This is a genomic window from Streptomyces sp. NPDC111744 (assembly GCF_055634995.1).
In genome coordinates this window covers 678,405-789,527 of the sequence record NZ_JBVKCG010000001.1, presented here as the reverse complement: position 1 = coordinate 789,527, position 111,123 = coordinate 678,405, and the positions used below count along the sequence as shown (strand labels likewise).

The window sequence follows — 111,123 nt, the reverse complement described above, 5'->3', positions numbered from 1 at the left end:
ATGAGGGATTCGTGAAGTCCGTTTTTCCGGGCATCGGTGGAAAAGCGCTCCGCCATTATTTGCGTGGATTGCCCCAATTGAGGCGAGAAGAGTGGCGTGCATCACAGGTGATTTCGGGTATTGCCCGAATTGTCTAATTCGGTGGAATTGTGGCTCGGTAAGCGAACCGACGGGCCAGACCGGATGCGGGTGGGCAGTGGGCGCTGCTCGTCCAGTTCATCTGTTTCAGCTGGTTCATCCGGTCGTGTACGTCTCCGGTGCGCCCCTCGTGAACTCTGCACGGTCCGGGTACGCGCGTCCGCTGATCGACCGCGGCCGGGAGGTCGGCGCCCGTCGGCTACGTCCGTTCGGATTCCTCCACGGCGACGGGTCGGCCCAAGTCCTCCGAGCCGGCGTGGAGTTCACGTGCGTGGGCCCCGGCGGGCGTACGTGATTCCGGTCACGTTGGAGGAGGGATCGGCGGGCCCACCGACCCGGCGGCGGGCGAGGCGGCTGTCCATGCGCGCGTGTCCACCGTGAGAGGGGAACCTCCGCCGCCCCACGCGTCGTTGTCATAGCGGCCGTCCGTGGAGTGCACGGCGACCGCTTTGAGCGGCTCGGGCGCGAGGGCCGTCACCCGGAGGGAGATGCAGCCGTCCCGGGGGATGCCGGCCGCTCGACGGTCGCGGGGCCTGTCGGCCGACCGAGGCATGTCCATGACCCATCGGGCGCGGTCGGCGCCGGCGGCCGCGTGGGCTCGTCCGGTCGGTGAGCTCGGCGGGGGAGGTCTTCGAGCGGTGCGGGGGCGGTCTCGTCCGTCCGTGGGCGCCACGCGCGCGGGGGAACGGCGTTCGGACGGCGAAGGGGATGAAGGGGGGTGCGGAGGTCCTCGTGCGTGATCTCGTAGGGGACGGATGTAGGGGTACGGATCGACTCGATCTGAACCCCGTCGGCTTTGACGGGCCGCGAAGGGGGTACCTCCGGGCAGGTGACGTCGGTCGGAGAAGACATGACCGTCCGTGGTCGGCGCTCTGTGGGACGGCCCGCCGTCGGACCCGGTGACGGCACTGGTCGGGGACGCGGTTCCCCCTCCGGCCCGGGACACGACTTGAGCCCCGGTTCGGGACAACTGGCGGTACTTCCTGTTAAGTCATTGGATGTCAGGTCGTATCGGCTGATCAAAACATACCGGTCGTGATCCGATAGCGCCCGGGGTGTAACGGTGGGCGCTATCGGTGATCGAAACCTGACCGGATACGCTGACTTGAGTGATGGCAGCGACCTATCGACAAACCGTGTAATCGCCAGTGGACACCAGCAGACAGGAGACCCCTCGTGACCGTCGGGCCGTTCGGGCTGAGCGTGCGGGACCAGGCTCTGGAAGCCGATGTCCAGGCCGGATTGACGGCTGTCGAGGAGGGCTTGCTAGAAGCCACCAAAAGTGAGGTCCCCTTCATCACGGAAGCCGCGCAGCACCTCGTGCGGGCCGGCGGGAAGCGGTTCCGGCCGCTGCTGGTGATGCTGGCCGCGCAGTTCGGTGACCCGTACGCGCCGGGCGTCGTGCCGTCGGCCGTGGTAGTCGAGCTGACCCATCTCGCCACGCTGTACCACGACGACGTCATGGACGAGGCCGCCGTGCGGCGCGGTGTCGACAGCGCCAACACCCGCTGGGGCAACTCGGTCGCCGTTCTCACGGGTGACTTCCTGTTCGCCCGCGCCTCGCAGATCCTCGCCGACCTCGGACCCGAGGCGGTGCGGGTCCAGGCGCTCGCGTTCGAAAGGCTGGTGACGGGCCAGATCCTGGAGACGGCCGGGCCGTCGGACGGGCGTGACCCGGTCGACCACTACCTCGACGTGCTGGCCGGCAAGACCGGCTCGCTGGTGGCGGTCTCCTGCCGCTTCGGCGCGATGATGTCCGGCGCCGACGAGACGGTCGTGGACGTCCTCACCCAGTACGGCGAACGCCTCGGTGTCGCCTTCCAGCTCGCCGACGACGTCCTGGACATCGCCTCCGACTCCCGCGAGTCCGGCAAGACCCCGGGGACCGACCTCCGCGAGGGCATCCCCACGCTTCCAGTGCTGCGGCTGCGGGAGCGGGCGGCCCGGCTGGGGCTGCCCGAGGACATCGCCCTGTGTGAGCTGCTGGACTCCGACCTCACGGACGACGCGCGGCACGCGGAGGCCCTGATCGCCCTGCGGACGCATCCGGCGCTGGAGCAGGCGCGCCGGGACACGGTCAGGTACGCCGAGGAGGCCCGGGCCGCGCTGGCCCCGCTGGCGGAGTGCGATGCGAAGGTCTCCCTCCTGGAACTGTGCGACGCGGTGGTGCACCGGGCGGGATAGCCCTCCTGGGCTTCCTGGCCGCTCTGCCGAAGTCGATTCCTCGAGGAGCCCAGCCCAAGGGGCGCATTGTGATGCACATCACATCGCTGGACTGAGTCCAATCTAGGATCCGTTTCGTACTCCCTCTCAGAAGCCGACGTAGGGGACGTCGGCCGCCAAAGGGGGAGAAAAAGGAATGATGGTCATCAACGCAACGCGTCGCCAGAGCCTCGTCGCCGCCGTGGTCGTCACTGTGACCGCTCTCGGTGGTGCCGCCGTCCCGGCATTCGCCGTCACCAGCCATGGCTCCACCGGTCACAGCTCCACCGGTCATGGCTCCACCGGTCACAGCTTCACCGGTCATGGCTGTCTCCGACCTCAGGAGCGGGGGCTTCCAGGCCTCCGTCGTCACGGGCAAGCAGATCTACGAGTGCAAGGCGGCCGACGGCGGAGGCTACGCCTTCGCCCAGCGTGATGTCAGCGCCAAGCTCGGCTTCGGCATCCGGCACTCCTACGTCGCACCCAACTCCGGCACCCCGCAGTGGGCCGCACCCGACGGCAGCGCGGTCACCGGAGCCGTCCTGACCAAGACGGCGAACGGCAACGGCAACATCCCAGAGCTCGACCTCAAGGCCACCCAGTCGGGCAAGAAGCACGGACTGCTCGCGCACACCGGTGAGGTCCTGCGCCTGAACACCGCCGGCGGCGTCGCCCCGGTCGGCACCTGCACCCCGGGTGCCGTCGTCGGCGTCCCCTACCAGGCCGACTACGTGTTCGTGCGGCAACCCTGAGTGACCATGGCGTGTGGCAGGAGGCGCCTTCCCCGCGCGACCCCTACGGGTCCGGGGAGGCGCCTCCACCCTTGTGTCATACCGCAGGCGTACGCGGAGTTGGCTCCCGGGTCTGACGCTTCTGTGGCTGCGATTTGGTGAGATGGAAACCACGGAAATCACCACCACTCACCGATTCGGGTGAGAATGGCGGCTCAGGGTGGGACACGTGCGAGCACAGCCGCCGCCGACGACGGAGGTAAGGCACACATGGCACCGTATGAAACAGACGACAGCACGGGGGCCGCGCAGGCCGACGACGAGCTGCGCGCCCAGCGGCGGCGCAAAGCCGCACGGTACGTCGTTCCGGTCACCGTGGTGGGCGTGGCCGCGGCCACGATCGGGCTGGTCCCGGCGCTCGCCGACTCCGGCGACCCCAGCCTGCCGAAGATCACCGCGCAGGAACTCATCAACAAGATCGCCAAGTCGGACGTGCAGCAGCTGTCCGGCACGGTGAAGATCAGCACCGACCTCGGGCTGCCCAACCTCGGCGGTCTGGAGAGCGGCCTGATGTCCGGCGCGGCCGGGGGCGGCGGGGGCGCCTCGTCCGCCGACCCGTCGACCAAGCTCACCGAGCTGGCCTCCGGCACGCACACACTGCGCGTGGCCGCGGACGGCCCCGAGAAGCAGAAGGTGTCGCTGCTGGAGAGCGGCGCCGAGTACAGCCTCATCCACAACGGCACGGACGTGTGGGGCTACGACAGCAAGTCCAACGAGGTCTACCACTCCACCGCCGCAGACTCCGGCAAGGCCCAGCAGCACGAAACCCCGGCCACGCCCAAGGGCTTCGCCGACGAGGTCCTCAAGTCGGTCGACGACACCACGTCGGTGAAGGTCGACGGCACCGCCCAGGTGGCCGGCCGCGACGCCTACCGGCTCGTCATCAAGCCCAAGCAGTCCGGTACGACGGTCGGCGCGATCAGCATCGCGGTGGACGCGAAGACCGGAACCCCGCTGAAGTTCACGCTCACCCCGTCGAGTGGCGGCGCGGCCGTGATCGACGCCGGTTACACGCAGGTCAGCTTCGCGAAGCCGGCCGCCTCGACCTTCGACTTCACCCCGCCCAAGGGCGCCAAGGTCACCCAGGGCGACAGTCTCGACAAGGCGAACAAGGCAGGCAAGGGTGACAAGGGTGACAAGATCACCAAGTCGCCCGGCCAGAGCACACCCGAGGAGCTCGGCAAGAACGGCTTCGACGTGCTCGGCAAGGGCTGGAACTCCATAGCCGTCCTCGACACCGGCAGCAAGGGCGGGCTGCCCACCGGCTCCGCTTCCGGCGGCGGCGACCTGGGCGGCTTCCTCGGCTCGCTCGGCGACCCGGTCTCCGGCAAGTTCGGCAAGGGCACGGTCCTCTCCACCCGGCTGATCAACGCCCTGGTCACGGACGGCGGCAAGGTGTACGTCGGCGCGGTGGACAAGGCGGCCCTGGTGAAGGCGGCGAACGCGGGGTAGCGCAGGGCGGGGTGGGTACCGTGAGTACCCACCCCGCACGACGAATCGAGGGAGCCGATGGACCAACCGTCCGTCACGGACCGGGAGTCGGGGGACCCGGGGCAGGATGACCCGGCACGCGCGAGCGTCATCGACACCCGCGGCCTCACCAAACGCTACGGCGGACAGCTCGCCGTGGACGGTCTCGACCTGACCGTCCCGGCGGGCAGCGTCTTCGGCTTCCTCGGTCCGAACGGCTCCGGCAAGACCACCACCATTCGCATGCTGATGGGGCTGATCACACCCACCTCGGGCACGGCACGCGTCCTGGGCCACCCGATGCCGCGCGCCTCACGCGTCGTACTGCCCCAGGTCGGCGCCCTCATCGAGGGCCCGGCGCTGTACGGCTTCCTCTCCGGCCGCGACAATCTGCTGCGGTACGACGCCGCCGACCCGACCGCAGACCCGCGCACCCGGCGCGCCCGCGTCGAGGACGCGCTGGAGCGGGTGGGCCTGACGGCCGCCGCCGCGAAGAAGGCGAAGGCCTACTCCCTGGGCATGAAGCAGCGTCTGGGGCTGGCCGCCGCACTGCTCCAGCCCCGCAGGCTGCTGGTCCTGGACGAGCCGACCAACGGCCTCGACCCGCAGGGCATGCGGGAGATCCGTTCCCTGGTGCGGGAGCTGGCAGGGGACGGCACGACGGTCTTCCTCTCCTCCCACCTCCTCGACGAGATCGAGCAGGTCTGCACGCACGCGGCCGTGATGGCGCAGGGCCGGCTGATCACCCAGGGCGCGGTGGCCGACCTGGCGGCCGGAGCGCGCGGCCGGCTCGTGGTGACCACCCCGGACACCGGCGAGGCGGCCCGGGTGCTCAAGGAACAGGGCGTCGTGGACCTCGTCACCGCCGAGGACCGGGTGAGCGGCGAGCCGCCCGAACGCGACCTCGCCGAGGTCAATGCGGCGCTCGTCTCGGCGGGCGTGCGCGTGCGCGGCTTCACCCTCGAACGGGCCTCGCTGGAGGACGCGTTCGTGGCGCTGACCGGGGAGGGCTTCGATGTCGCGGGCTGACGCGGCGGTCGTGGAGGAAACGACCGTCCGGCCGAACCCGCTGTGGACACTCGGCCTGCTCCGCAGCGAGCTGGCCATCACCCTGCGGCGCTGGCGCACCCTCGCGCTGCTCGGCGTACTGGCGGCGGTGCCCGTCCTGATCGGGGTCGCCGTCAAGATCGAGACGCGAGGCGGCGACCAGGTCGGTGGGGGTGGTGGCGGTGGTGGTGGCCCGGCGTTCATCGCGCAGATCACCAACAACGGCCTGTTCCTGGTGTTCACGGCACTGGCCGCGACCCTCCCGTTCTTCCTGCCGATGGCCGTCGGGGTGGTGGCCGGCGACGCCGTCGCCGGCGAGGCCAACGCGGGCACCCTGCGCTATCTGCTGGTCGCCCCGGCCGGCCGCACCCGTCTGCTGCTCACCAAGTACGCGGCGACCATGGCCTTCTGTCTGCTGGCCACCCTGGTGGTGGCCGCCTCCGCCCTCGCCGTCGGTGCGATCCTCTTCCCGCTCGGCGACGTGACCACCATCTCCGGCACCCAGATCTCCTTCGCCGATGGCCTCGGCCGGGCTCTGCTGATCGCCCTGATGGTGGCGGCCTCCCTGACTGGCATAGCGGCGCTGGGCCTGTTCGTGTCCACGCTGACCAACAGCGGTATCGCGGCGATGGCGACCACCGTCGGCCTGCTGATCACCATCCAGATCCTCGACCAGATCCCCCAGTTGCACGCGCTCCAGCCGTACTTCTTCTCCCACTACTGGCTGTCCTTCGCCGACCTGGTGCGCGACCCGGTCTACTGGGACGACCTGGTCAGGAACCTGGAGCTGCAGGCCCTGTACGTGGCGGTGTTCGGGTCGGCGGCGTGGGCGCGGTTCACGACGAAGGACATCACGGCGTAGCGGCGGCGGAAGCCTCACCCACCGCGAATCGGGCCAGGGGCGCCTCCCCGGCGAAGAACTCCTTGGCCCGCGCCAGCGCCTCCGTGTCCTTGAGGACATCACCTCGCGCGCTGCCGTTGCCGAGCAGTACCCCGCCGAAACGCATGCCCATGTAGGCGGCCGAGTTGTGGAGCAGGCCGGCGTACGGGTCCGCGACGGACGGCTCGTGGTCCGCCAGCACTGCCACTCCCCACAGGGTGCGTCCCGTCAGGGTCGCCCTGAAGTCGAGATCAGGGGTGCGCAGCCAGCCCGACCAGTAGTCCAGGTAGCGCTTGGTGAGACCGGACACCGAGTACCAGTACACCGGCGAGGCGATCACGATGTCGGTTGCCGCCAGTGTGGCGTCGAGCAGCAGACCGGCGTTGGTGTGCGAGGGCGCCCGCACATGGTCGGCGTCGCGTCGCAGGTCCACGAAGTCCGGCAGCGGATGGTCGGCCAGGCTGATCCACTGCTGTTCGACGTCCTCGGGCAGTTGTTCGGCGGCTCGGCGGGCCAGGAGTTCGGTGTTGCCGTCGGAGCGGGCACTGCCCAGTACGAACAGGAAGCGGCGAGTCACGAGATCCCCCAGGTGGGCGGCGCACGAAGACTAAAGTTGTGTGCATCATATGCGCATGCATTCAAATTGACCAGGGGTGGCGCCGCCGGGCCGCGGCGGGCGGCCCCTTCCTGATGCGAGGCTGTGACGTCGCGGTGACGCGTGGGCCGAGGGGAGCGGCCAGACTTGACCGTACGCACGGGTACGACCGGACGGTGACGCCGGGGGAATGAGGGCCGATGTCCCGACTCAGCCGCGAGACGAAGCGGGAAGCTCAGCAGACCGACCGGCCGGCGGAACCGGTCGAGGTCCGCGTGACAGGCGGCGCCGCGACCGTGGACGGCGTACCGCTGTTCCCGGCGCCCGGTGAGGAGCCCCAGCAGGCGGTCCTCAACCACCTCCAGCGCCTCGCCCATGCCGGCGGCCGTCCCGTCCTCGCCACCGTCCACGACAGCCGCATCGGGTATGTCGTCCGCCTCCAGGTGAACCTGGACGGCTCCAGCAGCTTCACCGGCGATCCGGAACAGATGGGGCCGTCCGGTGCGCCGAACGCGCCCACAGCACCCCCGGAGGCGGCACAGCAGCCCCCTCGGGACAGGCCGCCGCATCTCCTGCGCGCCGTCGACGAGCCCCCGGCCCCGGCGGTCACGGGCACGGCGGTCACGGGCACGCCGGTGGCGGCTACGGCGGCTACGGGCACGCCGGCCGCGGGGGCGGCGGTCACGGAGGTGGCCCCCTCCTTCCCGCTGCGGGCGGTCCCGGCGCCGCCGGTGGCCGAACCGACGGCGCCGGGTACGGTCCAGCCGCCGACCGGGGTGTTCGGCCCGCCGCCCGTCATGGACGGGACAGCCGCCCCGGCCCCCGCCGTCGTACCCGCTCAGGCCGTCACCGGGCCCCAGCCGGCGGCCCGGAACGATCCTCCCGTCGCCCCCCGTGCAGAACCCGTCATGGACTCCCTCATAGGACCCCTCGTAGCACCCAAATCCGCCCGCGTCCTCGAACCCGATCCCAGGCACACTCGCGCCCGCGGGTTCGACGCCGTCGCCGAGGAGGTGCTCGGGGACGAGCCCGTGACCGTGACGGCGGAGGGGGCCGCGCTGCTCACCGAGCCGGTGTCGCGGATCAACGAGGCCGTCCGGGCGGGCCGTATCGAAGTGGCGGCCGAACTCGCGGAGCGCACCGTCGCCGAGGCCTCCGCGACCCTCGGCGACGGTCACGCCGAGGTGCTGCACCTGCGCGAGCTGACCGCCTACATCGCCTACCTGGCGGGCGATCCGCTGCGCGCCTTCCACCTTTCCCTCGACCTGGCCCGGCAGCGCCGGCAGGCACGGGACGGCGAGGGGGCGTACGGGAACGTGCGGAGCGCGGCCACCGCCTGGCGCGCGGTGCGCGACCCGGAGCACGGGCTGCGCCTCGGCCGCGACCTGATCGACCTGTGGGCGCAGCTCACCACCGAGGACGGCCCGGCCGCCGACGACCCGGAGGAACTGGATTCCGCCCGTGCCCGGATGGGCCGCCTCACCGAACGCGCCCGCCGCGCCTCCGAGAACGTCTGAACGTCAGTCACCGCATCCGGAGCGTCAGTCACCGTAGCCGGAGCTCGGCCGCTGCATCCCTGAGCGTGTCACTGCACGCAGAACTCGTTGCCCTCCGGGTCGGCCATCACCGTCCACGCCCCGGCCGGCTCGGACACATGCCGCAGCACCGTCGCGCCCAGCCCTTCGAGCCGCGTCACTTCCTCCGACCGCTTCCCCGCCTCGGCGTGCAGGTCCATATGAAGCCGGTTCTTGCCGGACTTCCCTTCCGGTACCCGCTGGAACAGCAGCCGCCGGCCGAGCCCGGTCCCGCGCTCCTGGTCGAACGGATCGTCCGGATGCCGTACGGCCATCAGGTCACGGAAGGCGGCACGGCCGTGGTACTCCACGGTCGCCACGCCGGGCAGCGCGCCCAGCTCCAGCAGACGTTCGACCAACGCGCTGTTGTCCTCGGCCACATAGTGCAGCGCCGCGGCCCAGAAGTCGGCCTGCGCGTGCGGGTCGCGGGCGTCGACGACGAGTTTCCAGTGCAGGGGTGCGGGCGTCTGCGTCATGCCGCCCACTTATAGCCGAAGGCCGTGGGCCTCACACCTGACTTGTGGGAGTCTCCGCGGCCGCAGTCACCGGCCGTGGTACGCGCGCCGCCGCGAGCGCACGCGCGGACCGGTGGGCGGTGCGCAGCGCGTCCCAGGTGAGCAGGGCGAGGGCGACCCAGACCAGGGCGAAGCCGGCCCAGCGTTCGGCGGGCATGGCCTCGTGGAAGTAGAGGATGCCGAGCAGGAACTGGAAGACCGGCGCCAGGTACTGCAGCAGACCGAGCGTGGAGAGCGGGACGCGGATCGCGGCGGCGCCGAAGCAGACCAGCGGGAGCGCGGTGACGATGCCGGTGGAGGCCAGCAGGGCGGCGTGCCCGGCACCGTCGTTGACGAAGCTGGAATCGCCGTGGCCGGCCAGCCACAGCAGATAGCCGAGCGCGGGCAGGAACTGGATCGCCGTCTCCGCGGCGAGTGACTCGATGCCGCCGAGGTTGACCTTCTTCTTGACGAGGCCGTAGGTGGCGAAGGAGAAGGCGAGGACGAGCGAGATCCACGGCGGCTGCCCGTAACCCACGGTCAGTACGACCACGGCGGCGAAACCCACGCCCACCGCCGTCCACTGCGCGGGCCGCAGCCGCTCCTTCAGCAGCAGTACACCCATGGCGATGGTCACCAGGGGGTTGATGAAGTAGCCGAGCGAGGCCTCCACGACGTGCCCGGAGTTCACGGCCCAGATGTAGACACCCCAGTTGACGGTGATCACGGCGGCGGCGACCGTCACCAGCGCCAGCCGGCGAGGCTGCCGCAGCAGCTCACCGGCCCAGGCCCAGCGTCGTACGAAGGCCAGCGCGACGGCGACGAAGGCCAGGGACCACACCATCCGGTGGGCCAGGATCTCCAGGGATCCGGCGGGCTTCAGCAGCGGCCAGAAGAGGGGGACCAGGCCCCACATTCCGTAGGCCGCGAAGCCGTTCACCAGCCCCGCCCGCCGCTCACCCCTCGATATCTCGGCCACCGGCCCTCCTCACGCCCTCACGCCCAGCTCTCCAGCACACCGGGACGAAGGTAACGCCGAGCACCCCCGTCTGTCATGGCCGTATCGGCATACGGTCATGACAGACGGGGGTGGAGACGCGCGGTGCCTCTTCAGGCCTCTCGGGGCCTGTTTGGGTCAGGGCCTACTTGAGGCCGGCCGCGACGGCCTCGGAGATCGGGGAGGTCGGGCGGCCGGTCAGGCGGGAGAGGTCGCCTGAGTCGACGACCAGCTCGCCCTTGGCGATCGACGCGTCGACATCGACCATGATCGCGGCGAACGGCTCGGGCATCCCCGCGCTGGTCAGGATGGACTGGAGCACCTCGCCGGGCACGGAGTTGTAGGCGATCTCCTTGCCGGTCTGCCGCGCGATCTCCGCCGCGTACTCCGCGAAGCTCCAGGCGACGTCGCCGCCCAGCTCGTACGTCTGGTTCTCGTGGCCCTCGCCGGTCAGTACGGCGACGGCGGCGGCCGCGTAGTCCGCGCGGGAGGCCGAGGAGACCCGGCCGTCGCCGGCGGCCGCGACGACGGCGTTGTGCTCCAGGACCGGGGCGAGGTTCTCGGTGTAGTTCTCGTGGTACCAGCCGTTGCGCAGCAGGGCGTACGGCAGGCCGGAGGCGAGCAGTGCCTCCTCGGTGGCGCGGTGGTCGTCCACCAGCGACGCCTTCAGGCTGCCCGGGGCGCTGGTGTAGGCGAGCAGGGCCACGCCGGCCGCCTTGGCCGCGTCGATGACGACCTTGTGCTGCTGCGGGCGGCCCTTGTCGAACTCGTTGCCCGAGATCAGCAGCACCTTGTCACCGGCGGCGAAGAGACCGTCGAAGGTCCCGGGGGCGTTGTAGTCCGCGACGGCGATCTTCACGCCCCGGGCGGCGAAGTCGGCGGCCTTGGCCTCGTCGCGCACGACGGCGGTGATCTGTTCGGCCGGGACCTTCTCCAGCAGCTGCGTCACGACGTGACGGCCGAGGTGTCCGGTGGCTCCGGTGACAACGATGCTCATGGTCTGCCATCTCCTTGTGGGGTTCCGATGCCACTAACCCTACGAGGTGCGCTAACCAAAAGAAAGTACCCACTTTGAAGTAAGGTACTTGCATGGCCGTAAGTACCTCTGAAGTCGAACACCGCCCCGACGCGCCCGGCGCGCGGGCCGGCGCGCACGTCGTCGGCGAGGCGATGTGCCCACACCGCCTGGTCCTGGAGCACGTCACCAGCCGCTGGGGCGTCCTGGTCCTGATCCAGCTCCTCGACCGTGCCCACCGCTTCAGCGAACTGCGCCGCGCCATCGGCAGGGTCAGCGAGAAGATGCTCACCCAGACCCTCCAGACCCTGGAACGCGACGGCCTCGTCCACCGGGACGCCAAGCCCGTCATCCCGCCCCGCGTCGACTACTCCCTCACCGATCTCGGCCGCGAGGCGGCCCGGCAGGTGCGGGACCTGGCGCTCTGGACGGAGCGGCGGATGGCGGACGTGACCCGGGCCCGGGAGGCGTACGACGAGGCGAAGCGCGGCTGAGCACGAAGCGGGCCCGGACGCAGCGTCCAGGCCCGCACTCACTGCTCGCCCTTACCGAGGGTCAGCCAACGACCGTCCAGGTGTCCCCGCCGGCCAGCAGTGCCGCCAGGTCGCCCTTGCCGTGCTGCTCCACCGCTGTGTCCAGTTGCGCGGACATCTGGGAGTCGTAGACGGGCCGTTCCACCGACCGGAGGACGCCGAGGGGTGTGTGGTGCAGGGTGTCCGGGTCGGCCAGGCGGGACAGCGCGAAGGCCGTGGTGGGGGAGGGGGAGTGGGCGTCGTGGACGAGGATCTCGGACTCGTTGTCCGGGGTCACGTCGACCACCGTCAGGTCGCCGGTGAGCCGGTCGCGTACGACTCCGCGCATGCCGTCGGTGCCGAAGCGGATGGGCTGTCCGTGTTCCAGGCGGATCACCGCTTCCTCGGCGGACTGCTTGTCCTTGAGGGTGTCGAAGGCGCCGTCGTTGAAGATGTTGCAGTTCTGGTAGATCTCGATCAGGGCCGTGCCCGGGTGGGCGGCGGCCTGGCGCAGCACCTCGGTCAGGTGCTTGCGGTCGGAGTCGATCGTGCGGGCCACGAAGGACGCCTCGGCGCCGATCGCCAGCGACACCGGGTTGAACGGGGCGTCCAGGGAGCCCATCGGTGTCGACTTGGTGATTTTCCCGACCTCGGAGGTCGGTGAGTACTGTCCCTTCGTCAACCCGTAGATCCGGTTGTTGAAGAGGAGGATCTTCAGGTTGACGTTGCGGCGCAGGGCGTGGATGAGGTGGTTGCCGCCGATGGAGAGGGCGTCGCCGTCACCGGTGACCACCCACACGGACAGGTCGCGGCGGGAGGCGGCGAGCCCGGTGGCGATGGCGGGGGCGCGGCCGTGGATGGAGTGCATCCCGTAGGTGTTCATGTAGTACGGGAAGCGGGAGGAGCAGCCGATCCCGGAGACGAAGACGATGTTCTCCTTCGCCAGCCCCAGCTCCGGCATGAACCCCTGTACGGCGGCCAGGATCGCGTAGTCACCGCAGCCCGGGCACCAGCGCACCTCCTGGTCGGACTTGAAGTCCTTCATGGACTGTCTGGCCTCGGCCTTGGGGACGAGCTGGAGCAGTCCGTCGGCGGCGTCAGTCATGGATGGCCTCCTTGAGCGCCTCGGCGAGTTGCTCCGCCTTGAACGGCATGCCGTTGACCTGGTTGTACGAATGCGCGTCCACGAGGTACTTCGCCCGGACGAGGGTGGCGAGCTGACCGAGGTTCATCTCGGGGATCACCACCTTGTCGTAACCGCCCAGGACCGCACCGAGGTTGCGGGGGAAGGGGTTGAGGTGGCGCAGATGCGCCTGCGCGATCGCCTCGCCGGCCCGGCGCAGCCGCCGTACCGCAGCGGTGATCGGCCCGTAGGTCGAGCCCCAGCCCAGGACCAGGGTGCGCGCCCCGTCCGGGTCGTCGACCTCCACATCCGGGACGGCGATGCCGTCGATCTTGGCCTGCCGGGTGCGGACCATGAAGTCGTGGTTGGCGGGGTCGTAGGAGATGTTGCCCGTGCCGTCCTGCTTCTCGATGCCGCCGATACGGTGTTCGAGACCGGGCGTGCCCGGGATGGCCCACGGACGGGCCAGCGTCTGCGGGTCGCGTTTGTAGGGCCAGAACACCTCGGTGCCGTCATCCAGCGTGTGATTGGGCCCCTGGGCGAACTGCACCCTCAGGTCGGGCAGTTCCTCCAGATCAGGGATCCGCCAGGGCTCGCTGCCGTTGGCCAGGTAGCCGTCGGACAGCAGCATCACCGGCGTTCGGTACGTCAGTGCGATCCGGGCCGCCTCCAGCGCCGCGTCGAAGCAGTCCGCCGGGGTCCGCGGGGCGATCACCGGGACCGGGGCCTCGCCGTTGCGGCCGTACATCGCCTGCAACAGGTCGGCCTGCTCGGTTTTGGTCGGCAACCCGGTGGACGGCCCGCCGCGCTGGATGTCCACCACCAGCAGGGGCAGCTCCAGCGACACCGCGAGCCCCACCGTCTCCGCCTTCAGCGCCACACCCGGGCCGGAGGTGGTCGTCACGGCGAGCGAGCCGCCGAAAGCCGCGCCGAGCGCCGCGCCGATGCCGGCGATCTCGTCCTCGGCCTGGAAGGTCCGCACACCGAAGTTCTTGTGCTTGGAGAGTTCGTGGAGGATGTCGGAGGCCGGGGTGATCGGATACGAGCCGAGGAACAGCGGCAGGTCGGCCTGGCGGGACGCGGTGACCAGGCCGTAGGCCAGGGCCAGGTTCCCCGAGATGTTGCGGTAGGTGCCCACCGGGAACGCGGTCGTCGCCGGTGCGATCTCGTAGGAGACCGCGAAGTCCTCGGTCGTCTCCCCGAAGTTCCAGCCCGCGCGGAAGGCCGCCAGGTTGGCGTTCATGACCTCGGGCTTACGGGCGAACTTCTGCTCGAGGAAGCGTTCCGTGCCCTCGGTGGGCCGGTGGTACATCCATGACAAGAGGCCGAGCGCGAACATGTTCTTGCTGCGCTCGGCCTCTTTACGGGTGAGGTCGAATTCCTTGAGGGCTTCCACGGTCAGCGTGGTCAGCGGCATCGGATGGAGGCTGTAGCCGTCAAGCGAGCCGTCCTCCAGCGGAGAGGTGTCGTAGCCGACCTTCTGCATCGCCCGTTTGGTGAACTCGTCCGTGTTGACGATGATCTCCGCGCCGCGTGGCAGGTCCCCGATATTGGCTTTCAGAGCGGCCGGGTTCATCGCGACCAGCACGTTCGGCGCGTCCCCGGGGGTGAGGATGTCATGGTCGGCGAAGTGCAGCTGGAAGGAGGAGACCCCGGGCAGGGTGCCTGCAGGGGCACGGATCTCGGCGGGAAAGTTGGGGAGGGTCGACAGATCGTTGCCGAAGGACGCGGTCTCCGACGTGAACCGGTCACCGGTGAGCTGCATACCGTCACCCGAGTCCCCCGCGAACCGGATGATCACCCGATCCAGGCGCCGGACGGCCTTCACGCCGCCCGGCCTGCGCTGTTCTCCTACGGTTCCGTCGGCCTGTTCCGTTGTCCTGCTGACCTGGCTGGTCACTGAACTGGACCTCCTTCGAGGCGGCTGTCCGGGCGTGGTCGTCCCACGGACCATCCCACGTTCAACCCTACGTCGGTTAAGGTCGCCTTCCCGCGCCTGCTCACATGGTGGATGGCGTTTTGAGACGACCTGTCGCCCTGACTTGTCATGATTTTCCCTCCCCCTGGCTGCCTTCCGGTTCCGACACGGTGTCGGTTCCGTCAGGAGTTCAGATAGGTCAGAACGGCCAGAACGCGCCGGTGGTCACCGTCGCTCTGGGAGAGCCCCAGCTTGAGGAAGATGTTGCTGACGTGCTTCTCGACGGCTCCGTCGCTCACGACCAGCTGCCGCGCGATCGCCGAGTTGGTCCGCCCCTCGGCCATCAGCCCCAGCACCTCCCGCTCCCGCGGGGTCAGCCCGGCCAGCACGTCCTGCTTACGGCTGCGCCCCAGCAGCTGCGCGACCACCTCGGGGTCGAGCGCGGTACCGCCCTCGGCGACCCGCACGACCGCGTCCACGAACTCCCGCACCTCGGCGACCCGGTCCTTCAGCAGATAGCCCACGCCCCGGCTGGAACCGGCCAGCAGTTCGGTGGCGTAGCGCTCCTCCACGTACTGCGAGAGCACCAGCACCCCGAGCCCCGGATGTGCCTTCCGTAGCCGTACGGCGGCTCGCACACCCTCGTCGGTGTGCGTCGGCGGCATCCGTACGTCCGCCACCACCACGTCCGGCATCGCGCCCTGCGCGTGGAGATCGGCGATGGTCTTGACCAGCGCCTCCGCGTCGCCGACGCCCGCGACAACGTCATGTCCGCGGTCGGTCAAAAGCCGGGTCAGTCCCTCTCTGAGCAGCACTGAATCCTCGGCGATGACCACCCGCACCCTGTCCTCCACGATCTCCCGGCCCCCCACACCCCGTCCGGCGTACATGCCTGCCCTGTCCGAAAGACCAGCATTCCAGCATTCGGATCGAAGCGCGCCGGGGTCATGAGAGGAGACGAGCCAAATAAGCCCGCCCGGCGTCCGAGATACACCCTCCTGTCCAGCCCGTCCGGCGTTGCAGGACGAGGCCGTTCGGGGTTCGGGTCGAAGCCGGGGGCTGGGGGCGGCAGCCCCCAGGAGCGGGGGCCGAAGGGGCACGCCCTCGTGGGGACGGGCAAGGGCGGCGGGGGCGGATCCGCCAGGGCCAGGGGGCGGAATCCGCCAGGGCCAGGGGACGGATCCACCAGGGCCAAGGGACGGAATCCGTCAGGGGACGGAATCCGTCAGGGGACGGAATCCGCCGGGGACGGAATCCGCCGGGGGGCGGAAATCCGCCGGGGGGCGGAGATCCGCCGGGGGGGCGGATCCGCCAGGGCCACGGGACGGAATCCGTCAGGGGACGGAAATCCGTGCCCTCAGCCCCGCCAGGGCAGCTCCGCCGTCACTCGCGTGGGCCCGCCCACCGGCGAGTCCACCACCAGGATCCCGTCGACCGCGTCCAGCCGCTCGGCCAGCCCCGCCAGCCCCGACCCCCTCGCCGTGTCCGCACCCCCCACCCCGTCGTCCACGACCTGCAGCATCAACCGGTCCTCGCTCCGCCACACATCCACCGCCGCCGCACTCGCCCGCGCATGCTTGCTGATGTTCTGCAGCAACTCGGACACCGTGAAGTACGCGATCCCCTCGATCGCCGCCGCCGGCCGCTCCGCCAGGTCGACCTCCACCTGCACCGGCACCGTGCACCGCGAGGCCACCGCCGACAGCGCCGCATCCAGGCCCCGGTCGGTCAGCACCGCCGGATGGATTCCCCGGGCCAGGTCCCGCAACTCCTGCAGCGCGGTCTTCACCTCACCGTGCGCCTCGTCCACCATCCGCGCCGCGACCTGCGGGTCTTCCCGCAGCTTCTCCTTCGCCAGCCCCAGATCCATGGCCAGTGCCACCAGCCGCGCCTGCGCCCCGTCGTGCAGATCCCGCTCGATGCGCCGCAGGTCGGCCGCGGCCGTGTCGACGACCACCCCCCGGCCGGACTCCAGCTCCACCACCCGCGACGCCAGCTTCGAGGGCCCGAGCAGCCCGTGCACCATCAGCCGGTCCACCAGCGTCAGCGCCCGTACGATCCACGGCGTGGCCAGCGTGAACAACAGCCCCACCAGCGCGGTCACGGTGATCTCGAACGGGTTGTCGAGATAGACGCTGTGATGGGAGTCGCCGTACAGCTGAAGTCCGCCCTGCCCGGCGTACATCGGGAAGACCCAGAACCACAACGGGTACGTCAGCAGGGCCCAGCCGTACGCCCAGAAGTTGAGCGCGACGACGAAGGAGAACATCGACCAGGGAAACTGGAGGACCGCGTACAGCAGATGCCGCCAGGACGTGCCGCTCTTCAGCACCGCGCCGATCCACGCCATCACCCCGGGCTTGCGCATCCGCAACGGTTCCGGGTCGGCCACCTCCAGGCGCAGCAGCCCGCGCGCCCGCGTCCGCTCCAGCGCCCCGAAGCCACGGCAGCCGGCGAGGGCCGCGGCCAGCAGGGGGATCCCGATGAAGGTCACCAGCAGACCGACACCGAGGGACAGCATCGTCACGGTCCACACGAACAGCGCGACCCCGATCGGAAAGCCCAGCAGCACATAGGCGAACTCACGCCAGCTGCGCGCCTCGAACGGCGCCCGCAGCACGGCCGGCACCCGATGCCGAGGCTCACCGTACGGACCGTGGCCGTACCCGCGATCCTGCACGTATCCGTGGTCCCGCTCGTATCCGTATCCGTGCCCGTGCCCGTACTCCGTGGCCATCGGTGCCGTCCCGTCCGTCCTGTGCTGTCCCAGCCCGTCCCGTCAGGCCTGTCCCTGCCGTACCTCCACCCTGCTGTGCCGCAGCGCCACGAACCATGGAGGCCGTCGGCATCTTGAACGGGGGGTTTTCCCTACCTCTCGGTCCTACCCGCGGTCGCGCCAGGGCAGCTCGGCGGTGACCGTCGTGGGACCGCCGGCCGGAGAGTCGACGACGAACAGGCCGTCCACCGCGCCCAGCCGGTCGGCGAGCCCGCGCATCCCGGTGCCGCCGTTCAGGCTCGCGCCGCCGCGTCCGTCGTCCCGTACCTGGATCAGCAGCCGGTCGTCGGCGAGCCACACGTCGACCGAGGCGCTGCGCGCCCCGCTGTGCTTGCTGATGTTCTGCAGCAGCTCGGAGACGGTGAAATAGGCGATGCCCTCGATCGCGGGCGCCGGTCTGGACGGCAGGTCGGCGGTCACCTGGACCGGTACCGTGCAGCGCGAGGCGACCGAGGACAGCGCCGCGTCCAGCCCCCGGTCGGTCAGCACCGCCGGGTGGATGCCCCGGGCGAGGTCCCTGAGCTCCCGAAGGGCCAGCTTCACCTCGCCGTGCGCTTCCTCGACCATCGCGGCGGCCCCCTCGGGATCCTCCAGCAGCTTCTCCTTCGCCAGACCGAGCCCCATGGCGAGGTTGACGAGACGGGCCTGCGCCCCGTCGTGCAGATCCCGTTCGATACGCCGCAGGTCGGCGGCGGCCGTGTCCACCACGACCCCCCGGTCCGACTCCAGCTCGGCGATCCGGCGCTCCAACTCGTCGGAGGGCGACAGCAGACCCCGGACCATCGCCCGGTCCGCGTTCGCCAGCCCGCGCGCGATGAACGGCAGCACCGGCCACAGCACGAACAACGACGTCACCACGATGCAGAAGGTGAGGATGCCCCAGGGCAACCGGATGAAGTCGTACAGCAGCGTCCGCCAGCCCACCGGATCCTTCAGCGCCATCCACAGCCGTTGAGTGCGCGCACCCCGCTTGGACCACGGCAGCGGAGTCGGCTCCTCCACCCGCACCCCGAGCAGCGCACGCGCGCGTGCCCGCTCCAGCTTCCCCAGCTGCCGGGCGCCCACCAGCGTGCCGGCGAGCAGCGGGATGCCGACCACGGTGATCGTCAGCACGCCGCTCACCCACACCGACGTGAACACATAGATGAAGCCGAACAGCGCTATCGGCAGGTTCAGCAGGAGGTGCGCGATCTCCTTCCAGGTGTGACCGTCGTAGGCGAAGCGGACGGGCGGCAGCCGGTCGCGGTCTTCTCCGCCGTCGGCCAGGCTGCTGAATCGGGGTGCGGGTGCGGTCATATGCGCCAGCGTGCCGTGTGCCGTGACGCAATGCCATGGAGTTCGCCGCCCAGGCCACCCTGGGGAAAACCCCACCAGTCGCCCCGCTGTCACGTCTCACCGTGTGACGGGCTGCTTACCGTGTCTTTATCAGGGCCTAGACTCGCGTGCGTACAGATCGTCGAATCAAGAGTTGACTGAGGTCACGACGCGGGGCCGGGGCCGGCCCGTTGTCTGTCGAGGGAGTGAGGGGACGGACGATGTGGGAGACGGTGAGCGGTGAGCCGTCCGTGGTCGTCGCCGCGGACTACTTCGCGTCCTACTCGGTCGTGGGACTGCTGGCACTCATCGGCGTGCTCTTCGTCGCCGCCGCCTTCGGAGCCGGCCGGCTACTGCGCCCCGTGGTCCCCACGCCCGAGAAACTCCTGACCTACGAGTGCGGTGTCGACCCCGTCGGCGAGGGCTGGGCACACACCCAGGTCCGCTACTACGTCTACGCCTTCCTCTACGTCATCTTCGCGGTCGACTCGATCTTCCTGTTCCCCTGGGCGACGGTCTTCGCCGCCCCCGGCTACGGCGCCACCACGCTCGTGGAGATGTTCGTCTTCCTCGGCTTCCTCGCCGTCGGCCTGCTGTACGCATACAAGAAGGGCGTCCTGACATGGACGTGACGCCGTCGGAGCCCGTGCTGCTCCCGGAACCGAAACGGTTGGGCGCGCTCGCCCGTCTCGCCCCCGAGCCGATGAAGGTCGTCCTCAACTGGGGCCGCCGATACTCGCTCTGGGTCTTCAACTTCGGCCTCGCCTGCTGCGCGATCGAGTTCATCGCCGCGTCGATGGCCCGCCACGACTTCATCCGCCTCGGGGTGATTCCCTTCGCGCCGGGCCCCCGCCAGGCCGATCTGATGGTGGTCTCGGGCACGGTCACCGACAAGATGGCCCCGGCGGTCAAGCGTCTGTACGAGCAGATGCCCGAGCCCAAGTACGTCATCTCCTTCGGCGCGTGCAGCAACTGCGGCGGCCCGTACTGGGACTCCTACTCCGTCACCAAGGGCGTCGACCAGATCATCCCGGTCGACGTCTACGTCCCCGGCTGCCCGCCGCGCCCCGAGGCCCTCCTCCAGGGCATCCTCAAACTCCAGGAGAAGATCGCCGCGGAGTCCCTGGGCGAGCGCTACGACACCCCCCGCCCGTCCGCCGCGGCCCTCCAGAGCGGCCTGGTGCGGCCGCCGGACCCCGCCGCCGAAGGGGACACGCGATGAGCGCCCCCACCGGCTGGCTCCCCGCCCCCGTGGACGAACTCTTCGGCACGGACGCCACGGCCGAGGAGTCCTACGAGGTCCTCACGGTCGATGTCCCTCCAACCTCCTGGCTGGCCGCCCTGGAGACCGCTCGTACGACGCTGACCTGCACCTTCTTCGACTGGCTGAGCGCGGTCGACGAGCCCGGCACCGGCTTCCGAGTCTCCGCTCACGTCATCGCCCTCGCCCCGGTCCGCCGCCTCCTCCTGCGTACGACCGTGCCGCACTCCGCCCCCGAACTCCCGTCCGCCGTCGGCGTCTACGCGGGCGCCCGCTGGCACGAACGCGAGACCCACGAGATGTTCGGCGTCCGCTTCTCCGGCCACCCCGGCCTGGACCATCTCCTCCTTCCGGAAACCTTCGAGGGCCACCCCCTCCGCAAGGACTTCGTCCTGGCGGCCCGTGTCGCCAAGGCCTGGCCCGGCGCCAAGGAACCCGGCGAGTCCGACCACGGCGGCCCCAGGCGTCGCCAGATGCTTCCCCCAGGCGTCCCCGACCCCAACGAATGGGGTCCCCTGAAAGGCCAGCTCCCCCCTGTGCCCGCCCGCCCCGCCCGAGCCGCGGCAGGCCGCCCCACCGGCGAACGCCCGGCCCGCGAGCCCGGCGAACGCCCGGTACGGCGCTCCCGCACAGCAGCGGAGGGCTCGGCCAGCCAGACAGCCGGGGCGGGCACGCCAGCCCCGACGCCTGCGGCGGACGCGCCCGCCGAGGCACAGCCGACGCCCACCCCGCGTCGGGGACGGAGTGCGGGCGAGGGGTCCGCTTCCCAGCGAGCCACCTCTGCGGGGCAGCCGTCGGCGGCTGCGGACCGGGGGCGGAGTGCGGGCGAGGCTTCTGCTTCCCAACCGGGCGCTTCTGGGGGGCCGCCGTCGGCGGCTCCGCGCCGGGGGCGGAGCGTGAGCGAGGGTTCCGCCTCGCAGCGCGCGGCATCCGCAGCAGACGAGACCGCTCCGGCGGAGGAGCCGACGGCCGCCGCTCCCCGGGGACCGCGCCGGGCACGTACCGCCTCGGGCGGCTCCGCGTCGCAGCGCACGCAGCAGACGACACCGCCGGCAGAACCCGCCACCCCGGCCCGCCCCTCGACCCCACGCAGCGCCGACGCTCCGTGGCACCACGCCCGCCCGGCCTTCGACGAACCTGGAGGCGCAGAGCGGCGGGTTACGTCGGCCGGGCCGGGCGAGCCGACCGAGGCGACCGAGACACGCGGGGCCGGGCCGGAGGCCGAGAAGGCGGGGGCGGGGGCGGGGGAGCCGATGCCGCAGGATTCGGCTGGGCCTGAGCCGACGGCGCAGGATTCGGCTGGGCCTGAGCCGACGGCGCAGGATTCGGCTGGGCCTGAGCCGACGGCGCAGGATTCAGCTGGGCCTGAGTCGGCGCCGTCTGAGTCGGCCACGCTCGGGCCGACCGCACCGGACGCGTCCGAGCCGAAGCCTGCCGCGCCCGAGACCCCAGAGGATCCCGAGGCCGTCGAGGCCGCTGAGGCCGCCGAACCTGAGACCTCACCCCCCGACACCTCCGACGCCTCAGCCTCCGACTCCCCCGCCTCTGAGGCCCCGGCCTCCGAAGCCTTCGCCCCCGACGCCCCTCCCAGCCGTGAAGCCCCGGCCGCGACCCCGGACAACGCCACACCGGACACCGCCACCCCCGAACAATCCGCCCCCCACGACGACCGCCAAGGAGGCCCGCAGTGAACGACGCTCTGGACGTCGCCCTGCGACTCCTCGTCGTGTTCGTCGTCTTCCTCACCTTCCCCCTGATCGTCGGTCAGACCGAGCACAAGGTGATGGCCCATATGCAGGGCCGCCTCGGCCCGATGTACGCCGGTGGTTTCCACGGCTGGGCCCAGCTGATCGCCGACGGAGTGAAGTTCGCGCAGAAGGAGGACGTGGTTCCGGCGGGCGCGGACCGCCGTATCTTCCAATTGGCGCCCGCGGTGGCCCTCCTCCCGTATCTGCTTGTGCTGCTCGCCATCCCGATCGGCCCCGGCGAGGGTGCCGTCGGCCAGGTTCTGGACGCGGGTGTGTTCTTCGTGCTGGCCGTGATGGGCGTCGGTGTCCTCGGCTCGCTCATGGCCGGCTGGGCCAGTGCCAACAAGTTCTCCCTCCTCGGCGGCCTGCGCACCGCCGCCCAGCTACTCGCCTACGAACTTCCCATGCTGCTCGCCGCCGCCTCCGTGGCGATGGCGGCCGGTACGGTCTCCCTGCCGGGCATCGTCGGTGCCTTCCACTGGTGGTGGCTGCCCTGGCAGATCACCGGAGGCCTGGTCTTCTTCGTCGCCGGCCTCGCGGAGCTCCAGCGGCCCCCCTTCGACATGCCCGTCGCCGACACGGAGATCATCTTCGGCGCGTACACCGAGTACACCGGCCTGCGCTTCGCCCTGTTCCTGCTCGCCGAGTACGCCGGGATCGTCGTCCTGTGCGGCCTGACCACCGTCCTCTTCCTGGGCGGCTGGCACGGCCCGTGGGGAGCCGACGGCCTCGGCTGGCTGTGGACCCTCCTGAAGTCGGCGCTCCTCGCCTTCGTCGTGATCTGGCTCCGCGTGACCTACCCCCGCCTGCGCGAGGACCAGCTGCAGAAGTTCTCCTGGACCCTCCTCGTCCCCCTTTCTCTCGCCCAGATCGCCCTCACCGGCATCGTCAAGGTGGTGATCTCCTAACCATGGCCCCCATCCCCGGCAGTGGCCTCGCCAAGGGCCTGGCCGTCACCCTGCGCACGATGACCCGGAAATCGGTCACCGAGCAGTACCCGGACGCCCTGCCCGAGCTCCCGCCCCGCACCCGCGGTGTGATCGGCCTGTTCGAGGAGAACTGCACGGTCTGCATGCTCTGCGCCCGTGAGTGCCCCGACTGGTGCATCTACATCGACTCCCACAAGGAGACCGTCCCGGCGGCGACCCCGGGCGGCCGCGAACGCAGCCGCAACGTCCTGGACCGCTTCGCCATCGACTTCTCCCTGTGCATGTACTGCGGTATCTGCATCGAGGTCTGCCCTTTCGACGCCCTGTTCTGGTCCCCGGAGTTCGAGTACGCCGAGACCGACATCCGTGACCTCACCCACGAGCGAGACAAGCTCCGCGAGTGGATGTGGACGGTCCCGGCCCCGCCCGCCCTCGACCTCGGCGCGGAGGAACCGAAGGAGATCGCCGCCGCCCGAAAGACCGCCGAGAAGCTCGCCGCCGCCCAGGCCGAGCCGGGGGAGGGGGAGTCGTGACCTTCCTCGCCCAGGCGCCGCACGGCTTCCTGTCCCCGACCGGCGTGGAGATCGCCTTCCTCCTCGTCGCCCTGGTCACCTTCGGCGCCGCCCTCGTCACGGTGACCACCCATCAGCTGGTGCACGCCGCCCTGTGGCTGGTGGTCAGCCTCGGTGGTCTCGCCGTCGAATACCTGCTGCTGACCGCCGAGTTCATCGCCTGGGTGCAGGTCCTCATCTATGTGGGTTCCGTAGTCGTCCTCCTTCTCTTCGGTCTGATGCTCACCAAGGCCCCGATCGGCCGCTCCCCGGACGCCGACTCCGGGAACCGCTGGGCGGCGCTGGCCGTCGCCGTGGCCGCCGCGGCCGCCCTGGTCTGGGTGGTCGTGGATGCCTTCCGCACCACCTGGATCGACCTGGACGGCGCCGCCGCCGGTTCGACGAAGGTCACCGGCCAGAGCCTCTTCCAGAACTGGGTCCTGCCCTTCGAGGCCCTCTCCGTGCTTCTCCTCGCTGCCCTGGTCGGCGCGATCGTCCTGTCCCGGAAGTCGAAGGCGGACTCGGCCCCGCCCCCTGTGAACGGCCGACCCGTCACGCAGAGTTCCCCTTCCGTCACGGATTCCGGGATTCACCCGATCGAGCAGGAAGGCGCCCGCTGATGCACCTCGCCTATCCCGCCGTCCTCTCCGCCCTCCTCTTCTGCACCGGCCTCTACGGCGTCCTCGCCCGCCGCAACGCGATCCTGGTACTGATGTCGGTCGAGCTGATGCTCAACGCCGTCAACCTCAACCTCGTCGCCTTCGACGTGTGGCTGAGCAAGGCCGCCCGGGACACCCTCCACTCCGGCCAGGCGCTGACCCTGTTCACCATCGCCATCGCCGCCGCCGAGATCGGCATCGGCCTGGCGATCGTCCTCTCCGTCTACCGCAACCGCGGCACCTCCGCCATCGACCGGCTCCGCGACACCGCCGAGGGCCACGAGCACGGCACGCCCACGGACGGGACGGCCGACGAGAAGGCTGAGGCCACCGCGTGACCACGACACACCTCGCCGTCCTCGTCCCCCTCCTGTCCTTCCTGGCCGCCGCGGCCGGCCTGCTCATGGGACGCTCGGCCCCCGGCTTCGTCCGCCTGCTCGCGGTCCTGCCGACGCTCGCCACGCTCGCGCTGGCCATCACGGTCGCCGTCGATCAGGGCGGCGGCCGGGCCGTCGACGCCCACACCCAGCTCACCCCGACCGGCTCGGTCCCGATCGAACTCGCCCTGCACATCGACGGCTTCGCCGCCCTTGTCGCCGTCCTGGTCGCCTTCGTCGCCACCTGTGTGCAGATCTATTCGACCGGCTACCTGCGCGACGACCCGCGCTACCCCTCGTACGCCGCCCTCGTCTCCCTCTTCACCTCCGCGATGCTGCTGGTCGTCTACTCCGGCGACCTGATCGTGCTGCTGGTCGGCTGGGAAGTCATGGGCATCTGTTCCTACTTCCTGGTCGGCCACTACTGGGAGACCCCCGAGGCCCGCGCCGCCTCCATCAAGGCCTTCCTGGTCACCAAGCTCGGCGACGTGCCGTTCCTGATCGGCCTGTTCGCGCTCGCCACCGACGCCGGGTCCTTCCGCATCACGACCGTCCTCGGCACCGTCGCGAACGGCGGACTGCACCATCCGGCCCTGGTCGCCCTGCTGCTCCTGTGCGGCGTGGCGGGCAAGTCGGCGCAGTTCCCGCTGCACACCTGGCTCCCCGACGCCATGGCGGGCCCGACCCCGGTCTCCGCGCTGATCCACGCCGCCACGATGGTCGCCGCCGGTGTCTACTTCGTCGCCCGCCTCCTTCCGGTCTTCGAGGCCAGTGCGGCCGTGATGATCGTCCTCGCCGTCATGGGCGCCGTCACGATGGTCGGTTCGGCCCTCGCCGCCCTCGCCCAGGACGACATCAAGCGCGTCCTCGCCTACTCGACGATCGGTCAGCTCGGCTACATGACCGGCGCCCTCGCCGTCGGTGACCGCGGTGCCGCCGTCTTCCACCTCCTGTCCCACGGCGCCTTCAAGGCACTGCTGTTCCTCGCGGCCGGCGTGATCATCCACGCCGCCGGCACCAACTCGCTGGCCGTCATGTCCCGCACCTCCGGGCTGCGCGAACGCGTCCCGGACGCCTACTGGACGATGACCGTGGCGCTCCTCGCGCTCGCCGCGATCCCGCCCTTCAGCGGCTTCTTCTCCAAGGAGTCCGTCCTGGGTGCCGCCGAGCATGCGGCCACCGGCCACACCGCGCACGCCCCCGGCAGCGCCGGCTGGATCGTCCTCGTCGCCGGCCTGGTCACCGCCGTACTCACCGCCGCGTACGCGACCCGGTTGTGGCTGCTCGCCTTCCGCGGCCGGGGAACCGAGGCCCCGGACCACGGCCGGCAGCCGCTGTCCATGACAGGGGTGCTGTGGGTCCTGGCCGTCCCGTCCCTCGCCTTCGGCGGGTTTGCCTACCGGTCGCTGCCCGGCTGGTTCGACGGCCGCGACCTCACTCCGACCCTCACCACCTCGATCCTCGGCACCGGCCTCGCACTCGTCGGCGGACTCGTCACCTACGGCGCATGGCAGCGCACCAGGGCGCTGGCCGCCGGCGCCCCGATCGGCGCCGTCGCCGCGCACGCCGAGGGCGACGCCGGACTGGTCGAGGCCGAGGCCATCGCCACCCACGAGCCAGCGTTCGGCGACGTGGCCTACGCGCCCGACCCGGCGGACCCCGCCAGGCTGCTGCTCGGACCGCTACGCCGGCCCTCCGCCGAAGGCTTCCACCTGGACGCCGTGTACGACGCGCTGTTCGTCCGCCCGGTCCTGGCCGCGGCGAGCCTTGTCCAGTTCCTCGACCGCGAGGTCGTCGACACCTACGTCCGCGGCGCAGCCGCCGCACCTCGGCTGCTCGGCGCCGCCGTACGGCGGGCCCAGACCGGCAACGTCCAGACCTATGTGAGCGCGCTGCTCGCCGGCACCGTCGTCCTGGCGGTCGCCGTCCTCCTCGTCGCCACGGGAGCGTGAGCAGGCGTGATCGATATCAGCGAGTCCGTGATGCAGTTCCTTCTGGCATTGATCGTCGTCGGCCCGCTTCTCGGCGCCGTCGCCGCCCTGCTCCCCGCCCCGCCCGGGCTGAAGGGGAAGTCACCAGAGCAGGCCGTGCTCCGCCACGGCGTGACCGTGACCGGCGTGATCCTCATCGCCGCGATCGTCCTCGCGCTCGGCTTCGACCACGACCATCCCTCGAGGATGCAGGCCACGACCGACATCAGCTGGATCCCCGCACTCGACGTGCGCATCCACCTCGGCGTCGACGGCATCTCCCTCCCTCTCGTGGTCCTGACCGCGCTGCTGACCTTCCTCTGCGCGCTCTACTCGTACTTCAAGATGCCCGCGGGCCCGTCCCCGAAGGCCTTCGTCGCACTGCTGCTCGTCCTGGAGTCCGGCACCCTCGCGAGCTTCGCCGTCCTTGACCTGCTGCTGTTCTTCCTCGCGTTCGAGATGGTCCTCATCCCGATGTACTTCCTCATCGCCCGCTGGGGCGGCGAGGGACGGACACAGGCCGCCTGGAAGTTCATCCTCTTCACTCTGCTCGGCTCCGTCGTCATGCTGCTCGGCCTGCTCCTGATCGGCATCAAGGCGGGCACGTTCGACATGGTGGCACTCGCCACTGACAACGGCCGGTCGCTGACCACATCCGTGCAGGTCATCGCCGTTCTGGCGATCGGGATCGGGCTCGCCGTCAAGACCCCGATGTGGCCCCTGCACAGCTGGCTGCCGGACGCCCACACCGCCGCGCCGACCGTCGGCTCGGTCCTGCTGGCCGGTGTCCTGCTCAAGATGGGTACGTACGGGTTCGTCCGGATCCTGCTGCCGGTCGCCCCGGACGGATTCCGCACCTTCGCGCCGTACCTCGCCGCCTTCGCCGTGGTCGGGATCACCTACGGCTCCCTGGCCTGCCTGAACCTGGCCAAACGGGGAGCGAAGGGCGACCTCAAGCGTCTGATCGCCTACTCCTCCGTCGGCCACATGGGCTTCGTCCTGCTCGGCATCGCCACCATGACCCCGACCGGCGTGAACGGCGCCCTGTTCGCCAACATCGCCCACGGCCTCATCACCGGCCTGCTGTTCTTCCTGGTCGGCGGCCTCAAGGACCGCACCGGCACCACCGACCTCGACACCCTTGCCGAGGAGAGCGGCGCCGCGCTGTACGGCAAGGCACCGCGCCTCGGCGGACTGCTCGCCTTCGCCGCCGTAGCCTCGCTCGGACTGCCCGGACTCGCCGGGTTCTGGGGCGAGATGCTGGCCCTGTTCGGCGCGTTCAAGCCCGCCGCCGACCTCAGCCGCCCCGCCTTCCTGACCTTCATGGCGATCGCCGCCTTCGGCACCCTTCTGACGGCCGCGTACATGCTGACCGTGGTCCGCCGCGTCTGCATGGGCGCCGTACCGCACGACATGCCCAAGCTCGCCGACGTCCGCACCTACGAGTTCGCGGCCTGGACCCCGCTCGTCGCCCTCACCGTCGTCGCCGGACTGTGGCCGAAGGCCCTGCTCGGGCTGACCGACCCGGCCGTGCAGCAGCTCCTCGCAGGAGGCACCCGATGAGCGCCCTGGCCCAGCCCCTGGCCGCCGACCTCGTCCAGTCCGTCGACTGGCTCGCCGTCGGGCCGCCCACCCTCACCGCGGTCGTCGCCCTCGCCGTCCTGGTCGCCGACCTGTTCGTGCCCGAGGACAGGAAGCCGCTCCTCGGCTGGGTCTCGGTCGCCGGACTCGCCGCGGCCGCCGTCCTGCTGCTGCCGCTCCTGGACCACGACCGCAGCACCTTCTGCCTGACGGGCGCCACGCGCGCGTGCAGCTACACGGCCGACCGGTTCACCCTGGTCGTGCAGTTCCTGGTGCTCGGCGGCGCCCTGCTCACAGCCCTGCTGTCCGTCACCACCCTGAAGGACGGCAACCGCCGCTACCCCCAGGGCGAGTTCTGGTTCCTGCTGCTCTCCTCGGCCGCCGGCGCCGCCCTGCTGCCCGCCTCGCGCGACCTCGCCACCCTGATCGTCGCCCTGGAGGTCGCCTCCCTGCCCGCCTTCGCTCTCGTCGGCATCAGGCACGGCGACAAGAGGTCCTCCGAAGCCGCCCTGAAGTTCTTCCTGTCCTCGGTGACCGCGACCGCCGTCAGCCTCCTGGGCGTCAGCTTCGTCTACGCCACCACCGGCAGCCTCTACCTCACCCAGGTCGCCGACCGCATCCAGCACGTCGACGGCCAACTGCACACCCTCGCCCAAACGGGTGTCGTCCTCACCCTTGTGGGTTTCGCTTTCAAGACGGCCGCCGTCCCCTTCCACTTCTGGGTTCCCGACACCTACGTCGGCGCCCCGCTCCCCATCGCCGCCTACCTGTCCGTCGTCGGCAAAGCCGTCGGCTTCTCCGGCCTGATCCTGGTCACCGTCGTCGCCTTCCCGTCGTACGCCGACGTCTGGGGCCCCGCACTCGCCGCCCTGGCCGCCCTCACCATGACCGTCGGCAACGTCGCAGCCCTGCGCCAGCAGGCCACGCGCGCGTACAGCGCGGTACGACTGCTCGCCTGGTCATCGGTCGGCCAGGCCGGCTATCTGCTCGTGCCGATCGCCGCCGCCGGATACACCAAGGACCCCCAGAAGGCCATCGGCTCCACCGTCGCCTACGCCCTCATGTACGCGGCCGTGAACCTCGGCGCCTTCGCGGTGGCCGCCCTGGTCGGCCGTACGAAGGAACTCAACCGGCTCTCCGACTACCGCGGCCTGTACGGCAAGAACCCGCTGACCGCCCTGCTCCTGGCTTTCTTCCTGCTGTGCCTGGCCGGACTCCCGCCCGGCATCATCGGACTGTTCGCGAAGGTCACCGTCTTCTCCGCGGCCGTCGACGCCGGCCTCGGCTGGCTGGCGGTCATCATGGCCGTCAACGTGGTGATCGCCCTCTACTACTACCTCCAGTGGACGGCCCTGTTGTTCCGCGCCCCGGAAGGCGAGACCGCCAGGCACCGCCTTCCGGCCCCCCTCACCGCCGCGCTCGCCCTCACCGGCGCTCTCGGCGTCGCCCTCTCCGGCGCGCCCCAGCTGGTGCTCCGCTTCGCCGCCACCGGCCTGTTCTGACGCCCTTCACGCGCGTGTGCGCACCACTACGCGCGCGTGGCACGCGGCTCCCACCCGTACGGCTCACGCGGCGCACAGCGGACACAAGGGAACTAGTGGCTGTCGCCTGGCGTTGACCAATGCGGAAGGGTCCACTGGACGTGACACCACGACACCGGTGGCAACGCAGATCGGAAGGCAGCACCGCAGGCAAAGGGTTCCCCTGCCGCACGACTTGGAGGGCGTACCGTGCACCGCCGGCACAACGGACTCAGGACGGCAGTCCTCCTCGGGGGACTGTCGGCACTCATCATCGTCATCGGCAGCTTCTTCGGCCGGACGGGTCTGATCGTCGCGGTCCTCGTCGCCCTCGGCACGAACGCGTACGCGTACTGGAACAGCGACAAACTGGCGCTACGCGCGATGCGCGCGCGCCCGGTGAGCGAATTCGAGGCACCAGCGCTGTACCGGATGGTCCGCGACCTCTCCACGCAGGCCCGCCAGCCCATGCCCCGCCTGTACATCTCCCCGACGGAGGCCCCGAACGCCTTCGCGACGGGCCGCAACCCACGCAACGCCGCCGTGTGCTGCACGGAGGGCATCCTGCGCATTCTGGACGAGCGCGAACTGCGAGGTGTGATCGGCCACGAGCTCAGCCACGTCTACAACCGCGACATCCTCATCTCGTCCGTCGCCGGCGCCCTCGCCTCTGTGATCATGTTCCTCGTCAACTTCGCCTGGCTGATCCCGGTCGGCCGCTCGGACGACGACGATGGCCCCGGCCTCCTCGGCATGCTGCTGATCATGATCCTGGGCCCGCTCGCCGCCACCGTCATCCAGCTCGCCATCAGCCGCTCCCGGGAGTACGAGGCGGACGCCTCCGGCGCCCAGCTCACCGGCGACCCGCTCGCCCTCGCCAGCGCTCTGCGCAAGCTGGAGGCCGGCACCAAGCAGCTCCCGCTGCCCCCCGAGCCCCGGATCGAGACCGCGAGCCACATGATGATCGCGAACCCCTTCCGTCCGGGCCAGGGAGTGTCCAAGATGTTCTCGACGCATCCGCCCATGGCGGAGCGGATCGCCCGGCTGGAGAAGATGGCAGGTCGCCCGCGGTGAAGACCATCCTGAACGTCATTTGGCTCGTCCTGAGCGGCTTCTGGCTGTTCCTCGGGTACCTGCTGGCGGGCGTGATCCTGTGCGTCACGATCGTCGGCATTCCCTTTGGCATAGCCGCGTTCCGCATCGGCGTGTACGCGCTGTGGCCCTTCGGGTACACCACCGTCGAGCGGCGGGACGCGGGTGCCCCCTCCTGTGTCGGCAACGTCCTGTGGCTGGTTCTCGCGGGCTGGTGGCTGGCCCTCGCCCACATCGTCACCGGTGTCGCGATGTGCCTGACCATCATCGGGATCCCGTTCGGCATCGCCAACTTCAAGCTGATCCCTGTCTCCCTGCTCCCGCTGGGACGCGAGATCGTGCGCACGGACCAGCCGTTCGCAGCCCGCTGACCACACCTCATCCGGCCCTTGCCGCACACGAGTTGTGCACAGGCCCGCACCCGGGCCGGGGGTTGTCCACAGGCAGCCGCGACTGTCAGTGGCGGCCTGCATCATGAAGCCATGACCGAGATCGAGCAGTTGCTGACACGGGTGGCCGTACAGGCCCGCGGCTCCCGTCCGTGGGGCTGGCCTTCGCTCCCCGCTCCCGTCGACGTGGCCACGCTCGACCGCGCCCATGAGGCCCTTGGCTTCCCCCTGCCACCCCTCCTCGCCGCGCTCTACGAGCAGGTGGGCGACGGAGGCTTCGGCCCGTCGTACGGCCTGCTGCCCCTGCTCGACGCCGCCCCCTCCGGCGAACCGGCCGCCGTCGCCCAGTACCTCACCAACCGCGAATACGGCCGCAAGAACCCGGAGTGGCCCTGGCCGGAGGGCGTCCTGCCGATATCCCACTGGGGCTGCGGTATGTACGCGTGCGTGGACTGCCGTACCCCGGAGGCCACGGTCCTGCTCTACGAGCCGAACGCCAACGGCGCCGACGGCGCCTGGTTCTTGGACGCGCCCACCCTCACCGACTGGCTGTGCGTCTGGCTGAACGGCACGGGCTGGTACGAGGAGACCGACGAGGGCACGGATCTGGCGCCGTGGGACGGCCTCCTGATACGCACGGTTCCGGCTTCGGAGCAGGCCTTCTGAGAGGCCTGACCTCCTGAGCGGGGCGCCGCGCCTGCCGTGGCGCTGCTCTTCGCCGCAGACTCCAGGTCGCAGAACGCCGTGACCGCCCACCGAGCCGTCGCCCACCGAGTCGGCGTTCGTCGTCGTACGCCGCAGCCGTCGGCTACCGAGCCGTCACCCACCGCCGTACGGCGTACGCCAACGCGCCCACGGCGAGTACGGCCGCTCCCGCGGCCACCGACACCACCGGCAGCGCGAAAGCGAGCGCCGCACAGCCCAGCAGGCCTACCACCGGAACCACGCGGGCTCGCGGGGTCGGATCGAGTGTCCAGGCCGAGGCGTTGGCCACCGCGTAGTACGCCAGCACACCGAAGGAGGAGAAACCGATGGCCCCCCGGACGTCCACCGTCGCCGCCGCCACGGCGACCACCGCGCCGACGGCCAGCTCCGCGCGGTGCGGGACCTGGAAACGCGGATGCACGGCGGCCAGCGCCGGGGGCAGATGGCCGTCACGGGCCATGGCGAGGGTGGTGCGTGACACCCCCAGGATCAGTGCAAGCAGCGACCCGAGCGCGGCCACCGCCGCCCCCACCCGCACCACGGGTACCAGCCCGGGCACCCCGGCCGCCCGCACCGCGTCGGCCAGCGGCGCCCCAGCCCGTCCCAGCGCGTCGGCGCCGAGCACGGAGAGGCCGGCCACCGCCACGCACGCGTACACCACCAGCGCGATACCCAGGGCCAGCGGAATCGCGCGCGGAATGGTGCGCGGCGGGTCCCGTACCTCCTCGCCGAGGGTCGCGATCCGCGCGTACCCGGCGAACGCGAAGAACAGCAGACCGGCCGCCTGAAGCACGCCGCCCACACCCGATGACAGACCGATGTCCAGCCGCCCGGCGTCCGCTCGCCCGGACGTCAGGCACACGACCACCACGGAAGCGAGGACCGCCAGCACCACGGCCACGATCACCCGCGTCAGCCAGGCCGACTTCTGGATGCCGCCGTAGTTCACGGCGGTCAGTGCCAGCACCGCCGTGACCGCCACCACGTGCGCATGCCCGGGCCAGGCGTAGGCACCCACGGTGAGCGCCATCGCGGCGCAGGACGCCGTCTTGCCGACGAGGAAGGCCCAGCCCGCGAGGTATCCCCAGAAGGCGCCGAGCCGTTCCCGCCCGTACACATAGGTGCCGCCCGACTGTGGGTAGCGGGCGGCGAGGCGGGCCGAGGACATGGCGTTGCAGTAGGCGACCAGGGCGGCGACGGCCAGCCCGGGCAGCAGCCCTGACCCGGCGGCGTGGGCCGCCGGGCCCAGGGCCGAGAACACGCCGGCCCCGATCATCGAGCCGAGGCCGACGACCACGGCGTCGCGTACGCCCAGCGTGCGCCGCAGACGGGGAAGGGGGGAGGCCATGCACCGCACCCTACTGATCGTCGCAACCGCGGGGTATCGCCGTGGCGTCCTCGTCATCGACGGGACACGAACAGACGCGCGACGGCCATCTGCGGATGGCTCGGACGGCCTGTCCGGCACAGCCGGCCGAGAACGAAATCACAGGGCCGGAACAGTGCGAACACAGCGCGGAAGGGCAGGTTCAGGGCATGGGCATCATCGGTTGGATCATCCTGGGACTGTTGGCCGGCGTCATCGCCAAAATCCTGCTGCCGGGACGCGACCCGGGCGGCTTCATCGGCACGACTCTCATCGGCATCGTGGGGGCGTTCCTCGGCGGCTGGATATCGGCCCGCTGGCTGGACCACCCCATCACCAAGAACTTCTACGACGGCGCGACCTGGGTGGCGGCGATCGGCGGCTCGCTGGTCCTGCTGATCGTCTACCGCCTCCTGTTCGGCAATTCGCGCGACTGAGCCATCTGCCACGGGGGAGCAGACGAGAGGGGTGGGCACCGGAGGCGTCCACCCTTCCTCGTACTTCGGCAGGCAGTGACTACCGGTAGTTCACGAACTGGAGCGCGAAGTCGAAGTCCTGGCCCTTCAGGAGCGCGATCACGGCCTGAAGGTCGTCGCGGCTCTTGGAGCTGACACGTAGTTCCTCGCCCTGCACCTGGGCCTTCACACCCTTGGGGCCCTCGTCGCGGATGATCTTCGCGACCTTCTTCGCGTTCTCCTGGGAGATGCCCTCCTCGATCGACGCGAAGATCTTGTACTCCTTGCCGGAGAGCTGCGGCTCACCCGCGTCCAGCGCCTTCAGCGAGATGCCGCGCTTGATCAGCTTCGACTGGAAGACGTCGAGGATCGCCTTGACCCGCTCCTCGGAGTTCGCCTGCATCAGGATCTTCTCGCCGGACCAGGCGATCGAGGCGCCCACGCCCTTGAAGTCATAGCGCTGTGAGACCTCCTTGGCGGCCTGGTTGAGGGCGTTGTCGACCTCCTGCCGCTCGACCTTCGAGACGATGTCGAAACTGGAGTCGGCCATGTCCTGTGGCTCCTTGCATCGGGGGGCGTAACGGGATGCGTTCCGGCGCGCGACGGCGGCCGCGCCTGGTGTGGGGACCAGGCCGCATCCGCACCAGCCTAGCCACCCGACGTCTCGCGAGCGCCGATCAATCGGGTGGCGGAGCACCCCTCGGGATCGGGTATTGTTTACGTCGTTGCCAGGGAGCACCGCCGAATAGCGGTTCGACTTGGTGGCAGACCCCGGCGGTGTGCCCGAGCGGCCAAAGGGAGCAGACTGTAAATCTGCCGGCTCAGCCTTCCCAGGTTCGAATCCTGGCGCCGCCACTTTGGGGAAGACCCCCTCTGGACTGTGGAAACACAGATCGGAGGGGGTCTCTTCGTTGTGCCATGGGTGCGTCGAGTGGAGGCGTGACGTGAGGTGATCCATACCGGCGTCGGCGTGTCCGCTTTTGAGGGCTTGTCACCGGGGCGGACTGAAATCTGCCGCCCGGTCGACCCGTGGTTCGACCCAGTGACCCGAAGTGATCCAATCGGTGATCCACCGACACCGGGGACGCCCGGATCAGCCGTCCCCGGGCTCCCGCGGCCCCCGGTAGGTGCGCCACGCCCAGGGGCACACTGAACACATGTCCTCCCGACGTAGAACCTGTCCGGTGTGCCGCCGTGAAATCGCCGTCGTCGCGGGACGCTTCGCGCGGCACGACCCGCCCGGGGCGCGGGAGACCGGCGACCTGGTCTCCTGCTCCGGCTCGCGGCGGCAGGCCCAACTCGAGGCTGTGCAGGCGTCGTTGGACGGTTACGCCGTGCCGGACTTTCCCGGACAACTGCCGCTGTTCTGAGAACTGCGCCCGGCCGCCGTCACAAGTCCCAACGGCCGGACGGCGAGTTCAGTTCCCCGCCACCGACTTCACGGCCACGGTGAGTGGCGTCGAACCGCTGATCAGCTCCAGGGTCAGACCGGCCGTCGCCGGCGTGTCCACCAACTCCGCGAGTACGGCGGCCACGTCGTCGCGAGGGACCTTGCCCCGGCCCGTGTGCGCCTCCAGACGCACGAGGCCCGTGCCCGGCTCGTCCGTCAGTGAGCCAGGGCGCAGGATCGTCCAGTCCAGGGCGCTCTGCCGGGTGACGTACGCGTCGGCCTCTCCCTTGGCCCGCAGATACACGTCGAAGACCTCGTCGCCCTGGTGCGCCGGATCCGCGCCCATCGCGGAGACGATCAAGAAACGGCGCACACCCGCGCGCACGGCCGCGTCCGCGAACAGCACCGCCGCGCCCTTGTCCACGGTCTCCTTACGGGCCGTGCCGCTGCCCGGGCCCGCGCCCGCCGCGAACACGGCGGCGTCCGCTCCCCGCAGGTGCGCCGCGACCTCCTCGACCGACGCCGACTCCAGGTCGAGCAGCACCGGTTCGGCGCCGGCCGCCCGCAGATCGTCGCTCTGCTCGGCTCTCCGGATGATTCCCGCGACCTCGTCCCCACGCGCGGAGAGCAGCCGCTCCAACCGCAGCGCGATCTGACCATGACCACCAGCGATGACAATGCGCATGTTTTCGACCGTACGCCCGAAGCCCCGCGTCCGCCGCACGACTTCATGCGCCCCACGCGTTCGCGTTGGTCCCGTGAAGCGCCCCGCCGGGTTCGCGCCTTCCCTGCGGGAGCGCGCCTCCGCGCCGCGCGCTCCCGCACACTCACCCGCACACCGGCGCCCACGCTCCCGACGCGTGCCCGGTCGCCCACGCGAGCCCCAGCGTCCGCAAGCCTGCCCGCACCCTCTGCCGCGCGCCCAGCCGCCGGCCGGGCCCATCCACCGGCCGCGTGCGCCTCCGCGCCGAGCGCCCCCGCGCCCTGCCACCATCGCAAGCCCGGCACGCCGCCCCAGCGCCGCTCCCGCTTCCCTTCCAGGCGCCAGGGACCTCCGCCCGACGCGCCCCTTCTCAGGACACCTCCCCCCGCCCCTGTCGAGGCAGCCCGAGCTCCGCTGTCGCCGCCGAGTTGCAGTACTCGCGGACCGCGCTGGTGCGTGCCACCACGCGTCCCCGGTGCACCACGATCCGGCTGTAGGCGAGGGAGAGGGCACCGGCCAGGTGGTCGCCGCGTACGGCGAGGAGTTCGGCGGGGAAGCCGGCCTCGACGCGGACCTCCGGAAGACCGAGGGCGGCCCGGGAGGAGGCGCTCACGGTGTCGTAGGCGTCCTCGGGGCGCAAGCCGTGGCGGGAGGCCAGGAGGTAGGCCGCTTCCAGGGGGTCGCCGCGGCCGACGGGGTTCGACAGGTCGCGCAGGGCGCCGCTGCCGGCGGCGACCCGCACCCCGGCCGCGCGCAGCAGCCGTACCGGAGCCGTACCGCGGCGGTCGACGGAGCCGCAGCTGCCCTGGGGCAGGCACACCACCGTGACGCCGGCCGCGGCGAGCTGGTCCGCGACCCGGGCGGCCGCCTCGGCGGGCAGGCGCGCGAGCCCGGCGCATGGTCCGAGCGTCACGCCGGGGCGCATGCCGCCCGCCATCGCCGCGAGCCTCGCCAGCCGGGCCGGGTCGACGGCGTCCGTGTGCAGATCGACCGGGCAGCCGTGCTCGGAAGCGACCTCGAGCACGGCCTCCGCGTAGCCCGTGGGATCGGGGTCCAGGTCGGGACAGCCGCCCAGCACGGACGCGCCCATCTTCGCGGCGTCCCGCAGTATCGCCAGCCCCTCGGTGCCGGCGACGCCGGTCAGCACGCGCGGCATCGCGACCGCCGTCAGCTCCGCGAACCCGCGCAGCGAGCGGCGCGCCTGGAGAACGGCGGAGAGGGCGGCCAGACCCTGGACGTCGCCCACGCGCACGTGCGCGCGTACCGCCGTCGCGCCGTGGCCGAGCTGCAGCAGGGCCGCCTCGGTGGCGCGGCGCTGGACGTCCTCGGGGTCGTACGAGACGGGGCCGCCGCGATCGGCGGAGAGCGCGGTGTCGCCGTGGGCGTGCGGTTCGGCCGGGGCCGGGAGGAGGAGATAGCCGCTCAGATCCACGCGCGCGCCACCCGCGCGGGCCGGACCCGGCGCCAGACTGCCGGCCGTACCGACCGCCTCGATGCGTCCGCCGCCCAGCCGTACGTCCACGGTCCGGCCGTCGGTGAGCCGTGCCCCGCACAGCAGGAGCCCGGCCGGCTCGGACTGTCCCGAGGAACCGGGGGAGTTGGACGACGACGAGGGCGGCTGCGGCTGGCTGTCGGGCATCGCGCTCCAGGAAGGTCGGTCCAGGCGGGGGACTCAAGATCACGCAGAGTGAGTCGAGCCTAGGGTGGCGAGCCGCGCGGAGCGGGGAGGAGCGCAATAGTCGTACCGGCGTCGTCGGACCGGTCGGGAAGGGCTCGGTACGCGCGCGTGGTGAGCGCCGGAAGGGGCCTGGGCGGCTGCCGTGAGCCGGGCGGAAGGGGCCCGCTGGAGCGGCGGGAAACGGATTTGGGTGAACGGCGGCCGAGCGTGTAATGTCTTCATCGCTCGCCCCAATAGCTCAGTCGGCAGAGCGTCTCCATGGTAAGGAGAAGGTCTACGGTTCGATTCCGTATTGGGGCTCTGGTGTGAGAGGTCCCGTCGCGAGGCGGGGCCGATCTCATCAAAGCGGTGTAGCTCAGTCGGTAGAGCAAGCGGCTCATAATCGCTGTGTCACCGGTTCAAGTCCGGTCACCGCTACTGACAGTAGCCGATTGCGGGGTCGGTCCTTCGATCGGCTACTCTTGCTTGCGTTGAAACAGTCCATCCGTTCGTCTTAGGAGCACTCACGTGGCTGCCACCGACGTCCGCCCGAAGATCACGCTGGCCTGCGTGGAGTGCAAGGAGCGGAACTACATCACCAAGAAGAACCGGCGTAACAACCCGGACCGTCTTGAGATGAAGAAGCACTGCCCGCGTTGCAACGCGCACACTGCGCACCGCGAAACGCGATAACAACAGGCTCGTTCGTGAGGCCGCCCCCGACTCGGGGGCGGCCTCACGGCGTTTTGGCAGATGGCTTTCCCGCTAGTTTGTGGGGCATCACAGCAGACATCAGGAGGTGCCGGGCCAATGGCGCTCGATCAGTCCTTCGTGGGACGGACCTACCCACCCACCGAGCCCTACGAGGTGGGCCGGGAGAAGATCCGTGAGTTCGCCGAGGCGGTCGGCGACACCAACCCCGTGTACTCGGACCCGGAGGCCGCCAAGGCGCTCGGCTACTCCGATGTGATCGCCCCGCCGACCTTTGTCTTCTCGATCACTTTCCGGGCGGCCGGGCAGGTCGTCGAGGACCCGCAGCTGGGCCTGGACTACAGCCGGGTGGTGCACGGCGACCAGAAGTTCGCCTACCGGCGTCCGGTGCGTGCCGGCGACCGGCTGACCGTCGTCTCGACGATCGAGTCCATCAAGTCCCTCGCGGGCAACGACGTCATCGACATCCGCGGCGACGTCCGCGACGAGGCGGGCGAGCTGGTGGTGTCCGCCCTGACCAAGCTGGTGGCCCGCGCGGCGGACGCCGAAGGCGGGGAGGCGTGAGTAATCCGATGACATCGAAGATCGCGTACGAGGACGTCGAGGTCGGCACCGAACTGCCCGCCCAGACCTTCCCCGTGACCCGCGCCACGCTGGTGCGGTACGCGGGCGCCTCCGGGGACTTCAACCCCATCCACTGGAACGAGAAGTTCGCCAAGGAGGTGGGCCTGCCGGACGTCATCGCGCACGGCATGTTCACCATGGCCGAGGCGATCCGCGTGGTCACCGACTGGACCGGTGACCCGGGCGCGGTCGCCGAGTACGGCGTCCGCTTCACCCGGCCCGTCGTCGTCCCGAACGACGCCCAGGGCGCCCTGATCGAGGTCAGCGGCAAGGTCGCGGCCAAGCTCGACGACAACACGGTGCGCGTCGATCTCACGGCGACGAGCGCCGGGCAGAAGGTGCTGGGCATGTCGCGGGCGATCGTACGGCTGAGCTGAGCCCTTCCGGGCCGAAGCTGGGCCGAGCCGGGCCGAGCTGCGTGCCGAACCTGGTCGGCGCCCAAGGGGCCCGCGCGTGGTTGAGGTAAGGGGCGCTCTCCATTGCGGGGCGCCCCTTACGTGTCATGGCCCCCAGCCTGTGAAACGGCCACAGCCGAGAGGCCGTTCCCGGCGGTTCCGGCGCGGTCCGGCGCAGTCCGAGAAGGTCCGGCGCGATCCGGCGCGGCCTGTGAAGGTCCGGCGAGGTCCGTTGTGGGCCGCGCCAGCCATCGCGGTCAGGCGCGGTCCGTCGCGGTCAGCCCCTGTCTGTCGGCGTCAGCCCGTGGTCCGTCGCGGTCAGTCCGTGGTCGGTTCCGGCAGTCCGCCGCGGCAGGCCATTCCCGGTGGCTGTTCCAAGGCCGTTCCAAGGCCCGGGTAAGACCTGGTGGCAAGCCTGAGCACGGCGGGCCACAGGCAGAGACAACGGGCGCCCCGGCCCCGGAAACCGCTCCCCAGGCCGCCCCTTGACGTTGTTAGTGATTGAGTACTAACTTCGTCGCATGGTCAGGATGAGTGCTGAGGAGCGGCGCGAAAGTGTGATTCGCGCGGCGATCGCCGAGTTCTCGGAGAGGGGCTACTACGGCACCTCCACCGAGGCGATCGCCAAGCGGGTCGGGGTTTCGCAGCCGTATCTCTTCCGGCTCTTCCCGGGCAAGAAGGCGATGTTCGCCGCCGCCTCGCAGCGCTGCATCGACGAGATGCGCGAGGTCTTCGAGAAGGCGGCCGAGGGGTTGGAGGGGGCGGAAGCGCTGCGCGCCATGGGTGCGGCGTATGTGCAGTTGATCCAGGAGCAGCCGGAGCGGCTCCAGATGCAGATGCAGACGTACATCACCGTGGCCGCCGCTGACGCGGAAGGGGAACGGGAATTCGGTGAGCTCGTGCGGGCCGGCTGGTTGCGGCTCTGGGACACCGTGCATCTGCTCTCCGGCGCCGACGTCGAGGTCACCACGGCCTTCCTGGCCAAGGGGATGCTCATCAACACCTATGCGGCCATGGGGTTCCCGCCCGAGCACCGGGTCTGGCAGGGCGTGTACGCGGTTGCCGCGGGCCCGGAGCGGCTGGAGAAGTAGCGCACAGCGTGACAGGGGGAGAGGCGGTCCGCCGGCCTCGCCCCGGCCCTTTCACGGGCGCGAAAGTTAGTGACTCATAACTAATCAACTCTTGAAGCACGCAAGCACGCTCTGGGGGAGCGATGTCACAACAGACCGCAGAACAGACCGCAGAACAGACCCCACGCCTTGGGGGCGCCGTATGGGCGCTCGTCATCACCAGCGTCGCCGGATTCATGGCGGCCCTCGACAACCTCGTCGTCACCACCGCGCTGCCTTCCATCCGCAAGGACCTCGGCGGGGCACTGGACGACCTCGAATGGACCGTGAGCGCGTACACGCTTACCTTCGCCGTCCTGCTGATGTTCGGCGCGGCCCTCGGCGACCGCTTCGGCCGCCGCAGGCTGTTCCTCGCCGGAATCACCGTCTTCACCGCCGCCTCGGCGGCCGCGGCCATGGCACCCGGCATCGACTCCCTGATCGCCGCCCGCGCGGTGCAGGGTGTCGGCGCGGCCGTGATGATGCCGCTGACGCTCACCCTGCTGACGGCGGCCGTGCCCGAGGCCAGGCGCGGGATGGCGTACGGCATCTGGGGCGCCGTCAACGGGCTCGCGGTCGCCTCCGGGCCGCTCATCGGCGGCAGCCTCACCGAACACGTGTCCTGGCATTGGATCTTCTGGCTGAACGTCCCGCTCGGCCTCGCCCTGCTGCCGCTCGCCCGTCTCCGTCTCGCCGAGTCCCACGGCACCGGCGCACCGCTCGACATCCCCGGCACCCTGCTCGCCAGCGGTGGTCTCTTCGGGATCGTCTACGGCCTGGTGCGCGGCCCCGCCGACGGCTGGTCCAGCTCCCTCGTGCTCACCGGGCTGTTCGCGGGCGGCGCCCTGCTCGTGGGGTTCGTCATCCACGGCAGCCGCGCCAGGAACCCCATGCTGCCGATGCGGCTCTTCCGCTCCCGCGCCTTCTCCGGAATCAACGCGGCCAGCCTGCTGATGTTCCTCGGGATGTTCGGCTCGATCTTCCTGCTCAGCCAGTACATGCAGGGCGTCCTCGGCTACTCGCCCACCGAGGCGGGCCTCAGGATGCTGCCCTGGACCGGCATGCCGATGCTCGTCGCACCGATCGCCGGGATCCTCTCCGACCGGATAGGCGGCCGCCCGGTCGCCGCCGCCGGACTCTTCCTCCAGGCCACCGGGCTCGGCTACATGGCCTCCGTGGTCACCGCACACGCCTCCTACGGTGTCCAGCTGCCCGGTCTGATCATCAGCGGCATCGGCATGGCGCTGTACTTCGCCCCGGCCGCCAACCTCGTGATGTCCGCCGTACGGCCACAGGAACAGGGCATCGCCTCAGGCGCCAACAACGCGCTGCGTGAGGTCGGCGGCGCGCTCGGCATCGCCGTCATGTCGTCCATCTTCGCCGCCCAGGGTGGCTACGAGAGCGCCCAGAGCTTCGTCGACGGGCTGCGGCCCGCCCTGGTCACCGGCTCGGCCGTGGTCGCCCTCGCCGGGATCGCCGCCCTGTTCATCCCCGGCCGGCAGCGCGCCGCACGGAGGGTGACCGAGGGAGAGCCCGCCCCGGCTCTGGAGACCGTCGGCAGCTGACGGCACGCGCGCGTGGGGCCCCGTTTCAGGTGGATGGGGCCCCACGCGCGCGTACGGCTCGTGACAGGTGGACTGTCGGCGGCGTCTCGTAGTCTTGGGCGCGTGCAGGAACTCCACGACGCGCCCCTCGCCCCCCTCACCACCTTCCGGCTCGGCGGCCCCGCCACCCGGCTGCTCACCGCGACCACCGACGCCGAGGTGATCGCCGCCGTCCGTGAGGCCGACGACACCGGGACCCCGCTGCTGGTCATCGGCGGCGGCTCGAACCTGGTCATCAGCGACAAGGGCTTCGACGGCACCGCCCTCCGCATCGCCACCACCGGCTTCGAAGCGCGCGGTACGACGCTGGAGCTGGCGGCCGGTGAAGTGTGGACCGACGCGGTCGCCCGCACCGTCGAGGCAGGCCTCGCGGGCATCGAGTGCCTCGCCGGGATCCCGGGGTCCGCGGGCGCCACGCCCATCCAGAACGTGGGGGCGTACGGCCAGGAGGTCTCCTCGACCATCACCGAGGTCATCGCCTACGACCGGCGGGCCGGCGAGACGGTGACGCTGACCAACGAGGAGTGCGCGTTCTCCTACCGGCACAGCCGGTTCAAGGCCGACCCCGAGCGGTATGTCGTCCTGCGCGTGCGCTTCGAGCTGGAGGACGCGGACGGGCTGTCGTCGCCGGTGCGGTACGCCGAGGCCGCGCGGGCGCTCGGAGTGGAACCGGGGCACCGGGCGCCGCTCGCCGACGCACGCGAGGCCGTGCTCAAACTGCGCGCCGGGAAGGGGATGGTCCTCGACCCCGAGGACCACGACACCTGGTCGGCGGGATCCTTCTTCACCAACCCGATCCTCACCGACGAGCAGTTCGCGGACTTCCACGCGCGCGTGCGTGAGCGGCTCGGGGACGCGGCCGAGCCGCCCGCCTACCCGGCGGGGGAGGGGCGTACCAAGACCTCGGCGGCCTGGCTGATCGACAAGGCCGGGTTCGGCAAGGGGTACGGCAGCGGGCCCGCCCGGATCTCCACCAAGCACACGCTGGCGCTGACCAACCGGGGCGGGGCCACGACCGAGGATCTGCTGGAACTTGCGCGTGAGGTCGTCGCGGGGGTTCGCGAGGCGTTCGGTGTGACTCTCGTCAATGAGCCGGTGACCGTGGGCGCGAGCTTGTAGCGGTCGTACTGAGCGGCCCGGCGGCCGTATCGAGATGCGGCGGCCGTATCGAGAGGTGCGGCGGCCGTATCGAGAGGTGCGGCGGCCGTATGTGGCACAGCCTCCGGCCCTTGCCGCCGCTTCAGTAGGCCACTCCTACCCCCTGCTTCACCGTTCCCGCGTCCTCGATCATCGACAGCATCGCGTGGGCCACGTCCGCCCGTGCGATGAAGCGTCCCTTTGTGGGAAAGCCACCGATCACCGTGCGGTAGGTGCCGGTGAGGGGCTTGTCCTGGAGGCGGGGCGGGCGGACCGACGTCCAGTCGGTGCCGCTGTGCGACAGCTCGGCCTCCATCTCGCGCAGGTCGTCGTAGACCGGCTTGAGGACCCTGCCGATCAGGTCGCGCGCGGTGCGGTCCAGGAGGCCGTCGTCCGGTTCCGGGCCCACCGGGGCCGCGCTGACCACGACGACGCGCCGTACCCCCTCGGCCTGCATCGCGGCCAGGACCGTACGGGTCAGGCGGGCGGCGACCCCGGTGTCTCCCCGGCCGCGCGGGCCCAGACCGGAGAGGACCGCGTCCCGGCCGGCGACCGCGGGACGGACCGCCTCGGGGTCGGTGAGGTCCGCGCGGACCACCTCAAGGCCGGGGCCGGTCACGTCCAGCCTGGCGGGGTCGCGGACGACCGCCGTGACCCGGTGACCGGATGCCAGCGCCTGGCTGACGATCTCCCGGCCGATCCCGCCGGTCGCGCCGAAGACAGTGAGGTTCATAACTGCTCCCGTGTGGTCGTGCGTGTTGGTGCGTCAGTGGTGGGTGAGTATTCACTCACCTCTGCCTGTATCTAGAGTGGGTAAGCACTCACCTACCCGTCAAGGCTCTTCGGGACATCCGTCGCACCCGCAGGAAAGGGCATGTGATCCTTGGGCGTCATGCAGCAGAAACCGGCCCGCGTCCGCATCCTCGACGCCGCTCACGAGCTGATGCGCACCGCCGGGCTCGCCCGCGCCACCACCAAGGAGATCGCCAGGGCGGCCGGCTGCTCCGAGGCGGCGCTCTACAAGTACTTCTCCAGCAAGGAAGAGCTGTTCGTGCACGTCCTGTCGGAGCGACTGCCCCGGCTGATCCCGCTGCTCGGCGAGCTCTCCCACGAACCCGGCAGGGGCTCGCTGCAGGACAACCTCACCCGGATCGCACGCCAGGCCGCCCTCTTCTATGAGGAGAGCTTCCCGATCGCCGCCTCCCTCTACGCCGAGAAGCAGCTCAAACGCCGGCTGGACGACCAGTTGCGGACGATCGGCGCCGGCCCGCATGTGCCGATCGAGGCCCTCGACGCCTACCTGCGCGCCGAACAGGCCGCCGGCCGGATCCGTCCCGACGCCGACACCTTCGCCGCCGCCTCCCTGCTGCTCGGCGCCTGCGTCCAGCGCGTCTTCGCCTTCGAGGCGACCCCGACCGGACAGCGGCCGCCCGTGGACGCGTTCGCCGCCCGGCTCGTCCGCACCCTGCTCGACGGAATCTCCGTTGCCGAGGAACCCGGCCGCCCGCGACCCTGATGCCATGAGGCACTCCGTATGCGGCTGAGACTCCGCGAGTTCCGGCCCCGCGCCGGTCCGCACGAGTACCGAGTCGTCCAGCCCCGGCAGCCCCTGCGCCACACCTCCCTGCGCCGGCCCGCGCCCGTCGGCACGCTCATGGGCGACCACGACGGGCTCAACCGGCTCGCCGGGCTGTTCTCGTTCGCCGCCCACTCACCGCACACGATCGTCCATGTGCCGCTGCGGGACGGGGTGCCGCCCGACGAGGGGCAGGGGCCGCTCGTCGATCTCGTCCTGGCCCACGGCTCGCTCGGCGTGCGCGCATCGCAGTGGCCCGAGCTGCGCCGGCGCCTTCGGCAGGGCGGCGTCCCGCTCACCGTCCGCACCGACGAGGCGCGCACCGCGCGGGACGCCGCCACCTGGCGCGCGCGGCAGCGGTACCCCGACCGCCGGGACGAGCTACGGCACACCCTCCACGCGAACACCTTCTTCCTCTTCGGCGGCCGCGACGTCTTCGCCGAGGCCGCCATGTCCCTGTCCTACACGGCCGGCTGGGGGCCGCGGCAGAAGGGTGTGGCCGACGGGCAGGCGGCGCTGGTGTCCGGGCTGTGGGGGCTGCGGCAGCCACCCGGCGGCGGGCACCCCGTCGAGGTACTGGTCTCCTTCAAGGCCTACCCGCCGTACAGCCACTTCCGAAGACCTTGACGAAGCCCCCGATCACGACACCGGCGTGGTGAGCCAATCGTCGACGCCCGCCAGCAGCCGCGCCTTCACGTCCTCCGGCGCCGCCGAACCCCGTACCGACTGCCGGGCCAGCTCCGCCAGCTCGGCGTCCGAGAAACCGTGGTGCACGCGCGCGATGTCGTACTGGGCGGCCAGGCGGGAGCCGAACAGGAGCGGGTCGTCGGCGCCCAGCGCCATCGGGACGCCCGCCTCGAAGAGAGTGCGCAGCGGGACGTCCTCGGGCTTCTCGTAGACGCCCAGGGCCACGTTGGACGCCGGGCACACCTCGCAGGTGATGCCCCGGTCCGCCAGGCGCTTGAGCAGCCTCGGGTCCTCCGCCGCCCGCACGCCGTGCCCGATCCGGGAGGCGTGCAGGTCGTCCAGGCAGTCCCGCACCGAGGCGGGTCCCGTCAGCTCGCCGCCGTGTGGGGCCGCCAGCAGGCCGCCCTCGCGGGCGATGTGGAACGCCCGGTCGAAGTCCCGCGCCATGCCGCGCCGCTCGTCGTTCGAGAGCCCGAAGCCGACCACGCCCCGGTCGGCGTACCGCACGGCCAGCCGCGCGAGCGTGCGCGCGTCCAGAGGGTGCTTCATACGGTTCGCGGCCACCAGGACGCGCATACCGAGGCCCGTCTCCCGGGACGTCGTCTCCACCGCGTCCAGGATGATCTCAAGGGCCGGGATCAGCCCGCCGAGCATGGGCGCGTACGACGTCGGGTCCACCTGGATCTCCAGCCAGCCCGAGCCGTCCCTGACGTCCTCCTCGGCGGCCTCCCGCACCAGTCGCCGGATGTCCTCGGGCTCTCTCAGACAGGAGCGCGCAGCGTCGTACAGGCGTTGGAAGCGGAACCAGCCGCGTTCGTCGGTGGCCCGTAGTTTCGGTGGTTCGCCGCTGGTCAGGGCATCGGTCAGCGCCTCGGGGAGGCGTACACCGTATTTGTCCGCCAGTTCCAGGACGGTTCCCGGCCGCATCGAACCGGTGAAGTGCAGATGCAGATGAGCCTTTGGCAGCTCAGAGACATCACGTACGTGCTCCATTCCAGGATCCTGCCGCACGCAGCCGCCGTACCGGTAGCCGATTCCCCGTTAGTGGCCTTGCTCGCACATGTGAACGCGCCGACGGAAACGGGCCGCCTCCCCGGAGGGAGGCGGCCCGCACGCGCGCGTGGAGTGCACGAGAAGAGGACGGGGAGGATCAGTCCTTGGCCTCCGCCAGCAGCTTCTGCATCCGGCTCACGCCCTCGGCGAGGTCCTCGTCACCGAGCGCGTACGACAGCCGCAGGTAGCCGGGCGTGCCGAAGGCCTCGCCGGGTACGACCGCGACCTCGGCCTCCTCCAGGATCAGCTCGGCCAGCTCCACCGAGGAGACCGGGCGCTTGCCGCGGATCTCCTTGCCGAGCAGCGCCTTGACCGACGGGTACGCGTAGAAGGCGCCCTCGGGCTCCGGACAGACCACGCCGTCGATCTCGTTGAGCATCCGCACGACGGTCTTGCGACGGCGGTCGAAGGCCTCGCGCATCTTCGCCACGGCCTCCAGGTCACCGGAGACGGCGGCCAGGGCGGCGACCTGCGCCACGTTGGAGACGTTCGAAGTGGCATGCGACTGGAGGTTGGTGGCCGCCTTGACGACGTCCTTGGGACCGATGACCCAGCCGACCCGCCAGCCCGTCATCGCATACGTCTTCGCGACACCGTTGACGACGATGCACCTGTCGCGCAGCTCGGGCAGGATCGCCGGCAGCGAGGTGAACCTCGCGTCGCCGTAGACGAGGTGCTCGTAGATCTCGTCGGTCAGCACCCACAGGCCGTGCTCGACGGCCCAGCGGCCGATCGCCTCGGTCTCGGCCTCGCTGTAGACGGCGCCGGTCGGGTTGGACGGGGAGACGAAGAGCACGACCTTCGTCTTCTCCGTGCGCGCCGCCTCCAGCTGCTCCACGGAGACGCGGTAGCCGGTCGTCTCGTCCGCGACGACCGGCACCGGGACACCGCCGGCGAGACGGATCGACTCCGGGTACGTCGTCCAGTACGGGGCGGGGACGATGACCTCGTCACCCGGGTCGAGGATCGCGGCAAAGGCCTCGTAGATCGCCTGCTTGCCGCCGTTGGTGACCAGGACCTGGCTCGCGTCCACCTCGTAGCCGGAGTCGCGCAGCGTCTTCGCGGCGATCGCGGCCTTCAGCTCGGGCAGACCCCCGGCCGGCGTGTAGCGGTGGTACTTAGGGTTCTTGCAGGCCTCGATCGCGGCGTCGACGATGTAGTCCGGGGTCGGGAAGTCGGGCTCACCGGCGCCGAAGCCGATCACCGGGCGCCCGGCGGCCTTCAGGGCCTTGGCCTTGGCGTCCACGGCGAGGGTGGCGGACTCGGAGATCGCGCCGACTCGGGCGGAGACCCGGCGCTCGGTGGGAGGGGTTGCAGCGCTCATGGGGTCCATCGTTTCAGACCGGAAACCTGCGTGGCACGCCGGTTTCACAGACTGAACAACCACGGACCGGACCGTGAACAAGCGTGCTGATCCGGCCCCCGGCCAGGACGATCTTCCGTACGGTCCCCCCGGACTGCCGCTTTCTGTTCGACGCGGCGCCGCGGACCACGTACACTCTCACCTCGTTGGCCTTCAGCAGGCGCGGCTGAGCCGGTGCACTCCGAGCACTCGGCCGGATGCGGTACGTTGGGGGACACAGCAAAGGGTCGTAGCTCAATTGGTAGAGCACCGGTCTCCAAAACCGGCGGTTGGGGGTTCAAGTCCCTCCGGCCCTGCTACACACACCGCCAGGATGTGTGCGCATGTACGTACAAGTATTGCACCGCCGTGCGGCTCAGGAACCGGGCGCGGCACGGCCACGACCCGGGATCAGGTGAGGATGAATGACGGACGCCGTGGGCTCCATCGATACGCCTGATGCTCAGGACGAGGTGTCGGAGTCCAAGAAGGCCCGCAAGGGTGGTAAGCGTGCCAAGAAGGGCCCGCTGAAGCGCCTTGCCACCTTCTACCGCCAGATCATCGCGGAGCTCCGCAAGGTCGTCTGGCCGACTCGTAACCAGCTGACGTCGTACACCACCGTGGTGATCTTCTTCGTCGCCATCATGATCGCTCTGGTGACCGTGATTGACTATGGACTCAACCACGCTGCCAAGTACGTCTTCGGCTGAGCACAGAGCGAAGGGCGCCGTGGTACCGGCGCCCGTTTTCGCATGTTCCACCCCTATGTATCCAGGAAGAAGCAGCCATCGTGTCTGACCCGAACCTGAACGACGACGCCACCGAGCCCCGCGGGCAGGCGGCCGAGACGGTCGACGACGAGCTCGACATCGTCGAGGGCGCAGACGAGCAGGACGAGTTCGAGGCTGCCGAGGCCGAGCTTGGGGAGCCGGCCGAGAAGGCCGCGATCCACGTCGAGGACGAGGACGCTGTCGCGGAAGAGGCCGACGAGGCTGACGCCGCAGAGGCCGACGAGGCTGACGCTGCAGCGGTCGAAGAGGCCGAAGAGGCTGCCGAGGAAGAGCCCGCCGAGCCGGTCGACCCCGTCCAGGCGCTCCGCGAGGAACTGCGCCTGCTGCCGGGTGAGTGGTACGTCATCCACACCTACGCCGGCTACGAGAACCGCGTGAAGACCAACCTGGAGCAGCGCGCCGTCTCGCTGAACGTCGAGGACTACATCTTCCAGGCCGAGGTGCCGCAGGAAGAGGTCGTCCAGATCAAGAACGGCGACCGCAAGACCATCAAGCAGAACAAGCTGCCCGGTTATGTGCTCGTCCGTATGGACCTGACCAACGAGTCCTGGGGTGTCGTCCGCAACACCCCGGGTGTCACCGGCTTCGTCGGCAACGCCTACGACCCGTACCCGCTGACGCTGGACGAGATCGTCAAGATGCTCGCTCCCGAGGCCGAGGAGAAGGCCGCTCGGGAGGCCGCGGAGGCCGAGGGCAAGCCGATGCCGCAGCGTAAGGTCGAGGTCCAGGTGCTGGACTTCGAGGTCGGCGACTCGGTCACCGTGACCGACGGCCCGTTCGCCACGCTCCAGGCCACCATCAACGAGATCAACCCCGACTCCAAGAAGGTCAAGGGTCTGGTGGAGATCTTCGGGCGTGAGACGCCGGTGGAGCTTTCGTTCGACCAGATCCAGAAGAACTAGTCTCTTCTGGACGTCACGCTTCCGAGCAGGTCAGGCGCTCGCCTGACCTGCTCGGTTTTTGGCCGCGCATCTATACCCGTTATCGTTGTGCGGTATGCCTGCGTTCAGGGTGGTCCCCTTGCGCAGGCAGGACCCGAATGGAAAGGACCCGGAGAGCTATGCCTCCCAAGAAGAAGAAGGTCACGGGGCTCATCAAGCTCCAGATCAACGCCGGTGCGGCGAACCCGGCTCCGCCGGTCGGCCCCGCGCTCGGCCAGCACGGCGTCAACATCATGGAGTTCTGCAAGGCCTACAACGCCGCGACCGAGTCGCAGCGCGGTTGGGTCATCCCGGTCGAGATCACGGTCTACGAAGACCGCTCCTTCACCTTCGTCACCAAGACCCCGCCGGCCGCGAAGATGATCCTCAAGGCCGCTGGTGTGGAGAAGGGCTCCGGCGAGCCGCACAAGACCAAGGTCGCCAAGATCACTCAGGAGCAGGTCCGGGAGATCGCCCAGACCAAGCTTCCCGACCTGAACGCCAACGACCTGGACGCCGCGTCGAAGATCATCGCCGGCACCGCCCGTTCCATGGGCATCACGGTCGAGGGCTGAACCCCACCTTCGTCAGAACCACCGTGGTAGGGCCTGCTCGGCCCGTACACCACGACTCCTTCAGAACCCACAGGAGCAAGTTGTGAGCAAGCGCAGCAAGGCCCTTCGCGCTGCGGACGAGAAGATCGACCGGGACAAGCTGTACGCCCCGCTCGAGGCCGTCCGTCTCGCCAAGGAGACCTCCACCTCCAAGTTCGACGGCACCGTCGAGGTCGCCTTCCGTCTGGGTGTCGACCCGCGCAAGGCCGACCAGATGGTCCGTGGCACCGTGAACCTCCCGCACGGCACCGGCAAGACCGCCCGGGTCCTGGTCTTCGCGACCGGTGACCGTGCCGAGGCCGCGCGTGCCGCGGGCGCCGACATCGTCGGCGCCGACGAGCTGATCGACGAGGTGGCGAAGGGCCGTCTGGACTTCGACGCCGTCGTCGCCACCCCGGACCTCATGGGCAAGGTCGGCCGCCTCGGCCGTGTCCTCGGCCCGCGTGGTCTGATGCCGAACCCGAAGACCGGCACCGTGACCCCGGACACCGCCAAGGCCGTGACCGAGATCAAGGGCGGCAAGATCGAGTTCCGCGTCGACAAGCACTCGAACCTGCACTTCATCATCGGCAAGGCGTCCTTCGACGACGAGAAGCTGGTGGAGAACTACGGCGCCGCGCTGGAGGAGATCCTCCGTCTGAAGCCGTCCGCCGCCAAGGGCCGCTACATCAAGAAGGCCGCGGTCAGCACCACCATGGGCCCCGGCATCCCGGTCGACCCGAACCGCACGCGCAACCTCCTCACCGAGGAGGACCCGGCCACCGTCTGAGCCCCGCGCTCGGTCCGGCAGCCGCGTCAGGGACGCGTCAGCAACAGGGCGGGCCCCGCAACCCGAGAGGGTTGCGGGGCCCGCCCTGTTTTCCGGTTCGGGACGGTTCGGGCCTGCGCTTGACGGGACGGTTCGCGCCTGCGTTTGCGGGACGGCTCGCGGCCGCCCTTGGTGGGCGACGTTCGCCTGCCCTTGGTGGGACTTCCGCCACGGCTGTCAGTGGCCTGGGTTAGCGTCGGGGGTGCGGGACTCGTACGGGGGGTGGGCCGAGATGACGAGGTCGGGTGTGCGCCGGGTGGTCCTGGTGATCGCGGTGGCGAGCGTGCTGACCGGGGCGGCCGCCTGCACCTCGCCGTCAAGCCCGGACCCCAAGGACACCGCCGCCCACCACGCCCGCTCCCTGGCCGCCCTGCGTTCCGCCGAGCGGTCCACCCACCAGGCCCGGTCGGTCCGGGTTCGCTCCACCACGGCCCTGGGCTCCCTGATGTCCACGAAGGCCGAGGGCGCCCTCGGCTGGACGGACGGCCTCACCGGCACCCTCACCATCACTTACACCGGCGGCACCACCGCCGACCTGATGCGCCGGCTCGACTCCACGTCCCTGGAGACCCGCTACCTCCGGGACGCCTACTACGCCAAGGTCGGCCCCGCCTTCGCCCGGCAGCTGGGCGGCAAGCACTGGATCAAGTACCCGTACGACTACCTCGCCACCCTGGGCGGCGGCTCGGGCGCGATGATGACCGACCTGATGCGCAACACCACGCCCAACCAGTCGGTACGGCTGCTGCTCGCCTCCGGGGACGTGCGGACAATGGGCGAGGAGCAGGTCTCCGGCGTGCACTCCACCCACTACTCGGGCACGGTGCACGTCTCCGACCTGGCCGGCGAGAGCGAGCTGCAGAAGCAGCTCACCCAGGCCGGCGTCGGCACCGAGACCGTCGACATCTGGGTCGACGACAGGGACCTGCTGGTCAAGAAGACCGAGAAGGCCGACACCGCGAACGGCGCGATGACCCAGACCGCCTACTACAGCGACTACGGCGTGCGGGTCACCGCCGAGCAGCCCCCGGCCGGCGACACCGAGGACTTCAGGACGCTGCTGAAGCAACAGGGCGGCACGCTCTCCTGAGCGCTCCCGAACGCCGGGCGGAGCCGATTTGCTTGACAGCGCACCGGTCCCGTACTCTCCTAGCGAAGCCAAAGACCGCTGGTCGTTGCCGTCTGCTCGTAAGAGTGTGCGGTGGCCGAAGGATCCGCTGAACCGCGGACGACCCGCGCAGGTGACTGTGGAAGTGCTCCCGGGACACATGCTCACGTGTGTGTGTGTTCGGTCGAGCCACGCCCCGTGCGCCTGCGCCGGGGCGTTTCGTTTTCCCAGCCCCTTCTGAGCGGTCCTCATCACCCGGAAGGAGGCCGACGCTCTATGGCAAGGCCCGACAAGGCTGCCGCGGTAGCCGAGCTGACGGAGCAGTTCCGCAGCTCGAACGCCGCCGTGCTGACCGAGTACCGGGGTCTCACCGTGGCGCAGCTCAAGACGCTGCGTCGTTCGCTCGGTGAGAACGCCCAGTACGCCGTGGTGAAGAACACGCTGACCAAGATTGCGGCCAACGAGGCCGGGATCTCCACGCTCGACGACCTGTTCAACGGTCCGACGGCGGTCGCCTTCGTCACCGGTGACCCGGTGGTGTCGGCGAAGGGTCTTCGTGACTTCGCCAAGGACAACCCGAACCTCGTCATCAAGGGCGGCGTCCTTGACGGCAAGGCTCTGTCCGCCGACGAGATCAAGAAGCTTGCGGACCTCGAGTCCCGCGAGGTTCTGCTCGCCAAGCTGGCGGGCGCCATGAAGGGCAAGCAGACGCAGACTGCTCAGCTCTTCCAGGCGCTTCCCTCGAAGCTCGTCCGCACCGTGGACGCGCTCCGTGCCAAGCAGGACGAGCAGGGCGGTGCCGAGTAATTCGGCTCCCGAAATGACCGCCGCCTGAGGCTCCCCGCCTGAGGCAGAGGTCGTAGCGGGCCGAACGTACGCCCGCCAGACATGTACATCGGCACCAGCCGAATTAGTGGAAGGAAAGCCATCGTGGCTCTCACCCAGGACGAACTGCTCGCCGAGTTCGAGGGCATGACCCTCATCCAGCTCTCCGAGTTCGTGAAGGCGTTCGAGGAGAAGTTCGACGTCACCGCCGCCGCCGCGGTCGCCGTCGCGGGCCCGGCCGGTCCGGCCGCCGCCGCCCCGGTCGAGGAGGAGAAGGACGAGTTCGACGTCATCCTCACCGGCGCCGGCGACAAGAAGATCCAGGTCATCAAGGTCGTGCGTGAGCTGACCTCGCTCGGCCTGAAGGAGGCCAAGGACCTCGTGGACGGCGCCCCGAAGCCCGTCCTCGAGAAGGTCGCCAAGGACGCCGCCGAGAAGGCCGCCGAGTCCCTCAAGGCCGCCGGCGCCTCCGTCGAGGTCAAGTAAGGCCTCTGAGGTCGACCTGACCTCTGTGCGCTGAAACACGTCCTCCGGGGCTGTAACGCGCGGACCGCGAAGAGCGATCATCCATCCGGGTGGTCGCTCTTCGGCGTTCCTGGGAGGCCGACCACGGTTACCTTGCACCCGCCACGGCGGGAGGTATGGTGATCTTCGTCGTGTCCCTGGCGCACCGGGTTTGCGCAAGGGGGCCTTGACGAACCGCACGCAGCGCGCAATTCTCAGGACGCGTCGCCAGAAGGGTCCGAATCCGAGGCATGGATCGGCGACGAAGAGGGCAGTATCAACGTGCGTTGAGGGCAGGCATGACGCAGGCGTTGACGATGGCGAGGGTCTCAGAAAATGGAGACTGGACATCAGTGTGCCAAGTGGCTACACTGACCCTTTGCGCTGCCTGTTAGCTGCCCCCTGCCCGTCACCAGGGGTCTGCCCTCACCCGAATGCCGACGACCGAACTCCTCTGAACTGGGGTTTCTGTCTCTGTGTCCGGGAAGGGACCGGGGAGCGCGTAGTGAGTCCGAGCCCTCGGAAGGACCCCCTCTTGGCCGCCTCGCGCACTGCCTCGAACGCGAATATGAACAACGGCGCCAGCACCGCCCCGCTGCGCATCTCCTTTGCAAAGATCAAGGAGCCTCTCGAGGTTCCCAACCTGCTCGCGCTGCAGACCGAGAGCTTCGACTGGCTGCTCGGCAACACCGCCTGGCAGAGTCGGGTCGAGGAGGCTCTGGAGTCCGGTCAGGACGTCCCCACCAAGTCCGGTCTAGAGGAGATCTTCGAGGAGATCTCCCCGATCGAGGACTTCTCCGGGTCGATGTCGCTGACGTTCCGCGACCACCGTTTCGAACCGCCGAAGAACAGCATCGACGAGTGCAAGGAGCGCGACTTCACGTACGCCGCCCCGCTCTTCGTCACGGCCGAGTTCACCAACAACGAGACCGGTGAGATCAAGTCCCAGACGGTCTTCATGGGCGACTTCCCGCTCATGACGAACAAGGGCACCTTCGTCATCAACGGCACCGAGCGTGTCGTGGTGTCGCAGCTGGTCCGTTCGCCCGGCGTCTACTTCGACTCCTCGATCGACAAGACGTCCGACAAGGACATCTTCTCCGCCAAGATCATCCCGTCCCGGGGTGCCTGGCTGGAGATGGAGATCGACAAGCGCGACATGGTCGGTGTCCGTATCGACCGCAAGCGCAAGCAGTCGGTCACCGTGCTGCTCAAGGCGCTCGGCTGGACGACCGAGCAGATCCTCGAGGAGTTCGGCGAGTACGAGTCCATGCGCGCCACCCTGGAGAAGGACCACACCCAGGGCCAGGACGACGCGCTGCTCGACATCTACCGCAAGCTGCGTCCGGGCGAGCCCCCCACGCGCGAGGCCGCGCAGACGCTCCTGGAGAACCTGTACTTCAACCCGAAGCGCTACGACCTCGCCAAGGTCGGCCGCTACAAGGTCAACAAGAAGCTGGGCGCGGACGCCCCGCTGGACGCCGGCATCCTGACCGTCGAGGACATCATCTCGACGATCAAGTACCTGGTGAAGCTCCACGCGGGCGAGACCGAGACGGTCGGCGACAGCGGTGGCTCGATCGTCGTCGAGACCGACGACATCGACCACTTCGGCAACCGTCGTCTGCGCAGCGTCGGCGAGCTCATCCAGAACCAGGTCCGCACGGGTCTGGCCCGTATGGAGCGCGTCGTCCGTGAGCGCATGACCACCCAGGACGTCGAGGCGATCACGCCGCAGACCCTGATCAACATCCGGCCGGTCGTCGCCTCCATCAAGGAGTTCTTCGGCACCAGCCAGCTGTCCCAGTTCATGGACCAGAACAACCCGCTGTCGGGTCTCACCCACAAGCGCCGTCTGTCGGCTCTTGGCCCGGGTGGTCTCTCCCGTGAGCGGGCCGGCTTCGAGGTCCGTGACGTGCACCCGTCGCACTACGGCCGTATGTGCCCGATCGAGACGCCCGAAGGCCCGAACATCGGTCTGATCGGCTCGCTCGCCTCCTACGGTCGCGTCAACGCGTTCGGTTTCGTCGAGACCCCGTACCGCAAGGTCGTCGACGGCCAGGTCACCGACGAGGTGGACTACCTGACCGCCGACGAAGAGGACCGATTCGTCATCGCGCAGGCCAACGCCGGCCTCAACGACGACATGCGCTTCTCCGAGAACCGCGTCCTGGTCCGCCGCCGTGGCGGCGAGGTCGACTACGTCGCCGGTGAAGACGTGGACTACATGGACGTCTCGCCGCGCCAGATGGTGTCGGTCGCGACCGCCATGATCCCGTTCCTGGAGCACGACGACGCCAACCGTGCCCTCATGGGCGCGAACATGATGCGCCAGGCCGTGCCCCTCATCAAGAGCGAGTCCCCGCTCGTCGGCACCGGCATGGAGTACCGCTCCGCCGTCGACGCCGGTGACGTGGTCAAGGCCGAGAAGGCGGGTGTGGTCCAGGAGGTCTCCGCCGACTACATCACCACCGCCAACGACGACGGCACCTACATCACCTACCGCCTGGCCAAGTTCGCCCGCTCCAACCAGGGCACCTCGGTCAACCAGAAGGTCATCGTCAACGAGGGCGACCGGATCATCGAGGGCCAGGTCCTGGCCGACGGTCCGGCCACCGAGAACGGCGAGATGGCCCTCGGCAAGAACCTGCTCGTGGCGTTCATGCCGTGGGAGGGTCACAACTACGAGGACGCGATCATCCTTTCGCAGCGCCTCGTACAGGACGACGTCCTCTCCTCGATCCACATCGAGGAGCACGAGGTCGACGCCCGTGACACCAAGCTCGGCCCCGAGGAGATCACCCGGGACATCCCGAACGTCTCCGAGGAGGTCCTCGCCGACCTCGACGAGCGCGGCATCATCCGGATCGGTGCCGAGGTCGTCGCCGGTGACATCCTCGTCGGCAAGGTCACACCCAAGGGTGAGACCGAGCTGACGCCGGAGGAGCGCCTGCTGCGCGCGATCTTCGGTGAGAAGGCCCGTGAGGTCCGTGACACCTCGCTGAAGGTCCCGCACGGCGAGATCGGCAAGGTCATCGGCGTCCGCGTCTTCGACCGCGAGGAGGGCGACGAGCTGCCGCCCGGCGTGAACCAGCTGGTCCGCGTCTACGTCGCGCAGAAGCGCAAGATCACCGACGGTGACAAGCTCGCCGGCCGGCACGGCAACAAGGGTGTCATCTCCAAGATCCTGCCGATCGAGGACATGCCGTTCCTGGAGGACGGCACCCCGGTCGACATCATCCTGAACCCGCTGGGTGTCCCGTCCCGAATGAACCCGGGACAGGTCCTGGAGATCCACCTCGGCTGGCTCGCCAGCCGCGGCTGGGACGTCTCCGGTCTCGCCGACGACTGGGCCCAGCGTCTCCAGGCCATCGGTGCCGACCAGGTCGCCCCGCGCACCAACGTCGCCACCCCGGTGTTCGACGGTGCCCGTGAGGACGAGCTGGCGGGTCTGCTCCAGCACACCATCCCGAACCGCGACGGTGACCGCCTGGTGCAGCCGACCGGTAAGGCGCGGCTGTTCGACGGCCGTTCCGGTGAGCCGTTCCCGGACCCGATCTCCATCGGCTACATGTACATCCTGAAGCTGCACCACCTGGTCGACGACAAGCTGCACGCCCGGTCGACCGGTCCCTACTCGATGATCACCCAGCAGCCGCTGGGTGGTAAGGCCCAGTTCGGTGGCCAGCGGTTCGGCGAGATGGAGGTGTGGGCGCTGGAGGCTTACGGCGCCGCGTACGCCCTCCAGGAGCTGCTGACCATCAAGTCCGACGACGTCACCGGCCGCGTGAAGGTCTACGAGGCCATCGTCAAGGGCGAGAACATCCCCGAGCCCGGCATCCCCGAGTCCTTCAAGGTCCTCATCAAGGAGATGCAGTCGCTCTGCCTGAACGTGGAGGTGCTGTCCAGCGACGGTATGTCCATCGAGATGCGTGACACCGACGAGGACGTCTTCCGCGCTGCGGAGGAGCTCGGCATCGACCTGTCCCGGCGTGAGCCGAGCAGCGTCGAAGAGGTCTGACGGGAGTCCGGTAGGGGCCCCACCACCGTGTGAGGCCCCCGCCGACCCCCAGGCCCCCGTATCAGACCAAAGACTCACAACCCTGAGAGGGATTGACGCATAGTGCTCGACGTCAACTTCTTCGACGAGCTCCGGATCGGCCTGGCCACCGCTGACGACATCCGTCAGTGGAGCCACGGCGAGGTCAAGAAGCCCGAGACGATCAACTACCGCACGCTCAAGCCCGAGAAGGACGGACTCTTCTGCGAGAAGATCTTCGGTCCGACCCGGGACTGGGAGTGCTACTGCGGCAAGTACAAGCGTGTCCGCTTCAAGGGCATCATCTGTGAGCGCTGCGGCGTCGAGGTGACCCGCGCCAAGGTGCGCCGTGAGCGGATGGGCCACATCGAACTCGCCGCCCCCGTCACCCACATCTGGTACTTCAAGGGCGTCCCGTCGCGCCTGGGCTACCTGCTCGACCTCGCCCCGAAGGACCTGGAGAAGGTCATCTACTTCGCGGCGTACATGATCACGTTCGTCGACGAGGAGCGCCGTACCCGCGACCTGCCCTCCCTGGAGGCGCATGTCTCGGTCGAGCGCCAGCAGATCGAGAACCGCCGGGACGCCGACCTGGAGGCCCGCGCCAAGAAGCTCGAGGCCGACCTGGCCGAGCTGGAGGCCGAGGGTGCCAAGGCCGACGTGCGCCGCAAGGTGCGCGAGGGTGCCGAGCGTGAGATGAAGCAGCTGCGCGACCGTTCGCAGCGCGAGATCGACCGCCTTGACGAGGTGTGGACCCGCTTCAAGAACCTCAAGGTCCAGGACCTCGAGGGCGACGAGCTGCTCTACCGCGAGCTGCGGGACCGCTTCGGCACCTACTTCGACGGTTCTATGGGTGCCGCGGCGCTGCAGAAGCGCCTGGAGTCCTTCGACCTCGACGAGGAGGCCGAGAAGCTCCGCGAGATCATCCGCACCGGCAAGGGCCAGAAGAAGACCCGTGCCCTGAAGCGGCTGAAGGTCGTGTCCGCCTTCCTGCAGACCTCCAACAGCCCCAAGGGCATGGTCCTGGACTGCGTCCCGGTCATCCCGCCGGACCTTCGCCCGATGGTGCAGCTGGACGGTGGCCGCTTCGCGACCTCCGACCTGAACGACCTGTACCGCCGTGTGATCAACCGCAACAACCGTCTGAAGAGGCTCCTCGACCTCGGCGCGCCCGAGATCATCGTCAACAACGAGAAGCGCATGCTTCAGGAGGCCGTTGACGCCCTCTTCGACAACGGCCGTCGCGGCCGCCCGGTCACCGGTCCCGGTAACCGCCCGCTGAAGTCCCTCAGCGACATGCTGAAGGGCAAGCAGGGTCGATTCCGTCAGAACCTGCTCGGCAAGCGTGTGGACTACTCCGCGCGTTCCGTGATCGTCGTCGGTCCGCAGCTGAAGCTGCACCAGTGCGGTCTGCCGAAGGCGATGGCGCTGGAGCTCTTCAAGCCGTTCGTGATGAAGCGCCTGGTCGACCTGAACCACGCGCAGAACATCAAGAGTGCCAAGCGCATGGTGGAGCGCGGCCGCACCGTCGTGTACGACGTCCTCGAAGAGGTCATCGCCGAGCACCCGGTGCTGCTGAACCGTGCGCCCACCCTGCACCGCCTCGGCATCCAGGCCTTCGAGCCGCAGCTGGTCGAGGGCAAGGCCATCCAGATCCACCCGCTCGTCTGCACCGCGTTCAACGCGGACTTCGACGGTGACCAGATGGCCGTGCACCTGCCGCTGTCCGCGGAGGCGCAGGCCGAGGCCCGCATCCTGATGCTGTCCTCGAACAACATCCTCAAGCCCGCCGACGGCCGTCCGGTGACGATGCCGACCCAGGACATGGTCCTCGGTCTGTTCTTCCTCACCACCGACAGCGAGATGCGGGACGTCAAGGGCGAGGGCCGGTCCTTCGGCTCCTCGGCCGAGGCCATCATGGCGTTCGACGCGGGCGACCTGTCGCTCCAGTCGAAGGTCGACATCCGCTTCCCGGTGGGCACCATCCCGCCGCGCGGCTGGACCCCGCCGGCCGTCGAGGAGGGCGAGCCGGAGTACCAGACGGGCGACAGCTTCCGTCTGCGTACGACCCTGGGCCGCGCGCTCTTCAACGAGCTGCTGCCCGAGGACTACCCGTTCGTCGACTACGAGGTCGGCAAGAAGCAGCTCTCCGAGATCGTCAACGACCTCGCCGAGCGCTACCCCAAGGTCATCGTGGCGGCGACGCTCGACAACCTGAAGGCGGCCGGCTTCTACTGGGCGACCCGTTCCGGTGTCACCGTGGCCATCTCCGACGTCGTCGTTCCCGAGGCGAAGAAGGAGATCGTCAAGGGCTACGAGGCGCAGGACGAGAAGGTCCAGAAGCAGTACGAGCGCGGTCTGATCACCAAGGACGAGCGCACCCAGGAGCTCATCGCGATCTGGACCAAGGCGACCAACGAGGTCGCCGAGGCCATGAACGAGAACTTCCCGAAGACCAACCCGATCTTCATGATGGTGAACTCGGGCGCACGAGGCAACATGATGCAGATGCGTCAGATCGCCGGTATGCGTGGTCTGGTGTCGAACGCCAAGAACGAGACGATCCCGCGTCCCATCAAGGCGTCCTTCCGTGAGGGTCTGTCCGTGTTGGAGTACTTCATCTCCACGCACGGTGCCCGTAAGGGTCTCGCGGACACCGCCCTGCGTACCGCCGACTCGGGTTACCTCACCCGTCGTCTGGTCGACGTATCCCAGGACGTCATCATCCGCGAGGAGGACTGCGGTACCGACCGCGGCCTCAAGCTCCACATCGCGGAGGTCGGCGCCGACGGCGTGCTGCGCAAGGCGGAGAACGTCGAGACGTCCGTGTACGCGCGCTGCCTCGCCGAGGACATCGTGGTCGACGGTCAGGTCCTGGCCCCGGCCGGCACCGACCTCGGTGACGTGCTCATCGACGAGCTGGTGGCCCGTGGTGTCTCGGAGGTCAAGACCCGCTCGGTCCTGACCTGCGAGTCCGCCGTCGGCACCTGCGCCATGTGCTACGGCCGTTCGCTGGCCACCGGCAAGCTGGTCGACATCGGTGAGGCGGTCGGCATCATCGCCGCCCAGTCCATCGGTGAGCCCGGTACCCAGCTGACGATGCGTACCTTCCACACCGGTGGTGTGGCCGGTGACGACATCACCCAGGGTCTGCCGCGTGTCGTCGAGCTCTTCGAGGCCCGTACCCCGAAGGGTGTCGCCCCGATCTCCGAGGCCCAGGGCCGCGTGCGGATCGAGGAGACCGAGAAGACCAAGAAGATCGTCATCACCCCGGACGACGGCAGCGACGAGACGGCGTTCCCGATCTCGAAGCGCGCCCGGCTCCTGGTCAGCGAGGGCGAGCACGTCGAGGTGGGCCAGAAGCTCACCGTGGGTGCCACCAACCCGCACGACGTGCTGCGCATCCTGGGCCAGCGTGCCGTCCAGGTCCACCTGGTCGGCGAGGTCCAGAAGGTCTACAACTCGCAGGGTGTGTCGATCCACGACAAGCACATCGAGATCATCATCCGGCAGATGCTCCGCCGGGTGACGATCATCGAGTCCGGCGACGCCGAGCTGCTGCCCGGCGAGCTGGTCGAGCGCTCGAAGTTCGAGCACGAGAACCGTCGTGTGGTCCAGGAGGGCGGTCACCCGGCCTCCGGTCGTCCGCAGCTCATGGGTATCACCAAGGCCTCGCTGGCCACGGAGTCCTGGCTGTCGGCGGCGTCCTTCCAGGAGACGACGCGAGTCCTCACCGACGCGGCGATCAACGCCAAGTCCGACTCGCTCATCGGCCTCAAGGAGAACGTCATCATCGGTAAGCTCATCCCGGCCGGTACGGGTCTGTCCCGTTACCGCAACATCCGGGTCGAGCCGACCGAGGAGGCGAAGGCCGCGATGTACTCGGCTGTCGGCTACGACGACATCGACTACTCGCCGTTCGGCACGGGCTCCGGCCAGGCCGTTCCGCTGGAGGACTACGACTACGGTCCGTACAACCAGTAGTAGGTGGTTCTGACGTCCTGAAGGGCGGCCATTCCGTTGCGTACGGGGTGGCCGCCCTTCAGTTGTTGAGCGGTGAATTCATCGGCTACGGCAATGCGAAAGGCATGGCCTGTTACGGGACATCGAGGCGGACGGGGAAGTGGAACGATCGGTCAACTGGATTTCATTGTTTTTCTGGAGGGTGAGTACAAGGAGGCACGCAGCCTTTCTTCGCGTGCCGCTCTCCAGTCGGCGCATACGATGCGGTAAGGCCTGGCCGACTCTCATCTTGCCTGGTCATCGGCTGTCCCGTGGGGAGTCGGCACATCGGCTTGCCGCACGCATCGAACCCCGTCCTGCGCCTCCTCGCGAAAGCCCGGAAACCCGTCCGTCCGGGGGCTCGGGTGCGGAGGTGGTGTGCAGGAAGTCCTCAATTCTTCCGTCCATCTCCCGAATTCGTGCGCTATCTCTGCTCGACAGCTGCGGCTCACCTCTTTGCGGCCCGGCTGCGTATGTCTCTCCGGAAAAGATGCGGCGATGCGCCGAGGCGAACGGGCGGCCGGTCAGCTCGGCCGCGCCGTAAAGGGCGAGGGGCGCGGCCAGGAGGGAGGAGGGGCTCGTGCGCCATGACGCCGGCCGCCGACGGCCCACGCCGCTCTCCGTTCGCGTCTCGTTCGTCTTCGTGGTACACCGGAAGGCGGCCTCGAAACCGCAGCTCAGCCCCTCCACGGCCGGTCCCGCTTCTTTTGTTTTGACCGGAGTGATTGCGCTAGGTACGCTCAGACCTTGTGCCTGGGGTGTGCCCTGACCCTCGTGCGTGCCTTCAAACCGCACCGGAGTGACGAAGTGGCCACCGCGATCCGCGCCCCCTTCTGCCGTTCGGCAGGAGTTCGCGGAATCCGACACACCCGACCGCGTGGGTCGGCGAATGTTCCAGGTTAGCTTCACCATTCGGCACACAGAAACCGGAGAAGTAGTGCCTACGATCCAGCAGCTGGTCCGCAAGGGCCGGCAGGACAAGGTCGAGAAGAACAAGACGCCCGCACTCGAGGGTTCCCCTCAGCGTCGTGGCGTCTGCACGCGTGTGTTCACGACCACCCCGAAGAAGCCGAACTCGGCCCTGCGTAAGGTCGCGCGTGTGCGTCTGACCAGCGGTATCGAGGTCACTGCTTACATTCCGGGTGAGGGACACAACCTGCAGGAGCACTCCATCGTGCTCGTGCGCGGCGGCCGTGTGAAGGACCTGCCCGGTGTTCGCTACAAGATCATCCGCGGCTCGCTCGACACCCAGGGTGTCAAGAACCGCAAGCAGGCCCGCAGCCGCTACGGCGCCAAGAAGGAGAAGTAAGAATGCCTCGTAAGGGCCCTGCCCCGAAGCGCCCGGTCATCATCGACCCGGTCTACGGTTCTCCTCTTGTCACCTCGCTCATCAACAAGGTGCTGCTGAACGGCAAGCGCTCCACCGCCGAGCGCATCGTGTACGGCGCCATGGAGGGCCTGCGCGAGAAGACCAGCAACGACCCGGTCATCACGCTCAAGCGCGCGCTGGAGAACATCAAGCCCACGCTCGAGGTGAAGTCCCGCCGTGTCGGTGGCGCCACCTACCAGGTTCCGGTCGAGGTCAAGCCCGGCCGTGCCAACACCCTGGCGCTGCGCTGGCTGGTCGGTTACTCCCGCGCCCGTCGCGAGAAGACCATGACCGAGCGTCTGCTCAACGAGCTTCTCGACGCTTCGAACGGCCTCGGTGCGGCCGTCAAGAAGCGCGAGGACACCCACAAGATGGCCGAGTCCAACAAGGCCTTCGCGCACTACCGCTGGTAGTCGCTACCCACATCGAGACCGAGAGAAGACTGAAGCCTTATGGCTACCACTTCACTTGACCTGGCCAAGGTCCGCAACATCGGGATCATGGCCCACATCGACGCGGGCAAGACGACCACCACCGAGCGGATCCTGTTCTACACCGGTGTGTCGTACAAGATCGGCGAGGTTCACGACGGCGCCGCCACCATGGACTGGATGGAGCAGGAGCAGGAGCGTGGCATCACGATCACCTCTGCTGCCACCACCTGTCACTGGTCGCTGGAAGACGTCGACCACACGATCAACATCATCGACACCCCGGGCCACGTCGACTTCACCGTCGAGGTGGAGCGTTCGCTCCGCGTGCTCGACGGTGCCGTGACGGTGTTCGACGGCGTCGCGGGTGTCGAGCCCCAGTCCGAGACCGTGTGGCGTCAGGCGGACCGCTACGGCGTGCCGCGTATCTGCTTCGTCAACAAGCTCGACCGGACGGGTGCCGAGTTCCACCGCTGTGTGGACATGATCAAGGACCGTCTGGGCGCGCAGCCGATCGTCATGCAGCTCCCGATCGGTGCCGAGGCCGACTTCCAGGGCGTCGTGGACCTGGTCCGCATGAAGGCCCTCGTGTGGTCCGCCGAGGCCACCAAGGGCGAGATGTACGACGTCGTCGACATCCCGGCCACCCACACCGAGGCTGCCGAGGAGTACCGCGGCAAGCTTCTGGAGGCCGTGGCCGAGAACGACGAAGAGATCATGGAGCTGTACCTGGAGGGCGAGGAGCCCTCCGAGGAGCAGCTGTACGCCGCGATCCGTCGTATCACCATCGCGTCCGGCAAGTCCAAGGACATCACGGTCACCCCGGTGTTCTGTGGTACCGCGTTCAAGAACAAGGGCGTTCAGCCCCTGCTCGACGCGGTCGTGCGCTACCTCCCCTCCCCCCTGGACGTCGAGGCCATCGAGGGCCACGACGTCAAGGACGCCGAGGTGGTCGTCAAGCGCAAGCCGTCCGACGACGAGCCGCTGTCCGCGCTCGCGTTCAAGATCATGAGCGACCCGCACCTGGGCAAGCTCACCTTCGTCCGGGTCTACTCGGGCCGCCTGGAGTCCGGCACCGCCGTGCTGAACTCCGTCAAGGGCAAGAAGGAGCGCATCGGCAAGATCTACCGCATGCACGCGAACAAGCGTGAGGAGATCGAGTCGGTGGGCGCCGGCGACATCATCGCCGTCATGGGTCTGAAGCAGACCACGACCGGTGAGACGCTGTGCGACGACAAGCAGCCGGTGATCCTGGAGTCCATGGACTTCCCGGCGCCGGTCATCCAGGTCGCCATCGAGCCCAAGTCGAAGGGCGACCAGGAGAAGCTCGGCGTCGCGATCCAGCGCCTGGCCGAGGAGGACCCGTCGTTCCAGGTCCACTCTGACGAGGAGACCGGCCAGACCATCATCGGCGGTATGGGCGAGCTGCACCTCGAGGTGCTGGTCGACCGTATGCGCCGTGAGTTCAAGGTCGAGGCCAACGTCGGCAAGCCGCAGGTCGCCTACCGTGAGACGATCCGCAAGGCCGTCGAGCGCGTGGACTACACCCACAAGAAGCAGACCGGTGGTACCGGTCAGTTCGCCAAGGTGCAGATCGCGATCGAGCCCATCGAGGGCGGCGACGCCTCGTACGAGTTCGTGAACAAGGTGACCGGTGGTCGTATCCCGAAGGAGTACATCCCTTCGGTCGACGCCGGTGCGCAGGAGGCCATGCAGTTCGGCATCCTCGCCGGATACGAGATGACGGGCGTCCGCGTCACGCTTCTCGACGGTGCCTACCACGAGGTCGACTCCTCCGAGCTCGCGTTCAAGATCGCCGGTTCGCAGGCCTTCAAGGAGGCCGCGCGCAAGGCCAGCCCTGTGCTCCTTGAGCCGATGATGGCCGTCGAGGTCACCACGCCCGAGGACTACATGGGTGAGGTCATCGGCGACATCAACTCCCGCCGTGGCCAGATCCAGGCCATGGAGGAGCGGGCCGGTGCCCGCGTCGTGAAGGGCCTCGTGCCCCTCTCGGAGATGTTCGGTTACGTCGGCGACCTGCGCAGCAAGACGTCCGGCCGGGCCAGCTACTCCATGCAGTTCGACTCCTACGCCGAGGTTCCGCGGAACGTCGCCGAGGAGATCATCGCGAAGGCCAAGGGCGAGTAACGCACCGCGCTACGACGCTTTAGGCTTGACCCTGGAGCCTCACGGGTCGTTCCTCCGCATTCGCGGCGGAATGACCCGGGGCCCGGGAACCAACAGCAAAGATCACCTGGCGCCGATCGAATCAAGGCGTACAGAACCACTCCCAGGAGGACCCCAGTGGCGAAGGCGAAGTTCGAGCGGACTAAGCCGCACGTCAACATCGGCACCATCGGTCACATCGACCACGGTAAGACGACCCTCACGGCCGCCATTACCAAGGTGCTGCACGACGCGTACCCGGACCTGAACGAGGCCACCGCGTTCGACAACATCGACAAGGCGCCCGAGGAGCGTCAGCGCGGTATCACCATCTCCATCGCGCACGTCGAGTACCAGACGGAGACCCGTCACTACGCCCACGTCGACTGCCCGGGTCACGCGGACTACATCAAGAACATGATCACCGGTGCCGCGCAGATGGACGGTGCGATCCTCGTCGTCGCCGCCACCGACGGCCCGATGCCGCAGACCAAGGAGCACGTGCTCCTGGCCCGCCAGGTCGGCGTGCCGTACATCGTGGTCGCCCTGAACAAGGCGGACATGGTGGACGACGAGGAGATCCTGGAGCTCGTCGAGCTCGAGGTGCGTGAGCTCCTCTCCGAGTACGAGTTCCCGGGCGACGACCTGCCGGTCGTCAAGGTCTCCGCGCTGAAGGCGCTGGAGGGCGACGCCGAGTGGACCCAGTCCGTCCTCGACCTGATGAAGGCCGTCGACGAGTCCATCCCGGAGCCCGAGCGTGACGTCGACAAGCCGTTCCTCATGCCCATCGAGGACGTCTTCACGATCACCGGTCGCGGTACGGTCGTCACCGGCCGTATCGAGCGTGGTGTCCTGAAGGTCAACGAGACCGTCGACATCATCGGCATCAAGACCGAGAAGACCACCACCACGGTCACCGGTATCGAGATGTTCCGCAAGCTGCTCGACGAGGGTCAGGCCGGTGAGAACGTCGGTCTGCTGCTCCGCGGCATCAAGCGCGAGGACGTCGAGCGCGGCCAGGTCATCATCAAGCCCGGCTCGGTCACCCCGCACACGGAGTTCGAGGCCACGGCGTACATCCTGTCCAAGGACGAGGGTGGCCGCCACACGCCGTTCTTCAACAACTACCGCCCGCAGTTCTACTTCCGTACCACGGACGTGACCGGCGTCGTGACCCTCCCCGAGGGCACCGAGATGGTCATGCCGGGCGACAACACCGACATGAAGGTGGAGCTGATCCAGCCCATCGCCATGGAGGAGGGCCTGAAGTTCGCCATCCGTGAGGGTGGTCGCACGGTGGGCGCCGGCCAGGTCACCAAGATCAACAAGTGATCTTGGCCCGCAAGGGCTGACCCGGTGAGTCTCTGAAAGGCCCGTACGACTTCGGTCGTACGGGCCTTTCGGTGTGTCGGCGCCTCGAAACTATTCGGCGCGTACGACCCCTGGTTCCCGGGGGACGCTCACTCCACCATTTGTCATGCCGCTGACCAAATTCGGGTGGAGGGGTGAGGCATGTCTGTGAGCCGCAGAGCTGTGCTGGGCGCGGGTGCCGCGGCCGTACCGGTGCTGTCGTCGGGTCTCGCGTGGGCGGGCGGCGACGGCGCTCCGCGGGTCACGGACCCCGGCGCGTACATCTCCTTCACCGGCGGGGTGTTCTCACTGGTCGGCGCCCCCGTCGTGGTGAGCGCCGAGGATCACCCCGGAGTCGTACGGGTGGCGGGCGACCTCCGTGACGACATCGAGCGCGTGACCGGCGTACGTCCGGGTGCGACGATCGCCCGGTACGTGGTGCTCGTCGGCACGATCGGCCGCAGTCCGCTGATCGACGGCCTGGTGGCGTCCGGCAAGCTGGACGTGACGGGCGTACGGGGCAGGTGGGAGACCTCGCTCCAGACGGTCGTCGACCGTCCTCTCCCCGGCGTCGAGAGCGCGTTCGTCATCGCGGGCAGCGACCCGCGCGGCACGATCTTCGGGGCGTACGACGTCTCGTACGGCATCGGGGTCTCACCCTGGCACTGGTGGGACGATGTTCCGCCGGTCCACCGCGACCGGGTGTGGGTGCTGCCGGGCCGCCACACCCAGGGCACGCCGGCGGTGAAGTACCGCGGTTTCTTCATCAACGACGAGAACCCGGCGCTCGGAACCTGGGCCCCGGCATATTTCGGACCGGGCAAGGCCCCCGGCTACCCTGGCGGCTTCAACGCGGACTTCTACGCCCGTGTCTTCGAGGTACTGCTCCGACTGAAGGGCAACTACCTCTGGCCGGCGGTGTGGGGCCGGGCGTTCGCGGAGGACGACCCGGAGAACCACCGCAGAGCTTCCGAGTATGGCGTTGTCATGGGCACGTCTCATGAGGCGCCGATGATGCGGGGGATCGAGGAGTGGAACCGCCACGCGGCAGGCGGAAACGACCCCTACGGGGGCACCGGCGAGTGGTCGTACCGCCGTAACTCGACCGCGATCAAGGCGTACTGGCGAGCCGGCATCCAGCGGATGGTCGACCAGGGCTTCGAGGGCGTGGTCACCCTCGGCATGCGCGGCAACGGCGACACCAGCCTCCCCGACGGCGACGGCATCGGACTGATGCAGGAGATCATCACGGCACAACGGCAGATCATCGAGGAGGTGACCGGAAAGCCCGCTGCCGAGACCCCCCAGGTGTGGACGCTCTACAAGGAGGTGCAGCGCTACTGGGACCGGGGGCTGAGGGCGCCCGACGACGTCACCGTGATCCTGACCGACGACAACTGGGGCAACATCCGCAAGCACCCGTCCCCGGACGAGCCCCGGAGCGGCGGATACGGCCTGTACTACCACTTCGACTACGTGGGCGCGGGCCGCAACTACAAGTGGGTCGACACGGCCAACCTGCGCAACGTCTGGGACCAGCTCCACCAGGCGCACGCCTACGGCAACCACGGCCTGTGGGTGGCCAACGTGGGTGACCTGAAGGGCAACGAACTGCCGACCGAGTTCTTTCTCGACTACGCCTGGAACCCGGAGCGTTGGGACATCGATCGGTTGGGCGAGTGGGAACGGAGATACGCACGCCAGAACTTCGGAGAGTCCGTGGCGCAGGAGGTGGCCGAACTGCTCGCGCTGTACGGCCGGTTGCAGGCGCGCCGCAAACCGGAGCTGCTGAACCGCCGGATCACGCTCGCGGACGACGGCCAGGTGGTGTACGACGACCAGCAGACGCCGTTCTCCTTCGGCCACCGTGAGCTGGAGCGGGTCACGGAGGAGTGGCGGGAGCTGGGGAGGCGGGCGGCGCGGATCGGGCGCCGGCTGCCGGCGGCCGTACAGGACGCGTGGTTCGAGCTGGTCGGGTACGAGGTGGCGGCGACCGCGAACCTGTACGCGCTGCGGGATGCCGAGTTCACGAACCTGCGCTACGCCCGCGAGGGCAGAGCGGCCACCAACGACCGTGCGGCGGCGGCGGAACAGGGCCTGCTGCGGGACTTCGCCCTGGCCGACCGCTTCAACTCCGCTGTGGCGGGGGGCAAGTGGCAGGGCTTCCAGAGCCAGCCGCACATCGACTACGGGGATGTGGACCGGTACGGCCCCAACGCGCCCTGGCAGCAGCCGGAGAAGGACAACGTGGCCCTGCCGGACGTCCTGTTCCCGGCGGTGCGGCGGATCGAGGTGCCGGAGGCGGCGGGGCTGGGGGTGTCGGTGGACGGGGACGGGGACGGGGACGGGGACGCGCCGAGTCTGCCGTCGTTCAGCCCGTACCAGACCCGGCCGCAGCAGTACGTCGAGGTGTTCAACAGGGGCCGTACGCCCTTCGACTACCGGGTGGAGACGTCGGAGCCGTGGCTGACGGTGGACCGTCCTCGGGGCCGGGTGACGCGGCAGGTTCGGGTGGAGGTGCGGGTGGACTGGTCGCGGGCACAGGCCGGCCGGTCCTCGGGATCGCTGACGGTGAGCGGGGCGGGGGAGTCGGTGACGGTGACGTGCGTGGCGGAGAAGCCGTCGGCACGGGGGCTGCGGGGCTTCGTCGAGGCGGGCGGGTATGTGGCGATCGACGCGGAGCACCACGACCGTGCGGTCGGCGGCTGGCGCCGGCTGGAGGGGATCGGCCGGACGGGCGCCGGGATGACGGCGTGGCCGGTGACGGGGGGCTGGGGAGATGCGTGGCCTCGGCTGGAGTACGAGGTGAGCCTGCTGTCGGCGGGGGAGGTGACGGTGTGGGCGTACCTGTCCCCGCGGAATCCGGCACTGCCGACGACGACCGGGCTGCACTACGCGGTGTCGTTCGACGACGCGGGACCGGTACCGGTGGACATCACGGCCGGCGCGGACGACGGCCTGCTGAACGCGGTGTGGGCGCGCAACACCTCGGACAACGTGAACCGGACGGCGACCCGCCACACGGTGGGCCCGGGGGTTCACCGCCTGAAGTTCTGGGCGGTGGACCCCACGGTGGTGGTGCAGCGGCTGCTGATCGACACGGGCGGGCTGCCCGGGACCTACCTGGGCCCGCTGGAGAGCCGGCGGGTCCACAGGGGCGGGGCGTGCTTCGGGGAGTGACGTCGCGGCGCACGCACGCGATGACGTCCTGGGGACAGCCTCAGTCCCGTGGGGCGAAGAGCAGGTTCCGGGTGTGGGCGGGCCGGGGCTCGCGCCAGTGCACCGGCGTGCCGTCGGCCTCGGTGATCCAGTGGGCGTCGTAGCCCAGCGGTTCGAACTCGGCGAAGAGCTCGTCGAGGGAGGCGTCGACCAGGGCCTCCAGGACCAGGGTCGGCCGGTCGCGCTTGAGCACCTGGCGGGCCCCGCGCAGCACCGACATCTCGTGGCCCTCCACGTCGATCTTGACGAGGTCCAGCTTGGTGTCGGCGAACACCTCGTCGAGCGTCACGAGCTGGATGCGCTTGAGCTGGGCGTCGGGTGCGGCGCCCTCCAGGGTCGAACCGGTGGACAGCAGGTTCCCTGAGAACCGGACACTGATGTCGGCCCAGCCGGGCTCGCTGGAGACGCCGGCCTGGTGGAGCTTGACGTTCTGGACGCCGTTCGAGCGGACGTTCACGGACAGCCGCGAGTGAATCTGGTCGACGGGTTCGAAGGAGTGCACCTTCGCCTTCGGGTTGGCGTGCGCGGCGATCATCGAGAAATAGCCGACATGGGCGCCGACATCCGCGATCGTCGCGCTCCGGGCCGCCAGCCGGGCCCAGGTGGCGAGGGTGCCGGGCTCGTAGCCGAACGTCCCGTTCCACAGGGTGTCCATGGCGACCGCATCGCAGCACGGCCGTGGCCTCCAGGGCGTTCATCTCGTCCTTGGTCCAGTCCCCGTACTGCCTGCGCCACAGGCTGGGGCTCAGGCGGGTTCGGCCCGTACGGTCCTGCGCGGATGAGGACCGGGGACGACGCCCCAGCGGTTCGCCGGCCCTCCACGATCACCCGCCCGTCCGGTGCCGGGAGCCGTGGCCGGGGGTGCTCCTCCCCTCAGGTGTCGGTCACCTTGATTCGGACCGTGCCCCGGCGACGTACATCGGCAGCCGGAATCCACGCCCCGAAACCCGGCCGTGCGTCGCCGCGGTGGCGGCCGGTTCGGCGACGACATGCGCCGCGTCGTCCAACGGCAGCCCCCACCCGCGCAGTTGCCCGGCCGCGAGCAGCCGCGCGGAGCGTGCGCCTCTCCGCGGGGGCGACAGCAGCACGCTCAAGTGCCCTGTTCCCGGAGCGCGCGGACTACTCCGCCTTCGCCCCGCCACCACCCTGCTGCTGTTCCTCCGGCCGAACCGCGTCCTTCGCCTTCTTCGCGAGGTCGTCGTCCAGTTTCTTGAACTCGCGGACGACGGTGTCGGACATGTCGGCGAGCGAGTCGATCTGCTTGGTGATGTCCTCGCGGCCGTCGTGCCAGTTGGACTCGAAGTCGTCGAGGGCGTCGTAGACCGTGCCGCTGCCGACGTCGTCCCGGTAGGACTCGAACATCTTCTTGGTGTGGTTGAGACGTTCCTTGATGGAGCGCAGCTGGCGGCCGTAGTCCTCCAGCTCGCTCAGCGGTATCGCGAGGTCGCTCTTGCCTTTGCCCACGTGACCGTCCCCCGTTCGCGCATCTCGTAGTCTGGGCCGCACCGTATATCAGATCATCGGAACGGGGACGACGTACACCATGGCCCGCTACATAGAAACGCTCACCATCGAGCGCGGCGGATTCCGGATCAAGGTGCCCGAGTCGTGGTGGGAGTTCGACGTGCGGCCGGAGTCGCGGGACGACTCGATCCGGCGGATGGTGAACGAGCGGGTGGCCCAGCATCCGGAGCTGGCGCAGTACCGGGACACGTACGTCGGCTTCCTGCGCAGGTCCGCGGCCGACGCGTGGAAGTCGGGCGCGATGTACTGCGGTTGCATGGCGGAGAGCTTCGGTGGGGACACGCCGATCACGGGCTCGGTCACGGTGTCGCTGGTCGGCGGCCGTACCCGCGAGGGCGCGCCGCTCTCCAACGACCCGGCCGCCATCGCCGCCCAGCTCGCGCCGAAGGAGGCGCACCGGGAGGGCGACTCCTGGCGCAAGGTGACGACCGTCGACATCCCCGGCGTGGGGCCGGCCGCCCGGACGTACGGCATCGAGGACATCCCGATCCCGGAGGACAGCCTCAACCGCACCATCCGCGCGGTCCTGATGCAGACGTTCGTCCCGGTCCCCGGCCAGGAGGGCAAGGTCGCCCTGGTCGCCGGCAGCAGCCAGGTCCTGGACCTGGCCGACTCCTTCTTCGACATCTTCGACGCGATCACGTCGACGTTCCGCTTCGCGGACTGAGCGGGCCGGTTCCTTGGACTGGGAGACCGGCGAGGGCCTGCCGGGGCTTGACGACCCTGAAGAGTGGGATGCCGCGTTCGAGCGCGGCGAGGACCATCTCGGCACGGCGGGGATCGGGCTGGCGTTCCACTGCCCGCTGGAGGCGGCGTCGCCCCGGATCGTCGAGGTGATGGGGTTCCGCGACGGCCTCCGGCGGACGGACGCCTTCGTCGCGGCCGGGCACGCGGCACGGCTCAACCGACGGCTGACTCCGGAACCGTTCGAGGCCTTGCGTGCCGAAGGCCTCGGCGGCGTCGCCGAGCACCCGATCAGGGACACGCTGGCCTTCGTGCCGTGCCGGGACCTGCCACCGTGGTTCAAGCGCCGGCGGATGTACGTCACGGTGCGCGACAAGCTGGAGTACTGCTGGCTGCGCTCCGCGGACGCGATCGAAGACGGCTGGCGGACCTTGCGCGGCCGCAGCCACCGGTGAACGGATGGAGCAGTGACGACGACCGCACACGAAGAGCTGCTACGACTCGTACCACCACCGCCGGGGTCCGCATCCCCCTCCGTAAGAAGTTCGCGAACAGACGGCCAGGACTGAACACAGCGACTTCGCCGAACACCTCGGCTGAGCCGAGAGGATGCTTACGTGCCTTCGAAAACCCGTGAGGAGCTCATTCGGCTGGTTCAGCAGATCATGGACGCGCGCCTCCCCGAGCGGGAACATGACGCGCTGCTGGAGGGGCTGAAGCAGAGTGTCCTGCATCCCCGGGTGAGCGACTTGATCTACTACTCGGACCCGGAGCTCACGGAAGTGGTGGACCAGGCTCTGGCCTACCGTCCGATCGCGTTGTGAGCCTGACCCGCTGGGCTTCACCTCGAACGGCCGTTCCATGTAAGTTCGCGTGCGCACAGGTTTGTTGACGGGGCGTACGCGACGGGGGTTGCGGGGACATGGCGGGGTATCGGCCGGCGGACTGGCATCCACTCGACCTCGACCAGGACCCGACCCCGGGCGACCCGCAACGCGTCCGCTCCCTCGCAACCCAACTCCACGACTTCGCCGACGACGTCTCCGACGCGCTGCGTCTGGTCAAGGGCATGGCCGGCGAGGACACCCTCCTGCAATGGGCGGGCAAGTCCGCGGATGTCTTCAAGGAGCAGTTCAAGGACGTCCCGAAGAACCTGAAGAAGCTGAAGAAGTCCTACGAGATGTGCGGCGACGCCCTCGCGGACTACTGGCCGAAGCTGGAGCGCGCCCAGGCCCTGGCCGACAAGGCCCTCGCCAAGGCGAAGGAAGCCCAGTCCGACCTCTCCTCCGCCAAGTCCCGGCTCTCCTCCGCCGATTCCTGGGTCACCCGCGCCACCAAAGAAGCCGACAAGTACAAGGACGACCCCACCGGCAGCAAATCCAGTGCTGACAAGCCGGACGAGGCGAAGGTCCGCGCCGCCACCCGGGACGTACAGAGCGCCAAATCCGCCCACACCCAGGCCCAGTCGGACGTCAGCAGCGCGCAGAACGCCCTCGACGCCGCGAAGAAGATGGCCGAGGACGCCCGCAAGATGCGCGACGACGCGGCCGGTGAGGCGAAGCGGAAGATCGACGAGGCCTCCGACGCGGGGATCCCGAACCGGCACTGGTGGCAGGACGTCGGTCACTGGTTCGAGGACAACTGGGACACCATCGTCACGGTCTGCAAGGTCGTCGTCGCGGTGGTCGGGATCATCGCGATGATCATCGGCGGGCCCATCCTCGGCGCGATCGTGCTGGTCGCCGCGCTCGTCGTCCTCGCGGACACGCTCTACAAATACTCCAAAGGCCAAGCATCCCTGTGGGATGTGGCGTTCGCCGCGCTCGACTGCATACCGGGCGGCAAGGGCATCACCAGCCTCGGCAAGCTCGCCAAGGGACTGAAGGGGTTGCGGGGGCTGGGCAAGACCGGTCTCAAGGGCATGGCGCTCGGGGTGAAGGGGCTGGGCAAGAGCACGCGGGCGCTTGGCCGGCAGATGCAGAAACTCATCACCCGCGGGGATCCGATCGACCTGGCCACCGGGGAGATGGTCATGTCCGCGGCGGACATCGCCTTGGACGGCGTACTCCCGCTCCTCCTGGAGCGCCACTACCGCACCAGTGTCCGCAACGGCCGTCTCCTCGGACCGAGTTGGACGTGCACGCTCGACCAGCGCGTGATGCTCGACGAGACCGGGGTACGGCTCGTCGTTGACGACGGCATGGTGTTGCACTATCCGGTGCCGGAAGCCGACGTGCCCGTGCTGCCGGTGGACGGCCCCGCCTGGCCGCTCAGCCTGGACCGTGGCGATCCGAGCGGATACGCGGTCTACCGGCCCGAGACCGGGCAGACCCTGCGCTTCCGGCCGCTGCCCGAGCAGCCCGTCGGCGAGCTTCCTCTGGCGGAGGTCGCCGACCGCAACGGCAACACGATCCGCGTCGCCTACCGCGAGGACGGCACGCCGAGGGAGATCCTCCACCACGGCGGCTACCGCATCGGGGTCACCTGCGAGAGCGGCCGGATCATCGAACTCGCACTGGTCAGTCATCCCGAGCGGCCGGCCTTGGTCCGTTATGGCTACGACGACCGGGGCAACCTGTCGGCCGTCCACAACTCCTTCGACCGGCCTCTGCGTTTCGCCTACGACGACGCCCGGCGCATCACATGCTGGGAGGACCGCAACGGCGTCTGGTACCGGTTCGAGTACGACGACACGGGCCGGTGCGTGGCCGGGCACGGCATGGACGGGTGTCTCTCCTACACCTTCGCCTACGACGACGAGGCCCACCGCACGGTCGCCGTCGACTCGCTGGGCCATGCCACGTACTACCGGTTCAACGACGCCTATCAGCTGATCGCCGAGACCGACGCCCTCGGCCACACCGTGACCCAGGAATGGGACCACCGGGACCGGCTGCTGAGCCGCACGGACCAGCTCGGCCGGACGCTGCGCATGGAGTGGGACGGCTCGGGCCTGTTGACCGCCGTGCGGCTCCCCGACGGATCGGTATCGACAACCCGCTACAACGACCTCGGGCTCCCGGTGGAGATCACCGAGTACGACGGAGCGGTGCTGCGGCAGGACTGGGACGACCACGGCAACTGCACATCGCTGACGACGGCCGACGGAGCGGTCACCGTCTTCACCCGTGAGCGGACGGGTGCCCTCGCCTCGCTGACCGACGCCGCCGGCGCGGTCCACACCTTCACCAGCAACGCGGCAGGACAGCGAACCTCCGCCACCGACCCGCTCGGCGCCCGCTTCACGTACGGGTACGACGCCTTCGGCCGGTGCACATCCGTAGCTGACCCGATGGGCGGGACCACCCTGCGGTCCTACTCCATGGAGGGCCACCTCACCTCGCGCACCGATCCGGATGGCAGCACGTGGCGCTGGTCCTACGACGGGGAGGGCAACCAGCTCACGCACACCGACCCACTGGGCCGCACCACCCGCTTCAGCTACGGTCCTTTCGACCTGATCACCTCCCGTACCACACCCGAGGGGGTCCGCCACACCTTCCTCCACGACACGGAACTGCGGCTCCTCCAAGTGACCGGGCCCCACGGACGGAGCTGGGACTACCGCTACGACGCCGTCGGCAACCTGGTCGCGGAGTCCGACTTCGACGGCCGTACGCTCGCCTACGCGTACGACGCCGCAGGTCAGCTGCTCAGCCGGACCAACGCCGTCGGCCAGCGTGCGGAGTTCGCGTACGACGACGCCGGCAACCAGATCAGCGCCACGCTGGACGGCAGTACCACCACCTACCGGCACGACCGCGCCGGCCGACTGCTGCACGCGGTGGCTCCGGAGGCCACCCTCTCCTGCAGTTACGACCGCGCGGGTCGCATCACGGCCGAGACCGTCGACGGGCGGACCCTGGCCACGGCGTATGACGTCCTGGGCCACCCGGTCCGCCGGACAACCCCGAGCGGCACCGTGACGACGTACACCTACGACGCGGCCGGGCAACGCACAGAACTGACCGCCGCCGGCCGTGTCCTGGCCTTCGCCCATGACGGCCTGGGTCGTGAGACCACCAGGACGATGGGCCCGGCACTGACCCTCACCCACGCCTGGGACAACGGCGACCGGCTCACCGAACAACGGACCACCTCCGAGGGCAGCCCGCAGCCGCTGACGCACCGGACCTACACCTACCGTCCCGACGGCCACGTGACCGCGCTCGACGACCGCGCGACCGGACGCCGTACCTTCGACCTCGATCCGGCCGGGCGTGTTCTCAAGGTGCGCGCGGCGGAGTGGACGGAGTCCTACGCCTACGACGAGCAGGGCAACCAGACCAGCGCCACGTGGCCCGACCGCTACCCGGCCGAGGAGGCTCGTGGCGCACGAACCCACCGGGGCGATCGCGTCCTGCGCGCGGGCGCAATCCACTACGAGTACGACGCGGCCGGCCGTGTCGTCATGCGCCGCAGGACGCGGCTGTCCAGAAAACCAGACATCTGGCGCTACAGCTGGGACGCGGACGACCGGCTCACCTCGGTCGTCACCCCCGACGGCACGGTCTGGCGCTATCTCCACGACCCCCTGGGCCGCCGTATCGCCAAGCAGCGGCTGACGGCCGACGGGCAGTGGGCCGCCGAAGAGACCCGCTTCACCTGGGACGGGCCACACCTCGTCGAGCAGACCACGGTCCAGGCCGACTCCGCCGAGTCCACCACGCTCACCTGGGAGCGCGACGGCGTCCGGCCGCTGAGCCAGACGCACCGCACCAGCCCGGCCGACGCCCCGCAGGACGTGATCGACGAGCACTTCTACGCCATCGTCACCGATGTCGTGGGCACCCCCACCGAACTCCTCACCGAGGACGGTGCCGTCGCCTGGCGCGCGGACACCACCCTGTGGGGCCTCACCGGGCGGGAGGGCACTCACGCCGCGTCCACCCCGCTGCGCTTTCCGGGCCAGTACTTCGACCCCGAATCGCAGCTCCACCACAACTTCTTCCGCTACTACGACCCGGTCACCGCTGCCTACGTCACCGCCGACCCGCTGGGCCTCGACGCCGGCCCGAATCCCCGTGCCTATGTGCCCAACCCGCTTTGCTGGCTCGACTACCTGGGCCTTCTCACTTGTGCCGAGAACGCGGACCTGCTCGCCAAGAACCTGGCGCGGGAGGGCCGTGCGAAAAGCGCGGGCGAGGCCGCAGCGCACATCGTGCCGTCCGGCATGAAGCGCAACGGGGCGGCGGCGAGCCGTGCGCTCCTGGAGAAGTACGGCGTCGACATCAACGACGCGGCGAACGGCATACCGCTGGGGCATCCGCGACCGCACAACTTCACCCACCGCAAGGCGTTCCTGCAGCGTCTGAACACCCGGCTGGAGACCGTGGAGCGGACGATGAAGGATGACGGCTACGGCGCGCGAGCCATCCGCGGTGCGCTGCGTCGGGAACTGCGGTCCATCGGGCAGCAGGTCGAGAAGGAACTGGCGGGCGGGCAGCCGGGGCCGGGTGCGGTCTGGACGGGGCCATGATGAGGTCTGCCGACGCGACGAGGAACACGGATGGTGACGCGATGTCTGACGTGCCGCAGCGGAGTCTGGCGGTCTACCGGCTCCTGCCGAGCCTGAGCGACTACGAGACGCTGCGTCTGGATGGTGCCGACCAGAGCAGGCTCATGCGGTGGCAGCGGAGCGGGGACGAAGCGGACCGGCCGACCGGGCTGCGTGCCGAATGGATGGACGACTCCGCGCCCAGGAGCGAGTTCCCCAGTGGCAGTCCGGGAGCGCCCGTGCTCAGCCGCCGTCTGGCCGAGGGGTTCGGGGACGAGCTGCTGTCGGCCGGGAGCCTGGTACCCGTCGAGATCCGCAACGGCAAGGGCGACGACTACGTCCTGTACCTCGTCGACCAGGTGGTCGACTGCCTCGATCTCCGCAGGTCGTCCAAGCCGAAGCGGAACGGCGAGATCAAGAAGCCCGTGTACCGTCCCGAGGCACTGCCGACCCGGCTGCCCGCCTTCCGGCTGCCGCAGTTCCCCCGCGCCGTTCAGTGGAACGGCTGGGCCGCCGATCGGCTCCTCGGACTCACCGGGGACCAGATCGAGGCCCGTCTGACCTGGTCAGAGGAGCCCGCGGCCAAACCCCATCCCGACCCCTGGGGATTCTGACCGACAGCGGGCCTCGGCAACGACGACTGGTCGTGACGCGCCCCGACACCACCGGCGTCCGCCGGGCGGATGATCAAGTCCGAAAACTAGCCTGTTCTGCGGTGAGGCAAGTGCGGAATCGCAGGGAATCGCCGGCTGGGACCGGCAACGGGCCCGCGATGGTCCGGGCAGGTGTTTGACCTACGTCACCCTGAGGGTATTGTCTCCGGTCCGATTGGCCAGGCCCCCGGCCCGTATGGCAGACTGTCGGAGTTGCTCGGCCGAGTGTTGATGCTGCGCGCCTCCCGCCGGGAGGACCGGAAGCGAGTCCCACAGTACTCGTCGTCCTAACTGCCACTACGGCAGCGCTGGGGCGGACGTACGGGAATCTTTCGGGAAGTGGAGTGCGGCACCGGCCAGGCGCCCGGTGGGCCTTCCGCCCCCGGCTTGCGGTTCCGGAAGGGCCGTGTGCATTCCCCGCAGGGATGTTCGAACAAGGGGCATCTGTGTCAGCGGGAGCGCGACACGCCCGACCGCGTGGGTCGGAGAAACGAAGGCAGCAGAAGGAATCCGCCGGGTTCCGGAGCGTAAAAAGAGACAGGACTACTGAGTAGCCATGGCGGGACAGAAGATCCGCATCCGGCTCAAGGCCTACGACCACGAGGTCATCGACTCCTCGGCGAAGAAGATCGTCGAGACGGTGACCCGCACTGGTGCGTCGGTCGCGGGCCCGGTGCCGCTGCCCACTGAGAAGAACGTGTACTGCGTCATCAAGTCGCCGCACAAGTACAAGGACTCGCGCGAGCACTTCGAGATGCGCACGCACAAGCGCCTGATCGACATCCTCGACCCCACCCCCAAGACCGTTGACTCTCTGATGCGACTCGACCTCCCGGCCGGTGTCGACATCGAGATCAAGCTCTGAGGGCCGGTGATCTGAGAATGACTAAGCAGATCAAGGGCATCCTGGGCGAGAAGCTCGGCATGACGCAGGTCTGGGACGAGAACAACCGTGTCGTCCCGGTCACCGTCGTCAAGGCCGGCCCGAACATCGTCACCCAGGTCCGCACCAACGACGTCGACGGCTACGAGTCCGTCCAGCTCGCCTTCGGCGAGATCGACCCGCGCAAGGTGAACAAGCCCCTCAAGGGTCACTTCGCGAAGGCCGACGTCACCCCCCGTCGTCACCTTGTCGAGATCCGGACGGCCGACGCCACCGAGTACACCCTCGGTCAGGAAGTCACCGCCGAGGTCTTCGAGGCCGGCGTGAAGGTCGACGTCACCGGCAAGAGCAAGGGCAAGGGCTTCGCCGGTGTCATGAAGCGTCACAACTTCAAGGGCCTCGGCGCCGGTCACGGCACCCAGCGCAAGCACCGCTCTCCCGGTTCCATCGGTGGCTGCGCCACCCCGGGCCGCGTGTTCAAGGGCCTCCGCATGGCGGGTCGCATGGGCAACGAGCGGGTCACCACCCAGAACCTGACCGTCCACGCCGTTGACGCGGAGAAGGGTCTGCTGCTCATCAAGGGCGCGGTTCCCGGTCCGAACGGCGGCCTCGTCCTGGTCCGCACCGCGGCCAAGGGGGCCTGAGGTACCGATGAGCACTGTTGACATCCTTTCGCCCGCTGGCGAGAAGGCCGGTAGCGTCGAGCTCCCCGCGGAGATCTTCGACGTAGAGAAGATCAGCGTTCCGCTGCTTCACCAGGTCGTCGTCGCACAGCTGGCCGCTGCCCGCCAGGGCACCCACAAGACGAAGACCCGTGGCGAGGTCCGTGGTGGCGGCAAGAAGCCGTACCGCCAGAAGGGCACCGGTCGCGCCCGTCAGGGTTCGACCCGCGCCCCGCAGTTCGCCGGCGGTGGCGTCGTCCACGGTCCGCAGCCGCGTGACTACTCGCAGCGCACCCCGAAGAAGATGAAGGCTGCCGCTCTGCGCCACGCCCTCACCGACCGGGCGCGCCACAACCGCATCCACGTCGTCTCCGGCGTGGTCGAGGGCGAGAACCCCAGCACCAAGGCCGCTCGCACGCTATTCGGCAAGATCTCGGAGCGCAAGAACCTGCTCCTGGTCGTCGACCGCGCCGACGAGGCCGCGTGGCTGTCCGCCCGCAACCTGCCCCAGGTCCACATCCTGGAGCCGGGCCAGCTGAACACGTACGACGTTCTCGTCTCGGACGACGTGGTCTTCACCCAGGCCGCTTTCGAGTCCTTCGTCGCCGGCCCGAAGGCCAACGACACCGAAGGGACCGAGGTCTGATGGCTACCCGTCACCCGAGCATCGCCTCGAAGGCGGCCAAGGCCGCCAAGGCCGCGCGCGTCGCCAAGGCGCGCCGCCACGCCGCCGAGGGCAAGAACACCGTCGAGACCCCGCTGAGCAAGTCGTTCACGGACCCCCGTGACGTGCTGCTCAAGCCGGTCGTCTCGGAGAAGAGCTACGCGCTCCTCGACGAGAACAAGTACACGTTCATCGTCGCCCCGGGCGCCAACAAGACCCAGATCAAGCAGGCCGTCCAGGCGGTCTTCGAGGTCAAGGTCACCGGGGTAAACACGATCAACCGCCAGGGCAAGCGCAAGCGCACGAAGACCGGCTTCGGTCAGCGTGCCGGCAGCAAGCGCGCGATCGTGACCCTCGCCGAGGGCGACCGTATCGACATCTTCGGCGGTCCGTCCGCGTAAGCGGGTCGGATCGTCCGATATCGGACGAGGACTGAGAAATGGGAATCCGCAAGTACAAGCCGACTACGCCGGGCCGTCGTGGCGCCAGCGTCGCCGACTTCGTCGAGGTCACGCGGTCCACGCCGGAGAAGTCGCTGGTCCGCCCGCTGCACAGCAAGGGCGGCCGTAACAACGCCGGTCGTGTGACCGTTCGCCACCAGGGTGGCGGACACAAGCGCGCCTTCCGAGTGATCGACTTCCGTCGTCACGACAAGGACGGCGTGCCGGCGAAGGTCGCGCACATCGAGTACGACCCCAACCGCACCGCGCGCATCGCGCTGCTGCACTACGCGGACGGCGAGAAGCGCTACATCCTCGCCCCGCGCAACCTGCAGCAGGGCGACACCGTGGAGAACGGTCCCGGGGCCGACATCAAGCCGGGCAACAACCTGGCCCTCCGCAACATCCCGGTCGGTACCACGATCCACGCGATCGAGCTCCGTCCCGGTGGTGGCGCCAAGTTCGCCCGCTCCGCGGGCGCCTCGGTGCAGCTGCTCGCCCGTGAGGGTGCCATGGCGACGCTCCGTATGCCGTCCGGCGAGATCCGCATGGTGGACGCGCGCTGCCGCGCCACCGTCGGTGAGGTCGGCAACGCCGAGCAGTCGAACATCAACTGGGGCAAGGCCGGCCGTAAGCGGTGGCTGGGCGTTCGCCCGACCGTCCGTGGTGTCGTCATGAACCCGGTCGACCACCCGCACGGTGGTGGTGAGGGCCGGACCTCCGGTGGCCGCCACCCCGTGTCCCCGTGGGGCAAGAAGGAAGGCCGTACTCGTTCGCCCAAGAAGGCGTCGAACAAGTACATCGTCCGCCGCCGCAAGACGAACAAGAAGCGCTAAGGACGGGTTGAGATGCCTCGTAGCTTGAAGAAGGGACCCTTCGTCGACGACCACCTGATCAAGAAGGTGGACGTCCAGAACGAAGCCGGTACCAAGAACGTCATCAAGACCTGGTCCCGTCGCTCGATGATCGTCCCGGCCATGCTCGGCCACACGATCGCGGTGCACAACGGCAAGACCCACATCCCGGTGTTCGTCACCGAGGCGATGGTCGGTCACAAGCTCGGCGAGTTCTCGCCGACTCGTACCTTCCGGGGTCACGTCAAGGACGACCGGAAGTCGAAGCGCCGCTAACGCGGATCGCATTCAGACAAAAAAACCTGAAAGGGACAACCATGGAAGCCAGGGCCCAGGCGCGGTACATCCGCGTCACGCCCATGAAGGCCCGCCGCGTGGTGGACCTCATCCGTGGCATGGATGCCACGGAGGCCCAGGCTGTTCTGCGATTCGCTCCGCAGGCAGCCTCCGTGCCGGTCGGCAAGGTGCTCGACAGCGCCATTGCCAACGCCGCGCACAACTACGACCACACCGACGCCGACAGCCTCTTCATTTCCGAGGCCTACGTCGACGAGGGCCCGACCCTGAAGCGGTTCCGTCCGCGTGCCCAGGGCCGTGCCTACCGGATCCGCAAGCGGACCAGCCACATCACCGTGGTCGTCAGCAGCAAGGAAGGAACCCGGTAATGGGCCAGAAGGTTAACCCGCATGGGTTCCGGCTCGGTGTCACCACGGACTTCAAGTCCCGGTGGTACGCCGACAAGCTGTACAAGGACTACGTCAAGGAAGACGTCGCCATCCGTCGGATGATGACGTCCGGCATGGAGCGCGCCGGTATCTCCAAGGTGGAGATCGAGCGCACCCGTGACCGTGTCCGCGTGGACATCCACACCGCGCGTCCGGGCATCGTCATCGGCCGCCGTGGCGCCGAGGCCGACCGCATCCGCGGTGACCTGGAGAAGCTGACCGGCAAGCAGGTCCAGCTGAACATCCTCGAGGTCAAGAACCCGGAGACGGACGCTCAGCTGGTGGCCCAGGCCGTCGCCGAGCAGCTCTCCTCCCGCGTCTCCTTCCGCCGCGCCATGCGTAAGAGCATGCAGTCGGCGATGAAGGCCGGCGCCAAGGGCATCAAGATCCAGTGCGGTGGCCGCCTCGGCGGCGCCGAGATGTCCCGCTCGGAGTTCTACCGCGAGGGCCGTGTGCCCCTGCACACGCTCCGCGCGAACGTGGACTACGGCTTCTTCGAGGCCAAGACGACCTTCGGCCGTATCGGCGTGAAGGTCTGGATCTACAAGGGCGACGTCAAGAACATCGCCGAGGTCCGCGCCGAGAACGCCGCTGCCCGCGCCGGCAACCGCCCGGCCCGTGGTGGTGGCGCTGGTGACCGCCCGGCCCGTGGTGGCCGTGGTGGCGAGCGGCGCGGTCGCAAGCCGCAGCAGGCTCCCGCTGCCGAGGCCCCCCAGGCCGAGGCCGCTGCCGCTCCGGCTGCTGAGAGCACCGGAACGGAGGCCTGACCGACATGCTGATCCCCCGTAGGGTCAAGCACCGCAAGCAGCACCACCCGAAGCGGCGTGGTGAGGCCAAGGGCGGTACCACGGTCGCGTTCGGCGAGTACGGCATCCAGGCCCTCACGCCGGCGTACGTGACCAACCGCCAGATCGAGGCCGCTCGTATCGCGATGACCCGCCACATCAAGCGTGGCGGCAAGGTCTGGATCAACATCTACCCGGACCGCCCGCTGACGAAGAAGCCTGCCGAGACCCGCATGGGTTCCGGTAAGGGTTCTCCGGAGTGGTGGATCGCGAACGTGCACCCGGGCCGGGTCATGTTCGAGCTGTCTTACCCCAACGAGAAGATCGCCCGTGAGGCGCTGACCCGTGCGGCCCACAAGCTGCCGATGAAGTGCCGGATCGTCAAGCGCGAGGCAGGTGAAGCGTGATGTCGGCCGGTACCAAGGCGTCCGAGCTGCGCGAGCTGGGCAACGAGGAGCTGCTGAACAAGCTCCGCGAGGCCAAGGAAGAGCTGTTCAACCTCCGCTTCCAGGCGGCGACTGGTCAGCTCGAGAACCACGGTCGGCTCAAGGCCGTCCGTAAGGACATCGCGCGGATCTACACCCTGATGCGTGAGCGCGAGCTGGGCATCGAGACGGTGGAGAGCGCCTGATGAGTGAGAGCAACGTGACTGAGCAGACTGCAGAGGCCCGCGGCTTCCGCAAGACCCGCGAGGGTCTCGTCGTCAGCGACAAGATGGACAAGACCGTCGTCGTCGCCGTCGAGGACCGCGTCAAGCACGCGCTGTACGGCAAGGTCATCCGCCGTACGAACAAGCTCAAGGCGCACGACGAGCAGAACGCCGCGGGTGTCGGCGACCGTGTCCTCCTCATGGAGACCCGGCCGCTGTCCGCGACGAAGCGCTGGCGCGTCGTCGAGATCCTCGAGAAGGCCAAGTAATTCTCCTGCGGGGCACCCCTCGCAGGACAGTTCCGCCAGGCTCCGGGGGCCGTTCCCGCTGAACGGCCCCCGGGGAACCGGCAGACACACAGGAGATAGACGTGATCCAGCAGGAGTCGCGACTGCGCGTCGCCGACAACACTGGTGCGAAGGAAATCCTTTGCATCCGTGTGCTCGGTGGCTCCGGTCGCCGCTACGCGGGCATCGGTGACGTCATCGTCGCCACCGTCAAGGATGCGATCCCCGGTGGCAACGTGAAGAAGGGTGACGTCGTCAAGGCGGTCATCGTTCGCACCGTCAAGGAGCGCCGTCGTCCGGACGGCTCGTACATCCGCTTCGACGAGAACGCCGCCGTCATTCTGAAGAACGACGGTGACCCTCGCGGCACCCGCATCTTCGGCCCGGTCGGGCGCGAGCTGCGCGAGAAGAAGTTCATGAAGATCATCTCGCTGGCTCCGGAGGTGCTGTAAGCATGAAGATCAAGAAGGGCGACCTGGTCCAGGTCATCACCGGTAAGGACAAGGGCAAGCAGGGCAAGGTCATCGCGGCCTACCCCCGCGAGGACCGTGTCCTGGTCGAGGGTGTCAACCGGGTCAAGAAGCACACCAAGGCCGGTCCGACCGCTCGCGGTTCGCAGGCCGGCGGCATCGTCACGACCGAGGCGCCGGTCCACGTCTCCAACGTCCAGCTGGTCGTTGAGAAGGACGGCAACAAGGTTGTCACGCGTGTCGGTTACCGCTTCGACGACGAAGGCAACAAGATCCGCGTTGCCAAGCGGACGGGTGAGGACATCTGATGGCTACCACCACGACTCCGCGTCTGAAGCAGAAGTACCGCGAGGAGATCGCGGGCAAGCTGCGTGACGAGTTCAAGTACGAGAACGTCATGCAGATCCCCGGTCTCGTCAAGATCGTGGTCAACATGGGTGTCGGCGACGCCGCCCGTGACTCCAAGCTCATGGACGGTGCCGTCCGTGACCTGACCACCATCACCGGTCAGAAGCCGGCCGTCACCAAGGCCCGCAAGTCCATCGCGCAGTTCAAGCTGCGTGAGGGTCAGCCGATCGGTGCCCACGTCACGCTCCGTGGCGACCGCATGTGGGAGTTCCTGGACCGCACCCTGTCGCTCGCGCTGCCGCGCATCCGCGACTTCCGTGGTCTGTCCCCCAAGCAGTTCGACGGCCGTGGCAACTACACCTTCGGTCTCACGGAGCAGGTCATGTTCCACGAGATCGACCAGGACAAGATCGACCGTACCCGGGGCATGGACATCACCGTGGTCACCACGGCGACCAACGACGCTGAGGGCCGCGCGCTCCTTCGTCACCTCGGCTTCCCGTTCAAGGAGGCGTGAGCGAGATGGCGAAGAAGGCTCTGATTGCCAAGGCTGCTCGCAAGCCCAAGTTCGGTGTGCGTGGCTACACCCGCTGCCAGCGCTGCGGCCGCCCGCACTCCGTGTACCGCAAGTTCGGCCTGTGCCGCGTGTGCCTTCGTGAGATGGCTCACCGTGGCGAGCTGCCGGGCGTGACCAAGAGCTCCTGGTAATCCCCGCTTTCAGGGATTCCGGAAGCTCTCGGTAAGCAATGGGCGTGTCAGACGCCCACCCTTCCATGGCTTAGGCTTGGAGGGTTGGGCGTCTGACGTCCGTACGCCCGCGGGCGAAGCCCGCTATTAGACGCTTACTACGCCGTAGGTCCACCGCACCGCACCCGCCTCGTCTCGGATCGAGGAGAGGGATGGGCACCTGGAAACCCCGGCGAGAGAGGCCGAAGGCCAATTCATGACCATGACTGATCCGATCGCAGACATGCTTACGCGTCTGCGGAACGCGAACTCGGCATACCACGACACCGTGACGATGCCGGCATCGAAGATCAAGTCGCACATCGCGGAGATCCTCCAGCAGGAGGGCTTCATCACGGGCTGGAAGGTCGAGGACGCCGAGGTCGGCAAGAACCTCGTCCTGGACCTGAAGTTCGGGCCCAACCGTGAGCGCTCCATCGCGGGCATCAAGCGGATCTCCAAGCCCGGTCTCCGGGTCTACGCGAAGTCCACCTCCCTGCCCAAGGTGCTGGGCGGCCTCGGCGTGGCGATCATCTCCACGTCGCACGGGCTCCTCACCGACAAGCAGGCCGGCAAGAAGGGCGTAGGCGGAGAAGTCCTCGCCTACGTCTGGTAGCAGAAGGGAACGGAGGAAACAGCTATGTCGCGCATTGGCAAGCTCCCCATCACGGTTCCCGCCGGCGTGGACGTCACCATCGACGGCCAGACGGTCTCGGTCAAGGGCCCCAAGGGCTCGCTGACCCACACCGTCGTCGCGCCGATCGAGATCGCCAAGGGTGAGGACGGCGTTCTGAACGTCACCCGCCCCAACGACGAGCGTCAGAGCAAGGCCCTGCACGGCCTGTCCCGCACGCTGGTGGCGAACATGATCACCGGCGTGACCCAGGGTTACGTGAAGAAGCTCGAGATCAGCGGCGTCGGTTACCGCGTGACCGCGAAGGGCGCGAACCTCGAGTTCGCGCTCGGTTACAGCCACCCGATCCTCGTCGAGGCCCCCGAGGGCATCAGCTTCAAGGTCGAGAACCCCACCCGGTTCTCGGTCGAGGGCATCGACAAGCAGAAGGTCGGCGAGGTCGCGGCCAACATCCGCAAGCTGCGCAAGCCCGACCCGTACAAGGCCAAGGGCGTCAAGTACGAGGGCGAAGTCATCCGCCGCAAGGTCGGAAAGGCGGGTAAGTAAGCCATGGCATACGGACAGAAGATCCTCAAGGGCGACGCCTACAAGCGCGCCGCGATCAAGCGCCGTCACATCCGGATCCGTAAGAACATTTCCGGTACGGCGGAGCGTCCCCGTCTGGTCGTTACCCGCTCCAACCGCCACATCGTGGCCCAGGTGATCGACGACATCAAGGGTCACACCCTGGCGTCGGCGTCCACTCTGGACACCTCGGTCCGTGGTGGCGAGGGTGACAAGTCCGCGCAGGCCAAGCAGGTCGGCGCCCTGGTCGCCGAGCGTGCCAAGGCCGCCGGTGTCGAGGCCGTGGTGTTCGACCGTGGTGGCAACCAGTACGCCGGGCGCATCGCTGCCCTGGCGGACGCCGCCCGCGAAGCCGGGCTCAAGTTCTGAGCCGCTTGTAGCTAGCGGAAAGAGAGAGGTAATCCAATGGCTGGACCCCAGCGCCGCGGTGGCGGTGCCGGTGGCGGCGAGCGGCGGGACCGGAAGGGCCGTGACGGCGGCGCTGCTGCCGCCGAGAAGACCGCGTACGTTGAGCGCGTTGTCGCGATCAACCGCGTCGCCAAGGTTGTGAAGGGTGGTCGTCGCTTCAGCTTCACCGCGCTGGTCGTGGTGGGCGATGGCGACGGCACCGTGGGTGTCGGTTACGGCAAGGCCAAGGAGGTGCCGGCCGCCATCGCCAAGGGTGTTGAGGAGGCCAAGAAGCACTTCTTCAAGGTCCCCCGTATCCAGGGCACCATCCCGCACCCCATCCAGGGTGAGAAGGCTGCCGGCGTCGTCCTGCTCAAGCCCGCGTCCCCCGGTACCGGTGTTATCGCCGGTGGCCCGGTGCGTGCCGTGCTCGAGTGCGCCGGCGTTCACGACATCCTGTCGAAGTCCCTGGGCTCCGACAACGCGATCAACATCGTGCACGCGACCGTGGCGGCCCTCAAGGGCCTGCAGCGTCCCGAGGAGATCGCGGCCCGCCGCGGTCTGCCCCTCGAGGACGTCGCCCCCGCGGCTCTCCTTCGTGCACGTGCCGGGGCGGGTGCGTAATGGCTCGCCTCAAGGTCACGCAGACGAAGTCGTACATCGGCAGCAAGCAGAACCACCGTGACACTCTGCGGTCTCTTGGTCTCAAGGGGATCAACACCGTGGTCGTCAAGGAGGACCGCCCCGAGTTCCGCGGAATGGTGCACACCGTCCGCCACCTCGTGACGGTCGAGGAGGTCGACTGATCATGGCGGAGAACAACCCGCTCAAGATCCACAACCTCCGTCCCGCCCCGGGCGCCAAGACCGCCAAGACCCGTGTGGGTCGTGGTGAGGCGTCGAAGGGTAAGACGGCTGGTCGTGGTACCAAGGGTACGAAGGCCCGTTACCAGGTTCCGGAGCGCTTCGAGGGTGGCCAGATGCCCCTCCACATGCGTCTTCCGAAGCTGAAGGGCTTCAAGAACCCGTTCAAGACCGAGTACCAGGTCGTGAACCTCGACAAGCTGGCCGCGCTGTACCCGGAGGGTGGCGAGGTCACCGTCGAGGGGCTCGTCGCCAAGGGTGCCGTTCGCAAGAACAGCCTCGTCAAGGTCCTCGGCCAGGGTGAGGTCTCCGTGGCGCTGCAGGTGACGGTCGACGCCGTCTCCGGCTCCGCCAAGGAGAAGATCACCGCTGCCGGCGGCACCGTCACCGAGCTCGTCTGAGCCTCTCGGACGTCATCGATGACGTAAGCGATCCCGACCGGGGATACCCTCACAGTGGGGTATCCCCGGTTGGTCGTTCCTAGGGGGCGTGGTCGCCGGTATGGTGGCCTGCGCTGTTCTTTTTTCCTATTCGTCGAACCTCAAGACCGTCACCCTTGACGCAGTTGCGCGGGGGTCGCAGGAGGCACCGTGCTCACCGCGTTCGCCCGGGCGTTCAGGACGCCCGACCTGCGCAAGAAACTGCTCTTCACGCTGGGCATCATCGTGGTCTACCGGGTCGGTACCCATGTCCCGATCCCCGGCGTCAACTACAAAGCCGTTCAGACGTGTGTGAACGAGGCCTCCGGCAACCAGGGCCTGTTCGGTCTCGTCAACATGTTCAGCGGTGGCGCGCTGCTCCAGATCACGATCTTCGCGCTCGGCATCATGCCGTACATCACCGCCAGCATCATTCTTCAGCTGCTGACCGTGGTCATCCCGCGCCTGGAAGCCCTGAAGAAGGAGGGCCAGGCCGGCACGGCGAAGATCACCCAGTACACCCGCTACCTGACGGTGGCACTGGCCATCCTGCAGGGCACCGGCCTGGTCGCCACCGCCCGCAGCGGCGCGCTCTTCTCCGGCTGCACGGTCGCCTCCAGCATCGTGCCGGACCAGGCGATCTTCACCACCATCACGATGGTGATCTGCATGACCGCCGGTACGGCCGTCGTCATGTGGCTCGGTGAGCTGATCACCGACCGCGGTATCGGCAACGGCATGTCGATCCTGATGTTCATCTCGATCGCCGCGACCTTCCCGTCCGCGCTGTGGGCCATCAAGAAGCAGGGCACCCTGGCCGGCGGCTGGATCGAGTTCGGCAGCGTCATCGCGGTCGGCCTGGTCATGGTCGGCCTGGTGGTCTTCGTCGAGCAGGCCCAGCGCCGGATCCCGGTCCAGTACGCGAAGCGCATGATCGGCCGCCGGTCCTACGGCGGTACGTCGACGTACATCCCGCTGAAGGTGAACCAGGCCGGTGTGATCCCGGTCATCTTCGCCTCGTCGCTGCTCTACATCCCGGCACTCGTGGCGCAGTTCGCCGGCGGGAACTCGGGCTGGAAGACCTGGATCACGACGAACCTGACCAAGGGCGACCACCCGATCTACATCACTTCGTACTTCTTGCTCATCGTTTTCTTCGCGTTCTTCTACGTCGCCATCTCCTTCAACCCCGAAGAAGTAGCCGACAACATGAAGAAGTATGGTGGCTTCATCCCGGGCATCCGGGCTGGCCGACCGACCGCTGAGTACCTCTCGTACGTGCTCAACCGGATCACCTGGCCGGGTTCGCTGTATCTGGGGCTGATCGCTCTCGTGCCGACGATGGCGTTGGTTGGCTTTGGGGCAAGCAACAACTTCCCGTTCGGTGGTACCAGCATCCTCATCATCGTGGGTGTGGGTCTCGAGACGGTGAAGCAGATCGAGAGCCAGCTTCAGCAGCGCAATTACGAAGGGTTCCTCCGCTGATGCGAATCGTCCTCGTCGGGCCGCCGGGCGCCGGTAAGGGAACGCAAGCCGTTCGCCTCGCCGAGAAGCTGAAGATCCCGCACATCTCCACGGGCGACCTGTTCCGGGCCAACATCAGCCAGCAGACGGAGCTCGGGAAGCTCGCGAAGTCCTACATGGACGCCGGCAACCTCGTCCCGGACGAGGTCACCATCGCCATGGCCAAGGACCGCATGGAGCAGCCGGACGCGACCGGCGGTTTCCTCCTGGACGGGTTCCCGCGCAACGTCTCGCAGGCCGAGGCGCTCGACGAGCTGCTGAAGAACGAGGGCATCAAGCTCGACGCCGTACTCGACCTCGAGGTCCCGGAGGACGAGGTCGTCAAGCGGATCGCGGGTCGCCGCATCTGCCGCAAGGACAACGGCCACGTCTTCCACGTGACGTACAGCCCGCCGAAGGTCGAGGGTGTCTGCGACATCTGCGGTGGCGAGCTCTACCAGCGCGACGACGACTCCGAGGACACCGTCCGTACGCGGCTGGAGGTCTACCACACACAGACCGAGCCCATCATCGACTACTACAAGTCGCAGGGCCTGGTCCGTACGATCTCCTCGCTGGGCCCGGTGGAAGAGATCACCCGGCGGGCGCTGGACGCGCTGGGGTGGGACGAGGACGACAAGAAGTAGTTCCACGGCGGTTCCGGCCGCGGTGCCCCCTCGGGTGCCGCGGCCGTACTGTTGTACAGGTATCCGGTTGACGTTGACGTGAGTGACGGAGAGCGCAGGCCCCCATGGTGCAGATCAAGACCCCCGAGCAGATCGCCAAGATGCGGGCGGCGGGCCTGGTCGTAGCCGCCATCCACGCGGCGACCCGCGAGGTGGCGGTCCCCGGTGCCAGCACCCAGGACCTGGACGAGGTGGCCCGCAAGGTCCTCGCCGAGCACGGCGCCAAGTCGAACTTCCTCGGGTACGGCGGCTTCCCGGCCACCATCTGCACGTCCGTCAACGACGTGGTCGTCCACGGCATCCCCTCGGACGACGTCGTCCTCAAGGACGGCGACATCATCTCCATCGACTGCGGTGCGATCGTCGACGGCTGGCACGGTGACGCGGCCTACACGGCCTTCGTGGGCTCCGGTCACGCACCGGAGCTGATCGAGCTCTCCCGGGTGACCGAGGAGTCGATGTGGGCCGGTATCGCGGCGATGAAGCAGGGCAACCGGCTGGTGGACGTCTCCAAGGCCATCGAGACGTACATCCGCCGGCAGCCGAAGCCGGGCGGCGGCAAGTACGGGATCATCGAGGACTACGGCGGCCACGGCATCGGCACCGAGATGCACATGGACCCGCACCTGCTGAACTACGTCGACCGGCGGCGGGGGAAGGGCCCGAAGCTGGTCCCCGGCTTCTGCCTGGCCATCGAGCCGATGGTGTCGCTGGGGACGCCCCGGACCGAGGTGCTGGAGGACGACTGGACGGTCATCACGACCGACGGGACCTGGTCCTCGCACTGGGAGCACTCCGTCGCCCTCACGGAAGAGGGCCCGCTGGTGCTGACGGCTCCCGACGGGGGCCGGGCGAAGCTGGCGGAGCACGGGGTCACGGCGGCACCCGACCCGCTTGCCTGAAGATCACAACCAGATCGCAAAGCCTGCCGGTACTGCGCCCGCGTGCGCGGCCGGGTGTAGGGCGCTGCCTCAGCAGTAGGACGCGGTGGGGGACCTACCGCTCGCCCCGTCCGTCGTGCATAACGTGCCGACGGGCGGGGCACTGTCATGTGTAGCTGCGGAGTACGAGCGAATTCGTCTTTTTCTGGGTGCTGACGTAGACTGACTCGTCGGCTCTCGTGCACCCGCATGTCCGCATGCCCCTCGTGAGTCGATCAAGGTAGTCGATTCGAAGGGCGAAGCGTGGCCAAGAAGCAAGGTGCCATCGAGATCGAGGGCACTGTCGTCGAGTCTCTTCCGAACGCGATGTTCAAGGTCGAGCTCCAGAACGGCCACCAGGTCCTGGCACACATCAGCGGCAAGATGCGTATGCACTACATCCGCATCCTCCCTGACGACCGGGTCGTGGTGGAGTTGTCTCCGTACGACCTGACGCGTGGCCGGATCGTCTACCGATACAAGTAGATCTTGCCCACGTCCCGCGTGAGCGGGGCCGCCGGCAACTGACCCGGAGAACCTCAATCCCATGAAGGTCAAGCCGAGCGTCAAGAAGATCTGCGACAAGTGCAGGGTGATCCGCCGTCACGGTCGGGTCATGGTCATCTGCGAGAACCCGCGCCACAAGCAGCGCCAGGGCTGACGCACGACCGATCCCTCTGCATCCATCGCAGAGTTTCGCGCGACGCAAGCTGAATATGTTCATACGCAGGGCCCGAGTCGAACACGGCTCGACACCCCCGGTTCGGAGGCCGGGGACCCAGTTCGTACCTGGTACGGCGGCTGGGATCCGGTCCTGCGGAAGACCTCCGAAGATCACCAGGAGCCATTGAAGTGGCACGCGTTTCCGGTGTTGACATCCCGCGCGAAAAGCGTGTGGAAGTCGCCCTCACCTACGTGTTCGGCATCGGCCGTACGCTCTCCCAGCTGACGCTGGCCGAGACCGGCATCGACCCGAACACCCGCGTCCGTGACCTGACTGAAGAGCAGCTGGTCGCGATTCGTGAGTACGTCGACAACAACATCAAGACCGAGGGTGACCTCCGTCGCGAGATCCAGGCCGACATCCGCCGCAAGGTCGAGATCGGCTGCTACCAGGGTCTGCGTCACCGCCGCGGTCTGCCCGTCCGCGGTCAGCGCACCAGCACCAACGCCCGCACCCGCAAGGGCCCGCGTCGCGCCATCGCCGGCAAGAAGAAGCCGGGCAAGAAGTAGTCCGCAGCGGACCTCTGTCCACGGTCTTCGCTGTAGGACCGACCACCTCCCGTAGGAGTTAGTAGATGCCCCCCAAGGGTCGTCAGGGCGCTGCCAAGAAGGTGCGCCGCAAGGAAAAGAAGAACGTCGCTCACGGCCACGCGCACATCAAGAGCACGTTCAACAACACAATCGTCTCCATCACGGACCCGTCCGGCAACGTGATCTCCTGGGCCTCCGCCGGCCACGTCGGCTTCAAGGGCTCCCGGAAGTCCACGCCGTTCGCCGCGCAGATGGCCGCCGAGTCGGCTGCCCGCCGCGCCCAGGAGCACGGCATGCGCAAGGTCGATGTGTTCGTGAAGGGCCCGGGTTCCGGTCGTGAGACCGCGATCCGCTCCCTGCAGGCCACGGGCCTCGAGGTCGGCTCCATCCAGGACGTCACCCCGACCCCGCACAACGGCTGCCGTCCGCCGAAGCGCCGCCGCGTCTGACGCGACGCCTTCGGGCCTGAGGTTTCCGGGCGGTACGGCTCCGTAAAAGGGCCGTATCGCCCGTACCCTTGCAGTACCAGTAGGGCGTCAAATAGCGGGCGCCCGCAACTGAAGGATCCACACCATGCTGATCGCTCAGCGTCCCTCGTTGACCGAAGAGGTCGTCGACGAGTTCCGCTCCCGGTTCGTGATCGAGCCGCTGGAGCCGGGCTTCGGCTACACCCTCGGCAACTCCCTGCGCCGCACCCTCCTGTCGTCGATCCCCGGCGCTGCTGTCACCAGCATCCGCATCGACGGTGTCCTGCACGAGTTCACCACCGTGCCGGGCGTCAAGGAGGACGTCACCGACCTGATCCTCAACATCAAGCAGCTGGTCGTCTCCTCGGAGCACGACGAGCCGGTCGTGATGTACCTGCGCAAGCAGGGCCCGGGTCTGGTCACCGCCGCCGACATCGCGCCCCCGGCCGGTGTCGAGGTGCACAACCCCGACCTGGTCCTTGCCACGCTCAACGGCAAGGGCAAGCTGGAGATGGAGCTGACGGTCGAGCGTGGCCGCGGTTATGTCTCCGCCGTGCAGAACAAGCAGGTGGGCCAGGAGATCGGCCGTATCCCGGTCGACTCCATCTACTCGCCGGTGCTCAAGGTCACGTACAAGGTCGAGGCGACCCGTGTCGAGCAGCGCACCGACTTCGACAAGCTGATCGTCGACGTCGAGACGAAGCAGGCCATGCGGCCGCGTGACGCCATGGCGTCGGCCGGTAAGACCCTGGTCGAGCTGTTCGGTCTCGCCCGCGAGCTGAACATCGACGCCGAGGGCATCGACATGGGCCCGTCCCCGACGGACGCGGCTCTGGCGGCCGACCTCGCGCTCCCGATCGAGGAGCTCGAACTGACCGTCCGCTCCTACAACTGCCTCAAGCGTGAGGGCATCCACTCCGTGGGTGAGCTCGTCGCCCGCTCCGAGGCCGACCTCCTGGACATCCGTAACTTCGGTGCGAAGTCCATCGACGAGGTCAAGGCGAAGCTGGCCGGCATGGGCCTGGCCCTCAAGGACAGCCCGCCCGGATTCGACCCCACGGCCGCCGCCGACGCCTTCGGTGCCGACGACGACGCGGACGCGGGCTTCGTGGAGACCGAGCAGTACTGATCTCCACCATCTCCGGGGTTCGCTTCGGCGGACCCCGGATCTCCGACAGGCGACCGCCTGCTCGGATACTGACCCCGGTACCTGATACGGCCGGGGCAGACACACAGGAGAAGAACCATGCCGAAGCCCACCAAGGGTGCCCGTCTGGGCGGCAGCGCCGCGCACGAGAAGCTGCTCCTCGCGAACCTCGCGAAGGCGCTGTTCGAGCACGGCCGTATCACCACCACCGAGGCGAAGGCCCGCCGTCTGCGGCCGTACGCCGAGCGTCTGGTCACCAAGGCGAAGAAGGGCGACCTTCACAACCGCCGCCAGGTGCTCCAGGTCATCACGGACAAGAGCATCGTGCACACGCTCTTCACCGAGATCGGCCCGCGGTACGAGAACCGTCCGGGTGGTTACACCCGTATCACCAAGATCGGTAACCGCCGCGGCGACAACGCGCCCATGGCTGTCATCGAGCTGGTCGAGGCGCTGACGGTCGCGCAGCAGGCGACGGGTGAGGCCGAGGCCGCCACCAAGCGTGCCGCCAAGGACGCCGAGGCTCCTGCCGAGGCCAAGGCCGAGGAGACCAAGGCCGAGGAGACCAAGGTCGAGGAGACCGAGGTCGTCGAGGACGCCAAGGCCGACGAGGCCGAGGAGTCGAAGGACGCGTAAGGCCGTCCTTTGGCTGCGGCGGCGTTGTGGCTGGTCGCGCTCGCGCGGCGGAGCCGCATATCCGGTACAGCCCCGCGCCCCTTTGGGGCGCGTTGGTGGGCCCGTTCCTTTCGAGGGGCGGGCCCGCTTTCTTGTCCTGAGAGGATTCTTGAGTGAGCGACGAAGTCTCCCCTGGTTGCGTCCGCATCCGTCTCGACCTGTCCTACGACGGGAGCGGTTTCCACGGCTGGGCCAAGCAGGCCGGGGGAAAGCGGACCGTGCAGGGGGAGATCGAGGACGCGTTGCGTGTCGTCACTCGGTCGCAGGAGACGACGTACGAGCTGACCGTGGCCGGGCGGACGGATGCCGGGGTGCATGCGCGGGGGCAGGTGGCGCATGTCGATCTGCCGGTCGGGGTGTGGGAGGAGCAGCGCGAGAAGCTGCTGAAGCGGCTGGCCGGGCGGCTGCCGAAGGATGTGCGGGTGTGGGCGCTCGCTGAGGCGCCGGCGGGGTTCAACGCGCGGTTCGCGGCCTTGTGGCGGCGGTACGTCTACCGGGTCGGCGACCGGCCGGGCGGCGTGGACCCCCTGCTGCGCGGTCATGTGCTGTGGCACGACTGGGAGTTGGACGTCGCCGTGATGGACGCGGCCGCCAAGTCACTGGTCGGGGAGCATGACTTCGCCGCGTACGCGAAGAAGCGGGAGGGGGCTTCGACGGTCCGGGAGATCCTTGACTTCGGAGTGCGCCGTACCGCTGACGGTGTCGTCGAGATCGAGGTCCGGGCCGATGCCTTCTGCCACAACCAAGTGCGGTCCATGGTGGGCGCGTTGCTGTTCGTCGGCGACGGGCACCGGGGTGTGGAGTGGCCGCGGAAGGTGCTGGACGCGCGGGTGCGGGACAGCGCCGTGCATGTCGTACGGCCGCACGGGCTGACGCTGGAGGAGGTCGCGTACCCGGCGGACGACCGGCTTGCCGAGCGGCAGCGGGAGGCCCGCCGGGTACGGGGCGAGGTGCACGGGGTCAGCCGGCCAGGATCTTCTTCACCGTCGGCTGGATGAAGGGCACCAGGGTCTTCGCGTAGCCGGCCGTGATGTGGCTGGAGTCGAAGTAGACGATCTGGCCGGAGATCACTGTCGGGCAGACGCCGTCGGCGCAGAACGCGGGCAGGGTGTCGATGATCACGGCGCCGTGGCGCGCGGCCACCTTCTCCTCCATGGTCCGGAAGTCGGGGAACTCGATGGCCGAGTCCTGGCCCGGATTGCAGGCGGAGATGTCGCCGGTGTGGGTGGCGAGGCAGTCCGGGACGTTCTTGCCGGGCTGCGGGGTGTCCGTCATGTAGATGAGGTCGGCACCGGAGTCCTCCAGGGCCTGGAAGGTCTTCTCGGCGCCGGTTTCGGTCGCTTCCTGACGGACCCGGCTGGTGACGACGACGATATTCGGCTTGAGCTCCTTGAGCTGCTCGAACGCCGATTCTCGCCAGCTGTCGCACTCGGAGTACTCGCGGTTCAGCTCGGGGTTCTTGATGGCGTAGACCTCGGGGGAGCAGCCTCCCTTCGCCATGGTCACGACCTTGGCGTCGAGCTTCTTCCCGATCTCGTTGAAGGCGTCGCCCCACTGCCAGGCGTGGGAGTCGCCGATGACGACGATCGACTTCTTCCCTGCCGGGTCTCCGATGACGCAGTTGTCGCGAATGACGAACTTCTCGACGTCGGTGTCGTCGATGCAGCCGTAGTGAGTCCTGTCGTCCGGAGAATTCGGCAGAGCGGCTTGAGCGGCCGCGGTGAGCTTCTTCTGGAGCACGGAGCTCTTCACCGAGGCCGCGCCGCTGTACCCGACGGTGCTGGAGTCGACGGCCACGGCCGAGCCCGAGATGTTCAGCGGGAGGACGGTCATGGCGATGGCCGCGGCCCCGGCCGTTCCCACGACCGCGGTGCCACCGGCGAAGATCCCCTTCCAGGGGCGGGCCACCAGCTGTGCGTTGTTCCGGAAGCGGAACTCGATCATGTAGTACATGGCGTAGGCCAGGATCAGCGACAGCGAGGCGACGCGGAAACGGTCCGAGTAGGAGAGCTCGTGTCCGGTGATGTCCGGCCAGAGGATGAGGAGCGGCCAGTGCCAGAGGTACCAGCCGTAACTTACCGTCGCGACGGAGTTGAGCACCGGGTTGTGCAGAAGCCACTCCGCGCCGAAGCGGGGAGCTGCGCACCCGCCGGCGATGATCATGGCGGCGCCCAGCACGGGCCCGGCCACCGCGTACCCCGGCAGGGGGGTTTCCGCGCTGATGAGGAGCGCGGTGCCGATCGCGGTGGCGAGTCCCAGCCAGGAGATCACCGCAGCGAGCCCGCGATTCATGCGGGACAGCAGCGGAGCACTCAGAGCGAGCAGGATGCCTGAGGTGAGTTCCCAGATGCGGGTCTGGGTGCCGAAGTAGGCGAGCGGCTGGTTCGACTTGGTCTGTGTGACGGACAGATACAGCGAGCCGGCCACCACCGCGGTGAGGAACAGGCCCACCAAGACGCGGTTGCGGAAGATCGCGCGGCTGAGCCAGACGGTGACGAACAACGTGATCGGGGCCGCCAGATAGAACTGTTCCTCGATGCCCAGCGACCAGAAGTGCTGGTACGGGGACTGGGTCCCGTCGTTGGCGAAGTAGTCGGTGCCCGTCTGGACCAGCCGCCAGTTCATGACGCTCAGTGAGGAGGCGAGGCCGTCCTCCATGGTCTGGCGGAACCTGAGCGGGCTGGCGTAGATCCATGCCAGGGCTGCGGTGGCGAGGATGACGATGGACATGCCCGGGGCGAGGCGCCGGAAGCGGCGGGCCCAGAACTTGCTCAGCGACACCTTGCCCGACTTGTCGATCTCGGCGAGGAGCTGGCCGCCGATGAGGAAGCCGCTGAGGACGAAGCTGACGTCCACGCCGCCGTGGATGTCGATGATGCCGCAGTGCATGGCGACGACCATCATGATGGCGACGGCACGCAGGCCCTGGATGTCCGGCCGGTACTTGCGAAGGCGCACTTCGCTCGCGGCCGTTGAACTATGGCTGGTCACGGTTCTCCAGTAACTGTCCGGTCGGGCCGGCGAATTCAGTGGGCCGTCGGGCAGGCGGCAGCCGTACCGCTGACGCGCACCCCCTGGGCGGGAATGCGGATGCCGCAGGACAGCCGCAACTGGGCAGGCAGCTCGTTCTCCGCGCCGACGTGGGAGTGGCAGCCCACCACGGCCTCGTGAAGAATCGATTCGCTGCCGATGGAGGCGTCGTGGTCCACCACGGACTCATGGATCCGGGCGCCCTCGGACACGGTGACGCGCTCGCCGACGATGGAGCGGTCTACGACCACGTGCGGGCCGATGACGGCGTACGGGCCGATGGTCGAGCCGCCCGTGAGACGGGCGGTCGGGTCCACGGTGGCCGTGGGGTGGATCAGGGCCTCGGCGGGCGGGCCGACCAGCGGCGAGGTCGCCCTGCCGGTGACCAGGTCGGCGGAGCCGTGCACGAGGGCCAGCGGGGTGCCGAAGTCACGCCAGTAGTCGGCGGTGGTGTGGCCGAAGACGCGGCCGCCGCGGGCGACGAGCCGTGGGAAGGTCTCCTGTTCGACCGAGACCTCCCGGTCGGCCGGGATGGCGTCGAGGACCGATCGGCGGAAGACGTAGCAGCCGGCGTTGATCTGGTTGGTGACGCACTCCTCGGCCGTCTTGGGCTTCTCCAGGAAGGAGAGCACCCGGCCGCTCTCGTCGGTGGGGACGAGCCCGAAGGCGCGCGGGTCGGCGACCCGGGTGAGGTGCAGGGTCACGTCCGCGTCCCGGGCCTCGTGGTGCTCCAGGATGGCGCGCAGGTCGATGCCGGAGAGGATGTCGCCGTTGAGGATCAGGACCGGGGCGTCCTGCGGGCCGCGCAGCAGGCGGCCTGCGTTGCGGATGGCGCCGCCCGTACCGAGCGGGACCTCCTCGACGGCGTAGGAGATCTCCAGGTCCTGGGAGAAGCCACGGAACTCGTCCTCGAAGAGGTTCGCGAGATACGAGGTGGCGAACACCAGGTGCTCGACGCCGGCCTCCGTCAGCTTGGCCACCTGGTGGCGGATGAAGGAGGAGCCCGCGACACCGAGAAGGGGCTTGGGGGTGTGGTTCGTCAGGGGGCGCAGGCGGGTTCCCTTGCCGCCCACCAGAATGATGGCTTCTTGCATGATTGCCTCGCTCGGTCAGCTAGCGGTGTCAGTCCCGGGGCCCGCGTAGTCGGAGGTGAAACAGGACTTGATCGCCTTCTCGGAGAGAGGACGACCGGCGAAGTCGAGCCGGGAGGCAACCTTGTCGTCGGGCTTGTCGTTGGGGTCGTCGTCGAAGTAGACCGACCACCAGTAGACGCCGCTCATCTTCCGTTCCTGGACCACCCGGCAGACGGCGGTGTACCAGTTGGCCTGCACCTGGAGGTTGACGGCGCGCTTGGTGTAGAAGTTGCCGGGGGAGTGGTAGGCGCCGTTCATGGCGCCGATGCCGGCCTCGGCGATGGTGATCTTCGGCAGGGAGCCGGTGGCCTTCTTGTCCAGCCACTTGTCCCAGCCGTCGACGAGGGTGTTCACCGAGGCGTCGTCGCCGACCTTGACGGGGAAGTACGCGTCGATGCCGAGGTGACTGACGGGCATGGAGATCGGGCCGCTGACGTAGTTGTCCCAGTTCGCGTCGTACGCGACCTCGCCGCTGAACACCTTCTCGGCGTCGTCCACGAGCGCGTTCCAACGGCCGTCGCCCTCCATGGAGTTCAGCTCGGTGCCGATGACGAAGGTTGCCGCCTGCTCGCCGTCCGCGGCTTTCAGGTAGGGCGTCAGGAACTTCTGGTACGAGGCGAACCAGGCGTCACGGCCCGAGGGGGCGATGTTCCCGCGCCAGTTGCCGTCCGCGATGTCGAGCGAGGTCTCGTCCATGAGCGGCCGTACGGTCGTGCGCAGTCCGGCCTCGTGGAAGATCGCCAGCACCCGGGCGAGCCGCTCGGGGGTGGGGGTCTTGGCACCGCCGCTGATCTTCGTCGAGGACTTGTTCCCGGTGAAGAACGGGAAGGAGACGCTGACGGAGTTGGCATGCAGGCCGACCAGGTAGTTCGCGTGCAGCCGGGCCTGCTTCTCCACGTATTCGAGGGAGTGCTCGGGGTTGTCCTCCCAGTAGAGCTGGACGCCCCACTGCGGCATGCCCTCCTTCCACTCGGTGTCGACCTTGGCGACCTCGGTGTTCTCCGAAGACGCCGTGGCGCCGGCGCTGGACTTGGAGCCGACCGGGTGGGTGGGCTCGCTGCCGTCGAGCACCAGGTGGGGCACGAGGGATCCGGACGACCACTGCAGCGGGTGATCGCCGATCACGAAGGGAGCCGCGACCACGAGAGAGATGACGGTGACGGGGAGCACGGCGAGCATGGGCAGGCGTGCGCGCTTCATGGGTGTGAGGTCTCTTCCGGGGTCAGGCGGGCTTGGCGATGACGACGAACTTGTTCTCCTCGCGGCGGAGGAACTTCCAGAGGCCCTTGATGCCCCCGATTCCTTCGACGAGGGAGAAGTAGGGCAGCAGCAGGAGGACCACCACCGGCTCCCACCACCTGCGCCGGCCGCTGAGCGAGGCGATCGCGTTGAGCCGCAGCCCTTCCCAGTACGCCCAGATCACATACGCGAAGCTCGTCGACCACAGAATGACCACCGACTGGGTCACGGGCGAGGTGTTCATGTCGCCGATGAACCAGGCGACGAAGATGATCGTTCCGACGTGCTGGAGCGGGCCGAGGATCCAGCTCGTCACGCAGATGGTCAGGAACCAGCGGTAGCGCAGCGGGACCCTGCGGTTGAAGCAGAGGGCGACCAGGCCCCAGGCCCAGCGCTCGCGCTGCTTGATGAAGTCCTTGGCGTTGGCCGGCGAGGCGCCGTAGCAGCGGCCGTTGAACCAGTCGCTGCGGCCCGGGTAGAGACGGCAGAAGGTCAGGGCGAGCCGGGCGTCCTCGACGATCTCCCTGGGGCCGAAGTCCCAGCCGATCTCGGCCTCGATGGAGGCACGGATGACGAGCAGCTCACCGTGCACGCCGGCGGCCGGGGTACCGAGGCCGGTGAAGGCCCGGAAGCGCGCGATGTCGTCGGCGGGGCGGATGGCGTCGGCGAACCAGGTGATCAGGCTCACCGCGTTCTCGCGCGGGTAGGTCAGGATGCCCTGCGCCATGTGCTTGACCTCTTCCGGGGTCGCACGGCGCTGGCGGTTGATGAACTGCGCGAGGGACGCCGAGGTGTCCGGGCCGACACCGGTGTCGTCGTCCATGTGCAGTACCCAGACGTGGGCGAGGGCCTCGCGCTCCTCGATGCGCAGCTCGTGGGCGTAGTTGTTGGCGCGGGCCTTGAAGCGGGTGCCGTTCTCGGTCTCGTACGCCTTGGGCACGGTGACCACCCGGATCAGCGGGCTGACCGCGGCCAGCTCGTCGATCCGCTGGGCGGCCTCGCAGCCCTCCTCGGTGAGCACGTCCACGCGCATGTACGGGAACCACTCCGGCAGGTGCTCCACGTAGGAGAGGACGGAGCGCTCCAGGGCCGGGTAGGTGTCGTGCCGCCCGATGGTGGGCACGAGGACGATCAGGAAGTCCTGGTCCACCAGAGCCGGCGGGGTCATCAGATGCGCCTTGCGGAGCCGGCGGCGGATGAGGAAGAACCCCTGGACTGACACGAGTACACCCGGAACCGGAAGGGCCCAGCAGATGGTGATCAGCCATGCCAGCGGCGAGTCGCTGGGTGTGTACGACCACAGGCTGAACACGGTCAGGAAGACCAGCGGGATCAGGAACGGCAGGATGCCCGGTTTCCAGGCAGCGGTGCGCTTCGCCAGTTTCGCGGTGTGACGCGAATGCGGCGCACCGCCGTCGACTGTTGTCGATGCCATGACGACTGCGGAACTCCCCGTGAGATCGGTGGCGCGGAGGCATCGACGGACCACGGCCGTGGGTGGCATGGCAGAGCACACCACGACGGCTTCGCTGTTCCGGGTTCGATCCCCCCACGCCGTTTGTCGGCGCATCGGTCAGTCGCCTCTCAGATGCCCCCCCGGGCGCCCGAACCACTGACCGAACAGAGCCACGATCTTTGCATGTATGTGCGATACATGGGAATGCATGTGTGGAAACTGTGTTCAGAAGGTAACCTCAGCGACTTTTGTGCAGCGATTCCCAGTCCACATCCCAAACGCGGACGGGGTCGCCACCGGTGATCACCTTGGGTGAGTCGTAGGTCCGCTTCACATCGGCCGTGGTGTTCTTCCCCCGGGGCGCGGAGAGATTGTCGTACGACAGCGCCTGGCCCCACACCGTCCACATGACCCACGGCGTCCGGGTCAGGGTCCGGGGCTGCGCCGCGTTCAGCGGGACGTGGAATGACTCGGCGACGACGCGTGGCCTGCGGTACTCCTCCAGGCCCCGGTACCAGACCTCGGTCCAGGCGTCGCCCATCGGTTCGGCCGGGGTGTCTGTGTAGTCGTCGACGCCGACGACGTCGACGTAGCCGCCGCCCGGGTAGTACGCCCCGGGCCGCCGGTCGTCGGTGCCGTCCCAGGAACTCGGCGACCAGACGAAGATCAGGTTGTGCAGGCCGCGACGGTGCACCAGGTAGTCGTGGGTCAGCCGCCACAGCTTCCGGAAGGCGGCAGGATCCTGCCCCGCCCACCAGAAGCCATGGCCCCGCCGGGTGTTCATCTCGTGGTACGGGCGCAGCAGCACCGGCACCCCCTGATCGGCGAGATAGCCGAGGTGGTCCGCGAGAAAGTCGAGGTCGTGCAGCAGGGCCCGGTGCTCGGCGCTGCCCGCGGTGGCCACCCGGCCGAACCAGCCGCGGTCCTTCGCGCCGGGGGAGTTGCGCAGCAGGGTCTGTTCGAAGCCCTTGACCGGGCTGCCCGGATACGGCTGGTGGAAGGAGAAGCCGACCAGGCCTGCGGGGCCGCCGCCGTTGTGCGGCAGGGAGACGTCGGCACCGGAGGCGCACTCCTGGTGGGGGCCGGAGGGCCGGTAGGAGCCGTCGGCCGCCCGGGGCAGGCCCGACCACACACCGACGGCGAGGTCCACGGCGTCCTCTACGTACCCCCAGTAACGCCGGCAGGCCGGCCACGCCTTGGAATACGGGCGTGCCGTGCCCACCGCCCATCCCGGCTGCCCGTAGCCGGGGCCGAGGTCCAGTTCCACGAAGCCGGGCAGGCGTCCGGTGATGTCCCGGGCCTTGCGGTAGTAGTAGCCCGGCTGCTTGGTACCCCGGTAGTCGCCGTACCCCGCGTTGTAACGCTCGTTCTGCAGCTCCACGTGCTGCCCGATCACGGTACGGGTCGCACGGCCGCGGCGGGCGTCGTTCTCCAGGCCGGCCAGCAGCGCGTAGACCCGGCGGGCCGCGGGCGTCGCCTCGGGGTCACGGTCCCGCAGATCGGTGGGGACGAGCCGCGGGGCCCGCGCGCCGTCCTCGTGGTCCAGCCAGGCCCGCCACAGCGCCAGCGGACCCAGCAGCCCCGCGGTGATCCCCGCCCCTATGAGCCCCACCCGTCCCCGCATGCGCATGACCCTCGCCCGCCCCCGTCCCCTCCCCGACCGAACCCCGATGCCATTGTCCCGCCGGTCAGGGACTGAGCGGGCTCGACGACGAAGCCACGCCACCGCCGGGACGCATAGACCACCCGGCCCGTGTTCCGCCCCGTGCCTGGACCGTGAGAAAGACACGGCTCGACGCGGTCACCGCCGTCGCCCCGTTCGGCGTCAGCGGGCCCGTCTTCGCGTTGGTGCGGGCTCGGGGGAAACTCTCACGCGCTCCGCGGATACGTCACTGGCCGGCGGCCGCAGAGGCCTGGGCCTCGCCCCGCCTGCGGATCTGCCGGAAGGTGAACTCGGCCAGGTCGTCACCGGTCTGGAAGACCTTGGTGGCCTTGGTGGTGACGTCCTTGCCGTTGAGGAAGCCGGCGGTGGTGAAGTAGGCGTACCGGCCGTAGGAGTTGGTCGTCGTACGGCAGACGCCGGAGGTGCAGAAGGCCTTCACCCCGGAGCCGGCCAGCGCGCTGACGAAGCCCTTCTTGTCGGCCTCGGTCTTGGCCTTGGCCGCCTGCGTCTGGGTGTCGAAGACGGCGACGCCGACCGTCACCGCGACGCCGTCCTTGAAGTAGGTGACGCGCATCAACCGGGTGCAGTCGTTCTTGGTGAGGACGTTGGGGAGGGTGCCCTTGGCGGCCGTGGCGCACTTCTTGGTGTCGGCCGTGGCGCCCTTCTTGTACACCGTCTCGCCCATGGTCAGCTGGGTGCCCGGGAAGAGGGTCTCGGCGCTGAGCGGCGCCGTGTCCTTCTTCACGCTGGATATGAAGTCCTCGGGGTTCAGCGGCGGCGGCGCGCTGGTCGGCGCGAAGGACGGCGTCGAGTCGGCCGAGTCGCTCGGCAGCGAGGCGCTCGCGGGCAGGTTGGAAGGCGTGCCCGAGGCATTGTCGTTGCCGTTCGCGGACACCACGGCCATGGCGACGGCGGTGCCGATCGCCAGCGTGGCGACCACACCACCGCCGATGAACAGCACTCTGCGCCGTTTGTTGCGCGTCTCCGAGGCCTCGGCGAGCGCGGCCCAGTCCGGGGTCTGGTCGGTGCCACCGTTCCAGGGCTGCTGCGACTGCGGTTTCCAGGGATCCCACTGGGACTGGGGTCCCCCCTGCCCATAACTCATGGGGCGCATCTTAGACGGGGGCCGGGGGGTACCGGTGCGACAGTACGAAGGGGGATAGTGGACCTTTGGGGCACGGGGGAGCATCCCGGCGCCGTCGCGCGCTTCCGATGTCTGCGCGAGCTCGTTTTGACCCGTCCGGGGGCGCCCCGGTACGCTGACTGTTCGTTGTGTATTGGCTTGCTCATTCTCACGGGACGGGCCCTTACACCGGTCCACCGGGCCGATGACCAGCAACCCCACGTACGCGGTATGCGTCGCCGCAGTGGCTCAGGCTGTCGTGATCGTTTCGGTGACCTGTTCAGGACCATTCACTCGAAGCGAAGGCTACGAACCGTGCGTACGTACAGCCCCAAGCCCGGCGATGTGACGCGCCAGTGGCACGTCATCGACGCTCAGGACATTGTCCTGGGTCGTCTCGCCACCACCGCCGCGTCCCTTCTGCGGGGCAAGCACAAGCCGATCTACGCCCCCCACGTCGACACCGGTGACTTCGTCATCATCGTCAACGCCGACAAGGTGCACCTGTCCGGCAACAAGCGGACCCAGAAGATGGCGTACCGCCACTCCGGCTACCCGGGTGGTCTGCGCTCCGTCCGCTACGACGAGCTGCTCGACAAGAACCCCGAGAAGGCCATCGAGAAGGCCGTCAAGGGCATGCTCCCGAAGAACACCCTGGGCCGTCAGATGCTCTCCAAGCTGAAGGTCTACCGAGGCGAGAACCACCCGCACGCTGCGCAGCAGCCGGTTCCTTTCGAGATCACCCAGGTCGCGCAGTAAGTCCGGCCACCCCCTAAGACGAAAAGAAATCTGAGGAGAATCGTGGCCGAGACCACCGTTGAGCAGCCGGTCGAAGAGACTGAGCTTGTCGACATTGACAGCTACACCACCGAGTCCGAGGTCCCCGTCGAGGGCGAGTACACCTCGGAGTCGATGGCGTCCCGCTTCGGCGACCCGCAGCCGGCCGCCGGCCTGGGCCGTCGCAAGAACGCCATCGCCCGCGTCCGGATCGTCCCGGGCACCGGCAAGTGGAAGATCAACGGTCGCACCCTTGAGGACTACTTCCCCAACAAGGTGCACCAGCAGGAAGTCAACGAGCCCTTCAAGGTGCTGGAGCTCGAGGGCCGTTACGACGTCGTCGCCCGCATCGCCGGTGGCGGTGTCTCCGGCCAGGCCGGTGCGCTCCGACTCGGTGTCGCCCGCGCGCTGAACGAGGCCGACGTCGACAACAACCGCGGCCCGCTCAAGAAGGCCGGCTTCCTCAAGCGCGACGACCGTGCGGTCGAGCGCAAGAAGGCCGGTCTGAAGAAGGCCCGCAAGGCCCCGCAGTACAGCAAGCGTTAATCGCCCGCTGCCTGCTCGTACGTCTATACGGGCCTGGCCCGCGTATCCGGGTTCTGGCCCGACGCGTACTCCGAACGCCCCGGCGGCACGCCACATGTGCCGCCGGGGCGTTCGTTTATCCCAGCCAAGGGCGTATAACGACACAAGACGCTCAAAGGCTGGTGTGATCGCATGACTAAGCGCCTGCCATTATTTCCTGGCAGCAAGGACGCTTCTTCAGGAGGACAAGTGGGACGACTCTTCGGCACGGACGGCGTGCGCGGCGTCGCCAACGCGGACCTGACGGCCGAGATGGCGCTCGGGCTGTCGGTCGCGGCGGCGCACGTGCTGGCCGAGGCGGGCACGTTCGAGGGCCACCGGCCGAAGGCGGTCGTCGGACGGGATCCGCGCGCGTCCGGGGAGTTCCTGGAGGCGGCCGTGGTCGCGGGTCTGGCGAGCGCGGGCGTCGACGTCCTGCGCGTCGGCGTGCTGCCCACCCCGGCGGTCGCGCACCTGACCGGCGCACTCGGCGCCGACCTCGGTGTCATGCTCTCCGCCAGCCACAACGCCATGCCGGACAACGGCATCAAGTTCTTCGCCCGCGGCGGCCACAAGCTCGCCGACGAGCTGGAGGACCGGATCGAGGCGGTGTACGAGTCCCACCGGCACGGTGAGCCCTGGGAGCGGCCCACCGGCTCGGGCGTCGGCCGGGTGCGGTCGTACGACGAGGGCTCCGAGCAGTACATCGCCCATCTGCTGTCGGTCCTCCCGAACCGGTTCGACGGGCTGAAGATTGTCCTGGACGAGGCGCACGGCGCGGCCGCGGGGGTCTCGCCGGAGGCGTTCCGCCGGGCCGGCGCGGAGATCGTCACGATCGGCGCGGAGCCGGACGGGCTCAACATCAACGACGGCTGCGGCTCCACACACCTCGGCAAGCTGAAGGCCGCGGTCGTCGAGCACGGGGCCGTCCTCGGTATCGCGCACGACGGCGACGCCGACCGGTGCCTCGCCGTCGACCACACCGGCGAGGAGGTCGACGGCGACCAGATCCTGGCGGTGCTGGCGCTGGCCATGCGGGAACGGGGGGCGCTGCGCGCCGACACCGTTGTCGCCACCGTCATGTCCAACCTCGGCTTCAAGCTGGCGCTGGAGCGGGAGGGGCTGCACCTCATCCAGACCGCGGTCGGCGACCGGTACGTTCTGGAGGAGATGAAGGAGCACGGATACGCCCTCGGCGGCGAGCAGTCCGGGCACGTGATCATCCTCGACCACGCGACCACCGGTGACGGCACGCTGACCGGGCTGCTGCTGGCGGCGCGGGTCGCGGAGACCGGGCGGTCGCTGCGGGAGCTGGCGGGCGTGATGAAGCGGCTGCCCCAGGTGCTGATCAATGTGCCGGACGTCGACAGGTCCCGGGTGAAGACCTCCGGGGACCTGGCGGCGGCGGTCGCGGAGGCGGAGCGGGAACTGGGGGAGACCGGGCGGGTACTGCTGCGCCCTTCGGGCACGGAGCCGTTGGTGCGGGTGATGGTGGAGGCCGCGGACATCGAGCAGGCCCGGTCGGTGGCGGGGCGGCTGGCCGACGCGGTGAAGTCGGCGCTGGGGTGAGCCCCAAGGCCTAACAGGAAGTGCACGACTGGACACCGACTGTTTCTCTGGCATCGAGGCCGCTCAGCGCGGCGCCCCCTCGATCGGAAGAGACACACAGCATGAACTTCGTGCTCAGCACCCTGAAGCGAGCGGCCGGTCCGGTCCTGGTGGCGGGTCTCGCCGTCACCTCGTCCGCCACGCCGGCCGCCGCCGCCCAGGCACCGGGCTCCACGGCGTTCCGGATCTTCGGTGGCCTGGTCGGGCTCCAGGCCCGCACCGGCGTGAACAACCAGGTCACGGCCGTCAGCTCCAGTGGCCGTCTGATCCTCACGGACAGCACGGGCATCGCGATCGGCCCCGGCTGCACCCGGGTGAGTGCCACGAGCGCCGACTGCGGCAGCGTCCTGACCGTCACCCGGCTCGCGATAGCGCTGGGCGACGGGAACGACACCTTCGACGGCTCCGCCGCTGCGGTCCGCACCACCGTCGACGCCGGCACGGGCACCGACAGCGTGACCACCGACGGCGGCGACGACGTGATCGGCGTGGAGGACAACGCCGGGGGTGACACGGTGAACTGCGGCTCCGGCGCCGACACGGTGTTCGCCGACCCGGGCGACAACATCGCCGCGAACTGCGAAAGGCAGCTCTAGATACCGCCCGCCTTCGCCGTACGCTCCCGCTGTCTGGCCCAGAACCACTTCTGGGCCAGCAGCGTCAGCGTTCCCGCCAGGACGATCCCCAGCAGGTTCAGCAGCAGTTGCTCTGTCGAGCCCCACGCCTGCCGGTACTCCGTGAACGCGAAGGCCACCGCGGCGTTCGCCGCTGCAGGGACCGTCGTCACCGAGATCGCCACGCCCACGAGGGCGCCCGACTTCGCCGAGGTCAGGGAGAGTATGCCCGCGATGCCGGCCAGCACCGCCACCACGAACGAGAACGCGTCGGGCCGGTAGATGAAGTTGGTGTTCGGGCGTTCCGCCTCCAGCTGCACCTTGGTGAACAGACCTACGCCGTCCATGAAGTAGGTGAACCCGACCGTCACCAGCATCGCCACGGCGAAGCCGACGAGCAGCGCGGTGAGGGAACGCACGGCCAGGCGGGGGTGGCGCCGGACCAGTGCCGTGCAGATACCGGCCAGCGGGCCGAACTCCGGGCCCACCGCCATCGCCCCCACGATCAGGATCGCGTTGTCCAGGACGACACCGCAGGCCGCGATCATCGTGGCCAGGGTGATGAAGGCGACGTAGGTGACCGACAGCGTCGACTCCTCGTGGGTCGCCTCGGTCAGCCCCTCCCACAGCACGGCGTCCGCACCCTCGCCCGGCGCCTCCGCCTCGGCCTTGTCGGCCCGGTGAGACAGGCTCAGGTCGATGTCCTCGACGGCGATCGAGCCGGTGCGGTCGAGGTCCAACGCCCTGAGCGCGCCGATGAGTTCGTCGCCCGCCTCACGGGCCACGTCACACATCACGACGTCCCCGGCGGGGTTGCGGGCGGCGCCCGGCAGCACCACGAGGTGGGCGGTGCCGACCGTTCTCTCGATCAGCCGGACCACGTCGTCCGTGCGGTCCGCCGGGGTGATCAGGCGCAGATGCAGCATGACGCCTTTCTAACAGGCGCCGGTGTCAGAGCTTTCGCAGCCTCAGCCGCTGCACCTTGTGGTCCGGGCCCTTGCGGACGACCAGGGTGGCGCGGCCGCGGGTGGGGGCGATGTTCTCGACCAGGTTGGGCTTGTTGATGGTCCGCCACAGACCGCGGGCGTAGTCCACCGCCTCCTCCTCGGCGACCTGGGTGTACTTGCGGAAGTACGAGTCCGGGTTCTGGAAGGCGGTAGCGCGCAGCTTGCGGAAACGGTTGAGGTACCAGCGCTCGATGTCCTCGACGCCGGCGTCGACGTACACACTGAAGTCGAAGTAGTCGGCGAGGCCGACCCGGGTGCGGCCGTCCGAGCCCGGCAGGGCGGGCTGGAGGACGTTGAGGCCCTCTACGATCAGGATGTCGGGGCGCCGGACGGTGAGCTTCCGGTCCGGGACGATGTCGTAGATGAGGTGGGAGTAGACGGGGGCGGTGACCTCGCCCTTGCCGGCCTTGATGTCGGCGACGAAGCGGGTCAGGGCCCGGCGGTCGTACGACTCGGGGAAACCCTTGCGTGCCATCAGACCGCGGGCTTCGAGCTCCTTGGTGGGCAGCAGGAAACCGTCCGTCGTCACCAGCTCGACGCGCGGGTGCTCGGGCCAGCGGGAGAGCAGGGCCTGGAGGAGCCGGGCGACGGTCGACTTCCCGACGGCCACCGAGCCCGCAACGCCTATGACGAACGGGGTGCCGGACTGGGAGCCCTGCTCACCGAGGAAGGTGTTCAGGGCGCCTCTGAGCCCGTCCGTGGCACCGACGTACAGATTGAGCAGCCGGGACAGCGGGAGGTAGATGTCCCGCACCTCGTCGAGGTCGATGACGTCGCCGAGGCCACGCAGCTTCTCGACCTCCTCGGCGGTGAGCGGCAACGGCGTCTTGTCGCGCAGCGCGCTCCACTCGGAACGGGTGAGGTCGACATAGGGAGTCGCCTCCGGCCTGTGCCGGTGGGCGCTCCGGGGTATCGGGGAGACCGGTGAGATCACATTCCATTGTTAACGGAGTTTGAACGGGGTGGGGGGTGGGGTGGGTCACGTGGGGAGCACGGCGGGAGCCCGGTACGGGGGTGGGTCAGGGGCGGAAGCCCGTTACATGGACCATGCCCCCGTGTGCGTGCCGGTCCGGTGTCCCGACCGGGAATCCCGCCGCGTCCACGTGCCAGTTCACGAAGACCCCGCCTTCGACGAAGGGCTCCACGTGCACACGCGTCCCGGGCTTCCGCTGTGCACCGTCGAGGTCGCCCCGGTGGACAGGGAGCCCCGCTCGGGCCGGCTCCCGGCGCACCTCGTCGGCCAGTGTGTCGTCTCTCCGCCTGCTGATCCTCCGCCACGGAGCGTACGCCCCGCTTCCCGCCGGCCTGTCTCACGTATGTCCCGCAGACAGCTCCTGCCTTCAACTTGTCAGGATCTTTGTCCGCGCCATAATTTCCGATTTCGGGCACGCTGAGCCGTGTTCGGGCGCGGATCGGCGCTTAGGCTGCCGCTCATGTGCGGAATCGTGGGATACGTGGGGGCGCAGTCGGCGCTCGATGTGGTGCTCGCCGGGCTGAAGCGGCTGGAGTACCGCGGGTACGACTCGGCGGGCGTCGCCGTGCTCGCGGACGGCGGGCTGGCCTCGGCCAAGAAGGCCGGGAAGCTGGTCAACCTGGAGAAGGAGCTGACGGAGCGGCCGCTGCCGGCCGGTGCCACCGGGATCGGGCACACCCGCTGGGCCACACACGGCGGGCCGACCGACGCCAACGCGCACCCGCACCTCGACAACGCGGGCCGGGTAGCCGTCGTCCACAACGGGATCATCGAGAACTTCGCCGCGCTGCGCGCCGAGTTGGCGGAGCGCGGGCACGACCTGGCCTCCGAGACGGACACCGAGGTGGTCGCGCATCTGCTGGCGGAGGAGTTCTCCGTCACCGCCGATCTCGCGGAGGCGATGCGGCTGGTGTGCCGGCGCCTGGAGGGTGCTTTCACGCTGGTCGCGGTGCACGCGGACGACCCGGACGTGGTCGTGGGTG

At 68.8% G+C, this 111,123-nt stretch carries 112 protein-coding genes and 4 tRNA genes (1 of these 116 cut by a window edge); 89 read left to right on the top strand and 27 right to left on the bottom strand.

The window, feature by feature from the left end:
• Positions 1-1,314 precede the first annotated feature (1,314 nt).
• The 5 genes from ACZ7OO_RS03750 to ACZ7OO_RS03730 all read left to right on the top strand — a co-directional run bounded on the left by ACZ7OO_RS03750 (position 1,315) and on the right by ACZ7OO_RS03730 (position 6,510).
• Positions 1,315-2,322 (top strand): polyprenyl synthetase family protein, encoded by a 1,008-nt coding sequence (locus ACZ7OO_RS03750; RefSeq protein ID WP_471501088.1) that lies wholly within the window; start codon positions 1,315-1,317, stop codon positions 2,320-2,322.
• Between the two features lie 341 nt (positions 2,323-2,663).
• Positions 2,664-3,092: a DUF3455 domain-containing protein gene (locus tag ACZ7OO_RS03745; protein ID WP_471501086.1), complete on the top strand. Its 429-nt coding sequence runs from the start codon at positions 2,664-2,666 to the stop codon at positions 3,090-3,092.
• Between the two features lie 249 nt (positions 3,093-3,341).
• Entirely contained in the window at positions 3,342-4,583 is a 1,242-nt protein-coding gene (locus ACZ7OO_RS03740) for a LolA family protein (RefSeq protein ID WP_471501084.1), read from the top strand.
• A gap of 57 nt (positions 4,584-4,640) precedes the next feature.
• Complete coding sequence (locus ACZ7OO_RS03735) at positions 4,641-5,630, top strand: ABC transporter ATP-binding protein (RefSeq protein ID WP_471501082.1); 990 nt, start codon at positions 4,641-4,643, stop codon at positions 5,628-5,630.
• Positions 5,617-6,510: an ABC transporter permease gene (locus tag ACZ7OO_RS03730; RefSeq protein WP_471501080.1), complete on the top strand. Its 894-nt coding sequence runs from the start codon at positions 5,617-5,619 to the stop codon at positions 6,508-6,510. The genes ACZ7OO_RS03735 and ACZ7OO_RS03730 overlap by 14 nt, the downstream gene beginning before the upstream one ends.
• Here the strand turns inward: ACZ7OO_RS03730 and ACZ7OO_RS03725 are convergent.
• Positions 6,500-7,105, bottom strand: a complete 606-nt coding sequence (locus ACZ7OO_RS03725; RefSeq protein WP_471501078.1) for a flavodoxin family protein — start codon at positions 7,103-7,105, stop codon at positions 6,500-6,502. The genes ACZ7OO_RS03730 and ACZ7OO_RS03725 overlap by 11 nt on opposite strands.
• Positions 7,106-7,323: 218 nt before the next feature.
• On the opposite strand from ACZ7OO_RS03725, the gene ACZ7OO_RS03720 reads away from it, so the two are divergent.
• The gene (locus tag ACZ7OO_RS03720) at positions 7,324-8,640 is read left to right on the top strand and encodes a tetratricopeptide repeat protein (RefSeq protein WP_471501076.1); all 1,317 of its coding nucleotides are present in this window, start codon (positions 7,324-7,326) and stop codon (positions 8,638-8,640) included.
• Positions 8,641-8,708: 68 nt separating this feature from the next.
• Here the strand turns inward: ACZ7OO_RS03720 and ACZ7OO_RS03715 are convergent, their stop codons facing one another.
• The 3 genes from ACZ7OO_RS03715 to ACZ7OO_RS03705 all read right to left on the bottom strand — a co-directional run bounded on the left by ACZ7OO_RS03715 (position 8,709) and on the right by ACZ7OO_RS03705 (position 11,185).
• Positions 8,709-9,173, bottom strand: a complete 465-nt coding sequence (locus ACZ7OO_RS03715) for a VOC family protein (protein WP_471501074.1) — start codon at positions 9,171-9,173, stop codon at positions 8,709-8,711.
• Between the two features lie 31 nt (positions 9,174-9,204).
• Positions 9,205-10,170 carry an EamA family transporter RarD gene (rarD, locus tag ACZ7OO_RS03710; RefSeq protein ID WP_471501072.1) on the bottom strand — a complete coding sequence of 322 codons (966 nt, stop codon included), beginning with the start codon at positions 10,168-10,170 and terminating at the stop codon, positions 9,205-9,207.
• Between the two features lie 163 nt (positions 10,171-10,333).
• Complete coding sequence (locus ACZ7OO_RS03705) at positions 10,334-11,185, bottom strand: SDR family oxidoreductase (protein WP_471501070.1); 852 nt, start codon at positions 11,183-11,185, stop codon at positions 10,334-10,336.
• A gap of 92 nt (positions 11,186-11,277) precedes the next feature.
• Here ACZ7OO_RS03705 and ACZ7OO_RS03700 point away from each other — a divergent pair, with 92 nt between their 5' ends.
• Complete coding sequence (locus ACZ7OO_RS03700; RefSeq protein ID WP_471501068.1) at positions 11,278-11,697, top strand: winged helix-turn-helix transcriptional regulator; 420 nt, start codon at positions 11,278-11,280, stop codon at positions 11,695-11,697.
• A gap of 61 nt (positions 11,698-11,758) precedes the next feature.
• Here the strand turns inward: ACZ7OO_RS03700 and ACZ7OO_RS03695 are convergent, their stop codons facing one another.
• The 5 genes from ACZ7OO_RS03695 to ACZ7OO_RS03675 all read right to left on the bottom strand — a co-directional run bounded on the left by ACZ7OO_RS03695 (position 11,759) and on the right by ACZ7OO_RS03675 (position 18,828).
• Positions 11,759-12,820, bottom strand: coding sequence for a 2-oxoacid:ferredoxin oxidoreductase subunit beta (locus ACZ7OO_RS03695; protein ID WP_471501066.1), 1,062 nt, complete (start codon positions 12,818-12,820; stop codon positions 11,759-11,761).
• Positions 12,813-14,738, bottom strand: coding sequence for a 2-oxoacid:acceptor oxidoreductase subunit alpha (locus ACZ7OO_RS03690; RefSeq protein WP_471501064.1), 1,926 nt, complete (start codon positions 14,736-14,738; stop codon positions 12,813-12,815). Before ACZ7OO_RS03690 ends, ACZ7OO_RS03695 begins: the two co-directional genes overlap by 8 nt.
• A gap of 200 nt (positions 14,739-14,938) precedes the next feature.
• Positions 14,939-15,646, bottom strand: coding sequence for a LuxR C-terminal-related transcriptional regulator (locus tag ACZ7OO_RS03685; RefSeq protein ID WP_471501062.1), 708 nt, complete (start codon positions 15,644-15,646; stop codon positions 14,939-14,941).
• 467 nt (positions 15,647-16,113) lie between these two features.
• On the bottom strand, positions 16,114-17,493 hold the full coding sequence (locus ACZ7OO_RS03680) for a sensor histidine kinase (RefSeq protein WP_471501060.1): 1,380 nt from the start codon (positions 17,491-17,493) through the stop codon (positions 16,114-16,116).
• 144 nt (positions 17,494-17,637) lie between these two features.
• Complete coding sequence (locus ACZ7OO_RS03675) at positions 17,638-18,828, bottom strand: sensor histidine kinase (protein WP_471501058.1); 1,191 nt, start codon at positions 18,826-18,828, stop codon at positions 17,638-17,640.
• Between the two features lie 239 nt (positions 18,829-19,067).
• On the opposite strand from ACZ7OO_RS03675, the gene ACZ7OO_RS03670 reads away from it, so the two are divergent.
• The 13 genes from ACZ7OO_RS03670 (at position 19,068) to ACZ7OO_RS03610 (ending at position 31,589) form a co-directional block, all read left to right on the top strand.
• Entirely contained in the window at positions 19,068-19,478 is a 411-nt protein-coding gene (locus tag ACZ7OO_RS03670) for an NADH-quinone oxidoreductase subunit A (protein ID WP_471501056.1), read from the top strand.
• Positions 19,469-20,068: an NADH-quinone oxidoreductase subunit B gene (locus tag ACZ7OO_RS03665; RefSeq protein ID WP_471501054.1), complete on the top strand. Its 600-nt coding sequence runs from the start codon at positions 19,469-19,471 to the stop codon at positions 20,066-20,068. Before ACZ7OO_RS03670 ends, ACZ7OO_RS03665 begins: the two co-directional genes overlap by 10 nt.
• Positions 20,065-21,798 (top strand): NADH-quinone oxidoreductase subunit C, encoded by a 1,734-nt coding sequence (locus ACZ7OO_RS03660; protein ID WP_471501052.1) that lies wholly within the window; start codon positions 20,065-20,067, stop codon positions 21,796-21,798. Before ACZ7OO_RS03665 ends, ACZ7OO_RS03660 begins: the two co-directional genes overlap by 4 nt.
• Positions 21,795-22,763, top strand: a complete 969-nt coding sequence (locus tag ACZ7OO_RS03655) for a complex I subunit 1/NuoH family protein (protein WP_471501050.1) — start codon at positions 21,795-21,797, stop codon at positions 22,761-22,763. The genes ACZ7OO_RS03660 and ACZ7OO_RS03655 overlap by 4 nt, the downstream gene beginning before the upstream one ends.
• 2 nt (positions 22,764-22,765) lie before the next feature.
• Positions 22,766-23,317, top strand: a complete 552-nt coding sequence (locus tag ACZ7OO_RS03650) for a NuoI/complex I 23 kDa subunit family protein (protein WP_471501048.1) — start codon at positions 22,766-22,768, stop codon at positions 23,315-23,317.
• On the top strand, positions 23,314-23,955 hold the full coding sequence (locus ACZ7OO_RS03645; RefSeq protein WP_471501046.1) for an NADH-quinone oxidoreductase subunit J family protein: 642 nt from the start codon (positions 23,314-23,316) through the stop codon (positions 23,953-23,955). Before ACZ7OO_RS03650 ends, ACZ7OO_RS03645 begins: the two co-directional genes overlap by 4 nt.
• A complete protein-coding gene (nuoK, locus tag ACZ7OO_RS03640; protein WP_471501044.1) occupies positions 23,955-24,332 on the top strand; it encodes an NADH-quinone oxidoreductase subunit NuoK in 378 nt (125 codons plus the stop codon). The genes ACZ7OO_RS03645 and nuoK overlap by 1 nt, the downstream gene beginning before the upstream one ends.
• Positions 24,329-26,323: an NADH-quinone oxidoreductase subunit 5 family protein gene (locus ACZ7OO_RS03635; RefSeq protein ID WP_471501042.1), complete on the top strand. Its 1,995-nt coding sequence runs from the start codon at positions 24,329-24,331 to the stop codon at positions 26,321-26,323. The genes nuoK and ACZ7OO_RS03635 overlap by 4 nt, the downstream gene beginning before the upstream one ends.
• Positions 26,324-26,329: 6 nt before the next feature.
• A complete protein-coding gene (locus tag ACZ7OO_RS03630) occupies positions 26,330-27,904 on the top strand; it encodes an NADH-quinone oxidoreductase subunit M (protein WP_471501040.1) in 1,575 nt (524 codons plus the stop codon).
• Positions 27,901-29,424 (top strand): NADH-quinone oxidoreductase subunit N, encoded by a 1,524-nt coding sequence (locus ACZ7OO_RS03625; RefSeq protein ID WP_471501038.1) that lies wholly within the window; start codon positions 27,901-27,903, stop codon positions 29,422-29,424. Before ACZ7OO_RS03630 ends, ACZ7OO_RS03625 begins: the two co-directional genes overlap by 4 nt.
• Positions 29,425-29,652: 228 nt before the next feature.
• A complete protein-coding gene (htpX, locus tag ACZ7OO_RS03620; RefSeq protein WP_471501036.1) occupies positions 29,653-30,516 on the top strand; it encodes a zinc metalloprotease HtpX in 864 nt (287 codons plus the stop codon).
• Complete coding sequence (locus tag ACZ7OO_RS03615; RefSeq protein WP_471501034.1) at positions 30,513-30,905, top strand: YccF domain-containing protein; 393 nt, start codon at positions 30,513-30,515, stop codon at positions 30,903-30,905. The genes htpX and ACZ7OO_RS03615 overlap by 4 nt, the downstream gene beginning before the upstream one ends.
• A gap of 111 nt (positions 30,906-31,016) precedes the next feature.
• Positions 31,017-31,589 carry an SMI1/KNR4 family protein gene (locus ACZ7OO_RS03610; protein WP_471501032.1) on the top strand — a complete coding sequence of 191 codons (573 nt, stop codon included), beginning with the start codon at positions 31,017-31,019 and terminating at the stop codon, positions 31,587-31,589.
• A 142-nt stretch (positions 31,590-31,731) separates the two neighbouring features.
• On the opposite strand, the gene ACZ7OO_RS03605 is transcribed toward ACZ7OO_RS03610, so the two are convergent.
• Positions 31,732-32,976, bottom strand: a complete 1,245-nt coding sequence (locus tag ACZ7OO_RS03605; RefSeq protein ID WP_471501030.1) for an APC family permease — start codon at positions 32,974-32,976, stop codon at positions 31,732-31,734.
• Positions 32,977-33,164: 188 nt separating this feature from the next.
• Between ACZ7OO_RS03605 and ACZ7OO_RS03600 the strand changes: the two genes are divergently transcribed.
• On the top strand, positions 33,165-33,431 hold the full coding sequence (locus ACZ7OO_RS03600) for a GlsB/YeaQ/YmgE family stress response membrane protein (RefSeq protein WP_471501028.1): 267 nt from the start codon (positions 33,165-33,167) through the stop codon (positions 33,429-33,431).
• Positions 33,432-33,510: 79 nt separating this feature from the next.
• Here the strand turns inward: ACZ7OO_RS03600 and ACZ7OO_RS03595 are convergent, their stop codons facing one another.
• Positions 33,511-33,999 carry a YajQ family cyclic di-GMP-binding protein gene (locus ACZ7OO_RS03595; protein WP_307621912.1) on the bottom strand — a complete coding sequence of 163 codons (489 nt, stop codon included), beginning with the start codon at positions 33,997-33,999 and terminating at the stop codon, positions 33,511-33,513.
• A gap of 223 nt (positions 34,000-34,222) precedes the next feature.
• On the opposite strand from ACZ7OO_RS03595, the gene ACZ7OO_RS03590 reads away from it, so the two are divergent.
• Together ACZ7OO_RS03590 and ACZ7OO_RS03585 are read left to right on the top strand one after the other, a co-directional pair.
• Positions 34,223-34,304: transfer RNA gene (locus ACZ7OO_RS03590), tRNA-Tyr, on the top strand.
• A gap of 302 nt (positions 34,305-34,606) precedes the next feature.
• Positions 34,607-34,819 (top strand): hypothetical protein, encoded by a 213-nt coding sequence (locus ACZ7OO_RS03585; RefSeq protein ID WP_471501026.1) that lies wholly within the window; start codon positions 34,607-34,609, stop codon positions 34,817-34,819.
• Between the two features lie 48 nt (positions 34,820-34,867).
• On the opposite strand, the gene ACZ7OO_RS03580 is transcribed toward ACZ7OO_RS03585, so the two are convergent.
• Both ACZ7OO_RS03580 and ACZ7OO_RS03575 read right to left on the bottom strand, forming a co-directional pair.
• A complete protein-coding gene (locus ACZ7OO_RS03580) occupies positions 34,868-35,524 on the bottom strand; it encodes an SDR family oxidoreductase (protein WP_471501024.1) in 657 nt (218 codons plus the stop codon).
• A gap of 388 nt (positions 35,525-35,912) precedes the next feature.
• On the bottom strand, positions 35,913-37,181 hold the full coding sequence (locus tag ACZ7OO_RS03575) for an amidohydrolase family protein (RefSeq protein ID WP_471501022.1): 1,269 nt from the start codon (positions 37,179-37,181) through the stop codon (positions 35,913-35,915).
• 266 nt (positions 37,182-37,447) lie between these two features.
• Between ACZ7OO_RS03575 and ACZ7OO_RS03570 the strand changes: the two genes are divergently transcribed.
• The 8 genes from ACZ7OO_RS03570 (at position 37,448) to ACZ7OO_RS03535 (ending at position 42,761) form a co-directional block, all read left to right on the top strand.
• Positions 37,448-37,520: transfer RNA gene (locus tag ACZ7OO_RS03570), tRNA-Thr, on the top strand.
• Positions 37,521-37,564: 44 nt separating this feature from the next.
• Positions 37,565-37,637: transfer RNA gene (locus ACZ7OO_RS03565), tRNA-Met, on the top strand.
• A gap of 90 nt (positions 37,638-37,727) precedes the next feature.
• Positions 37,728-37,892: a 50S ribosomal protein L33 gene (gene rpmG / locus ACZ7OO_RS03560; protein ID WP_003948671.1), complete on the top strand. Its 165-nt coding sequence runs from the start codon at positions 37,728-37,730 to the stop codon at positions 37,890-37,892.
• Positions 37,893-38,009: 117 nt separating this feature from the next.
• The gene (locus ACZ7OO_RS03555) at positions 38,010-38,474 is read left to right on the top strand and encodes an FAS1-like dehydratase domain-containing protein (protein WP_471501020.1); all 465 of its coding nucleotides are present in this window, start codon (positions 38,010-38,012) and stop codon (positions 38,472-38,474) included.
• Between the two features lie 8 nt (positions 38,475-38,482).
• Entirely contained in the window at positions 38,483-38,911 is a 429-nt protein-coding gene (locus ACZ7OO_RS03550; protein ID WP_471501018.1) for a MaoC family dehydratase, read from the top strand.
• 539 nt (positions 38,912-39,450) lie between these two features.
• A complete protein-coding gene (locus ACZ7OO_RS03545; RefSeq protein ID WP_471501016.1) occupies positions 39,451-40,020 on the top strand; it encodes a TetR/AcrR family transcriptional regulator in 570 nt (189 codons plus the stop codon).
• Positions 40,021-40,142: 122 nt separating this feature from the next.
• Complete coding sequence (locus ACZ7OO_RS03540; protein ID WP_471501014.1) at positions 40,143-41,603, top strand: MFS transporter; 1,461 nt, start codon at positions 40,143-40,145, stop codon at positions 41,601-41,603.
• A gap of 102 nt (positions 41,604-41,705) precedes the next feature.
• The gene (locus ACZ7OO_RS03535) at positions 41,706-42,761 is read left to right on the top strand and encodes a UDP-N-acetylmuramate dehydrogenase (protein WP_471501012.1); all 1,056 of its coding nucleotides are present in this window, start codon (positions 41,706-41,708) and stop codon (positions 42,759-42,761) included.
• Between the two features lie 121 nt (positions 42,762-42,882).
• Here ACZ7OO_RS03535 and ACZ7OO_RS03530 read toward each other — a convergent pair whose 3' ends face one another.
• The gene (locus tag ACZ7OO_RS03530; protein ID WP_471501010.1) at positions 42,883-43,512 is read right to left on the bottom strand and encodes an NAD(P)-dependent oxidoreductase; all 630 of its coding nucleotides are present in this window, start codon (positions 43,510-43,512) and stop codon (positions 42,883-42,885) included.
• Between the two features lie 159 nt (positions 43,513-43,671).
• Here ACZ7OO_RS03530 and ACZ7OO_RS03525 point away from each other — a divergent pair, with 159 nt between their 5' ends.
• Together ACZ7OO_RS03525 and ACZ7OO_RS03520 are read left to right on the top strand one after the other, a co-directional pair.
• Positions 43,672-44,295, top strand: coding sequence for a TetR/AcrR family transcriptional regulator (locus tag ACZ7OO_RS03525; RefSeq protein ID WP_471501008.1), 624 nt, complete (start codon positions 43,672-43,674; stop codon positions 44,293-44,295).
• A gap of 18 nt (positions 44,296-44,313) precedes the next feature.
• On the top strand, positions 44,314-44,982 hold the full coding sequence (locus tag ACZ7OO_RS03520; RefSeq protein ID WP_471501006.1) for a hypothetical protein: 669 nt from the start codon (positions 44,314-44,316) through the stop codon (positions 44,980-44,982).
• A 12-nt stretch (positions 44,983-44,994) separates the two neighbouring features.
• On the opposite strand, the gene ACZ7OO_RS03515 is transcribed toward ACZ7OO_RS03520, so the two are convergent.
• Both ACZ7OO_RS03515 and ACZ7OO_RS03510 read right to left on the bottom strand, forming a co-directional pair.
• On the bottom strand, positions 44,995-46,035 hold the full coding sequence (locus tag ACZ7OO_RS03515; RefSeq protein ID WP_471501004.1) for an adenosine deaminase: 1,041 nt from the start codon (positions 46,033-46,035) through the stop codon (positions 44,995-44,997).
• A 157-nt stretch (positions 46,036-46,192) separates the two neighbouring features.
• Positions 46,193-47,419, bottom strand: coding sequence for a pyridoxal phosphate-dependent aminotransferase (locus ACZ7OO_RS03510; RefSeq protein WP_471501002.1), 1,227 nt, complete (start codon positions 47,417-47,419; stop codon positions 46,193-46,195).
• Positions 47,420-47,681: 262 nt separating this feature from the next.
• On the opposite strand from ACZ7OO_RS03510, the gene ACZ7OO_RS03505 reads away from it, so the two are divergent.
• The 15 genes from ACZ7OO_RS03505 (at position 47,682) to ACZ7OO_RS03435 (ending at position 69,544) form a co-directional block, all read left to right on the top strand.
• A tRNA-Trp gene (locus ACZ7OO_RS03505) sits at positions 47,682-47,754 on the top strand.
• A 108-nt stretch (positions 47,755-47,862) separates the two neighbouring features.
• Positions 47,863-48,147, top strand: a complete 285-nt coding sequence (secE, locus tag ACZ7OO_RS03500) for a preprotein translocase subunit SecE (protein ID WP_069779231.1) — start codon at positions 47,863-47,865, stop codon at positions 48,145-48,147.
• An 80-nt stretch (positions 48,148-48,227) separates the two neighbouring features.
• Positions 48,228-49,130 (top strand): transcription termination/antitermination protein NusG, encoded by a 903-nt coding sequence (nusG, locus tag ACZ7OO_RS03495; RefSeq protein ID WP_471501000.1) that lies wholly within the window; start codon positions 48,228-48,230, stop codon positions 49,128-49,130.
• Positions 49,131-49,288: 158 nt separating this feature from the next.
• Positions 49,289-49,723, top strand: coding sequence for a 50S ribosomal protein L11 (rplK, locus tag ACZ7OO_RS03490; protein WP_132857189.1), 435 nt, complete (start codon positions 49,289-49,291; stop codon positions 49,721-49,723).
• 82 nt (positions 49,724-49,805) lie between these two features.
• Positions 49,806-50,531 (top strand): 50S ribosomal protein L1, encoded by a 726-nt coding sequence (gene rplA, locus ACZ7OO_RS03485; RefSeq protein WP_471500997.1) that lies wholly within the window; start codon positions 49,806-49,808, stop codon positions 50,529-50,531.
• 271 nt (positions 50,532-50,802) lie between these two features.
• Positions 50,803-51,660, top strand: coding sequence for an SCO4651 family lipoprotein (locus ACZ7OO_RS03480; RefSeq protein ID WP_471500995.1), 858 nt, complete (start codon positions 50,803-50,805; stop codon positions 51,658-51,660).
• 294 nt (positions 51,661-51,954) lie between these two features.
• The gene (rplJ, locus tag ACZ7OO_RS03475) at positions 51,955-52,485 is read left to right on the top strand and encodes a 50S ribosomal protein L10 (RefSeq protein WP_362719901.1); all 531 of its coding nucleotides are present in this window, start codon (positions 51,955-51,957) and stop codon (positions 52,483-52,485) included.
• A gap of 120 nt (positions 52,486-52,605) precedes the next feature.
• The gene (gene rplL / locus ACZ7OO_RS03470) at positions 52,606-52,989 is read left to right on the top strand and encodes a 50S ribosomal protein L7/L12 (RefSeq protein WP_471501249.1); all 384 of its coding nucleotides are present in this window, start codon (positions 52,606-52,608) and stop codon (positions 52,987-52,989) included.
• Positions 52,990-53,542: 553 nt separating this feature from the next.
• Positions 53,543-57,028, top strand: coding sequence for a DNA-directed RNA polymerase subunit beta (gene rpoB / locus ACZ7OO_RS03465; RefSeq protein ID WP_471500993.1), 3,486 nt, complete (start codon positions 53,543-53,545; stop codon positions 57,026-57,028).
• A 102-nt stretch (positions 57,029-57,130) separates the two neighbouring features.
• On the top strand, positions 57,131-61,030 hold the full coding sequence (locus ACZ7OO_RS03460) for a DNA-directed RNA polymerase subunit beta' (RefSeq protein ID WP_471500991.1): 3,900 nt from the start codon (positions 57,131-57,133) through the stop codon (positions 61,028-61,030).
• A gap of 955 nt (positions 61,031-61,985) precedes the next feature.
• Positions 61,986-62,357 carry a 30S ribosomal protein S12 gene (rpsL, locus tag ACZ7OO_RS03455; RefSeq protein ID WP_003948652.1) on the top strand — a complete coding sequence of 124 codons (372 nt, stop codon included), beginning with the start codon at positions 61,986-61,988 and terminating at the stop codon, positions 62,355-62,357.
• A 2-nt stretch (positions 62,358-62,359) separates the two neighbouring features.
• On the top strand, positions 62,360-62,830 hold the full coding sequence (gene rpsG, locus ACZ7OO_RS03450; RefSeq protein WP_007384059.1) for a 30S ribosomal protein S7: 471 nt from the start codon (positions 62,360-62,362) through the stop codon (positions 62,828-62,830).
• Positions 62,831-62,869: 39 nt separating this feature from the next.
• Positions 62,870-64,996, top strand: a complete 2,127-nt coding sequence (fusA, locus tag ACZ7OO_RS03445) for an elongation factor G (RefSeq protein ID WP_471500989.1) — start codon at positions 62,870-62,872, stop codon at positions 64,994-64,996.
• Between the two features lie 156 nt (positions 64,997-65,152).
• Complete coding sequence (tuf, locus tag ACZ7OO_RS03440; RefSeq protein WP_351693772.1) at positions 65,153-66,346, top strand: elongation factor Tu; 1,194 nt, start codon at positions 65,153-65,155, stop codon at positions 66,344-66,346.
• A 180-nt stretch (positions 66,347-66,526) separates the two neighbouring features.
• Positions 66,527-69,544, top strand: coding sequence for a glycosyl hydrolase 115 family protein (locus tag ACZ7OO_RS03435; protein ID WP_471500987.1), 3,018 nt, complete (start codon positions 66,527-66,529; stop codon positions 69,542-69,544).
• 40 nt (positions 69,545-69,584) lie between these two features.
• Here the strand turns inward: ACZ7OO_RS03435 and ACZ7OO_RS03430 are convergent, their stop codons facing one another.
• The 3 genes from ACZ7OO_RS03430 to ACZ7OO_RS03420 form a co-directional block, all read right to left on the bottom strand.
• Positions 69,585-70,238, bottom strand: coding sequence for an FkbM family methyltransferase (locus ACZ7OO_RS03430; RefSeq protein ID WP_471500985.1), 654 nt, complete (start codon positions 70,236-70,238; stop codon positions 69,585-69,587).
• Between the two features lie 229 nt (positions 70,239-70,467).
• On the bottom strand, positions 70,468-70,677 hold the full coding sequence (locus ACZ7OO_RS03425; protein ID WP_471500983.1) for a hypothetical protein: 210 nt from the start codon (positions 70,675-70,677) through the stop codon (positions 70,468-70,470).
• 25 nt (positions 70,678-70,702) lie between these two features.
• A complete protein-coding gene (locus tag ACZ7OO_RS03420) occupies positions 70,703-71,047 on the bottom strand; it encodes a hypothetical protein (RefSeq protein ID WP_471500981.1) in 345 nt (114 codons plus the stop codon).
• A gap of 79 nt (positions 71,048-71,126) precedes the next feature.
• Here ACZ7OO_RS03420 and ACZ7OO_RS03415 point away from each other — a divergent pair, with 79 nt between their 5' ends.
• The 36 genes from ACZ7OO_RS03415 (at position 71,127) to truA (ending at position 95,951) form a co-directional block, all read left to right on the top strand.
• Positions 71,127-71,774, top strand: coding sequence for a hypothetical protein (locus ACZ7OO_RS03415; protein WP_471500979.1), 648 nt, complete (start codon positions 71,127-71,129; stop codon positions 71,772-71,774).
• Between the two features lie 13 nt (positions 71,775-71,787).
• Positions 71,788-72,246, top strand: a complete 459-nt coding sequence (locus ACZ7OO_RS03410) for a hypothetical protein (RefSeq protein ID WP_471500977.1) — start codon at positions 71,788-71,790, stop codon at positions 72,244-72,246.
• A gap of 162 nt (positions 72,247-72,408) precedes the next feature.
• The gene (locus tag ACZ7OO_RS03405) at positions 72,409-72,615 is read left to right on the top strand and encodes a bacteriocin immunity protein (RefSeq protein ID WP_471500975.1); all 207 of its coding nucleotides are present in this window, start codon (positions 72,409-72,411) and stop codon (positions 72,613-72,615) included.
• A 98-nt stretch (positions 72,616-72,713) separates the two neighbouring features.
• Positions 72,714-77,270, top strand: coding sequence for a DUF6531 domain-containing protein (locus ACZ7OO_RS03400; protein WP_471500973.1), 4,557 nt, complete (start codon positions 72,714-72,716; stop codon positions 77,268-77,270).
• A gap of 41 nt (positions 77,271-77,311) precedes the next feature.
• Positions 77,312-77,902, top strand: coding sequence for a hypothetical protein (locus ACZ7OO_RS03395; RefSeq protein WP_453574720.1), 591 nt, complete (start codon positions 77,312-77,314; stop codon positions 77,900-77,902).
• Positions 77,903-78,497: 595 nt separating this feature from the next.
• Positions 78,498-78,806, top strand: coding sequence for a 30S ribosomal protein S10 (gene rpsJ / locus ACZ7OO_RS03390; RefSeq protein WP_003948644.1), 309 nt, complete (start codon positions 78,498-78,500; stop codon positions 78,804-78,806).
• Positions 78,807-78,823: 17 nt separating this feature from the next.
• Positions 78,824-79,468, top strand: coding sequence for a 50S ribosomal protein L3 (gene rplC, locus ACZ7OO_RS03385; RefSeq protein ID WP_471500971.1), 645 nt, complete (start codon positions 78,824-78,826; stop codon positions 79,466-79,468).
• Positions 79,469-79,475: 7 nt separating this feature from the next.
• A complete protein-coding gene (gene rplD, locus ACZ7OO_RS03380) occupies positions 79,476-80,132 on the top strand; it encodes a 50S ribosomal protein L4 (RefSeq protein ID WP_471500969.1) in 657 nt (218 codons plus the stop codon).
• Positions 80,132-80,551, top strand: coding sequence for a 50S ribosomal protein L23 (gene rplW, locus ACZ7OO_RS03375; protein WP_352223082.1), 420 nt, complete (start codon positions 80,132-80,134; stop codon positions 80,549-80,551). The genes rplD and rplW overlap by 1 nt, the downstream gene beginning before the upstream one ends.
• A gap of 38 nt (positions 80,552-80,589) precedes the next feature.
• Entirely contained in the window at positions 80,590-81,426 is an 837-nt protein-coding gene (gene rplB / locus ACZ7OO_RS03370) for a 50S ribosomal protein L2 (RefSeq protein WP_189268841.1), read from the top strand.
• Positions 81,427-81,438: 12 nt separating this feature from the next.
• Positions 81,439-81,720, top strand: coding sequence for a 30S ribosomal protein S19 (rpsS, locus tag ACZ7OO_RS03365; protein ID WP_471500966.1), 282 nt, complete (start codon positions 81,439-81,441; stop codon positions 81,718-81,720).
• 41 nt (positions 81,721-81,761) lie between these two features.
• The gene (gene rplV / locus ACZ7OO_RS03360) at positions 81,762-82,109 is read left to right on the top strand and encodes a 50S ribosomal protein L22 (protein WP_003974262.1); all 348 of its coding nucleotides are present in this window, start codon (positions 81,762-81,764) and stop codon (positions 82,107-82,109) included.
• A complete protein-coding gene (gene rpsC, locus ACZ7OO_RS03355) occupies positions 82,109-82,936 on the top strand; it encodes a 30S ribosomal protein S3 (protein WP_093499641.1) in 828 nt (275 codons plus the stop codon). The genes rplV and rpsC overlap by 1 nt, the downstream gene beginning before the upstream one ends.
• A gap of 5 nt (positions 82,937-82,941) precedes the next feature.
• Complete coding sequence (gene rplP, locus ACZ7OO_RS03350; RefSeq protein WP_030788270.1) at positions 82,942-83,361, top strand: 50S ribosomal protein L16; 420 nt, start codon at positions 82,942-82,944, stop codon at positions 83,359-83,361.
• Entirely contained in the window at positions 83,361-83,585 is a 225-nt protein-coding gene (gene rpmC / locus ACZ7OO_RS03345) for a 50S ribosomal protein L29 (RefSeq protein WP_010036720.1), read from the top strand. The genes rplP and rpmC overlap by 1 nt, the downstream gene beginning before the upstream one ends.
• Positions 83,585-83,872, top strand: coding sequence for a 30S ribosomal protein S17 (gene rpsQ / locus ACZ7OO_RS03340; protein WP_003992363.1), 288 nt, complete (start codon positions 83,585-83,587; stop codon positions 83,870-83,872). The genes rpmC and rpsQ overlap by 1 nt, the downstream gene beginning before the upstream one ends.
• 101 nt (positions 83,873-83,973) lie before the next feature.
• Positions 83,974-84,342 carry a 50S ribosomal protein L14 gene (gene rplN / locus ACZ7OO_RS03335; RefSeq protein WP_003998823.1) on the top strand — a complete coding sequence of 123 codons (369 nt, stop codon included), beginning with the start codon at positions 83,974-83,976 and terminating at the stop codon, positions 84,340-84,342.
• Between the two features lie 2 nt (positions 84,343-84,344).
• Positions 84,345-84,668, top strand: coding sequence for a 50S ribosomal protein L24 (gene rplX, locus ACZ7OO_RS03330; protein ID WP_030967306.1), 324 nt, complete (start codon positions 84,345-84,347; stop codon positions 84,666-84,668).
• Complete coding sequence (rplE, locus tag ACZ7OO_RS03325) at positions 84,668-85,225, top strand: 50S ribosomal protein L5 (protein ID WP_352223081.1); 558 nt, start codon at positions 84,668-84,670, stop codon at positions 85,223-85,225. Before rplX ends, rplE begins: the two co-directional genes overlap by 1 nt.
• A 5-nt stretch (positions 85,226-85,230) precedes the next feature.
• On the top strand, positions 85,231-85,416 hold the full coding sequence (locus ACZ7OO_RS03320; protein ID WP_003948630.1) for a type Z 30S ribosomal protein S14: 186 nt from the start codon (positions 85,231-85,233) through the stop codon (positions 85,414-85,416).
• A gap of 235 nt (positions 85,417-85,651) precedes the next feature.
• A complete protein-coding gene (gene rpsH, locus ACZ7OO_RS03315; RefSeq protein WP_352223080.1) occupies positions 85,652-86,050 on the top strand; it encodes a 30S ribosomal protein S8 in 399 nt (132 codons plus the stop codon).
• A 24-nt stretch (positions 86,051-86,074) separates the two neighbouring features.
• Positions 86,075-86,614: a 50S ribosomal protein L6 gene (gene rplF, locus ACZ7OO_RS03310; protein WP_352223079.1), complete on the top strand. Its 540-nt coding sequence runs from the start codon at positions 86,075-86,077 to the stop codon at positions 86,612-86,614.
• A gap of 3 nt (positions 86,615-86,617) precedes the next feature.
• The gene (rplR, locus tag ACZ7OO_RS03305; RefSeq protein ID WP_089099426.1) at positions 86,618-87,001 is read left to right on the top strand and encodes a 50S ribosomal protein L18; all 384 of its coding nucleotides are present in this window, start codon (positions 86,618-86,620) and stop codon (positions 86,999-87,001) included.
• A 36-nt stretch (positions 87,002-87,037) separates the two neighbouring features.
• Positions 87,038-87,643 carry a 30S ribosomal protein S5 gene (gene rpsE, locus ACZ7OO_RS03300; RefSeq protein ID WP_016645168.1) on the top strand — a complete coding sequence of 202 codons (606 nt, stop codon included), beginning with the start codon at positions 87,038-87,040 and terminating at the stop codon, positions 87,641-87,643.
• Complete coding sequence (gene rpmD, locus ACZ7OO_RS03295) at positions 87,643-87,825, top strand: 50S ribosomal protein L30 (protein WP_006376032.1); 183 nt, start codon at positions 87,643-87,645, stop codon at positions 87,823-87,825. The genes rpsE and rpmD overlap by 1 nt, the downstream gene beginning before the upstream one ends.
• A 2-nt stretch (positions 87,826-87,827) precedes the next feature.
• Positions 87,828-88,283 (top strand): 50S ribosomal protein L15, encoded by a 456-nt coding sequence (gene rplO / locus ACZ7OO_RS03290; protein WP_006140897.1) that lies wholly within the window; start codon positions 87,828-87,830, stop codon positions 88,281-88,283.
• 189 nt (positions 88,284-88,472) lie between these two features.
• Positions 88,473-89,786, top strand: coding sequence for a preprotein translocase subunit SecY (secY, locus tag ACZ7OO_RS03285; RefSeq protein ID WP_471500961.1), 1,314 nt, complete (start codon positions 88,473-88,475; stop codon positions 89,784-89,786).
• Positions 89,786-90,451 carry an adenylate kinase gene (locus ACZ7OO_RS03280; RefSeq protein ID WP_471500959.1) on the top strand — a complete coding sequence of 222 codons (666 nt, stop codon included), beginning with the start codon at positions 89,786-89,788 and terminating at the stop codon, positions 90,449-90,451. The genes secY and ACZ7OO_RS03280 overlap by 1 nt, the downstream gene beginning before the upstream one ends.
• A gap of 104 nt (positions 90,452-90,555) precedes the next feature.
• Positions 90,556-91,392 carry a type I methionyl aminopeptidase gene (gene map, locus ACZ7OO_RS03275; RefSeq protein WP_471500957.1) on the top strand — a complete coding sequence of 279 codons (837 nt, stop codon included), beginning with the start codon at positions 90,556-90,558 and terminating at the stop codon, positions 91,390-91,392.
• Between the two features lie 282 nt (positions 91,393-91,674).
• A complete protein-coding gene (gene infA / locus ACZ7OO_RS03270) occupies positions 91,675-91,896 on the top strand; it encodes a translation initiation factor IF-1 (protein ID WP_003948620.1) in 222 nt (73 codons plus the stop codon).
• 61 nt (positions 91,897-91,957) lie between these two features.
• Positions 91,958-92,071 (top strand): 50S ribosomal protein L36, encoded by a 114-nt coding sequence (gene rpmJ, locus ACZ7OO_RS03265; protein ID WP_003998809.1) that lies wholly within the window; start codon positions 91,958-91,960, stop codon positions 92,069-92,071.
• Positions 92,072-92,262: 191 nt separating this feature from the next.
• Positions 92,263-92,643 (top strand): 30S ribosomal protein S13, encoded by a 381-nt coding sequence (gene rpsM, locus ACZ7OO_RS03260; RefSeq protein ID WP_020941684.1) that lies wholly within the window; start codon positions 92,263-92,265, stop codon positions 92,641-92,643.
• Between the two features lie 65 nt (positions 92,644-92,708).
• Positions 92,709-93,113 (top strand): 30S ribosomal protein S11, encoded by a 405-nt coding sequence (gene rpsK / locus ACZ7OO_RS03255; protein WP_003956432.1) that lies wholly within the window; start codon positions 92,709-92,711, stop codon positions 93,111-93,113.
• Positions 93,114-93,237: 124 nt separating this feature from the next.
• Positions 93,238-94,260, top strand: a complete 1,023-nt coding sequence (locus tag ACZ7OO_RS03250) for a DNA-directed RNA polymerase subunit alpha (protein ID WP_003966937.1) — start codon at positions 93,238-93,240, stop codon at positions 94,258-94,260.
• 117 nt (positions 94,261-94,377) lie between these two features.
• Positions 94,378-94,914, top strand: coding sequence for a 50S ribosomal protein L17 (gene rplQ, locus ACZ7OO_RS03245; protein WP_471500954.1), 537 nt, complete (start codon positions 94,378-94,380; stop codon positions 94,912-94,914).
• A gap of 152 nt (positions 94,915-95,066) precedes the next feature.
• Positions 95,067-95,951 (top strand): tRNA pseudouridine(38-40) synthase TruA, encoded by an 885-nt coding sequence (gene truA / locus ACZ7OO_RS03240; protein ID WP_471500952.1) that lies wholly within the window; start codon positions 95,067-95,069, stop codon positions 95,949-95,951.
• On the opposite strand, the gene ACZ7OO_RS03235 is transcribed toward truA, so the two are convergent.
• From ACZ7OO_RS03235 to ACZ7OO_RS03210, 6 genes are all read right to left on the bottom strand, one after another.
• On the bottom strand, positions 95,914-97,944 hold the full coding sequence (locus tag ACZ7OO_RS03235) for an acyltransferase family protein (RefSeq protein ID WP_471500950.1): 2,031 nt from the start codon (positions 97,942-97,944) through the stop codon (positions 95,914-95,916). The two genes, truA and ACZ7OO_RS03235, sit on opposite strands and share 38 nt — an antisense overlap.
• A 35-nt stretch (positions 97,945-97,979) precedes the next feature.
• Positions 97,980-99,077: a mannose-1-phosphate guanylyltransferase gene (manB, locus tag ACZ7OO_RS03230; RefSeq protein WP_471500948.1), complete on the bottom strand. Its 1,098-nt coding sequence runs from the start codon at positions 99,075-99,077 to the stop codon at positions 97,980-97,982.
• 15 nt (positions 99,078-99,092) lie between these two features.
• Positions 99,093-100,316, bottom strand: a complete 1,224-nt coding sequence (locus tag ACZ7OO_RS03225; RefSeq protein ID WP_471500946.1) for a glycoside hydrolase family 113 — start codon at positions 100,314-100,316, stop codon at positions 99,093-99,095.
• A 22-nt stretch (positions 100,317-100,338) separates the two neighbouring features.
• Positions 100,339-101,790: a glycosyltransferase family 2 protein gene (locus tag ACZ7OO_RS03220; RefSeq protein WP_471500944.1), complete on the bottom strand. Its 1,452-nt coding sequence runs from the start codon at positions 101,788-101,790 to the stop codon at positions 100,339-100,341.
• Between the two features lie 259 nt (positions 101,791-102,049).
• On the bottom strand, positions 102,050-103,435 hold the full coding sequence (locus tag ACZ7OO_RS03215; RefSeq protein ID WP_471500942.1) for a glycosyl hydrolase: 1,386 nt from the start codon (positions 103,433-103,435) through the stop codon (positions 102,050-102,052).
• Positions 103,436-103,700: 265 nt separating this feature from the next.
• Positions 103,701-104,579, bottom strand: a complete 879-nt coding sequence (locus ACZ7OO_RS03210) for a hypothetical protein (RefSeq protein ID WP_471500940.1) — start codon at positions 104,577-104,579, stop codon at positions 103,701-103,703.
• A gap of 333 nt (positions 104,580-104,912) precedes the next feature.
• On the opposite strand from ACZ7OO_RS03210, the gene rplM reads away from it, so the two are divergent.
• The 4 genes from rplM (at position 104,913) to ACZ7OO_RS03190 (ending at position 108,142) form a co-directional block, all read left to right on the top strand.
• The gene (gene rplM / locus ACZ7OO_RS03205) at positions 104,913-105,356 is read left to right on the top strand and encodes a 50S ribosomal protein L13 (RefSeq protein ID WP_352223065.1); all 444 of its coding nucleotides are present in this window, start codon (positions 104,913-104,915) and stop codon (positions 105,354-105,356) included.
• A gap of 42 nt (positions 105,357-105,398) precedes the next feature.
• Positions 105,399-105,920: a 30S ribosomal protein S9 gene (rpsI, locus tag ACZ7OO_RS03200; RefSeq protein ID WP_352223063.1), complete on the top strand. Its 522-nt coding sequence runs from the start codon at positions 105,399-105,401 to the stop codon at positions 105,918-105,920.
• 228 nt (positions 105,921-106,148) lie between these two features.
• Positions 106,149-107,507, top strand: a complete 1,359-nt coding sequence (glmM, locus tag ACZ7OO_RS03195) for a phosphoglucosamine mutase (RefSeq protein WP_471500938.1) — start codon at positions 106,149-106,151, stop codon at positions 107,505-107,507.
• A 101-nt stretch (positions 107,508-107,608) separates the two neighbouring features.
• Positions 107,609-108,142, top strand: a complete 534-nt coding sequence (locus ACZ7OO_RS03190; RefSeq protein ID WP_471500936.1) for a hypothetical protein — start codon at positions 107,609-107,611, stop codon at positions 108,140-108,142.
• On the opposite strand, the gene ACZ7OO_RS03185 is transcribed toward ACZ7OO_RS03190, so the two are convergent.
• Positions 108,139-109,086, bottom strand: a complete 948-nt coding sequence (locus ACZ7OO_RS03185) for a DUF389 domain-containing protein (RefSeq protein ID WP_471500934.1) — start codon at positions 109,084-109,086, stop codon at positions 108,139-108,141. The genes ACZ7OO_RS03190 and ACZ7OO_RS03185 overlap by 4 nt on opposite strands.
• Positions 109,087-109,111: 25 nt before the next feature.
• The gene (coaA, locus tag ACZ7OO_RS03180; protein ID WP_471500932.1) at positions 109,112-110,101 is read right to left on the bottom strand and encodes a type I pantothenate kinase; all 990 of its coding nucleotides are present in this window, start codon (positions 110,099-110,101) and stop codon (positions 109,112-109,114) included.
• Between the two features lie 499 nt (positions 110,102-110,600).
• Between coaA and glmS the strand changes: the two genes are divergently transcribed.
• A protein-coding gene (gene glmS / locus ACZ7OO_RS03175) for a glutamine--fructose-6-phosphate transaminase (isomerizing) (RefSeq protein WP_471500930.1) crosses the window boundary here: on the top strand, positions 110,601-111,123 show its start. 1,325 nt of this gene lie beyond the right edge of the window; 523 of the gene's 1,848 nt are visible here — the first part of the coding sequence; it begins with the start codon at positions 110,601-110,603; its stop codon lies beyond the right edge, outside the window.

Excerpts from the sequence above, each read along its gene's own strand:
- ACZ7OO_RS03395 (WP_453574720.1), top strand. The coding sequence starts at position 77,312 with ATGTCTGACGTGCCGCAGCGGAGTCTGGCGGTCTACCGGCTCCTGCCG.
- rplW (WP_352223082.1), top strand. The coding sequence starts at position 80,132 with ATGGCTACCCGTCACCCGAGCATCGCCTCGAAGGCGGCCAAGGCCGCC.
- ACZ7OO_RS03735 (WP_471501082.1), top strand. The coding sequence starts at position 4,641 with ATGGACCAACCGTCCGTCACGGACCGGGAGTCGGGGGACCCGGGGCAG.
- ACZ7OO_RS03555 (WP_471501020.1), top strand. The coding sequence starts at position 38,010 with ATGGCGCTCGATCAGTCCTTCGTGGGACGGACCTACCCACCCACCGAG.
- rpsQ (WP_003992363.1), top strand. The coding sequence starts at position 83,585 with ATGAGTGAGAGCAACGTGACTGAGCAGACTGCAGAGGCCCGCGGCTTC.
- fusA (WP_471500989.1), top strand. The coding sequence starts at position 62,870 with ATGGCTACCACTTCACTTGACCTGGCCAAGGTCCGCAACATCGGGATC.
- rplC (WP_471500971.1), top strand. The coding sequence starts at position 78,824 with ATGACTAAGCAGATCAAGGGCATCCTGGGCGAGAAGCTCGGCATGACG.
- ACZ7OO_RS03660 (WP_471501052.1), top strand. The coding sequence starts at position 20,065 with ATGAGCGCCCCCACCGGCTGGCTCCCCGCCCCCGTGGACGAACTCTTC.
- rplE (WP_352223081.1), top strand. The coding sequence starts at position 84,668 with ATGGCTACCACCACGACTCCGCGTCTGAAGCAGAAGTACCGCGAGGAG.
- ACZ7OO_RS03700 (WP_471501068.1), top strand. The coding sequence starts at position 11,278 with ATGGCCGTAAGTACCTCTGAAGTCGAACACCGCCCCGACGCGCCCGGC.
- ACZ7OO_RS03545 (WP_471501016.1), top strand. The coding sequence starts at position 39,451 with ATGGTCAGGATGAGTGCTGAGGAGCGGCGCGAAAGTGTGATTCGCGCG.
- ACZ7OO_RS03525 (WP_471501008.1), top strand. The coding sequence starts at position 43,672 with ATGCAGCAGAAACCGGCCCGCGTCCGCATCCTCGACGCCGCTCACGAG.
- rplB (WP_189268841.1), top strand. The coding sequence starts at position 80,590 with ATGGGAATCCGCAAGTACAAGCCGACTACGCCGGGCCGTCGTGGCGCC.
- ACZ7OO_RS03580 (WP_471501024.1), bottom strand. The coding sequence starts at position 35,524 with ATGCGCATTGTCATCGCTGGTGGTCATGGTCAGATCGCGCTGCGGTTG.
- ACZ7OO_RS03665 (WP_471501054.1), top strand. The coding sequence starts at position 19,469 with ATGGACGTGACGCCGTCGGAGCCCGTGCTGCTCCCGGAACCGAAACGG.
- ACZ7OO_RS03550 (WP_471501018.1), top strand. The coding sequence starts at position 38,483 with ATGACATCGAAGATCGCGTACGAGGACGTCGAGGTCGGCACCGAACTG.
- ACZ7OO_RS03585 (WP_471501026.1), top strand. The coding sequence starts at position 34,607 with ATGTCCTCCCGACGTAGAACCTGTCCGGTGTGCCGCCGTGAAATCGCC.
- ACZ7OO_RS03730 (WP_471501080.1), top strand. The coding sequence starts at position 5,617 with ATGTCGCGGGCTGACGCGGCGGTCGTGGAGGAAACGACCGTCCGGCCG.
- secE (WP_069779231.1), top strand. The coding sequence starts at position 47,863 with ATGACGGACGCCGTGGGCTCCATCGATACGCCTGATGCTCAGGACGAG.
- rplV (WP_003974262.1), top strand. The coding sequence starts at position 81,762 with ATGGAAGCCAGGGCCCAGGCGCGGTACATCCGCGTCACGCCCATGAAG.
- ACZ7OO_RS03435 (WP_471500987.1), top strand. The coding sequence starts at position 66,527 with ATGTCTGTGAGCCGCAGAGCTGTGCTGGGCGCGGGTGCCGCGGCCGTA.
- ACZ7OO_RS03650 (WP_471501048.1), top strand. The coding sequence starts at position 22,766 with ATGGCCCCCATCCCCGGCAGTGGCCTCGCCAAGGGCCTGGCCGTCACC.
- ACZ7OO_RS03510 (WP_471501002.1), bottom strand. The coding sequence starts at position 47,419 with ATGAGCGCTGCAACCCCTCCCACCGAGCGCCGGGTCTCCGCCCGAGTC.
- ACZ7OO_RS03400 (WP_471500973.1), top strand. The coding sequence starts at position 72,714 with ATGGCGGGGTATCGGCCGGCGGACTGGCATCCACTCGACCTCGACCAG.
- rplK (WP_132857189.1), top strand. The coding sequence starts at position 49,289 with ATGCCTCCCAAGAAGAAGAAGGTCACGGGGCTCATCAAGCTCCAGATC.
- rpsH (WP_352223080.1), top strand. The coding sequence starts at position 85,652 with ATGACCATGACTGATCCGATCGCAGACATGCTTACGCGTCTGCGGAAC.
- ACZ7OO_RS03720 (WP_471501076.1), top strand. The coding sequence starts at position 7,324 with ATGTCCCGACTCAGCCGCGAGACGAAGCGGGAAGCTCAGCAGACCGAC.
- ACZ7OO_RS03220 (WP_471500944.1), bottom strand. The coding sequence starts at position 101,790 with ATGGCATCGACAACAGTCGACGGCGGTGCGCCGCATTCGCGTCACACC.
- ACZ7OO_RS03680 (WP_471501060.1), bottom strand. The coding sequence starts at position 17,493 with ATGGCCACGGAGTACGGGCACGGGCACGGATACGGATACGAGCGGGAC.
- ACZ7OO_RS03695 (WP_471501066.1), bottom strand. The coding sequence starts at position 12,820 with ATGACTGACGCCGCCGACGGACTGCTCCAGCTCGTCCCCAAGGCCGAG.
- ACZ7OO_RS03685 (WP_471501062.1), bottom strand. The coding sequence starts at position 15,646 with ATGTACGCCGGACGGGGTGTGGGGGGCCGGGAGATCGTGGAGGACAGG.
- ACZ7OO_RS03740 (WP_471501084.1), top strand. The coding sequence starts at position 3,342 with ATGGCACCGTATGAAACAGACGACAGCACGGGGGCCGCGCAGGCCGAC.
- ACZ7OO_RS03225 (WP_471500946.1), bottom strand. The coding sequence starts at position 100,316 with ATGAAGCGCGCACGCCTGCCCATGCTCGCCGTGCTCCCCGTCACCGTC.
- rplQ (WP_471500954.1), top strand. The coding sequence starts at position 94,378 with ATGCCGAAGCCCACCAAGGGTGCCCGTCTGGGCGGCAGCGCCGCGCAC.
- rpsG (WP_007384059.1), top strand. The coding sequence starts at position 62,360 with ATGCCTCGTAAGGGCCCTGCCCCGAAGCGCCCGGTCATCATCGACCCG.
- ACZ7OO_RS03250 (WP_003966937.1), top strand. The coding sequence starts at position 93,238 with ATGCTGATCGCTCAGCGTCCCTCGTTGACCGAAGAGGTCGTCGACGAG.
- ACZ7OO_RS03745 (WP_471501086.1), top strand. The coding sequence starts at position 2,664 with ATGGCTGTCTCCGACCTCAGGAGCGGGGGCTTCCAGGCCTCCGTCGTC.
- ACZ7OO_RS03715 (WP_471501074.1), bottom strand. The coding sequence starts at position 9,173 with ATGACGCAGACGCCCGCACCCCTGCACTGGAAACTCGTCGTCGACGCC.
- ACZ7OO_RS03515 (WP_471501004.1), bottom strand. The coding sequence starts at position 46,035 with ATGGAGCACGTACGTGATGTCTCTGAGCTGCCAAAGGCTCATCTGCAT.
- ACZ7OO_RS03595 (WP_307621912.1), bottom strand. The coding sequence starts at position 33,999 with ATGGCCGACTCCAGTTTCGACATCGTCTCGAAGGTCGAGCGGCAGGAG.
- rplX (WP_030967306.1), top strand. The coding sequence starts at position 84,345 with ATGAAGATCAAGAAGGGCGACCTGGTCCAGGTCATCACCGGTAAGGAC.
- ACZ7OO_RS03705 (WP_471501070.1), bottom strand. The coding sequence starts at position 11,185 with ATGAGCATCGTTGTCACCGGAGCCACCGGACACCTCGGCCGTCACGTC.
- ACZ7OO_RS03480 (WP_471500995.1), top strand. The coding sequence starts at position 50,803 with ATGACGAGGTCGGGTGTGCGCCGGGTGGTCCTGGTGATCGCGGTGGCG.
- ACZ7OO_RS03670 (WP_471501056.1), top strand. The coding sequence starts at position 19,068 with ATGTGGGAGACGGTGAGCGGTGAGCCGTCCGTGGTCGTCGCCGCGGAC.
- ACZ7OO_RS03675 (WP_471501058.1), bottom strand. The coding sequence starts at position 18,828 with ATGACCGCACCCGCACCCCGATTCAGCAGCCTGGCCGACGGCGGAGAA.
- rpmJ (WP_003998809.1), top strand. The coding sequence starts at position 91,958 with ATGAAGGTCAAGCCGAGCGTCAAGAAGATCTGCGACAAGTGCAGGGTG.
- ACZ7OO_RS03610 (WP_471501032.1), top strand. The coding sequence starts at position 31,017 with ATGACCGAGATCGAGCAGTTGCTGACACGGGTGGCCGTACAGGCCCGC.
- rpsK (WP_003956432.1), top strand. The coding sequence starts at position 92,709 with ATGCCCCCCAAGGGTCGTCAGGGCGCTGCCAAGAAGGTGCGCCGCAAG.
- rplP (WP_030788270.1), top strand. The coding sequence starts at position 82,942 with ATGCTGATCCCCCGTAGGGTCAAGCACCGCAAGCAGCACCACCCGAAG.
- rpsS (WP_471500966.1), top strand. The coding sequence starts at position 81,439 with ATGCCTCGTAGCTTGAAGAAGGGACCCTTCGTCGACGACCACCTGATC.
- rplF (WP_352223079.1), top strand. The coding sequence starts at position 86,075 with ATGTCGCGCATTGGCAAGCTCCCCATCACGGTTCCCGCCGGCGTGGAC.
- ACZ7OO_RS03430 (WP_471500985.1), bottom strand. The coding sequence starts at position 70,238 with ATGGACACCCTGTGGAACGGGACGTTCGGCTACGAGCCCGGCACCCTC.
- rplO (WP_006140897.1), top strand. The coding sequence starts at position 87,828 with ATGGCGGAGAACAACCCGCTCAAGATCCACAACCTCCGTCCCGCCCCG.
- ACZ7OO_RS03210 (WP_471500940.1), bottom strand. The coding sequence starts at position 104,579 with ATGAGTTATGGGCAGGGGGGACCCCAGTCCCAGTGGGATCCCTGGAAA.
- ACZ7OO_RS03540 (WP_471501014.1), top strand. The coding sequence starts at position 40,143 with ATGTCACAACAGACCGCAGAACAGACCGCAGAACAGACCCCACGCCTT.
- ACZ7OO_RS03415 (WP_471500979.1), top strand. The coding sequence starts at position 71,127 with ATGGCCCGCTACATAGAAACGCTCACCATCGAGCGCGGCGGATTCCGG.
- rpsC (WP_093499641.1), top strand. The coding sequence starts at position 82,109 with ATGGGCCAGAAGGTTAACCCGCATGGGTTCCGGCTCGGTGTCACCACG.
- ACZ7OO_RS03190 (WP_471500936.1), top strand. The coding sequence starts at position 107,609 with ATGAACTTCGTGCTCAGCACCCTGAAGCGAGCGGCCGGTCCGGTCCTG.
- ACZ7OO_RS03600 (WP_471501028.1), top strand. The coding sequence starts at position 33,165 with ATGGGCATCATCGGTTGGATCATCCTGGGACTGTTGGCCGGCGTCATC.
- ACZ7OO_RS03280 (WP_471500959.1), top strand. The coding sequence starts at position 89,786 with ATGCGAATCGTCCTCGTCGGGCCGCCGGGCGCCGGTAAGGGAACGCAA.
- ACZ7OO_RS03605 (WP_471501030.1), bottom strand. The coding sequence starts at position 32,976 with ATGGCCTCCCCCCTTCCCCGTCTGCGGCGCACGCTGGGCGTACGCGAC.
- ACZ7OO_RS03185 (WP_471500934.1), bottom strand. The coding sequence starts at position 109,086 with ATGCTGCATCTGCGCCTGATCACCCCGGCGGACCGCACGGACGACGTG.
- map (WP_471500957.1), top strand. The coding sequence starts at position 90,556 with ATGGTGCAGATCAAGACCCCCGAGCAGATCGCCAAGATGCGGGCGGCG.
- ACZ7OO_RS03215 (WP_471500942.1), bottom strand. The coding sequence starts at position 103,435 with ATGCGGGGACGGGTGGGGCTCATAGGGGCGGGGATCACCGCGGGGCTG.
- manB (WP_471500948.1), bottom strand. The coding sequence starts at position 99,077 with ATGCAAGAAGCCATCATTCTGGTGGGCGGCAAGGGAACCCGCCTGCGC.
- rplJ (WP_362719901.1), top strand. The coding sequence starts at position 51,955 with ATGGCAAGGCCCGACAAGGCTGCCGCGGTAGCCGAGCTGACGGAGCAG.
- rplD (WP_471500969.1), top strand. The coding sequence starts at position 79,476 with ATGAGCACTGTTGACATCCTTTCGCCCGCTGGCGAGAAGGCCGGTAGC.
- rpsE (WP_016645168.1), top strand. The coding sequence starts at position 87,038 with ATGGCTGGACCCCAGCGCCGCGGTGGCGGTGCCGGTGGCGGCGAGCGG.
- ACZ7OO_RS03625 (WP_471501038.1), top strand. The coding sequence starts at position 27,901 with ATGAGCGCCCTGGCCCAGCCCCTGGCCGCCGACCTCGTCCAGTCCGTC.
- ACZ7OO_RS03530 (WP_471501010.1), bottom strand. The coding sequence starts at position 43,512 with ATGAACCTCACTGTCTTCGGCGCGACCGGCGGGATCGGCCGGGAGATC.
- ACZ7OO_RS03575 (WP_471501022.1), bottom strand. The coding sequence starts at position 37,181 with ATGCCCGACAGCCAGCCGCAGCCGCCCTCGTCGTCGTCCAACTCCCCC.
- rpmD (WP_006376032.1), top strand. The coding sequence starts at position 87,643 with ATGGCTCGCCTCAAGGTCACGCAGACGAAGTCGTACATCGGCAGCAAG.
- rpmC (WP_010036720.1), top strand. The coding sequence starts at position 83,361 with ATGTCGGCCGGTACCAAGGCGTCCGAGCTGCGCGAGCTGGGCAACGAG.
- ACZ7OO_RS03520 (WP_471501006.1), top strand. The coding sequence starts at position 44,314 with ATGCGGCTGAGACTCCGCGAGTTCCGGCCCCGCGCCGGTCCGCACGAG.
- rpsJ (WP_003948644.1), top strand. The coding sequence starts at position 78,498 with ATGGCGGGACAGAAGATCCGCATCCGGCTCAAGGCCTACGACCACGAG.
- nuoK (WP_471501044.1), top strand. The coding sequence starts at position 23,955 with ATGCACCTCGCCTATCCCGCCGTCCTCTCCGCCCTCCTCTTCTGCACC.
- rplR (WP_089099426.1), top strand. The coding sequence starts at position 86,618 with ATGGCATACGGACAGAAGATCCTCAAGGGCGACGCCTACAAGCGCGCC.
- ACZ7OO_RS03320 (WP_003948630.1), top strand. The coding sequence starts at position 85,231 with ATGGCGAAGAAGGCTCTGATTGCCAAGGCTGCTCGCAAGCCCAAGTTC.